The sequence below is a fragment of the Motilimonas sp. 1_MG-2023 genome (assembly GCF_030547455.1).
Lineage (GTDB): Bacteria > Pseudomonadota > Gammaproteobacteria > Enterobacterales > CBDFNC01 > Motilimonas.
In genome coordinates this window covers 57,672-154,018 of record NZ_JAUOPX010000007.1, presented here as the reverse complement: position 1 = coordinate 154,018, position 96,347 = coordinate 57,672, and the positions used below count along the sequence as shown (strand labels likewise).

General features: G+C 43.6%; 84 protein-coding genes (1 of these 84 only partly in view). 43 read left to right on the top strand and 41 right to left on the bottom strand.

Going from position 1 to position 96,347, the window contains the following annotated elements:
• Positions 1-343: 343 nt before the first annotated feature.
• A complete protein-coding gene (locus Q4519_RS05775; RefSeq protein ID WP_232801082.1) occupies positions 344-616 on the bottom strand; it encodes a DUF3081 family protein in 273 nt (90 codons plus the stop codon).
• 162 nt (positions 617-778) lie between these two features.
• Entirely contained in the window at positions 779-2,485 is a 1,707-nt protein-coding gene (locus Q4519_RS05770) for a YdiU family protein (RefSeq protein WP_303510576.1), read from the bottom strand.
• 318 nt (positions 2,486-2,803) lie between these two features.
• Between Q4519_RS05770 and Q4519_RS05765 the strand changes: the two genes are divergently transcribed.
• Together Q4519_RS05765 and Q4519_RS05760 are read left to right on the top strand one after the other, a co-directional pair.
• Complete coding sequence (locus Q4519_RS05765) at positions 2,804-3,226, top strand: secondary thiamine-phosphate synthase enzyme YjbQ (protein WP_303510573.1); 423 nt, start codon at positions 2,804-2,806, stop codon at positions 3,224-3,226.
• Positions 3,227-3,343: 117 nt separating this feature from the next.
• Positions 3,344-3,595, top strand: coding sequence for a DUF2999 family protein (locus Q4519_RS05760; RefSeq protein WP_232801088.1), 252 nt, complete (start codon positions 3,344-3,346; stop codon positions 3,593-3,595).
• Between the two features lie 44 nt (positions 3,596-3,639).
• Here Q4519_RS05760 and Q4519_RS05755 read toward each other — a convergent pair whose 3' ends face one another.
• The 4 genes from Q4519_RS05755 to Q4519_RS05740 all read right to left on the bottom strand — a co-directional run bounded on the left by Q4519_RS05755 (position 3,640) and on the right by Q4519_RS05740 (position 7,315).
• A complete protein-coding gene (locus Q4519_RS05755) occupies positions 3,640-4,080 on the bottom strand; it encodes a hypothetical protein (protein ID WP_303510571.1) in 441 nt (146 codons plus the stop codon).
• A gap of 395 nt (positions 4,081-4,475) precedes the next feature.
• Entirely contained in the window at positions 4,476-5,597 is a 1,122-nt protein-coding gene (locus Q4519_RS05750) for a hypothetical protein (RefSeq protein ID WP_303510568.1), read from the bottom strand.
• Complete coding sequence (locus Q4519_RS05745) at positions 5,597-6,871, bottom strand: hypothetical protein (protein WP_303510565.1); 1,275 nt, start codon at positions 6,869-6,871, stop codon at positions 5,597-5,599. Before Q4519_RS05745 ends, Q4519_RS05750 begins: the two co-directional genes overlap by 1 nt.
• A 9-nt stretch (positions 6,872-6,880) precedes the next feature.
• The gene (locus tag Q4519_RS05740; protein WP_303510562.1) at positions 6,881-7,315 is read right to left on the bottom strand and encodes a hypothetical protein; all 435 of its coding nucleotides are present in this window, start codon (positions 7,313-7,315) and stop codon (positions 6,881-6,883) included.
• A 756-nt stretch (positions 7,316-8,071) separates the two neighbouring features.
• On the opposite strand from Q4519_RS05740, the gene Q4519_RS05735 reads away from it, so the two are divergent.
• From Q4519_RS05735 to Q4519_RS05720, 4 genes are all read left to right on the top strand, one after another.
• Positions 8,072-8,812 (top strand): SDR family oxidoreductase, encoded by a 741-nt coding sequence (locus Q4519_RS05735; RefSeq protein WP_232801096.1) that lies wholly within the window; start codon positions 8,072-8,074, stop codon positions 8,810-8,812.
• Positions 8,813-8,847: 35 nt separating this feature from the next.
• Positions 8,848-10,056 (top strand): acetyl-CoA C-acetyltransferase, encoded by a 1,209-nt coding sequence (locus tag Q4519_RS05730; protein ID WP_303510556.1) that lies wholly within the window; start codon positions 8,848-8,850, stop codon positions 10,054-10,056.
• 87 nt (positions 10,057-10,143) lie between these two features.
• Positions 10,144-10,491, top strand: coding sequence for a phasin family protein (locus Q4519_RS05725; RefSeq protein WP_232801100.1), 348 nt, complete (start codon positions 10,144-10,146; stop codon positions 10,489-10,491).
• Positions 10,492-10,549: 58 nt separating this feature from the next.
• Positions 10,550-12,367 carry a class I poly(R)-hydroxyalkanoic acid synthase gene (locus Q4519_RS05720; protein ID WP_232801101.1) on the top strand — a complete coding sequence of 606 codons (1,818 nt, stop codon included), beginning with the start codon at positions 10,550-10,552 and terminating at the stop codon, positions 12,365-12,367.
• 60 nt (positions 12,368-12,427) lie between these two features.
• Here Q4519_RS05720 and Q4519_RS05715 read toward each other — a convergent pair whose 3' ends face one another.
• The 4 genes from Q4519_RS05715 to purM form a co-directional block, all read right to left on the bottom strand.
• Positions 12,428-14,407 carry a S9 family peptidase gene (locus Q4519_RS05715; RefSeq protein WP_303510554.1) on the bottom strand — a complete coding sequence of 660 codons (1,980 nt, stop codon included), beginning with the start codon at positions 14,405-14,407 and terminating at the stop codon, positions 12,428-12,430.
• Between the two features lie 132 nt (positions 14,408-14,539).
• Positions 14,540-16,522, bottom strand: a complete 1,983-nt coding sequence (locus Q4519_RS05710) for a S9 family peptidase (RefSeq protein ID WP_303510551.1) — start codon at positions 16,520-16,522, stop codon at positions 14,540-14,542.
• Positions 16,523-16,658: 136 nt separating this feature from the next.
• Positions 16,659-17,303, bottom strand: a complete 645-nt coding sequence (gene purN, locus Q4519_RS05705) for a phosphoribosylglycinamide formyltransferase (RefSeq protein ID WP_303510548.1) — start codon at positions 17,301-17,303, stop codon at positions 16,659-16,661.
• A gap of 8 nt (positions 17,304-17,311) precedes the next feature.
• Positions 17,312-18,352, bottom strand: a complete 1,041-nt coding sequence (gene purM, locus Q4519_RS05700; protein WP_232801111.1) for a phosphoribosylformylglycinamidine cyclo-ligase — start codon at positions 18,350-18,352, stop codon at positions 17,312-17,314.
• 212 nt (positions 18,353-18,564) lie between these two features.
• Between purM and upp the strand changes: the two genes are divergently transcribed.
• The 4 genes from upp to hda all read left to right on the top strand — a co-directional run bounded on the left by upp (position 18,565) and on the right by hda (position 22,456).
• The gene (gene upp, locus Q4519_RS05695; RefSeq protein ID WP_232801112.1) at positions 18,565-19,191 is read left to right on the top strand and encodes a uracil phosphoribosyltransferase; all 627 of its coding nucleotides are present in this window, start codon (positions 18,565-18,567) and stop codon (positions 19,189-19,191) included.
• 96 nt (positions 19,192-19,287) lie between these two features.
• Positions 19,288-20,499 (top strand): uracil-xanthine permease family protein, encoded by a 1,212-nt coding sequence (locus Q4519_RS05690; RefSeq protein WP_232801211.1) that lies wholly within the window; start codon positions 19,288-19,290, stop codon positions 20,497-20,499.
• A gap of 120 nt (positions 20,500-20,619) precedes the next feature.
• Complete coding sequence (locus Q4519_RS05685) at positions 20,620-21,648, top strand: DUF2066 domain-containing protein (RefSeq protein ID WP_303510544.1); 1,029 nt, start codon at positions 20,620-20,622, stop codon at positions 21,646-21,648.
• A gap of 85 nt (positions 21,649-21,733) precedes the next feature.
• A complete protein-coding gene (gene hda, locus Q4519_RS05680; protein WP_232801115.1) occupies positions 21,734-22,456 on the top strand; it encodes a DnaA inactivator Hda in 723 nt (240 codons plus the stop codon).
• A 53-nt stretch (positions 22,457-22,509) separates the two neighbouring features.
• Here hda and Q4519_RS05675 read toward each other — a convergent pair whose 3' ends face one another.
• Both Q4519_RS05675 and arsC read right to left on the bottom strand, forming a co-directional pair.
• A complete protein-coding gene (locus tag Q4519_RS05675; RefSeq protein ID WP_303510541.1) occupies positions 22,510-22,893 on the bottom strand; it encodes a DUF2069 domain-containing protein in 384 nt (127 codons plus the stop codon).
• A complete protein-coding gene (gene arsC, locus Q4519_RS05670) occupies positions 22,893-23,243 on the bottom strand; it encodes an arsenate reductase (glutaredoxin) (protein ID WP_303510539.1) in 351 nt (116 codons plus the stop codon). The genes Q4519_RS05675 and arsC overlap by 1 nt, the downstream gene beginning before the upstream one ends.
• Positions 23,244-23,304: 61 nt before the next feature.
• On the opposite strand from arsC, the gene Q4519_RS05665 reads away from it, so the two are divergent.
• A complete protein-coding gene (locus tag Q4519_RS05665) occupies positions 23,305-23,760 on the top strand; it encodes a TlpA disulfide reductase family protein (RefSeq protein ID WP_303510536.1) in 456 nt (151 codons plus the stop codon).
• Here the strand turns inward: Q4519_RS05665 and Q4519_RS05660 are convergent.
• The gene (locus tag Q4519_RS05660) at positions 23,757-25,157 is read right to left on the bottom strand and encodes a M48 family metalloprotease (RefSeq protein ID WP_303510531.1); all 1,401 of its coding nucleotides are present in this window, start codon (positions 25,155-25,157) and stop codon (positions 23,757-23,759) included. The two genes, Q4519_RS05665 and Q4519_RS05660, sit on opposite strands and share 4 nt — an antisense overlap.
• Before the next feature lie 230 nt (positions 25,158-25,387).
• Here Q4519_RS05660 and Q4519_RS05655 point away from each other — a divergent pair, with 230 nt between their 5' ends.
• Complete coding sequence (locus tag Q4519_RS05655) at positions 25,388-25,606, top strand: sulfurtransferase TusA family protein (RefSeq protein ID WP_232801122.1); 219 nt, start codon at positions 25,388-25,390, stop codon at positions 25,604-25,606.
• Between the two features lie 31 nt (positions 25,607-25,637).
• A complete protein-coding gene (locus tag Q4519_RS05650; protein ID WP_232801124.1) occupies positions 25,638-26,720 on the top strand; it encodes an AI-2E family transporter in 1,083 nt (360 codons plus the stop codon).
• Between the two features lie 40 nt (positions 26,721-26,760).
• Here Q4519_RS05650 and bcp read toward each other — a convergent pair whose 3' ends face one another.
• Positions 26,761-27,228 carry a thioredoxin-dependent thiol peroxidase gene (gene bcp / locus Q4519_RS05645; RefSeq protein ID WP_232801125.1) on the bottom strand — a complete coding sequence of 156 codons (468 nt, stop codon included), beginning with the start codon at positions 27,226-27,228 and terminating at the stop codon, positions 26,761-26,763.
• A gap of 403 nt (positions 27,229-27,631) precedes the next feature.
• Between bcp and dapA the strand changes: the two genes are divergently transcribed.
• From dapA to Q4519_RS05630, 3 genes are all read left to right on the top strand, one after another.
• Positions 27,632-28,513, top strand: a complete 882-nt coding sequence (gene dapA / locus Q4519_RS05640; protein WP_232801126.1) for a 4-hydroxy-tetrahydrodipicolinate synthase — start codon at positions 27,632-27,634, stop codon at positions 28,511-28,513.
• Between the two features lie 12 nt (positions 28,514-28,525).
• Positions 28,526-29,623, top strand: a complete 1,098-nt coding sequence (gene bamC / locus Q4519_RS05635; protein WP_303510525.1) for an outer membrane protein assembly factor BamC — start codon at positions 28,526-28,528, stop codon at positions 29,621-29,623.
• Between the two features lie 86 nt (positions 29,624-29,709).
• Positions 29,710-30,816, top strand: coding sequence for a phosphoribosylaminoimidazolesuccinocarboxamide synthase (locus tag Q4519_RS05630; protein ID WP_303510523.1), 1,107 nt, complete (start codon positions 29,710-29,712; stop codon positions 30,814-30,816).
• A 69-nt stretch (positions 30,817-30,885) separates the two neighbouring features.
• Here the strand turns inward: Q4519_RS05630 and Q4519_RS05625 are convergent, their stop codons facing one another.
• From Q4519_RS05625 to Q4519_RS05605, 5 genes are all read right to left on the bottom strand, one after another.
• Positions 30,886-31,386, bottom strand: a complete 501-nt coding sequence (locus tag Q4519_RS05625) for a TIGR00645 family protein (protein WP_238481362.1) — start codon at positions 31,384-31,386, stop codon at positions 30,886-30,888.
• 79 nt (positions 31,387-31,465) lie between these two features.
• On the bottom strand, positions 31,466-31,603 hold the full coding sequence (locus Q4519_RS05620; protein ID WP_232801130.1) for a DUF2897 family protein: 138 nt from the start codon (positions 31,601-31,603) through the stop codon (positions 31,466-31,468).
• A complete protein-coding gene (locus tag Q4519_RS05615) occupies positions 31,603-32,292 on the bottom strand; it encodes a M15 family metallopeptidase (protein ID WP_303510516.1) in 690 nt (229 codons plus the stop codon). The genes Q4519_RS05620 and Q4519_RS05615 overlap by 1 nt, the downstream gene beginning before the upstream one ends.
• Positions 32,293-32,294: 2 nt before the next feature.
• Complete coding sequence (dapE, locus tag Q4519_RS05610) at positions 32,295-33,440, bottom strand: succinyl-diaminopimelate desuccinylase (protein WP_303510513.1); 1,146 nt, start codon at positions 33,438-33,440, stop codon at positions 32,295-32,297.
• A 33-nt stretch (positions 33,441-33,473) separates the two neighbouring features.
• Positions 33,474-33,818: an ArsC family reductase gene (locus tag Q4519_RS05605; protein WP_303510510.1), complete on the bottom strand. Its 345-nt coding sequence runs from the start codon at positions 33,816-33,818 to the stop codon at positions 33,474-33,476.
• A gap of 353 nt (positions 33,819-34,171) precedes the next feature.
• Between Q4519_RS05605 and Q4519_RS05600 the strand changes: the two genes are divergently transcribed.
• Positions 34,172-34,831 (top strand): ABC transporter substrate-binding protein, encoded by a 660-nt coding sequence (locus Q4519_RS05600; RefSeq protein WP_232801134.1) that lies wholly within the window; start codon positions 34,172-34,174, stop codon positions 34,829-34,831.
• A gap of 107 nt (positions 34,832-34,938) precedes the next feature.
• Here the strand turns inward: Q4519_RS05600 and crr are convergent, their stop codons facing one another.
• From crr to cysK, 4 genes are all read right to left on the bottom strand, one after another.
• Positions 34,939-35,448 (bottom strand): PTS glucose transporter subunit IIA, encoded by a 510-nt coding sequence (gene crr / locus Q4519_RS05595; protein WP_232801135.1) that lies wholly within the window; start codon positions 35,446-35,448, stop codon positions 34,939-34,941.
• A gap of 35 nt (positions 35,449-35,483) precedes the next feature.
• A complete protein-coding gene (gene ptsI / locus Q4519_RS05590; RefSeq protein ID WP_232801136.1) occupies positions 35,484-37,205 on the bottom strand; it encodes a phosphoenolpyruvate-protein phosphotransferase PtsI in 1,722 nt (573 codons plus the stop codon).
• A gap of 44 nt (positions 37,206-37,249) precedes the next feature.
• A complete protein-coding gene (locus tag Q4519_RS05585) occupies positions 37,250-37,507 on the bottom strand; it encodes an HPr family phosphocarrier protein (RefSeq protein ID WP_232801137.1) in 258 nt (85 codons plus the stop codon).
• Between the two features lie 421 nt (positions 37,508-37,928).
• On the bottom strand, positions 37,929-38,897 hold the full coding sequence (cysK, locus tag Q4519_RS05580) for a cysteine synthase A (protein ID WP_232801138.1): 969 nt from the start codon (positions 38,895-38,897) through the stop codon (positions 37,929-37,931).
• Between the two features lie 216 nt (positions 38,898-39,113).
• Here cysK and Q4519_RS05575 point away from each other — a divergent pair, with 216 nt between their 5' ends.
• Positions 39,114-40,217 carry a beta-ketoacyl-ACP synthase III gene (locus tag Q4519_RS05575; protein WP_303510501.1) on the top strand — a complete coding sequence of 368 codons (1,104 nt, stop codon included), beginning with the start codon at positions 39,114-39,116 and terminating at the stop codon, positions 40,215-40,217.
• 107 nt (positions 40,218-40,324) lie between these two features.
• On the opposite strand, the gene cysZ is transcribed toward Q4519_RS05575, so the two are convergent.
• Entirely contained in the window at positions 40,325-41,089 is a 765-nt protein-coding gene (gene cysZ / locus Q4519_RS05570) for a sulfate transporter CysZ (RefSeq protein WP_232801140.1), read from the bottom strand.
• 436 nt (positions 41,090-41,525) lie between these two features.
• Here cysZ and zipA point away from each other — a divergent pair, with 436 nt between their 5' ends.
• A complete protein-coding gene (gene zipA, locus Q4519_RS05565) occupies positions 41,526-42,743 on the top strand; it encodes a cell division protein ZipA (protein ID WP_303510499.1) in 1,218 nt (405 codons plus the stop codon).
• Between the two features lie 77 nt (positions 42,744-42,820).
• On the top strand, positions 42,821-44,779 hold the full coding sequence (locus Q4519_RS05560; RefSeq protein ID WP_303510498.1) for a BRCT domain-containing protein: 1,959 nt from the start codon (positions 42,821-42,823) through the stop codon (positions 44,777-44,779).
• Between the two features lie 177 nt (positions 44,780-44,956).
• Here Q4519_RS05560 and Q4519_RS05555 read toward each other — a convergent pair whose 3' ends face one another.
• Positions 44,957-45,772 (bottom strand): helix-turn-helix domain-containing protein, encoded by an 816-nt coding sequence (locus Q4519_RS05555; RefSeq protein WP_303510495.1) that lies wholly within the window; start codon positions 45,770-45,772, stop codon positions 44,957-44,959.
• A gap of 100 nt (positions 45,773-45,872) precedes the next feature.
• On the opposite strand from Q4519_RS05555, the gene Q4519_RS05550 reads away from it, so the two are divergent.
• Positions 45,873-46,679 (top strand): sulfite exporter TauE/SafE family protein, encoded by an 807-nt coding sequence (locus tag Q4519_RS05550; RefSeq protein ID WP_303510492.1) that lies wholly within the window; start codon positions 45,873-45,875, stop codon positions 46,677-46,679.
• Between the two features lie 98 nt (positions 46,680-46,777).
• Here the strand turns inward: Q4519_RS05550 and Q4519_RS05545 are convergent, their stop codons facing one another.
• A complete protein-coding gene (locus tag Q4519_RS05545) occupies positions 46,778-47,674 on the bottom strand; it encodes a TIGR01777 family oxidoreductase (protein ID WP_303510489.1) in 897 nt (298 codons plus the stop codon).
• 115 nt (positions 47,675-47,789) lie between these two features.
• Between Q4519_RS05545 and Q4519_RS05540 the strand changes: the two genes are divergently transcribed.
• Together Q4519_RS05540 and Q4519_RS05535 are read left to right on the top strand one after the other, a co-directional pair.
• Complete coding sequence (locus Q4519_RS05540) at positions 47,790-48,836, top strand: AI-2E family transporter (RefSeq protein WP_232801146.1); 1,047 nt, start codon at positions 47,790-47,792, stop codon at positions 48,834-48,836.
• 73 nt (positions 48,837-48,909) lie between these two features.
• Complete coding sequence (locus Q4519_RS05535) at positions 48,910-49,818, top strand: class I SAM-dependent methyltransferase (protein ID WP_232801147.1); 909 nt, start codon at positions 48,910-48,912, stop codon at positions 49,816-49,818.
• Here the strand turns inward: Q4519_RS05535 and Q4519_RS05530 are convergent.
• From Q4519_RS05530 to Q4519_RS05520, 3 genes are all read right to left on the bottom strand, one after another.
• A complete protein-coding gene (locus tag Q4519_RS05530) occupies positions 49,815-50,012 on the bottom strand; it encodes a hypothetical protein (RefSeq protein WP_232801148.1) in 198 nt (65 codons plus the stop codon). The two genes, Q4519_RS05535 and Q4519_RS05530, sit on opposite strands and share 4 nt — an antisense overlap.
• 322 nt (positions 50,013-50,334) lie before the next feature.
• Positions 50,335-52,479: a phosphate acetyltransferase gene (pta, locus tag Q4519_RS05525; protein WP_232801149.1), complete on the bottom strand. Its 2,145-nt coding sequence runs from the start codon at positions 52,477-52,479 to the stop codon at positions 50,335-50,337.
• A 102-nt stretch (positions 52,480-52,581) separates the two neighbouring features.
• Positions 52,582-53,778: an acetate kinase gene (locus tag Q4519_RS05520; protein ID WP_232801150.1), complete on the bottom strand. Its 1,197-nt coding sequence runs from the start codon at positions 53,776-53,778 to the stop codon at positions 52,582-52,584.
• Positions 53,779-54,095: 317 nt separating this feature from the next.
• Between Q4519_RS05520 and yfbV the strand changes: the two genes are divergently transcribed.
• The 7 genes from yfbV to cydC all read left to right on the top strand — a co-directional run bounded on the left by yfbV (position 54,096) and on the right by cydC (position 62,128).
• Positions 54,096-54,545, top strand: coding sequence for a terminus macrodomain insulation protein YfbV (yfbV, locus tag Q4519_RS05515; RefSeq protein WP_232801151.1), 450 nt, complete (start codon positions 54,096-54,098; stop codon positions 54,543-54,545).
• Between the two features lie 264 nt (positions 54,546-54,809).
• Positions 54,810-55,376 carry a GbsR/MarR family transcriptional regulator gene (locus Q4519_RS05510; RefSeq protein WP_232801152.1) on the top strand — a complete coding sequence of 189 codons (567 nt, stop codon included), beginning with the start codon at positions 54,810-54,812 and terminating at the stop codon, positions 55,374-55,376.
• Positions 55,377-55,410: 34 nt separating this feature from the next.
• Positions 55,411-56,997, top strand: coding sequence for a cytochrome ubiquinol oxidase subunit I (locus tag Q4519_RS05505; protein ID WP_232801153.1), 1,587 nt, complete (start codon positions 55,411-55,413; stop codon positions 56,995-56,997).
• Between the two features lie 9 nt (positions 56,998-57,006).
• Positions 57,007-58,146 (top strand): cytochrome d ubiquinol oxidase subunit II, encoded by a 1,140-nt coding sequence (gene cydB / locus Q4519_RS05500; protein WP_303510479.1) that lies wholly within the window; start codon positions 57,007-57,009, stop codon positions 58,144-58,146.
• A gap of 60 nt (positions 58,147-58,206) precedes the next feature.
• A complete protein-coding gene (cydX, locus tag Q4519_RS05495; protein ID WP_232801155.1) occupies positions 58,207-58,332 on the top strand; it encodes a cytochrome bd-I oxidase subunit CydX in 126 nt (41 codons plus the stop codon).
• A gap of 297 nt (positions 58,333-58,629) precedes the next feature.
• Entirely contained in the window at positions 58,630-60,405 is a 1,776-nt protein-coding gene (gene cydD / locus Q4519_RS05490) for a thiol reductant ABC exporter subunit CydD (protein ID WP_303510478.1), read from the top strand.
• Complete coding sequence (gene cydC, locus Q4519_RS05485; RefSeq protein WP_303510477.1) at positions 60,398-62,128, top strand: thiol reductant ABC exporter subunit CydC; 1,731 nt, start codon at positions 60,398-60,400, stop codon at positions 62,126-62,128. Before cydD ends, cydC begins: the two co-directional genes overlap by 8 nt.
• A gap of 206 nt (positions 62,129-62,334) precedes the next feature.
• On the opposite strand, the gene Q4519_RS05480 is transcribed toward cydC, so the two are convergent.
• The 3 genes from Q4519_RS05480 to pflA all read right to left on the bottom strand — a co-directional run bounded on the left by Q4519_RS05480 (position 62,335) and on the right by pflA (position 65,820).
• Positions 62,335-64,215: a methyl-accepting chemotaxis protein gene (locus tag Q4519_RS05480; RefSeq protein WP_232801158.1), complete on the bottom strand. Its 1,881-nt coding sequence runs from the start codon at positions 64,213-64,215 to the stop codon at positions 62,335-62,337.
• A 142-nt stretch (positions 64,216-64,357) separates the two neighbouring features.
• The gene (locus Q4519_RS05475; RefSeq protein WP_232801159.1) at positions 64,358-65,014 is read right to left on the bottom strand and encodes an energy-coupling factor ABC transporter permease; all 657 of its coding nucleotides are present in this window, start codon (positions 65,012-65,014) and stop codon (positions 64,358-64,360) included.
• 5 nt (positions 65,015-65,019) lie between these two features.
• Positions 65,020-65,820 carry a pyruvate formate lyase 1-activating protein gene (gene pflA / locus Q4519_RS05470; protein ID WP_232801160.1) on the bottom strand — a complete coding sequence of 267 codons (801 nt, stop codon included), beginning with the start codon at positions 65,818-65,820 and terminating at the stop codon, positions 65,020-65,022.
• Between the two features lie 613 nt (positions 65,821-66,433).
• On the opposite strand from pflA, the gene Q4519_RS05465 reads away from it, so the two are divergent.
• The 5 genes from Q4519_RS05465 to Q4519_RS05445 all read left to right on the top strand — a co-directional run bounded on the left by Q4519_RS05465 (position 66,434) and on the right by Q4519_RS05445 (position 76,838).
• Positions 66,434-67,957: an ethylbenzene dehydrogenase-related protein gene (locus Q4519_RS05465; RefSeq protein WP_303510475.1), complete on the top strand. Its 1,524-nt coding sequence runs from the start codon at positions 66,434-66,436 to the stop codon at positions 67,955-67,957.
• Positions 67,954-68,577 (top strand): DUF1566 domain-containing protein, encoded by a 624-nt coding sequence (locus Q4519_RS05460; RefSeq protein WP_303510473.1) that lies wholly within the window; start codon positions 67,954-67,956, stop codon positions 68,575-68,577. The genes Q4519_RS05465 and Q4519_RS05460 overlap by 4 nt, the downstream gene beginning before the upstream one ends.
• A 1-nt stretch (position 68,578) precedes the next feature.
• Positions 68,579-71,158 carry a PKD domain-containing protein gene (locus tag Q4519_RS05455; protein ID WP_303510470.1) on the top strand — a complete coding sequence of 860 codons (2,580 nt, stop codon included), beginning with the start codon at positions 68,579-68,581 and terminating at the stop codon, positions 71,156-71,158.
• Between the two features lie 111 nt (positions 71,159-71,269).
• Positions 71,270-72,736 (top strand): M12 family metallopeptidase, encoded by a 1,467-nt coding sequence (locus tag Q4519_RS05450; protein WP_303510467.1) that lies wholly within the window; start codon positions 71,270-71,272, stop codon positions 72,734-72,736.
• 160 nt (positions 72,737-72,896) lie between these two features.
• On the top strand, positions 72,897-76,838 hold the full coding sequence (locus Q4519_RS05445) for a two-component regulator propeller domain-containing protein (RefSeq protein ID WP_303510465.1): 3,942 nt from the start codon (positions 72,897-72,899) through the stop codon (positions 76,836-76,838).
• Positions 76,839-77,222: 384 nt separating this feature from the next.
• Here Q4519_RS05445 and pflB read toward each other — a convergent pair whose 3' ends face one another.
• From pflB to Q4519_RS05425, 4 genes are all read right to left on the bottom strand, one after another.
• Positions 77,223-79,508: a formate C-acetyltransferase gene (gene pflB, locus Q4519_RS05440; RefSeq protein ID WP_303510461.1), complete on the bottom strand. Its 2,286-nt coding sequence runs from the start codon at positions 79,506-79,508 to the stop codon at positions 77,223-77,225.
• A gap of 236 nt (positions 79,509-79,744) precedes the next feature.
• The gene (locus Q4519_RS05435; protein WP_303510459.1) at positions 79,745-79,951 is read right to left on the bottom strand and encodes a hypothetical protein; all 207 of its coding nucleotides are present in this window, start codon (positions 79,949-79,951) and stop codon (positions 79,745-79,747) included.
• 296 nt (positions 79,952-80,247) lie between these two features.
• A complete protein-coding gene (ycaO, locus tag Q4519_RS05430) occupies positions 80,248-82,041 on the bottom strand; it encodes a 30S ribosomal protein S12 methylthiotransferase accessory factor YcaO (protein WP_232801167.1) in 1,794 nt (597 codons plus the stop codon).
• A 181-nt stretch (positions 82,042-82,222) separates the two neighbouring features.
• Complete coding sequence (locus Q4519_RS05425; RefSeq protein WP_303510455.1) at positions 82,223-83,401, bottom strand: MFS transporter; 1,179 nt, start codon at positions 83,399-83,401, stop codon at positions 82,223-82,225.
• Between the two features lie 199 nt (positions 83,402-83,600).
• On the opposite strand from Q4519_RS05425, the gene Q4519_RS05420 reads away from it, so the two are divergent.
• The 3 genes from Q4519_RS05420 (at position 83,601) to Q4519_RS05410 (ending at position 88,121) form a co-directional block, all read left to right on the top strand.
• Positions 83,601-84,389: an alpha/beta fold hydrolase gene (locus tag Q4519_RS05420; protein ID WP_303510452.1), complete on the top strand. Its 789-nt coding sequence runs from the start codon at positions 83,601-83,603 to the stop codon at positions 84,387-84,389.
• A complete protein-coding gene (locus tag Q4519_RS05415) occupies positions 84,386-85,654 on the top strand; it encodes a condensation domain-containing protein (protein WP_303510448.1) in 1,269 nt (422 codons plus the stop codon). The genes Q4519_RS05420 and Q4519_RS05415 overlap by 4 nt, the downstream gene beginning before the upstream one ends.
• Positions 85,655-86,057: 403 nt before the next feature.
• Positions 86,058-88,121 carry a TonB-dependent receptor gene (locus tag Q4519_RS05410; RefSeq protein ID WP_303510445.1) on the top strand — a complete coding sequence of 688 codons (2,064 nt, stop codon included), beginning with the start codon at positions 86,058-86,060 and terminating at the stop codon, positions 88,119-88,121.
• Between the two features lie 189 nt (positions 88,122-88,310).
• Here the strand turns inward: Q4519_RS05410 and Q4519_RS05405 are convergent, their stop codons facing one another.
• The gene (locus Q4519_RS05405; RefSeq protein ID WP_303510442.1) at positions 88,311-88,550 is read right to left on the bottom strand and encodes a phosphopantetheine-binding protein; all 240 of its coding nucleotides are present in this window, start codon (positions 88,548-88,550) and stop codon (positions 88,311-88,313) included.
• Positions 88,551-88,745: 195 nt separating this feature from the next.
• Between Q4519_RS05405 and Q4519_RS05400 the strand changes: the two genes are divergently transcribed.
• The 4 genes from Q4519_RS05400 (at position 88,746) to Q4519_RS05385 (ending at position 92,662) form a co-directional block, all read left to right on the top strand.
• A complete protein-coding gene (locus Q4519_RS05400) occupies positions 88,746-90,404 on the top strand; it encodes a (2,3-dihydroxybenzoyl)adenylate synthase (RefSeq protein WP_303510440.1) in 1,659 nt (552 codons plus the stop codon).
• Positions 90,405-90,439: 35 nt separating this feature from the next.
• On the top strand, positions 90,440-90,775 hold the full coding sequence (locus tag Q4519_RS05395) for an isochorismate lyase (protein ID WP_232801174.1): 336 nt from the start codon (positions 90,440-90,442) through the stop codon (positions 90,773-90,775).
• 152 nt (positions 90,776-90,927) lie between these two features.
• Positions 90,928-91,821, top strand: coding sequence for an isochorismatase family protein (locus tag Q4519_RS05390; RefSeq protein WP_303510438.1), 894 nt, complete (start codon positions 90,928-90,930; stop codon positions 91,819-91,821).
• A complete protein-coding gene (locus tag Q4519_RS05385; RefSeq protein ID WP_303510436.1) occupies positions 91,772-92,662 on the top strand; it encodes a siderophore-interacting protein in 891 nt (296 codons plus the stop codon). Before Q4519_RS05390 ends, Q4519_RS05385 begins: the two co-directional genes overlap by 50 nt.
• Positions 92,663-92,768: 106 nt before the next feature.
• On the opposite strand, the gene Q4519_RS05380 is transcribed toward Q4519_RS05385, so the two are convergent.
• Together Q4519_RS05380 and Q4519_RS05375 are read right to left on the bottom strand one after the other, a co-directional pair.
• Complete coding sequence (locus Q4519_RS05380; protein WP_303510434.1) at positions 92,769-93,116, bottom strand: hypothetical protein; 348 nt, start codon at positions 93,114-93,116, stop codon at positions 92,769-92,771.
• Positions 93,094-93,375 carry a type II toxin-antitoxin system Phd/YefM family antitoxin gene (locus tag Q4519_RS05375; protein ID WP_232801178.1) on the bottom strand — a complete coding sequence of 94 codons (282 nt, stop codon included), beginning with the start codon at positions 93,373-93,375 and terminating at the stop codon, positions 93,094-93,096. The genes Q4519_RS05380 and Q4519_RS05375 overlap by 23 nt, the downstream gene beginning before the upstream one ends.
• 210 nt (positions 93,376-93,585) lie before the next feature.
• On the opposite strand from Q4519_RS05375, the gene Q4519_RS05370 reads away from it, so the two are divergent.
• Positions 93,586-94,188 (top strand): HAD family hydrolase, encoded by a 603-nt coding sequence (locus Q4519_RS05370; protein ID WP_232801179.1) that lies wholly within the window; start codon positions 93,586-93,588, stop codon positions 94,186-94,188.
• Between the two features lie 88 nt (positions 94,189-94,276).
• Here the strand turns inward: Q4519_RS05370 and Q4519_RS05365 are convergent, their stop codons facing one another.
• Entirely contained in the window at positions 94,277-95,905 is a 1,629-nt protein-coding gene (locus Q4519_RS05365) for a (2,3-dihydroxybenzoyl)adenylate synthase (protein ID WP_303510430.1), read from the bottom strand.
• An 8-nt stretch (positions 95,906-95,913) separates the two neighbouring features.
• Positions 95,914-96,347 carry the 3' portion of an isochorismate synthase gene (locus Q4519_RS05360; RefSeq protein WP_232801181.1) on the bottom strand. The gene runs 748 nt beyond the window's last position, so the window shows 434 of its 1,182 coding nt (coding positions 749-1,182); the start codon falls outside the window, past its right edge; its stop codon occupies positions 95,914-95,916.

Sequence of the window (96,347 nt, the reverse complement as noted above, 5' to 3'; positions counted from 1 at the left end):
GGTGATTAGCGCAGCCTGGTAGCGCATCTGGTTTGGGACCAGAGGGTCGGGAGTTCGAATCTCTCATCACCGACCACCTATCCAAGTTTCTCTAACAAGCGAAGCTTGAGGTCGGGAGTTAACTAATTCAAAGTACGCTCATCACCGACCAAATTAAAAAAGCCGCTCAATGAGCGGTTTTTTTGTGTCTGGATTTCGGCAGCTTAATTGGTGTCAGCTGATATTTTTTGATACTTATTGCTTGTTGGCCACTTCAGCGCGCCCTTGCTATCGAATATCTTTCTAAGCTCGCGGATAAGGGCATCAAAATAACATTTCTATTCGATTTTCAAGTGGGTAGTATCTAACTGTGTCGCTTTATGGCTTGATTATAAATCAGGTTAATTTTCTTTAAAAAATCATTTTTTTGCGACTGTTGTTCGTAATCTAAGTGATAAGAATTATGAAAACCAAATCGCATTGTTACACCGCTACCTTGCAGATAGAGTGTGTAGCAGTCGAAGTCAGTAAACGCTAATATGCCTGAGCAGAGTTTACCTTGGCCGGTGTCTTCACCATGCTGCTGAATATATTCAAATACCGTTAGTATAGTTTTACTGCAAATCTCATTTTTCATCGCTCACTCCTTTGAGATTTGATACATGTTTTTTGATACGTAGCTATTACCTATTTAGCTCAGCTCTAGCCAAGTTGAAACTGGCATTAGCCACATTATTTCGCCGAAACCACGCTAATATTTCTGTGGTTACGGCGTAAGCTTTCCTGACCATTTAGCTATTCAAGACGAACAACTATAGTGCGATATCCCGCCAGCGTGGAAATATTCTTGAGGTCTCAGTCGATAATACTTCTCTTCAATCGCCTTGGCTTGCTCACCGTATGGGTCGCTAAATACTTGCTTTAGTTCTTCAATCAATGAGTAATCGCCTTGCATCGCTTGTTGATAAGCGGGCGCAATCAACCACTCGCGCCAAGTGTATTTGGGGTTGGTGCGTTTCATGTTGCTTGCAATGGTTTTTAAATCTTGTTTCTCATTTGCCAGCAGGTTGAGCCATTGGTCTAACCAATGCTGCCATTGCTTATCTTGCTCAGCAGATGTAGGTAGGTAAAAACTCTTTTTCAAACTGCTGATATCATTAGGTATATGGGATAGCTCACGGAAGAAGATAGTGTAGTCAACCTTGGTTTGGATCATTAACTGCATTAGCTGGCTAAATAGTTCAGGGGGGAATTCACTTAGGCCCAGTTTAGCGGCCCAGATTGATTGACATTGCTGTTGTATTTCGTCTTTAAAGCCACGGCGAACGTCATCTAATTGGGCCAGTGTATGTTCATCTTGCGCTAACAGTGGCCTTAATGCTGTCCAAAGCATATGAAAGTTAGCTTCGGCTGCCGCGGGCTGATTAAAGAAAGAAAAGTGTTTGCCCCCGCCTGTCCACGGTTGAAACTCGGGGTCAAAGGCTTCGCAAAAACCAAACGGGCCATAATCTAAGGTAAAGCCACCGGCGGCGCAGTTGTCACTGTTAAAATTGCCTTGGCAGTAGCCAACACGTAGCCAGTTAGCGATGAGTTTGCTTAGACGCACTCTGAACAACTTGGCTAATTCAATAATCTGTTGATTAAATTCAAGGTTTGCGTCTATTTCAGTTTGGTATTCACGCGCAATTAAATGCACCACTATTTGCTTTAACTCAGCGAAGGCGTTGCTGTGGGTATTTTCACGCACTCGGCGGGCAAACAGCTCTATTTGACCAACACGTAAAAATGAGGGCGCGACGCGGGTTGAGATAGCGACTGGGTTTTCAACCATCACATCGGGGTCGGCGGAATAGGAGCTGCTTGAATACCAAGGCCGAGAGACCGTTTCTGACTTGGATACATATAAGGTGAGAGAGCGAGAGCTTGGCACCCCTAAGTTGTGCATATATTCTTGCGCTAAAAATTCACGCACACTAGAGCGTAATACTGCCCGGCCATCTGCTCCGCGACAATAGGGGGTAGGGCCTCCACCTTTTAATTGCATTTCGTAGCGCTGGCCATTGAAGACGCCTTCAAATATAGACATGGCGCGACCATCGCCGTAGCCATTACCGGTATGAAATGGGCATTGCTGAGTATATTCGGTGCCATAAATTGATAACGCATAGCCTGTTGCCCAGCCGAAGCGCTTCATGGGGGCTGGGGCGTTACTTAAATCACCGGAAAAAAGCTGACGAAAATTTGCATCATGAGCCAGGGCGTCCGCTAATCCCAGCTGCGCAAAAAATGCTTGGCTATGACTGACATAGTTAGCATTTGCTATAGCGGTGGGTTTTACAGGGACGTAATGACCTGAAAATACTTGTCGCGCATAGTGATCATGGCCATCTGCTGTGGCGTCTGGATCGGGGGTGAGTTGCTCCATCAAGGAATAATCGACAGCCTTAGCAAAGGTCGCTAAATCTGAAATGTTAGGCTGCGGGGCAGTGCTTGATGGAGCTGTCATCGCTGAAATCCTTTTATTATATAGTGGTTATTCATCACGCTGTTGTACGAAGTGCGGTGAATTACAGTTTAAGCAATGCTTACTTTAATTTCTTTTTGCTTGGCTGGCTATTTACTTACTGGATCTTATCGCGAATCGTTGGCGTTATGATACGCTCAATCATCATTTTGCTGCTGACCGTTAAGGCAATTGCGGGTCTATACCCAATCAACCTGGAGATGCTTGAAACATGCATCTTCAAGTTGATTGGGTATAGATGGTTAATGGGCTGCGCTCACTGTAAAATATCGTTTTGTGTGAGTTATTTGTGAGAGTGTTATGTGGATTCAAAAAGAAATTGTTTTATCGCCGAAAAAGCGCGGTTTTCACTTAATTACTGATGAAGTATTACAGTTGTTGCCGGAAATATCTGAGGTATCTGTTGGGCTTGCGCATATTTTTATTCAACATACCTCAGCGGGCTTAACTATCAATGAAAATGCTGACCCTACTGTGCGACAAGACTTTGAGCAGTTTTTTAACCGCACTGTGCCAGAAGACGAGCCGTATTATAAGCACATTTACGAAGGCAGTGATGATTTACCTAGTCATATTAAGTCCAGTTTATTAGGGCACAGTGTGTCAGTCCCCGTTACCAATGGCCGCTTTAATATGGGCATTTGGCAAGGACTTTACCTTTGTGAGCACCGTAATTTTGGTGGCGCCAGAACCTTGCTGGTGACGCTCCAAGGTCAGGCTTAGTTAGATAGCAAAGTCTCACTATGAGGGTGATGGGGTGCGAGTTATTTGCTAGTACCCAGCTAGCAAGGCAAATGTTAAACTGGCACCAAATTATGTTTACTAGTGAAAGGTATTTCGATGAACCCGATTATTGCACTGTTAAAAGAGAACAATGTCTCAGAAGAGAAGATCAACGAGTTATTTCAAACCCTCACGCAAAACCCGTTAGCGGCGATGACCACCTTAAGCCAGTTAGGGCTACCACAAGATAAGCTGCAACAATTAATGGTGCAAGTGATGCAAAATCCAGCTTTGCTAAAAGAAGCGGTCGATGAGCTTGGTTTAGATTTTGCTAAAGTTGAGGAAGCTAAAGAGCGTCTTCAGCAGTAAGGTTTCATTTGTTGCATGCTCTTAAAATAATGAGCATGCAACGGTTAAAAGCGTAAGTATTTTCTTACTTCTTGCCAGTCTTGGAATGGTGCTTGGCCAAACTGAATCAGCTCACCAGTAAAGCCTTCCTGACCGCGACCTTTTGATTTGTCATCAATCAGATAATCTCCCTTTAGCAGGCCTTTGTTTGAGCAAATGATCAGCTTTTCGGCAAAATCTAAGCCAAAATACCGCTCTACCCAGACGCGTTTTTCCGTGTAACAAAGTGGATTTCTAACTGACGGCGCGGTGAGAATATATGGCGTGTATGAACTGGACTCGATCAATGCGTTGACAGCTTCTATTGCGCCTTCTATGGGCTCGAGAGCCGTATAAAAGCCATATTGTGATTGGGGAAACTGAATTTGTGGAGTATGGGCAATCGCGCGTTGGAACGCGCGACTAAAATCACACAGCACATCGTCCATATCTATGTAAACTATCATGCTACTTCTCGCCTTTGAGCTACAGAATTATTGAGATTAAGCATCATATTGTTGAGCCTGTAACGCGGCAAGTGAAATCCGCTCAAGTGCTTTCAGGAGAGGCTGTAATGACGGCTAGCGTGGCAACATTGGTTTTTTAACCACATTAGTGGGCAATCATAGATACGTTGGCTAACCATCGGCTATAGCATAGTTATTTTTGCCTTTGCGTTTTATTTTATACATGGCTTGATCGGCTCATTTTATGAGCCCTTGCGCTGAAGTCGCGAAACGCAATGGTAACGCTGGCGCTGATCTGTACTTCATTATTATTAAGCAAAAAAGCAGCGCGATGCTGCCTAGCGTTATTATCGAATTAATAGTGGCCAAACGCAGTGAAATTTTATTAATATCATCTACTTATATAGTTTTGTAACCCTTAGTTGTGCTGGCGGGTGCGGTTCTTTAGGGTGTTCGGTACGAATGACGACATCATCAATGGCATACCAGTCTTCAAAACGCTCGCTTTCGGGCACGGTTTTAATGTAATCATTACCGCCTACCTTGATTAGATTCCATCCCACTATTTTATCACTGGAGGCTGCTATCCAAGGAATTTGACTGTTAGCGAAGACTTTTTGACCGTCAATGTAGCGCTCATAAACACCATCGGCGACACCGGGGGCGGAATTCATTTTTACAAATAGGTCGATACGTCGCCAGCCTGAGTGTTGGCTGTTTCCGAACAAGTCTTGTGGGCTAATGATGCCTTCGAAATTATTGCCTGGTATTAAGTTGTGGCTGACCCAGCTGTATAGCTGAGTATTGGGGTTATCTGTTACGCCATCGCGATTTAAGTCGGTGAGATTCTGATGCCAATTTAGGCTCATGTCGCCATTAAACATGTTGCGTGGTAAATCAATTGGCATGGCCTCTTCAAAGTAATAGTTGGTCGCGGGCGGGTAGCCGCGCATCATATTAAAGTTACGTAACCCGTATTCATCGTGCGAGTACATCCAGCCTGCGGTTGGTCCATTAAAACCGTCGTGAAAGTTTCGAAATATTTGATCGCCGATCCCTTTCGTGTGAGTTATACGAAATAGCTTACTCATGCCCCGTGGGTGAGTGCTATCGGGTTGCCATTTTATATAAAATGACACAGTGAGCTGCTTGTGATCTTGCTCTAATCGTTTTGCTAAAATTCCATCCGACCACCATTTCCAACTTGGCTCACTTTTGCCATCGCGATAAAACTGCACAGAACGAATCCCAGAGCGCGCTTTGTTAGGGTCTGCTTTTATTTCAATTGACTCATGACGATCAATATCACCCATGGAAGGTGCACGAGCAGGATCGGTGCGTAAGGCTGTCCATCCTGCGGGGGGCGGGTTAGACAGTGGTCGTCCAGTTGGGTTTTCGGGATTAGTACGGCCCGACACCCAGTCGGGATGGGCTTCAAAATCGTCACTGAAGAGCACGCTGGCATGCAATAATTCAGCCCAACATATAGTGAGGAGAATAATAAAGTTTATTTTCATTATTTAGTCTCTACCGTGAACTGCAGTGGTGGTTTAGGTGGCATGGTAAAGCCGTTGATATCGGTTTCAGCAAAACTTGGCAAGCCGTCATAGACGCGTAAGTTATCAATGGCGTACCATTCTTCACGCATGGATTCTTTCGGCCAGCTGTGGAAAAAATCGTTACCACCAATGGCAACAATGTTCCATTTCACCATTCCGTCAGCAACGATGACATCTTCGCCATCATTACGTCCGCTGCGCAGATAAGGAATATCGGTAATGGTGAGTAAACGCCGCCCATTCATCCATTGAATGAGTATGCCGTCGCGTACATTCATGGCTGAATTCATCTTGACGTAGAAGCCCATTTTGATCCAGTCTTGCTCACTGCCATGAACTTGGTCATGATGAACCGGTGCTGCGTCGATGACGCCACCATCACGTAAATTGAGAGGTCGTTCGGTGGTGCCGTTTGGGCCCATCCCTTCTATCATATCGACGTAGTTCAGCGACCCCTGGGGAATAGTAAGTTCGCCATGATTAAATGTATAGCTGTGCCCGTGAGGGCCGCCGCGAACGGTAATCACATTACGCACGCCATAGTAGTCAGTCATCCAGTTCCAAATGACAATAGGGCCTTTATCACCACCAGGAAAGCCTTGGTATTCGCTGCCGCGTTCATCAAAGCTGGATACGCGAGCTATTTTACTCATGTCGGCGCGTCGACCAATATCTTGCCAAGGTGGGTAGACGGTGGTGTTATCGGAAAAAGTGATCCAAAATTCAAAATAAACTTCGTCTATTCCTTGGTGGATATTACTATCAAAAACAGGTTTACCCGCCACGAGATCCGGCAAATAAAGGCTCAGAATACCGTCAGTCATCCAAGCGTGACTGTTGTCTTGGGTTGGTTCACGCCAAAATACGGCTGACTTTCCTTTTTTACCTAAAGATTTATCGCTATTGGACGCGAGTATTTCAATGATTTCATGATGATTTTCATGGCCATTGCGTGGACTATAATGCTGGCCTTGTTGGCGCGCAGATAAAAATTTTCCAGGTAATATATGGCCTGCGGTACGGCGCTGCGTAAAATCGGCTTTATTCTCATCACCAAAGGTGCGGCCATCATGAATACCATAAAGGTTTAAGCCGTTTTCAGGTAAACCTGAGTGCCAGTCCGGCAATTCGTCGAAAGTTTCTTCTATGAGCAAGTTTGCGCTGTGTGTGCTGAATGTGATGAGTAGCAATATGCTGAGTAAACAGTGTTTTTTGTTGCATGGGAAGGTCATATTGGGCTCCTATGATTTTGGCGAAACGAATTGGCTTAACCGGCCTTGGTGATCTTTCGTGGCAATCTCAAAATGATATTGACCTAGCGGTAACTCGAGATCCCAGCGGGTAATATTGGCCTCTAGTTCCATTTTCTGGCTTTGCGTTGTTGCGGTATTAGTCCAGCGCAATACATAAGCTGTGATTTCATTGTTAAGTAATGGTGAGCCATCAACTCGTTGCTGCGGTGCCGCCCAATCTAAGCGATAACTTATTGTGGACGGTGCTAAAGAGGGGGTTGGCTGCGCCTCAGGAGTGGGTGAAGGCGTTGAAGCAACATTTGGAGGAACGATATTGGAATCAGTATTATGAGTGCTATCGGGGTTGTTGCTACTTGATCCGCCACATGCAATAAGGACAAAACACATAGGCACGCTGCTGATAAATGTGAACAGTGGTTTCATTACGTTTCCAGACAAAGATATATTGTGATGTATAATATGCTATTTGTTGCATAATAGAGGTTTGCTAAGTAAGAAATATGATCTCGATCTTTTTTCGTTTTGCGTTGGCAGTGTTGCTTTGAGTTTAGAAAGTTGCGTCGTTAAGGCTGCTTTTTCTTAGGTCGTATGAAGCTTACCCTGTGATTATGGCGTTATACTTGTTGGGTGTACGCATGGGCTAAATTGCTCTAAGGAATGAATGATTTGTTAGTGGTGTAATATCTCGGCCAAATGGGATCTCAGATTGAATGAACCCCCTATGCGGACTTCCATTTATTTGTAAGGCAAAGCTGGGCAACTTTATTTCTGCTCTTTGTTGGGGTCAATTTGGCTAAATGGAGCGTTATTGTGAGCAGCGATAGTGCGCAACTGAGTAGGATAAAGCTGCTTATTAGGTTATTGTTTTGTTAATAAATGTAGTGTTTTTATGTCGTTATAGGATTTTTATTTAACATACTGGAAACATAATTGCGCTGTTATTGAGAGCTAGTCCTAATTTCTAGATGTAAGTTGCTCATTCAGTTACTTTCCCTCCCCATCTGTTCAAATACCAAACTACTATTAATAAAATTATCATGTAGTTGATTTAAATTTTATGTTGTCAATTAGGCTGGATGGCAAGAAATTAAGAAAAGTTGACTGTAATTCTGGCTCAGGCAGTACCAGATGTGGCTTCAGGCACTTTACATATGTGTGCATTGTTTATACGGAGTTTTAATGAAGAAGCTAGCTTTGATCACGGGTTCAAAAGGTGGTATCGGTTCGGCCATTACTTGTAAATTAGTATCAGAAGGTTATCGCGTGATAGCCGCGTACTACACTGGCAATCGTGATTGTGCAGAGAAATGGTTCAAAGAGCAGAATTTCACAGATGAACAGGTAAAACTGTTTGAATTAGATGTGTCTGATTCGGCCCAATGTGCGGAGCGTTTGAGTGCCTTGTTACAAGAAGAAGGCACCATTGATGTGTTGGTGAATAATGCTGGTGTCACTCGTGATAGTGTGTTTAAGAAAATGACCGCTGAACAGTGGCATGATGTTATTAATACCAACCTAAACAGCTTATTTAATGTTACTCACCCCTTATTTGCCGCGATGTGTGAAAAAGGCAACTGTCGTGTAGTGAATATTTCTTCTGTTAATGGTTTGCGTGGTCAATTTGGTCAAACTAACTATTCTGCCGCCAAAGCCGGCATGATTGGTTTTTCTAAAGCCCTTGCAGCAGAAGGGGCGCGTAGTGGCGTGACGGTAAACGTAGTGGCACCTGGTTACACTGGTACTCCGATGGTAACGGCGATGCGCCCTGAAGTACTTGAAAAAATTACCGGTGAAATTCCAATGAAACGCTTGGCTAGCCCTGAAGAAATTGCAGCGGCAGTAAGCTATTTAGTGAGTGATGCGGCGGCTTATATCACAGGTGAAACTTTGTCCGTTAACGGCGGCTTATACATGCACTAAGTGCAATGCAAAGAATAATTAAGGATCTGGTTGAGATGGAAAAAGTGTATATCGTTGCGGCTAAGCGCACCCCGATAGGCTCATTTTTGGGCAGTTTGAAAGATTTTGCTGCAGGTAAATTAGCGGCTGAGAGTATTAAAGGTGCAGTGGCGTCAATTGCATTGCCAGTGGACCAAATTGATGAAGTGATTGTGGGCAATGTGATTGCCGCAGGGCAGGGTATGAATGTAGGGCGTCAAGCGTCTATATTTGCTGATATTCCCGCTGAGGTACCAGCTTATACCGTGAATATGGTATGTGGTAGTGGCATGAAGGTGGTTATGGATGCCGTTTCTCACATTCGCGCAGGTGATGCGCAAGTAGTGGTTGCTGCAGGGGTGGAAGTGATGTCACAAATTCCATTTACAGTCCCTGCGTCAATGCGCCAAGGTCAAAAGATGGGTAACTTAGCTTTGACAGATTTACTCATTAACGACGGCTTAACGGATGTGTTTAACCAATATCACATGGGAGTGACCGCTGAAAATGTGGCCAAGCATGTGGGGGTTACGCGAGAAGAGCAAGATGAGTTTGCTCTCGCCAGTCAGCAAAAGGCGGTCGCTGCAATTGAAGCGGGTCGCTTTGTTGATGAAATTGTACCTGTTGAGATTGTTACTCGACGTGCGACCCAAACGTTTTCAGTAGATGAATATCCTAAAGCTGATGCCACGTTTGCTGGTTTAAGCGCTTTACGACCTGCATTTGATAAAGCCGGTACGGTGACAGCAGGTAACGCTTCGGGGATTAACGATGGTGCGAGCACTGTCATTGTAGCATCAGAAAGTGCGGTTAAGCGCCTAGGCTTAACACCATTAGCAGAGATCGTGAGTTGCGCACAAGTAGGCTTAGACCCTAGCTTAATGGGATTAGGCCCTGTTGGCGCAGTGACGTCTGCATTGAAGAAATCAAACTTATCTATAAACGATGTGAGTGTGTTTGAGCTTAATGAAGCATTCGCTGCACAAGCATTAGGTGTAGCGAAACAATTAGCATCAGATCACGAAGTGCCAGTGCAGTCTATTCTAGATAAAGCTAATTTTAATGGCGGCGCTATTGCCCTTGGTCATCCTTTAGGAGCATCAGGTAATCGAATTTTAGTTTCGTTGGTTCATGAGTTAGCGCGTCAGCAAGGGGATTACGGCGTTGCCTCTCTTTGCGTCGGCGGCGGCATGGGCACGGCGGTGTTAGTAAAACGTTGTTCTTAAAGCTGTTTGTAAGCTTTTTCATTAACTAGTTAGTGGCTATACACGCTTTATGTAAGGCGTGAAATTTTAAAACTCAGGAGATAAACCATGTATACCGATATGTTTAAATTGTTTAACGAGCAGTCAGAAAAAGCATTAGCACCTTACCTTAAATTCAACAAGTTAGTGGCTAAAAATGCAGAAGTATTAACGGAGCTACAATTAAACGCAGTGCGCACTTACAGTGAAATTGGCTTATCGCAAATGAAAGCAGCAACTGAAGTAAAGGATGTATCTTCTTTAGCGGTTTTCAATAGCAATCAAGTCGCTGCGCTTACACGCCTTTCTCAACAAATGATGGAAGACAGCAGCAAGTTACAAACGATTGCAAAAGAATTTAAGCAAGACGTTGAAGAATTGACAAATGAGAACATTAAAGCGGTAACACCTGCTTAATAATTGGCAAGCCAGCCACCTTATTTAGGGTGGCTTTTCCGTTCAAGAGGGTCAACTTATGTTTCAACACTTCTTCTCGGACTATCTTGTCAAATTGCAAGAAAGCAACCAGCAATGGTGGCAGGACTTTGAGCAAGGCAAGGGAGCCGTCAATTCTCCACTTAATCAGGCAATGAATGAAGTTGGCTTAAACGACTTCAATGAGTTGTTAAAAGGTGCCGCCAACCAACCTGCTGCGATGCTTGATTTGCAAATGCACTGGTGGCAGCAGCAAATGGAAATTTGGCAAAATGTTGTTATGCAAGAAACGGGTAAATCTTCCGTAATTGAAGCCGAGCGTGGTGATAAACGTTTTGCTGATAGTGCATGGCAAGAGCAAGCCATTTTTAATTTCATTAAACAGTCTTATTTACTGTTTAGCAAAACTTACCTCGACACGATTAATGCAGTGGAAGGGGTGGATCAGAAGACGAAAGAGCGTCTAGGCTTTTTCTCTCGTCAGATGATAAACGCAATGTCGCCAAGTAACTTTATTGCGACAAATCCAGAGCTATTAAAACTCACCCTAGAAAAGAATGGGGAAAACCTAGTAGAAGGCTTATCGCTATTACAGCAAGACATGGCGAATAGTGCTGATGTACTTAAGATCCGCATGACCAATAACGATGCGTTTAAACTGGGTGAAAATGTGGCTAACACACCTGGCGAAGTGGTGTTTAGAAATCAATTGTTTGAACTGATTCAATATCGCCCGACCACAGAAACCGTTCATGCTACGCCTTTGTTAATTGTGCCGCCGTTTATTAATAAATACTACATTCTAGATTTGCGCGAAAAGAACTCGATGATGCGCTGGTTGGTCGATCAAGGCCATACCGTATTTATGATGTCGTGGTGTAACCCGAGTGCGGCTCACGCTAATGTTGAATTTGGCGATTATGTAACTGAAGGTGTGGTCAAGGCGGTTTCAGCCATTGAAGAAATCACAGGCCAAGAGCAGATCAATGCCGCCGGTTACTGTATTGGTGGCACTGTATTAGCGTCAACAATCGCTTACTATGCCGCTAAGCGTATGAAAAAACGCATTAAGTCAGCTTCATTTTTCACAACGCTGTTAGACTTTTCCCAGCCCGGCGAAGTCGGTGCTTACATCAATGACACTGTGATAAGTGCAATTGAAATGCAAAATAACACCTTGGGCTATATGGACGGCCGTTCATTGAGTGTTACTTTTAGTTTGCTACGTGAAAATAGCTTGTACTGGAATTACTACGTTGATAATTACTTAAAAGGTAATAGTCCAGTTGATTTCGATTTACTGTATTGGAACAGTGATAGTACCAATGTTGCTGCCAGCTGCCATAACTTCTTATTACGTGAGCTTTACCTAGAAAATAAACTAGTACAGGACAAAGGCGTGAAGATTGGTGGGGTGTGGATTGATTTGGAGAAAATTAAAGTCCCCAGCTACTTTATTTCAACCAAAGAAGACCACATTGCACTGTGGCAAGGCACTTATCGTGGTGCGTTGCAAACGGGTGGCAATAAAACTTTCGTGCTTGGTGAGTCTGGCCATATCGCGGGCGTGGTTAATCACCCAGATAAAAACAAATATGGTTTTTGGACCAATGAGGCGATGCCAGATAATGCTGAAGAGTGGTTTGACAGCGCTGCGCACAATGATGGTTCTTGGTGGCCGCACTGGCATCAATGGCTATTGGGCTTTAACCCTGACGAGCGGGTTGAGCCTTATCAAATTGGCGCTGCTAACTACCCTGTTCTTTGTAGTGCTCCAGGCGTGTATGTGAAACAAACCTTACCAGTTGAAGCTGCGCCAGAGGTGGTTGAAACCCAAGAGTTTGCTGCCATGGTTTAGATTCAGCTTGCATGAGCTAAAAAGCGTGGCAGGGTGCCACGCTTTTTTATTTCCGCAAAATTAGATACGATTATTAGCAGGGCAGCTTGCTAAAAAATCAATCATCTCATCATAAAAATGTTGCTGGTTCTCTTCTTTATCAAAACCATGCCCTTCATCTTGTTTCAACATGTATTTTACTTCTACTCCACGTTTACGCAGTGCATTGACTATTTGATCTGACTCCTGCTGTTTAACGCGAGGGTCTTGAGCGCCTTGCGCCACAAACAAGGGGGCTTTGATCTTGTCCACATGGTAATACGGGGATATTTCTTTCAATTTCTTAATATCGGTATAAGGGTTACCGACATTCTCAAGCCAAGATTCTCGGCTCATCCCCCAAGATTCATCCATATTCATTAAGAATGTATGCAGGTTAGATATGCCAACATAATCTACTCCGCAGGCATATAAATCAGGGGTAAAGGTTAAGCCAGCTAAAGTGGCATAGCCGCCATAGGACGCGCCGTAGATCATCACTCTTTTAGGATCGGCAATCCCCTGTTCGATAAGCCACTCTACCCCGTCGGTAATATCATGCTGCATACTTCCAGTACCAAACTGGTGAAAACCGGCGGCAACAAAAGAGCGGCCATAGCCACCTGAGCCGCGATAATTGATTTGTAAAACGCCGTACCCTTGGCTTGCTAGTAGCTGCGTCTCTGGATTATATTCCCATTTGTCGAGCACACCAAAAGGTCCGCCGTGAGGATGAATTACGACGGGTATAGATTTTTTAGCGTTATTTGGCATTGTTAACAAGCCATTCAATCTTCGACCATCACGCGTCATAAATTGTACAGTTTTCACTTCAGCTAACGGGATATCGTTAAGCCAAGGATAGGCATTTGGCAAGGTCGTGATTGATAAAGTGCTAGTATCTAATTTTGCGTAGCGACCTGGCCTTTGCGGCGATTTGTCATTTAATAATAGGATTTTTCCATCATCAGACAAAGAGATTACTCGGTAGTGTTTTGAGAATTTTTCAGTTATTACTTGATCAAGTTCCTTAGCCTGTTGAGATAGAGGGAGTAATACGCCTTTGTCTCTCTGGTAGTAGACCCAAGATAGTTGTGTATCATTGGGTAATACACCAGCCGATAAAATATCGTATCCTGCCCTTGAAATAATAGGCATCATCGCGAAAGTATCAGTATTGAATTTGACAACTCTAATCGTGTTAGAGCGATGGTTGGTTCGGACAATCATTTCGTTTTTATCATCATTGAATTTAATAACAGAAAAAACGGTACCACTATTTAAAGTAACAAAAGGGCGAAACGTTAAATCATTCGGACCTCGGTAATGATATTCGAGCTTTTCAAATTTATTGTCATCATTTGGATGCCAGCGTGCTTTGATTCGAGCGTTGCCATTATCATCGTATATGGGAGCCCACAAGGTGTCGCTGAGTGAATATTCCGAGGTTAATTTTTTTGTTTTAATGTTGATTGAATACTGTAAAAAGTGGCTTTTATTTTGTTTATTCAATAATAAGTGAATCTGACCTGGTTGGTTTTTGACCCGTTGAATATTGGCAGCACGGGTATTCTCATAGGGCGTCAGGTTAGTTGTTAACCCGCTGCTAATATCTACGGCATATAAGTGAAAATTTTCATCACCATTTTTATCTTGTAAGTAACCAATGTGGTGGTTATCTAACCATAAGTAATAATCTAAGTCTTGATCTACAAAGCGCGTTAACTGTTTATCGGTGCTAGGGTTGGGAATATTATCATGAGAAACAAATACCTGCATTCTGCCTTGCTGGTCTCGAGCTAAATAACCTAACTTCTCTCCATCAGGAGACAATACATAATGCCCAACTTGAGCTTTTTTAAAGAATAGCTCAACAGCTTTATGTTTAACTTGATATTGTCCTGACAACTCGGGCAGTGAATGGGCTTGTTGAGTATCTAAAGAAGTTTCAGGTTGAGTATCGGTTGTATTAGCACAACCACTTAATAATCCCACTAATATAAGGCTGGCTAGTCGTATCATTTTTTACATCCCTCAAAAAAATTGAGGGGAAGGTTACATTTACCATAATTTGATGTAAAGGCATAATATGTCGTATTACATTATTTGTTAAAAACCGCCAGCTATAGAGAAGGCGGTTTTTATTTCCGTAAATTAGATACGATTATTAGCAGGGCAGCTCGCTAAAAAATCAATCATCTCATCATAAAAATGTTGCTGGTTCTCTTCTTTATCAAAACCATGCCCTTCATCTTGTTTCAGCATGTATTTTACTTCTACTCCACGTTTACGCAGTGCATTGACTATTTGATCTGACTCCTGCTGTTTAACGCGAGGGTCTTGAGCGCCTTGCGCCACAAACAAGGGGGCTTTGATCTTATCAACATGGTAATACGGGGATATTTCTTTCAATTTCTTAATATCGGTATAAGGGTTACCGACACTCTCAAGCCAGAATTCTCGGCCCATTCCCCAAGATTCATCCATGTTCATTAAGAGCGTATGTAAGTTTGAAGGACCGACGTAATCAACACCACAGGCATATAAATCAGGGGTAAAAGTTAAGCCCGCTAAGGTGGCGTAACCACCATAAGACGCGCCGTAGATCATTACTCTTTTAGGATCGGCAATACCCTGTTCAATAAGCCATTTCACTCCATCGGTAATATCATGTTGCATACCACCAGTACCAAATTGATGAAAGCCAGCCTTAAAGAACGCTTTACCATAGCCACCTGAGCCGCGAAAGTTAATTTGTAATACGCCGTAACCTTGATGTGCTAGCATTTGCACTTCTGGGTTATAGCCCCAAGTGTCGAGTACCCCAAATGGCCCACCATGGGGTAAGATGACAATAGGTAGGTTAGTTTTCTCTTTATTACGAGGTAAGGTTAGCAGGCCATGAATAGTTAAATCATCTCGCGCTTGGAATTGAATTGGACGCATGTCGCTTAAGTGTTCGGGCTTTAACCAAGGCGAGGCTTTGCCTAGCGCAGTAAAGCTTTGCGTTTCGGTATCAAATAACATGTACTCTACGGGAATGTTGGCATCGGTATTGGCTAATATCACTTTTTTGCCATCTTGGGTTATCGAATTAACCGTGAAGTGAGTCGAGAATTTTGATTCGATAACTTGATATAACTTTTTTGTCGTAGGCGATAGAGGCTGTAATTTACCTTTGCCTTCGGCAAAGTAGACCCACGAAAGTTCATTGTCTTGCGGGATAAAGCCTGCGCCCAATACATCATAATCGGCATGTTCAAACACGGTCGCCATTTGGCGAGTATCCATATCGAATTTAACGACCCTTACTTTGTCGGAGTTGTGGTTAGTTAAAGCAAAGATTTCGTTAGTCGCATCATTAAAGTGGATGATTGAGAAGTCTTCGTCTTTGTTTACGGTAATTAGTTTACTAAAGGTCATGTCGCCTGGATGACGATAATGGTATTCCACTTTTTCATATTTATCATCGTTAGGTGCCCAGCGCGACTTAATTCTGGCGAAACCATCTTGGTCGTATACTGGGTCCCATAATTCATCAGACCAAGCAAACTCGGGGGTAATTTTCTGTGTTTTGATGTCTAGGCTGTATGGATAAAAGTAGCGCTTATCCTGTTTGTTCATGTAGAAGATTATTTTGCCGGGTTTGTTTTTGATTCTCTGTACGCCAGCAACCCGCGTAGATGGGAAAGGGGTAAGGTTAGTGATTTTCCCTGAGTGTATGTTAATCATGTTAAGTTGATAGTTTTCATCACCATCATTGTCTTGGTAATAGCCCAAGTGCGCGTCATCTAACCATAAATAGCCGTCTAGGTTTTGACTGGTCACTTGCGTTAATTGCTTGTCTTGTTGCCCACCCATTTTCAAGAATAACTGCATTCTTCCTTGTTCATTTCTAGCTAAATAACTGATGTGCATACCATTGGGTGATAATTGGAAGTTACTGATAGCTGGTTTCTTAAAGAAAAGGTCAACGGCTTGATGCTTAACTTGATAAGGCCCAACTAGTGCAGGCATTGAATCAGCTTGTTGAGTATCAGAAGTTGCGCTAGGTGTGCTTGTAGTGTCGTTTGTTGTATTGGCACAGGCGCTTAATAGTCCAGCCAATAGTAAACAAGGTAGCAGCTTGGTTTCCATAAAATATCCTTAAATAGCTAGATTAAGAATATTCTATTTTCATTTTTTATTGATGTAAAGACATAATATGTCAGAGGCGTCATAAATAAAAACCCTGCAGTGCAGGGTTTTGTTTTAGGATTCGTGGCAATAAAACTTAGTCGTTGGCATAACCTGGTTCAGGCAGTTCAGCGCCGTCAAGCACTGCTTTACCATTTTGCATACTAAGGCGATTGTTAATAAACCACTTCACTGCTAATGGGTAAATTCGATGCTCTTGGTCTTGTACACGTGCAGCTAAGTCTTCAGCTTGATCTTCAGAAAATACCGGCACCTTAGCTTGTAAAATCACCGGGCCACCGTCTAATTCTTCAGTGACAAAGTGCACACTGGCGCCATGCTCCTCATCTTTAGCATCAATAGCGCGCTGGTGGGTGTTTAAGCCTTGGTACTTAGGCAGCAAAGATGGATGAATATTCAACATTTTTCCTGCGTAATGTTGCACAAACGCAGGCGTTAGAATACGCATAAAGCCAGCCATCACTATTAAATCAGGCTGATACTTATCTATCTCGCTGATTAAAGCTTGGTCGTATTGTGCGCGATCTGTGATGCCTTTACTGGCGACAACGGATGTTGCGATACCCGCATTCGTTGCCCGCTCAAGGCCATACGCTTCGGCTTTGTTACTGATCACAGCAACAATGTTACCAAGCTCATCACTCAGATGAACTTGGTCGATGATGGCTTGCAAGTTACTGCCGCTACCAGAGATTAATACCAGTATTTTCTTACTACTCATGACGAACCTTAGTTTATTACGACTTGTTGCTCGCCATCTGCAGCGTTTTCAATGTGACCAATTAACCAAGCGTTTTCACCTAGGCCAGTTAATAGCTCAAGCGCTTTTTCTTTGTCGGCATCAGCAACGGCGATGATCATACCAACACCACAGTTAAAGGTGCGGTACATTTCTTCAGTTTCAACGTTACCGTTTTCTTGTAACCAGTTGAAAATTTCAGGCCACTGCCAGCTACTGCCATCGATAACCGCTTTGGTGTTTGCAGGAAGTACACGTGGGATATTTTCCCAGAAGCCACCACCCGTAATGTGTGATAGGGCGTGTACGTCAGTTTGCTTGATCAGTTCAAGCACTTGCTTAACGTAAATGCGAGTCGGCTCAAGTAATGCTTCACCTAAAGTGGTATCACCAAAAGCTTGGCTAGTATCAGCGCCAGATACTTCTAGGATCTTACGAACTAATGAGTAACCGTTTGAGTGTGGGCCACTCGAACCCAGTGCAATTAGTGCATCGCCAGCAGCGACTTTAGTGCCGTCAATTACTTCTGATTTTTCAACTACGCCCACACAAAAACCAGCGATGTCAAAATCGTCGCCTTCATACATGCCTGGCATTTCAGCTGTTTCGCCGCCGATTAATGAACAGTTTGACAGTTCACAACCCGCGCCAATACCTGTAACAACTTCAGCGGCAACATCAACATTAAGTTTGCCAGTTGCGTAGTAGTCAAGGAAAAATAGTGGCTCAGCACCTTGAACAATCAAGTCATTTACACACATAGCCACTAGATCGATACCGACTGTGTCGTGCTTTTTCAAGTCAATGGCGAGACGTAGCTTAGTGCCTACACCATCTGTGCCAGCAACCAATAATGGTTCTTTGTAACCAGCAGGAATTTGGCAAAGCGCGCCAAAACCACCTAGACCACCCATAACTTCAGGTCGTTTAGTACGTTTGCTTACACCTTTAATGCGTTCTACAAGAGCGTTACCCGCGTCGATATCTACGCCAGCATCTTTATAACTCAAGGAAGTGGTTTTGTTGCTCACAGAAGTCCCTCACCCATAACCAGACATTGTATTGTTAATGACAGTGTGCCACTAACTGGTAAAAATTCGCGGGTATTTTAGCAGGGCTAGAGCACGAGTAGAAATTTTTCTGTGTATTAATGCGCAAATTTATAAATATAGCGAGGTTGAAGAGGAGGTTTTTGCTAATATTGGTGGAATTTTTGCAGTTTTATCGTGTATTGGAGTTAAAAATGAAAGTTACTGAAGTTAAACACCCACTAATTCAACATAAACTAGGGTTAATGCGTGAGGCTAATATTAGTACTAAACGCTTCCGTGAATTAGCGCGTGAAGTGTCAGCATTGCTTACTTATGAAGCAACTTCCGATTTAGCCCTTGAAGACGTGAATATTCAAGGCTGGTCTGAAGAGATTACCGTACAGCAAATTAAAGGTAAAAAAATAACCGTTGTGCCAATTCTGCGTGCTGGTTTAGGCATGATGGATGGTGTGCTTGAGCACATGCCCAGTGCCAAAATTAGCATGGTCGGGATTTACCGTGATGAAGAAACCCTACAACCTGTGCCGTATTTCGAGAAACTAGTGAATCAAATTGATGATCGTTTAGCGCTCGTGGTAGACCCTATGTTGGCAACGGGTGGATCAATGATTGCGACGTTAGATCTACTCAAGAAAAAGGGCTGCTCTAACATTAAAGTATTGGTTATTGTGGCAGCGCCGGAAGGTCTTGCGGCAGTTGAAGCGGCGCATCCTGATATTGAGCTATACACCGCCTCTATTGATGATGGATTAAACAAGCACGGTTATATTATGCCAGGCTTAGGCGATGCTGGTGATAAGATTTTTGGCACCAAATAATCAACTCACGTTGCAATTAATTATTCAGGAGGAATTATGGCTCAGATAGACGGGTCTGCAACTGCAAGTGAGTCGAATAAGACACAGGGAATGGTAATGACGAGCCAGTGGCAAACCGCATTAGCAGGTTCACAAATGCTCTTCGTCGCCTTTGGTGCGTTGGTGCTTATGCCGTTGATCACGGGATTAGATCCTAACGTGGCTTTATTCACTGCGGGTATTGGTACGTTATTGTTTCAATGGGTGACTAAGCGTCAGGTGCCGATATTTTTAGCATCGTCATTTGCTTTTATTGCGCCTATTTTGTATGGCGTACAAACTTGGGGCATTCCCGCGACTATGTCGGGTTTAATGGCTGCGGGTGTGGTTTACATGTTAATGGCGGGCTTTGTGAAAGTGCGCGGCAGTGAATTTATTCATCGTATTTTACCTCCTGTGGTAGTGGGCCCAGTGATCATGGTGATAGGCCTTGGTTTGGCACCCGTTGCAGTGAATATGGCAATCGGTAAAACCGGTGATGGCTCGGCTGTGCTAATGGAACAAAGCACTGCGATGATTATTTCGTTATCGGCTTTAGTGGTCACCTTGTTAATGTCGACTATGGCAAAAGGTATTTTCAAGTTAGTGCCCATTTTTGCCGGTGTGGTGGTGGGATATGTGCTGGCCATCGCGTTTGGCCAAGTGGATTTTTCTCCCATTACTAATGCTAAATGGTTTGGCATCCCTAACTTTGTGGCGCCAGAATTTAGCTGGCAAGCTATTTTGTTTATGTTGCCTGTTGCTATTGCGCCCGCAGTTGAACACGTCGGAGATATCTTGGCGATTGGTAATGTAACGAAAAAAGATTACCTGAAAAAGCCAGGCCTACATCGCACTCTATTTGGTGATGGCGTCGCAACGGCGGCTGCGGCTTGTTTTGGCGGTCCACCTAATACAACTTACTCCGAAGTCACAGGGGCGGTGATGCTAACGCGTAACTTTAATCCTGTTGTAATGACTTGGGCAGCGGTGTTTGCTATTGCTTTGGCCTTTGTTGGCAAATTTGGCGCGGTATTACAAACCATTCCTCCTGCTGTTATGGGCGGGATCATGATGTTGCTGTTTGGTACCATTGCTTCAGTGGGGTTAAATACACTGATCCGTCATCAAGTGGATTTAAGCAAAGCACGTAACCTTTGTATTGTGTCTGTGGTATTGATTTTTGGTATCGGTGGTATGGCATTTGGGGTGGGGTCGTTTAGCTTACAAGGCGTGAGCTTGTGTGGGTTAGTGGCGATTGCGCTTAATTTATTACTGCCAAAAAATTGATTTTGTTAAAGCGATCCATGGTTAGCACCTGCTTGATTAATCAGAATTGATATTTAAGAAAAAGCCCGAGCTCTGTTAAGATCTCGGGCTGTTGTTTTTATAGATAGGAAATCAGAGCCCGTGTTTAAGGTAAAAGGTGTCATTAGCTGTTTGATATTGGTGGCAAGCTGGCTAAATGTAGCGTCAGCCGAAAATATATATCAGGTAGAAGTAAATGCTGGGGCTAATGTTTCAAACAAAGAGCTAGTTGATACAGCATTTGAACGGATCATGCTTAAAGTGACCGGTCGTTACGACACGCTAGATAACGAAATACTTCTTAAATACTTACCACCTTTACCCGATCTTGTTCATCAGCAAACCGTTATGGGTGATGGCCGAGCTCTATTTGAGTTTAATTCTTTTAAAGTGAATCAGTTACTGCGCCAAGCACAAATTTCAGTGTGGCCGACGCCCAGACCCAACACTCTATTTTGGGTGGTTCAAGACCAAGACGATCAGAAAACCTTGCTGTCAGAGCACGCCGCTGCAGGCTTAATTACGGGGTTAAAAGAAGGGGCGCAAGTGCGCGCCATGCCGATCACCTTTCCTTTACTCGACTTTGACGATTTAAATCAAATATCAATAACGGATGTATGGGGTCGCTTTTTAACGCCCGTTGTCACAGCCAGCCAGCGCTATAACGTCGACTATATCGTCCTGATAAAAGCTACTTTAGCTGGACGATATAGTCAGCTTACCTGGCAATTAATTGATGCCCAAGGTTTGCCTTTATTACAAGGGGAAGAAGTGGGTTTGGTTGAGGACAGCAGTGTGCAAGTGAGTCATCAACTAGCTGATTATTTTGTTGGCCAATCTTCACGGGTATTAGCGGCCAGCGATGATGATTACGTAGTGGTACAGGTTGAAAATGTTAATGCAATGGCTGATGTGGTTATGGTCAAACGCTTTTTTCAGCAGTTGTCTAATGTGAGTAAGGTAACACTTAAAACTATTGCGCCCGGTAATATGCAATTACAACTTCAACTGATGGGTAGCCAAGAAGAGTTAAAGCAAACGATCGCCATGCACTCAAACATGACTGAGATTGAGCAAGATATTGAAGGGGTTGATTTAAGTTGGCGCTGGCAAGTAATAGATCATGAATAATAGGGACCTATTCGGCCGCTGCCTTTTGCCCATTATTGTTGCTAATGTTACACTGGGCGCCACACGATGCGATTAAGAATGATTAGTGGAACAGCATAACCCTTCACAGCTTTCGCTGTCAGTGCAATTACCCGATGATGAAACGTTTGCCAGTTTTTATCCGGGAGATAATTCCCAACTGTTAACTGCACTGAAAAATGCAGCCATCGGACAGGGGGACGACGTCATTTATTTATGGGGTACAGAAGGATCGGGTCGTTCTCATCTACTCCATGCAACTTGTGCCGAAGCTAATGACAGTGGCCAAGCAGCTGCTTATGTCCCACTCGATTTACATCATATGATGAACCCAGAAATGCTAGATGGGATGGAGAACATGCCCCTTATTTGCATTGACTCTCTGGAAGCAATAGCGGGAAATGCGCAATGGGAACAAGCGTTATTTAATCTTTATAATCGTTGTTTAGAAAAAAAAGCCCATACCGAGCTAACGAATTGCCTGATTTTTACTGGTAATAATAGCCCGAAGAATTTAGGTCTTTCGTTACAAGATTTAATATCACGGTTGGAATGGGGCACTGGCTATCGAATTAATCATTTAGATGATGAGGCTAAGCTTGGTGCGCTACAATTACGTGCACAGCTGCGTGGCTTTAAATTACCTGTGGAAGTAGGGCGATTTCTGTTAAATCGATTAAGCCGTGAAATGGCCATGCTGTTGAAGACGTTAGATCACCTTGATAGCGCATCAATTGCAGCGCAACGCAAATTGACCATTCCCTTTGTTAAAGAAACCCTTCATCTATAGTCAAGGTTATCGGCGCTGTGCCTTACTAAAGCATCAGCGCCGTTGTGTTACGGCTACTTTGGCTCTTTTGGTTTACGAATACTCAAACCTAATTCTCGGCCGCGGTATTTGGCATAGTAAACACTGCCAATAAAAAAAGTGGTGGCTAATATTAGCTCGATAACAGCTAACCAACGCTCATTCGGATCGGCGATGATCAGGGTGATACTATGTAGAAAATACCACAAGCTAATAAAACTCGCCCAAGCGTAAGTATATGGATTGCCTTTTAAAATGCCACGTAACGGGAATAATAAAGGAACCAACCACATTGCTAGCATGAGAATGGGACTTATCCCTGCAGGGGGCGGCGAAAGCCATAGGTGCCAAAGCGGCACGTAAATGAGTAAGCCGAAATAGCCGGCTTTCGCGATAGTTCGATAATGTTGCGTTTGCATTAAAAAAGATCCAATACTTGCTCAGGCGGGCGGCCTAGCGCGGCTTTGTCACCATAAATGACGATAGGGCGCTCAATGAGCTTTGGGTTTTCAACCATGGCATTGAGTAATACTTTTTCATCAACTTCATCTTTAAGGGCAAGCTCTTTGTATAACGTTTCTTTGGTACGTATGAGCTGGCGAGCAGTGTCAAACCCCAATTTTTTTACTATTTCGCTGAGCAATGTCGTGCTCAGTGGCGTGGAGAGATACAGCACGATTTCAGGCTGCAGGCCTTGTGCTTCTAATAGGGCGAGTGTTTCTCTGCTCTTTGAGCAACGTGGATTGTGATAAATTTGCACTTGTGACATGCTGACGCTCCATATTCAGTAATATTGGTATTGTAACCAAAGGGACATGAGTTTAGTAGTGATGAAAATACGCAACCTGATCTTGCTTAGTGTTTTAGTTTTGACTGCTTGCGGCCAAGCAGAATTAACCTTATCTAATGGTCAACCCGCTAATTTGGCCGATTATCGTGGCCAATGGCTGTTGGTAAATTATTATGCGGATTGGTGTAAGCCCTGCATTAAAGAGCTTCCGGCTCTTGATAAGTTTGGCTTAGCTTCAGAGCAACGGCAAGTGATCGCAGTGAGTTATGATAATTTGCCTTTAGCTGAACTACAAACCAGTTGGCAACAGAGAAATGTATCGTTTCTATTTGCGCGGGTGGAGGTGGGTGACTTCACGTTGCCAAGGCCTAAAGTGCTGCCAACTACCTATGTGCTAAACCCCCAGGGAGAGTTGGTACAAACATTGGTCGGTGAACAGGATTTAAGCAGTTTGAATCAGCACTGGCAGAGCCTTAGCGCTGCGACTGCGCCTTAAGATCGCAGCTCATCTAAGGCAGCTTGTGCTTGCTTAAATTGTTCAATTCGAGCCTCTATTCTCGCGCGATCAAGATTATTATTGGTTTCGACACCCGCGCTGGTTAATTCATCAATGGCTTTTCTATAATCGCCATGTAAAGCAAGGTATTCAGCCCTCGCTTGATAAGCTTTACCTAAATTACCAAGACCTTGATTCACTTTAATCGCCATGGACCAAGCTAACGCATTATCTGGTTGCTGGCGTAAAAATTTGTCGAGGACGACCAACGCTTTTTCATAGTCCTTCTTTTCCATATAGGTGTTAATTAGGTTGATCACAACCACAGAGTTATTTGGCATTTCTCGGTAGAGAATAGATAAACGGTCAATTGCTTGTTGGTGGCGGTTTTGTGCAATATCTAAATCTGTCTTTGTATCGATATAAAACAAGTTTCGTGGCGATTGGGCTAATAATTCATCGATTATCTTCTCAGCCTCTGAGTATTTTTCGATTTGTATTAACGCCAAACTCTTACCATAAAGTGCAGCCGCCTCTAACTTGTAATCTTTGTTTTTAATCTGATTGTTAAAAAAACTTAAGCTCGTGTTGCCTGACATATTGGAATACCTGGCTTCTATTCGGGCTTTGGCTAATTGGTAAGACAAACTAGGCGATATTTTTTTGCTCGGGAATTGGGCGGCGCGGTTACGAGACTCCGCGACCCTTGTTTCCGGTAAAGGGTGTGTGAGTAGCATTTGCGGCGGCTTGCTTGAATAGCGATATTGCGCTGACAATTTACCAAAAAAGCCAGCCATTTCTCTCGGGTCAAACCCACTTTGGCTCAAGGTCTGAATGCCAATTCGGTCTGCTTCAAACTCATGGGTGCGGGTGTAATTGATGTTAGCTTGCATATTAGCCGCAATGCTGGTTTGTAACATTGCAAGGCCTGCTTCAGGGGAAACGAGTGCCAGTAATAAAGAGCCCGCCATCGCGGCTAGCGTGGCGGGGTTGCTGCGCGATTGTGCTTCCATCATTCGCGCTAAATGGCGCTGTGTAACATGGGCTATTTCATGTGCGACAACAGAAGCCAGTTGGCTTTCATTATCTGCATATAAGAATAAGCCAGTATGAATTTTGACGTAGCCGCCAAAAAAAGCGGCAGCGTTTATTTCATTATCTTGAATTAAAAAGAAATTAAATGGAAATTTCACCGAGTCGGCGTGAGCAACTAAGGTGTGGCCAAGATCAGTAATATATTCAACTAAAACGGGATCATATACTACAGGTAGGCCGCCTCGAGCCATTACGCTAAATGCTTTACCATATTGAATCTCTTTTTCTATGGTTAATGCGCTGGCGCCTGCTGTGCCTATTTCTGGTAAATTGGCATGAGTAGTGCTGCTTGCAGCGAACAAAAGGATTCCTGATATAAGCGAGGTTAAGGCTGATTTTGCAAACACGAAGTCATCTCAATTACAGTGATGACTGCAGCATAAACGCTCTTATGGGGCAGGTGCAAGGTTCGTTGAATTAAAATTGGTCGCTAACAATTAAATATGCTCCATATGTGGATATCGTTTGTGTTGTTATTTGATTGCCCTGATAATGAGAGGGTTGTTTTGTGATTGGGAACAATGAGTAAAATATGACCACTTTAGATTGCCGAGATCTTTCTTGTCCAATGCCTTTAATCAATATGCGCCAGTGGTTGGCGAAAGCCCATCCTCCAGCACAGTTAACTTTATTGGTCAGTGATCCCGGTTCAAAACAGGATATTCCACGTTATTTAATGAAGCACGGTATTCCATTTGAGCGTGAAGAGCTGCCCAGGGCAGCCTTGTCATTGGTGATTTTTTTAGCGTGATAAATGAGTGATATAGGAGTCGTTTCGGCTTATGTTTGATGTTTTTTCTCGATGGTATAAAGATAGGTTTTCTGATCCCCATGCGGTGACCTTAACTATCTTGTTGGTTTTTGGCTTTAGTGTGGTGTTCTTTTTCGGCTCATTACTGGCTCCGTTACTGGCGGCGATAGTGATCGCCTATTTACTCGATTGGCCTGTTTGTTCATTGCAACGATGGGGGGTTAATCGTACCGGCGCCGCTATTATTGTGTTATTGGCTTTTGTTGGGTTTACGGTACTCGCCTTACTGGGTTTAGTGCCTACTGTGGTTAAACAAGGCGCCAACTTTATACGTGAGTTACCTTATATGCTTAACCAAACCCAAGGTTATTTACTGACGTTGCCTGAGAAATATCCCGAAATGGTGGATGCTGAAATGGTGTCGACTGTTGTTGATAATATTCGGGATAAATTAATCAGTAGTGGTGAAGCAATCGTTTCTTTTTCATTGGGGTCGTTGATTAATTTAGCTGCGTTGCTGGTTTATTGTATTTTAGTGCCTTTATTGGTGTTTTTTATGCTCAAGGATAAAACGGAGTTAACACAAAATGTTACCCGCTTTTTACCAGAAAATCGCCAATTGGCAACGCAAGTTTGGGTTGAGATGAACAGCCAGATCATCAATTATATTCGTGGAAAAGTGGTTGAAATTTTGATTGTTGGCAGTGTTAGTTATGTTGCATTTGCTGTGCTTGATTTACGCTATTCTGCGTTGTTGGCGGTGTTGGTAGGCCTGTCGGTATTAATTCCCTTCATTGGCGCAGCAGCTGTGACGGTTCCCGTTGCGTTAGTGGGCGTGTTTCAGTGGGGGTTTACTTCTGAGTTTCTCTATTTAATGATAGCTTATGGTGTCATTCAAGCCCTTGATGGCAACGTACTCGTGCCGGTTTTATTCTCTGAAGCGGTGAATTTACATCCTGTTGCTATTATTGTCGCGGTACTTGTATTTGGTGGGGTATGGGGTTTTTGGGGAATATTTTTTGCAATTCCTTTGGCAACCTTAGTGAAAGCAGTTGTTAATGCTTGGCCATCGGATAAAGCCAAAGCGGCTGAGTCATTAGCTTCTGCTGAGTAAATAAATGTTGCTCCCGTCTTATTGAGCGGGAGCAATGGTTTTATTTGCTTGCTAAGTAATCCATTACGACTTGATGGTGCTCTTTAGTTTTAAATTTATTAAACACATGTTCAATGTTGCCTTGTTCATCAATCAAAAAGCTGATGCGATGGATCCCGTCATATTCTTTACCCATAAATTTTTTCAGGCCCCATACTCCAAACGCATCGGCAATCTTATGGTCTTCATCTGAAAGTAAGTCGAAGTTTAAATTGTCACGTTCAACAAACTTGGTCAGACGTTTCACGGCATCAGGACTAATGCCCAATACCACTAAATTGTTATCAGCCCATTGCGCTTTGCTGTCACGCAAGCCACAAGCTTGGGTGGTACAGCCGGGGGTCATTGCTTTGGGGTAAAAGTACACCAGTACTTTCTTGCCTTTTAAGTCTGCTAAAGACACAGTTTGGTCGTTTTGATTTTGTAAACTAAACAGCGGGGCTTTATCACCAGCAACAAGTGTTTGCATGTTTTACTCCATAATTAATAGTGCGCTTTCGGCCTTCTATACCTATTTCACCAAGTTCTTGGATCAATAAATAGTAATATATTACTTTGATAAGCTTTGCAGGCAAGGATTCGTGTTAGAAAACGTATCTGTAATTTGTTGTACTGTGGTATCTTTTATTGCTGTTTTCTAGTTTATTGCAAGAGTGTGACGGGCTAGCTCTATTGGCAGAGCGAGTTTAGTGATACTTTGACAAAAATACCAACTATGTCACTGAGTAAATTGCTTTATGTTACGGGGTCGTTTAATTAGTGCGCTAAAATCCAGTTTGTTTGGCCTTTTCACTTGGTGATTCATATCTGATGCTTGTTTTTAGCCAGTTGGAAAAGTACCATATTTCGCTCGATTATAAGGAGATGTCTAAATGCTAACGGGTAGTATTGTTGCTTTAATCACACCGATGGATGATGCCGGTGAAATTGATTTTCTAGCACTTAAAAGTTTAGTGGATTACCACGTTGAAGCAGGTACTGCGGCAATTGTTTCCGTAGGCACAACAGGTGAGTCGGCAACACTTAATGTTGATGATCACGTAAAAGTGGTAATGAAGACATTAGAATTCTCCGCTGGCCGTATCCCTGTGATTGCTGGCAATGGCGCTAACTCAACTTCTGAGGCTATTGCGCTAAGTAAATTGTTCCAAAGCAGCGGTGTTGCAGCAGGCTTGAGTGTGACTCCTTATTACAATAAACCGACACAAGAAGGATTATTTCTGCATTATAAAGCCATTGCGGAATCTTCAACCTTACCGCAAATTTTATACAATGTACCCGGTCGTACCGCGGTAGATATGAAGCCAGAAACCGTCGCGCGTTTAGCCAAGTTAGATAATATTATCGGCATCAAAGAAGCGACTGGCGATCTACAACGCTTAGCAGATATTAAAGCGTTAGTGAGTGATGACTTTGCACTGTACAGCGGTGACGACGCCACTGGACTTGATTTTATGCTGCAAGGGGGCCATGGCGTTATTTCTGTTACGACTAACGTGGCTGCTGCGCAAATGGCTAAAATGTGTCAACACGCACAAGCGGGTGAGACTGAAGCGGCTAAGGCGATAGATCAACGTTTAATGCCAGTACATGATAAATTATTTGTTGAAGCTAACCCGATCCCAGTAAAATGGGCTTGCTACCGTTTGGGGCTGATCCCAAATAATACATTACGGTTACCTTTAACCACTCTTTCTTCACCGTTGCAACCGGAAGTGGAAGCAGCGTTAAAACAAGCAAGTCTCATCGATTAAGGCGGTTATTGCGTGCTAAAAAAACAAGGTATTTTCATTGGCGGCCTGTTAATTACAGTATTGGCTGGTTGTAGTAGTTTTGAGTCACGAAAAAAAGCGACAGATAATTTTGATTATTTGGATGCTTCTTTAGCTCAACCCATTTCAACTGCCGGTATAGGTGAGGTTGCCCTTGATACTACTTACAATGTGCCTGCGCTAGGTAAAGGAGCGCTACCCACTTATTTAGGTGAACAGGTCGATGTGCGTTCGCCTGCTCAAGTTCTGACTGTGCTAGAAGGGACGCGAACAGATGATACGGCAGAAAATACAACGGTCATCTTTACCGCCAAAGACCGTGGGGTGGCTGCAAAAGATGATGTGTGGAGCTTGTTACTCAATTTCTTCGCGCAACATAATGTATCGGCTAAAAATCTAGATAAACTTAAAGGTGAATTAGTTTCAGATACATTTGTGTTTGAACAAGAGTTTGGCTCTTTTTTCAATACGACAGATTATCGTTCAGAAGAGCAGTACAAATTTACACTCAAAGAGCCTTCATCATCGCGCACGGCAAGCTTAGCTGTTGAGTTGTTGAGTTTTAAAGAGTCGGTTGATGGTGACGTGAACACTAAACCATTACTTGATGCGGAAAAGAAGCGCTATGAAATCGGTATGATTAACCGCTTATTGGTATTTGCATTAGCAGAAAACCAACGTAAAAATGCATCATTGCAATCACAAGATAATCGAGTTCCACTAGACTTAGGTTTTGATGACAATGGTTTACCCGCTTGGGTAACGAAGAAAAACTTCGATATTGTATGGGCAAAATTACCTTTGGCTTTAGCTGAACTTAATTTTGAATATGAATCGAGCAATAAAAACTTGGGTGCGTACGTGATGAGCTTCAAACAGCCATCTGATTCTTATTGGCGCGAGAAGGGGGTTCGTGGTTTTGAGTTAAGAAGAGGCTCTTATACTTTCCAACTTGGCCAGTCTAAGAATGGTGAAACAGTCATTACTATCTTTGGCCGCGATAAGAAACCATTATCCGTGCAACAAGTGAGTAAAATGTATCTCAGCATCGTTGATTTAATGCAAAAGCACATGCGAGTCGAAAACAATTAACCAACAGGGCGCGATAATATCGCGCCTTTTTTAATTAACAATACTAGCTGTATTTCAGTTATTGCTATTTAAGAAGGCATACAAACATGAGTCTTGCTGACAAGGTATTGGCAGTCAATAATGATCTTCCAATCCGTACCGATAAACCCGTTCATAGTGGTAAAGTTCGTTCGGTTTACTGGTTAACCGAAGCTGACAGTCGCCGTTTAATTGCGGAAAAAAATTACGACGTGGCGCCCGATACACCATTGGCTATCATGGTTATTAGTGATCGAATTTCAGCTTTTGACTGCATTTGGCACGGAGAAGGTGGCATGAATGGCGTGCCGGGTAAAGGTGCAGCGTTGAATGCGATTTCAAATAATTGGTTTCGTTTATTCAAAGAGCAAGGCTTAGCAGACAGCCATATTCTAGATATACCTCACCCGTTTGTATGGATAGTACAAAAAGCACGTCCTGTGATGATAGAGGCGATTTGTCGCCAGTATATTACCGGCTCGATGTGGCGTGCTTATGAAAAGGGTGAGCGTGAGTTTTGTGGCATTGAGCTACCTGATGGTTTAACTAAAGACCAAAAGCTACCTGAACTGCTGATCACGCCATCAACTAAGGGCATTTTGCGTGGTATTCCGGGCGTTCCAGAAGCTGATGATGTAAACGTGACGCGCAAGAACATAGAAGACAACTTCGCAGCGTTTAATTTTACCAAGGCTGAAGACATTAACCTTTATGAAAAGTTGCTCAAAGAAGGCTTTAATGTCATTAGTGAAGCGCTAGAAAATATCGGTCAGATGTTTGTTGATACCAAGTTTGAATTTGGCTACGTCACAGATAAAAATGGTCAAGAAAAACTGATATACATGGATGAGGTTGGCACACCTGATTCATCGCGTATTTGGGATGCCGCTGAGTTTGCCAATGGCAACGTGGTCGAAAACTCAAAAGAGCAATTCCGTCAATTACTGCTCAATCATTTCCCCGATCCGGACATTTTGCTAAATAAAGATTGCATGCCAGAGCGTGAAGCGCTAGCGCGTGATAATGCCTTACCAGAGTCAGTTTTGATGAAGGTATCAGAAATCTACTTAGGTGTGGCAGAAAAAATCACTGGTGAGAAGATTACCTTATCGGATAATCCAAAAGCCGAAATTATTGAGATCCTACGTGAGCAGTATCAGCTAATCGCTGATTAAATAGTGCGTCGAGAAATATCTTTATAAAAAGCCAAACTAATGTTTGGCTTTTTTGTTCCGGTATAGGTGTTAGTGACTTTTTGCTTTTTCAACAATGTAATCGGTGAGGGCGAACAATACGCCCGAAATCACAAAGGTTAAGTGCACCATAATTTTCCAAAATATCTGCGCTTCGGTTAAGGCTTCTGCGTGAATAAAGAGCTTTAGCAGTTCGACGGCAGAAATCGCAACAATAGCGCCAATCAATTTCTGCTTTAAGCCCGAAAAACCTACTTTTCCCATCCAAGATGGTCTGTCTTCATGATCATCAATATCAAGCTTAGACACAAAATTTTCATAACCACTAAAGATGATTATCAGTAGCAATCCTGCTAATAGGGCGGTATCTACAAGGGTTAAAATATTAATAATGGTTTCTTCAGAGCTGGCAGTAAAAGCCGTTAGCACCATTAGATATAAGGATTTAGTAAACTTAATTAACAGTATAATAATGGCCACAAACAGCCCGATAAAAAAGGGCGCTAACAGCCAGCGGCCTTGAAATATGACGGCTTCAATCTTTTTTTCCAACACAAGTCTTCCTAACAATTTGTTAAAAGGTAAAAAATAGAGGGATCTGGTATCTAAAGTTCATTCTATCCCGAGTTGTTTAGTTGTCATCTGTTTTATCGTTGTTTTTGTCTTTAGCTTTAAAATCCATCTTTGCAGTGTGTTTAAGTAACATAATATTACTGGCAATGATGCCAAGTACTAAAGCGATGATGATGACAATCCAAATTGTACTCATTATGGTGTGCTGATCTGAGTGATAAAACGCTGCCATATCGTGGGTAACATTATCCGCAGTGTTGATTTACCCAAAACACTCGACTGAGCTAATACGCTATCTAGCATATCAATGGTAAACATCTGTTGGTAGCGCGCAGCGACAGGGTGATAGCTTAAATGCCAGGGCTCAATAGCGACGCCGCCTAGCTGCTTTTGATAGGGTAAATAAAAGCCAAATTTGGTCATGTTTTTCTCAAGCCATAATGCAAGAGGATGCTGACATCCACCTAGTTGATATTCACTGGGGACAAGTTGCAACTGATAGTTATCAGGCAGCAATGCAGGGCTGTATACATCGATATCGGTGCCCCAGTGGTGTCGGCTGGCGCCGGGCAAGGCTGACCAATGTAAAATGGCCAAAATTTTATCTCGTGGGGTCAATAAAGCTGTATCAAGGGGACGAGAGAGGTGATCCAGTACAGGTCTTTCCCCACTCATTTTCCCATCCCAAATAAGCTGTTGTCGAGAAAAACCACGAAAGCTACTGGCTATATCCAGTTCGATGCCATCATTTTTTGCCGCTTGTTGCATTGATAGAAAAGCGGCAAGGGCGTTGGCCTCTAACCAGTGATAAGGCCCATAAGGCGCCAAATGATCACTCACTTGGCCAGTTAATTTAAGGGCTATATCACGCTTAGACAGTTTCACGGCTATACCGGATCACGGCTAAGTAATTTAGTGAGGGTAAGGCGGTACATATCAACCAGCTTCTCTAAATCGGCAATTTTAACGCATTCATTCACTTTATGAATGGTAGCATTAATTGGGCCTAGTTCTACCAGTTGTGCTCCGGTTGGCGCAATAAAACGCCCGTCTGAGGTGCCGCCAGAGGTAGAAAGCTCAGTATCAAACTTAGTTACCTCTTTGATTGCCGCTTTAACTGCATCAATCAGCTCACCTTCACCAGTAATAAATGGTACGCCGTTGTAGGTCCAATTAAGCTCATAGTCTAGGCCTTGCGAGTCCAATACGTTATGTGTGCGCGCCACCAAGTCAGCAGCCGTACATTCCGTAGAGTAACGGAAATTAAACTGCGCTGTTAATGCGCCTGGTACGATGTTGGATGCGCCCGTACCTGATTGGATATTAGATATTTGGAAACTGGTTGGCGGGAAAAACTCATTTCCGTTGTCCCACACTTTTTGCGATAATTCTGCAATCACTGGGCCTGCTTTATGGATTGGGTTATCCACTAAGTGCGGGTAGGCAATATGACCTTGAATCCCCTTAATGACTAAATCACCGGTCAATGAGCCACGGCGGCCATTTTTTACAATATCACCCACTTCACGGGTACTGGATGGTTCCCCCACAATACAATAATCAATTTTTTCATTGCGTGCTTCTAGGGCTTCAACCACTTTTACGGTACCATTTATAAATGGGCCTTCTTCATCGCTGGTGATTAAAAAAGCAATGGAGCCTTGATGATCATCATGTTGCTCAACAAATTGTTTTACCGCCACCATAAAGGCAGCAATTGAGCCCTTCATGTCAGCCGCGCCACGGCCATGTAGGAAGCCGTCGATAACTGTTGGCTCAAATGGTGGTGTATGCCAGTCTGCAAGTGGCCCGGTGGGGACGACGTCAGTATGGCCGGCAAAGCAAAAAAGTGGCTTAGCGGTGCCACGTCGTGCCCATAAGTTAGTGGTATCATCGAAGACCATGGTTTCACATTCAAAACCAAGGGCTTCAAGATACTCGATCATCATTTGTTGGCACCCCGCATCTTCTGGGGTGACGGACTCTCGGCTAATTAAATCTTTTGCTAAGCTAAGTACAGCACTGTCTGACATGATAAATCCTTTATTCATTTAGTTTTTTCGAAATTAAGCAAAGATTTTAGCGTATTGATCGGCTTTAAAGCCTAGGTAATATTGGCCATTATGGATCAGTAGCGGACGCTTGATCATGGCCGGATGTTCGACTAACAGGGCTAATGCGGTTTCGGCGGATAAATTTGCTTTGGCCTCATCGCTTAACTGTCGATAGGTTGTACCGCGCTTATTCACCACTTCTTGCCATGGCAAGTGAGCAAAAAAGTCTGCGACCATTTGCTCATTAATCCCTTCAACACGATAGTCATGAAACTCAAAAGCAATATTATGTTTAGTAAGCCACGCTTTGGCTTTTTTGATGGTGTCACAATTCTTTATGCCATATACAAGGGTCATATTGGCCTCTTACTACAATAAATTGATAGCATCATAACACGCTCTTTTATTATCATAAATTAACAGTGAGGGTTTCTTCTTGTAATCAAGCAAAGTGGTCGAAAAAATACTGATGATCAATTTTCTTTTACGAAAAACCTGCAGTGCTAATTTGGAGGCATTAAGCCAATTAGGATTATTGCTATACTGTCACTATCGTTGCAATGGGCGTTATTTTACATGGTAGATCAAGCAATATGACGCTGAGACATTTTCGCATAAGCATATTTTTAGCGAGTCTTCTTTTTTGCTGTAGCGTAAGGTCTGAATGTGACCGAGAATATACGATTGGTTATGAGAAATATGGTGACTTTTTGCTTGTTGATGATGCTGACCAGATTATAGGTGGCATCGATTATGACATCGTGAGCAGTATTTTTAATCGTTTAGGCTGTAAGTTAGTATGGATCTCAATGCCATGGAAACGCAATCTTGTTGCAATCAAAACGGGCAAAATCGATATGGCGTCGGGTGCGAATGCAACACCAGAGAGGGCTGTTTGGGCAAATTTTTCCATTCCTTACCGACAAAACTTCCATGGGTTGTTTGTGCAAAAAGCGAATAAGAAGATATTGCTCATTGATAACTTAAGCGACATAGTGGGAACCAGCTTGAGACTTAATTACCAACGTGGTGCTTTTTTAGGTCCACCATTTGAGGACTTGATGGAGCGACCTGAATTTAAGCAGCGGGTTAGCACTGTTACTGACGAAGAGCAGCAGATAGGCATGGTGGCCATTGGTCGAGTGGACGGTACATTTCTTAATATATCGGTTGGCAATGCTCTATTGAGAAAGAAGAAGTTAACTCATCAAATTATGGCTCACCCTAGTATCAAGCTTGGCGTTAAAGACTATGTATTTCTTTTTAGTAAAATGACGGTGGAAAAAGAGTTTATCGAAAGGTTTAACCTAGAGTTAGCAGCGTTAAAGCAGGATGGAACATTAAAGAAAATTGTTGAACAATATCAATAAAAATACCGGACAAACCGAAAGCGTATTCCTTAGTCGTCATATTTAATGGCACAAAAAAGCCCAGCTCAGCTGGGCTTTATCAATTAAATTAGAACCTGGCAGTCTTTTTATTTAGTAATGCGTAATATCACTGAATCAGACAAGGTTACTGTTCCTGCAAGCTTGTGCAGATCTTTAATTTCATCCATGTTTGAAATAACAACAGGAGTCAATGTCGATTTTGCCTTTGATTCTAGTAGCGCAAGATCAAATTCAATTATGGGATCGCCTTTTTTCACGGATTGCCCTTCTTGCGCGATACGCGTGAAGCCTTCACCTTTTAGCTCAACTGTGTCGATACCAAAGTGAACAAACAGCTCTAAACCAGTATCAGATTCAATAGAGAATGCATGGTTAGTTTCAAAGATTTTACCAATTGTACCATCACAAGGAGCAACCATTTTGTCACCCGTTGGTTTGATAGCGATACCGTCACCTACAATTTTTTCAGCAAAAACAACGTCAGGTACATCTTCAATTGGTACAATCTCACCAGATAATGGGGCAAAAATTTCAATGCCACCTGTTTCAGGTGTTGGATCTGAAACCATTTTTTTTAGTTTATCGAAAAAACCCATTTTATTGCTCCTAAATTTAATCTATGCAGCGTTACTTAACACACAGCTTGTTGTTTAATAAAGTCATCAACTAACGCTTCAATTTCAGCAGCTGTGGCAACAGATAATGCTTTGTCAGCCAATTCTTTTGCTGTCTTGTAGTTGGTATTACGGATTAGCTTTTTCACCGTTGGAATAGATATTGAGCTCATTGAAAATTCATCTAAGCCCATGCCTAATAGCAGTAAAGTCGCACGGTCATCACCGGCCAGCTCACCACACATTCCAGTCCATTTACCAGCCTCGTGAGAAGCATCAATCACACGTTTAATCAACGTTAATACTGATGGTGTTAATGGATTGTATAGTTTAGAAATTAGTTCATTACCACGGTCTACCGCAAGTGTATATTGTGTTAAATCGTTTGTGCCTATACTAAAAAAGTCAACTTCTTTGATTAAATGATGTGCTATTGCTGCCGCTGCAGGTGTTTCAATCATCACACCAATTTCGACATTTTCATCAAAGGCTAAATTTTCTTCGCGAAGTTCAGCTTTCAATGTGTTTAAAATGTCTTTTAGCGCACGAATTTCTTCAACAGCAATGATCATTGGGAACATGATACGCACTTTACCAAATGCAGATGCACGCAGTAGGGCACGTAATTGAGGGTTCATGATCTCTGGGCGATCGAAACAAATGCGGATTGCACGCCAGCCCAAAAATGGGTTCATTTCTTCTGGCAAATCCATGTAAGGTAAATCTTTATCACCACCAATATCCATAGTACGGATAATGACTGGCTGATTTGGCATCGCTTCAACAACGGCTTTGTAAGCAACAAATTGCTCTTCTTCCGTTGGCAGTTGGTCTCGATCCATAAACAAGAACTCAGTTCTGTATAGACCGATGCCTTCTGCGCCGTTACGCTCCGCGCCATCACAGTCTTTTACTGTGCCAACATTGGCACAGACTTCAACTTGGTGACCATCTAAGGTGATCGCGGGTAAGTCCTTTAACTTAGCTAATTCAGCTTTTTCTGCAAGGAATTTAGCTTGAATGGCTTTAAAGCGCGCTAGGTCTGCATCAGAAGGGTTAATGATAACTTGGTTGTTTAACGCGTCTAGCACAACGGTGTCACCGTTTTTGACACGCTTAGTGATGTCGTTGGTACCGACAATTGCAGGAAGTTCTAAAGAACGCGCCATGATTGACGTATGAGAAGTGCGTCCACCAATGTCGGTAATGAAACCAAGCACTTTATCTAAGTTAATTTGTGCGGTTTCTGAAGGCGTTAAGTCATTAGCAATAAGAATAACTTCATCTTGGATTGTGCTTAGAGACACAATATCAATGCCAAGTGCATTTTTCAGCAAACGATTACCTATGTCGCGGAAATCCGTTGCTCGTTCACGTAAATAAGGGTCATCCAACTCTTGCAGCATGGTTGCGTTTTGTTCGATTACAAATTGAATGGCTGCGCCAGCTGAACTCTTATTATCCTTTAAGTAGGTTATGATATCCTGTTCTAACTCTTCATCTTCAAGCAGCATAATATGCCCTTCGAAGATTGCTTCTTTTTCTTCACCAAATGTTTCAAGTGCTTTTTGCTTGATTAACTCAAGTTGGGCAGATGCTTTGTCTCGTGCTTCTAAGAAGCATTTTATTTCTGTTTCACTATCTTCAACACGGTTGGTGTTGATGACAATTTCGTCTTCTTGGAGCAATAGCGCTTTACCAAACGCTATGCCAGGTGATGCTTGAATACCTGATATCATAACCTATCCTTTAACTGCAAAAAATGTCGGGTGATGGAGTGTGCTTATTCAAGTTCCGCCATTAACGCAACTAAAGTATCAACCGCTTTTTGCTCATCAGCACCTTCAGCTTTGATTACAACGCTGGTGCCTTTGGTTAGGCCAAGAGTTTGTAGCTTGAACAGGCTTTTTGCACTTGCAGATTTACCGCCTACTTCAACAGTGATGTCAGATGAAAATGATTTTGCTTCTTTAACAAATTGAGCTGCTGGACGAGTGTGTAGGCCGTTTTCAGCAGTAATAGTTACAGTCTTGTTATACATGGTTTTCCCCATTTTTTAGTTTGAATGTTGCAGATATTTAAAAGAACATTGCACCTTTCTTTAAAATTCTGCTTTTTGGTTTTGTAATAAAGTAACGAAAAACGACGTAAAGAAGTTTAATCCACGTCAAGTTTTTTGCGACCTCTTGTGAAAATCCTATTTTAATTGATTAGCTGATGATGGCTCAGTTATGACTAATTGTCATCTAGGATTAACACATTATAAGAATACTTATTTTAGTAAGTAAAAAATCATCCTAAATTCGTGCTAGAAGATCAACGTTTTTCTAGTTATGTTACAAATTAATCTGACTTGCGAGTAACGATTTTCCTGTACTTTAATAAAGGTAAACTTATGTTTGTTGTTCTTTTTAAAAGGAAAAGGCGCACAGAGGCGCCTTTGAAGCAGGTTTAATGCCTAATTACGCTTCAAGCTCTTGGTCGGTGAAAATTCCAGCAAATAAAGCAGATGAAAGGTAGCGCTCACCAGAGCTTGGTAAAATTACTACAATATTTTTATCGGCAAATTCTGGTAAAGCAGCAATTTGGTTGGCTGCAACAACTGCCGCACCAGATGAAATCCCGGCTAAAATACCTTCTTCTTCCATCAAACGGCGTGCCATGTCGATGGCCTCATCATTGGTAACAAGCGCAGTACGGTCAACCATAGATAAATCTAGGTTCTTAGGTACAAAACCTGCGCCAATACCCTGGATTTTGTGAGGACCCGGTTTAACTTCTTCACCGGCTAATGTTTGCGTGATCACCGGCGAGTCAGTTGGCTCGACGGCCACTGTTGTAATTTTTTTACCTTGCTTTAACTTGATGTAGCGGCTGACGCCTGACAAGGTGCCACCCGTACCAACACCAGCGACAAATACATCAATTTCGCCATCTGTGTCTTGCCAGATTTCTGGGCCAGTGGTCTGTTCATGGATTTCAGGGTTGGCAGGGTTATCGAACTGTTGTAAAAGTACAAATTTTTCAGGGCTCTCTGCGACGATTTCTTCTGCCTTGTTGATTGCGCCTTTCATACCTTTCGCGCCATCGGTTAGGATCAGGTTAGCGCCTAAAGCTTTAAGTAGTTTACGACGCTCTAAGCTCATGGTGTTAGGCATGGTTAGGGTAATTTTGTAACCACGAGCGGCAGCTACAAAAGCAAGTGCGATACCAGTATTACCACTGGTTGGTTCGATCAGCTCTTTTTCTTTGGTGAGGATACCTTTTTTTTCTGCATCCCAAATCATGTTCGCGCCAATGCGACATTTAACACTGAAGCTTGGGTTGCGGCTTTCTATTTTTGCAAATACATTACCTTTAGCTACACGGTTAAGGCGAACTAACGGCGTTTTACCTATAGTCTGAGTATTGTCATCATAAATTTTGCTCATGGGTATTCCTTATATGCAGTAAATGGCAATAAAACTAAAGTTAGCATACCTTGATGCTAAAAGATTTGAAGTGACAATTTGTTATAACGTTATGTTATTAAAAACTAAATTTTTATCACTTTATTTTAGTGACTAGCCTAATAGTTTTTGCTGTATTTTTCATCTTATGATTTAAGCTGCTGCTTGTTTCGTCACACTTTTTTAAAGGGGTTTTTCATGCTGCCATCTTTTCTTACCGCAACAGGTATCTTCATCCCACCATTTTGTGTAAAAAACCAAGAGTTAGTGGTGGCTTATAATCAATATGCGCAATTTTTTAACCTCGAGAATGCGGCCTCAATTGAGGTGGGGCAGGTGGCCGCCAAACTCAGATCTGATGATGAGTTTATTCTCCGGCATTCAGGTATTTTGCAGCGATATTATGTCACGGATGAAGGTATTCTTGATCCTGATGTGATGTGTCCATTATTGCCCGAGATTGATGAAGAGCATACTTCATTAATGGCTGAGATGGGTAAAAATGCTGCCCTTGATGCGTTGCAGCAAGGGGCGGTTGAAGGCCATGAAGTTGATTTGATTATTGTTGCGGCTAGTAACGTGCAGCGTGCTTATCCGGCTTTAGCCATTGAAATTCAAGATTTATTAGGCGCATCCGGATTGGCCTTTGATCTCTGTGGCGCTGAGTGCTCTGCGGTGATGGCGATCCAGCTGGCGAGTCAAGCAATTGCTTGCGGCAGTGCGAGTAAAGCGTTAATTATCAGCCCTGAAATAGGCTCTGCTCAAACGGATTTTAGAGACCGGGAAAGCCACTTTTTATTGGGTGATGCATGCAGCGCCTTGTTACTCGAAAATATTGCCAAAACGGGGGCGTTGGAGATCATCAACTTTAATATCGCCAGCCAATTTTCTAACCAGATACGCAATAATTTCGGTTTTTTAAATCGCTTAGCGCCCGACTCGCTTTACAGCAAAGACAAGTTATTTCATCAAACGCCGCCAAGCTTTCCTGCGATTGCTGATGCGATTTGTACCCATGTGCAGCAGCATCTTGCAGGGTTGAACTTGCCTGTAGAGAGAGTGGCACAATACTTTTTACAGCCAACTAATCGAGTATTAAACCAAGTGATTGCAGATCAGCTTTTGACTGATGCTACAGATAAAACAGTGCCCGATTGTGTTGCGCAATACGGTGGCACAGGGGCCGCTGGACTCGGTTTAAGTTTTCATTTACATCAACAATTGGCGGCTGATGAATATTGCATGTGGGTTGCATTTGGAGCGGGATTTTGTGTTGCTTCAATGGTATTGAAAAAATGCTGACTCTTATTCAGTAATGCGGTGCGCTCAAGGTCGAGCGCATCACAACCCTTCGTTCCTTATCCATGGATAGAGTTTACATGGCAATGAAGGGCTTAAGTTGGCAAGGTTTAACCTCGTCCCGTCATATCTTTACGATAATGGGCTACCCACATCGCCGTACCGCCACACACGCCCACGGGCATTACGATAAGGTTTACAATCGGTATTGCGCTTAAAATAGTTGCAATACAACCAAAACTTAAATTGCTCATTCGTCTCGTTTTTAGTGTGTCACGCATAGTAGGAAAGCTTATTTTATGGTTATCAAAGCCATAGTCGACATACTGGATAGCCATCATCCAACAAGATAGTAAAAACCAAAGTACCGGCGCGACAGTTTGTCCAACTACAGGGATCAGGAACAAAATCAAGCAACCAATGGCTTTTGGTATAAAGTAAATCATTTTGTCCAGTTCACGTTTTAGAGCACGTGGTATGTCTTTCATTACTTGCATTAAACCATCATCGTTGATGGGCTGTCCGGTAAGGTGTAATTCAACTTTTTCAGCTAATAAACCATTAAATGGTGCCGAGATAAGGTTAGCAACGGTAGAAAACAGGTAGGAAAAGATAAATAGGATACATAACAATAAAATGGGCCAAATAACGTACGATAACCAGCTCAGCATCTCGGGTACGTAGCTCATTAATTTGTCCATCCAAGGACCTAACTGAAGATAGAGCGCATAAAAAGCGCCGGAAAATAGTAGTAAGTTAATACATAACGGCACGAGGACAAAAGTTCGAAGCCCAGGCTGACGGATCAAATTAAAGCCAGTAAGGAAAAACTCTAAACCACTCAGTGGCGCGGTTATTTTGTTGTTATTGTGCATAATTAATTAAACTTTCCAATGTTGTAATGGTTTTATCTTGTGCGCTTGGTGTCATAGTAAATCAATTTAAATCATCACTAAAGTGAGACAAGGTATGAACCGCAATAAATAAATAATGCTTAATTTCAAATTTATTTAGGCTTAAGATATAAAGGTTATGTTTACCTTATGAAATATTAACATTTATTCACCAGTTTTTCTGTTGGGTCACGGTTCACGACTGGACGAATAAAGGCTTTCAAGGTACTGTGCTCTTGTCAAAGGCGGGTTCGCTTGGGTACAGTAAACATAAATACATCAGATCAAGTTTCAGGAACACCATTTAGACGGTTAATTTGTTTACAAATAGGCTACCATTATTAGCTTAGTCGATAGCCTTTTGACCGATTAAACGTTACTTATAACCGAGACTTAACATACATTAAGAGATTGTTGAATGCAGGATTTTCGTCTTGTTCTAATCATTGTGGGCGCAATTGCGATTGCCGCATTATTGATCCATGGCTTGTGGTCAAATCATAAAAACAAACCTAAATCGCTTAAAGATAAGCCGGTACGTAAAGTAGAGCCCAAAGAAACCAGTACCGAAACTGAATTTGACGCCGACGGTATCGGTGAGGTGCGAGTGGTTTCTTCCGGTTTTAGTTCATCGAATGATCTAAAAGAGGAGCACCTTACTCGCGGGCCTAAAGTCAATTCAGACTCGTCAGAAGACTTGTACCCAAGCTTTTCAGCGGTTGAGACTGAACACCCAGAAAATACTGCGTCCATTGTTGAGCCGATGACAACGGCTAACAATCCTGTTGCGCCTCAACCAGCTGTAACCGAAGCGCAATATCAAGGAGAGAGTGTATCGCAGCAAAGCACTCATCAAGAGAGTGTTCCTGAATCTGATGAAGTGGAATACGTTACGCGCGCCCCTGCTTTTAGAGAGCCTTATTTCGATGAGCACGGCCAAAAGCATTATCACGAAGCGAAACCCGTTCAAGTAAAAGTTAAACCAGCAGCTCGCCCTGCTGCTGTTGAACCCGTTGTTAAAGCTGAACCTGTCGTTAAGGCAATCGTTGAGCCAACAGTTGAAACAAATGTTGAAACAAATGTTGAACCAAATGTTGTACCTGAGGCTTCCGCGACTATTGACACCGAGCAACAAAAATACGAACAAGTTGAGCATCAGCAAGAAGCTGCCGAACAGCCAGCTAAAGCAGACTCGGCTTACGAAGGTCCACAAGATGTATTTGTACTTAACGTCATGTCGCGAGAAGGCACGTTATTTGCGGGCGCTGAATTATTACCAATATTGCTTAACTTAGGCTTCAAGTTTGGTGAAATGGATATTTTTCATCGCCATTTAAGTCCAACAGGTAATGGACCCGTATTATTTAGCATGGCTAATATGGTTAAACCCGGCACATTTGATGTTGACCATATGGAGCAGTTCGAAACCCACGGGCTATCACTGTTTATGGCGCTGCCTTGTGCGGGTGATGCATCCAATAATTTCCAGCTTATGCTCCACGCATCAGAGATGCTAGCATCTGAATTAAATGGTTTATTGCTTGACGGGACTAGACAGCCGTTGACACGCCAAAAAGTGAATGAATATAAGCAGCGTATTACCGACTTTGAACGCCAGCAAGCCTTAGTTGATTAGTTCACTTATCATCGTTGATAGCCTCTTCAGTTGAAGGGGCTTTTTTATTTTAGCTTGACCGCAATGAGCCATTGAGTATGACAACTTCTGAACACTTCCAATTTAATAATGAGCAACTAGCGATTATCAATCAGCTTGACTTGGATATTGACCTTATCCCAATTCAGGAAGCCATTGGCCAACTTGAATTTGATCACCTTTCAGAGCAAGCTTTGGTTGCGACCTTAAAGATCACCAATGCCCTTTATCGCTCTGGCGCGCCACTGATTACCGATCATCAATATGATGCACTCACTTTCAAGCTCAAGGATATTGCGCCAAATCATCCTTACCTTGCCACAGTAGAGCCGGAAGTATTGGCCGAAAGCAAGACGGTGCCATTGCCGCAAAAAATGTTGTCAACAGATAAGGCCTATACCTTTGCTGAAATTGAAAAATGGGTTGACCGAGTGTTAAAAGCGGCACAAGAAATAAAAGTAGATACGAGCGAGATAAAAGTGCGGGTAACGCCAAAACTCGACGGCTACGCGGCCTTTGATGATGGCACCACTCTTTATACTCGCGGCGATGGCGTGAGAGGGCAAGATATCACCCGCGCTTTTACACGTGGTTTGCAAGTAGCGAATAATGGCGACAGAGGCTTAGGGCCGGGCGAAATTGTTATTAGTAAAAGCTACTTTGATGAAGTATTAAGTCAGCACTTTGAAAATTCAAGAAATATTCAAGCCGCAATCATTGCTGAAAAGAAAGTGGATGAGAATGTGCAAAAAGCCATTGCAGATGGCGCTTGTGTTTTTTATCCGTTTCAATTGATCGACAACTGGACTGGTGATTATCAGACCTTACTAGATGACTTTGAATCCATTGTGGAACAGATCTGGAATGCCGTTGATTACGATATAGATGGCGTCATTCTTGAAGTGACTAATGAGCAAGTAAAGGCTCATATGGGCGCGACCAGAAAGCACCATAGATGGCAAATCGCTTTTAAGGTTAATGAGGCATCTGCGGACGTTGAAGTCTTAAGCGTGGTGCCACAAACCTCAAGAACGGGCCGAGTTTCTCCCGTTGCTTTACTAAAGCCGACCAAACTCAGCGGTGCTACCATCAGCCGTGCGACAGTGCACCATTATAAAATGGTGAAAAATAATGGCGTTGGGCCGGGGGCGGTGGTGCGTTTAGTGCGCAGTGGTTTAGTTATTCCTAAAATTGAGTTAGTGGTTAAAAAAGCAGAGCCTGAACTGCCAGAGCATTGCCCTAGCTGCAACTCTGTACTTGATTGGGTGGGCGACCATCTTATGTGTGGCAACCCCAACTGCCCAGCAAGGCGCGAGAATACCCTGATACACTTTTTCAAAACCTTAGGCAATAATGATGGTTTTGGGCCAAAAGTGATTGAAAAACTTCACCTTTACGGCGTGGATGAAATACATCAGGTATATCAGCTGACCGAACGTGATTTTGTGCGCTTTGGCTTTGGTGAAAAGACCTCACGTAACTTAATCGACCAACTTAGAGCCAGTCGAGAGCTTGAAATTGAAGATTGGCGCTTTCTGGCGGCATTTGGGGTTAACCGTCTTGGCGCGGGAAACTGTGAAAGATTATTGCAACACCATAAGTTACTGGCACTTTTTGAATTAACCGTAGAGCAAATTGTCGACTTAGATGGTTTTGCTAAGTTAAGTGCCGAGGCGATAGTAGCTGGTTTAAGCAGCATTAAAGGTACGTTCTTTGAGGTGTATAATTTAGGCTTTAATTTGTCTGAAACACCACAAATTTCTGAGCTTGAAGTATCGCAATCGCCTATTTCCGGCAAAATTATCGTCTTCACCGGCACTATGGTGCAAGGGGCGCGTGCCGACATGGAAAAGCAAGCCAAAGAGCTTGGAGCGAAAACCGCCAAATCGGTCACTGGTAAAACAGATTACCTAGTTGCAGGCCTCAAGGTGGGAGAGAGTAAAATTACTGCCGCGCGCGAGAAAGGCGTGCAGGTATTGAGTGAGCAAGAATACTTGGATTTATTGTCCGCTGATTGAGCACTGGTTGTTAATCCCTAGAGGAGCAAATAGCCCTTTCATGCTCAAGTGTCTATCAAGCCCCATTTTAGGTGGGGCTTTTTGTTATACGCAACAATAGTTAGCCCGCTAATGGTTATTTATTGATGATTTAATTTTCCATTCACCTTAAATAACTTAACCAGTAAATATTGGCAATTATTTATCGCGATTCGAAAAGTAACGCGTGGGTGATTCACCATAGGCCCGACGAAACATAGCGATAAAGTTACTTGGCGTTGAGTAACCAAGAGCATACGCTACATCGCCAATTGGTTCTCCGCGCGCCATCATTTCTAGCGAATGTATTAGCAGTATCTGCTGCCGCCATTCATTAAAACTCATGTTCAACTCATTTCGAATTAACCTTCTTAACGTACGTGATGAGATGGCTCCTATTCGAGCCCAATGCTCGACAGAGTTTTTACTGTTTGGCTCAACTAAAATCGCTTGAGTTACCTTTTGTAGTCTTGGATCTTTAGGCTGTGGGAAATAAAGTGATTCGTGAGGGCTGTTGCAAATTTCATCAGAAATTACGTCAACTACGCGTAAATTTTGTGCAGATAGCGCTTCGGTTTTGCTCCAAGTGGATGCCCTGCTAGATAGGACTTTTAAGACATCACTCATTTCAATCACACATGGTTTCATTGGAAACTGACTACAGCTCTCGGGAGTAAATAATAATGACCGGCCTTTAAGGGAACCACAAAAATAAACACTGTGCATCGCGCTTGGAGGGATCCATCCAGCACGATGAGGCGGTAGTATCCAGGTTCCTTCATCGGTTTTAACTTGTATCAGCCCTTCATCGATACACAGAAGCTGACCGCGATAATGCTTATGCCAATTATGTGGCCGTTGATCCAAATGCCTGAAGTTACTCCGCTCATGTTGCCACTCCTTGGCAATTAACGCTGCGCCATTTTCCCATTCACTGTAATCACAGTTTGTTGTTTTTTCTACGTGCTCCAACATTGGCCAGTATTCATTATTTTATGTCCTTTTAACGTTACCATGACAAGTTAGCTTTCGCGTAGCATTTTCGTAACTAACATTTTTCGAAGGCAATACCATTATGAACGAACCTATCTTTATCTTTTATTACATTGTAGCCGGCTTGGGGGTTGGCTTTCTCGCGGGACTTGTTGGCATCGGAGGAGGAGGGATGGCTGTCCCTATTTTTGCATTTCTGTTTTCAATTCAGGCTGTAGCTGATGCTGAAGTGGTTCATCTCGCACTAGGGACATCGATGGCTTCGATGATTATTACCACATTGGGTAGTATGCGCGCTCACTACAAAAAAAAGAATGTTGATTCAACCATGGCTATAAAAATGTTGGGCGGCATTCTAGTCGGTACATTTTGTGCAACATTCGTAGCATCATATTTACAGGGGGTCTATCTAGCGGGATTTTTCAGCGTATTTATGTTGTATGTTGCCTATAAAATGTTTCGAAGTACGGAGCATGAGTACAACCCAAATCCACATGGAGTAATCGGCAATATCACTACTGGGTCAGTGATTGGTTCCATTTCGGCACTTGTTTCTATAAGTGGCGCGGGTTTAATTATCCCTTATCTTATCAAGCAAAATTATGAGGTAAAGCGCGCTATTGGCACATCAGCTGCGATAGGTTTCCCTATCGCGTTGTCTGGAAGCCTCGGATATATGATAAATGGTTGGGAAAATACAAACTGGGACAACTTAGTTTTAGGATACATATACCTTCCTGCAATGATCAGCTTTTCCATCAGTAGTTTTTTAACGACTAGCCTAGGAGTGCGTTGCGCTGACCTTTTTCCGAGTAAAATACTCAAAAAGATAGTGGGTATTCTTTGCGTCCTTCTAAGCTTTAAAATGTTGCTACAAGTACTGAATTGAAACCAGCGATGGTACCTCATGCTGCATTAAAAAGCGCAGCAGCTGAAATATGGCGTGACCTTTATGACGTCAATGCGATTACGCCATAGGTTTTAATTTCAGCGGTGGAGCAAGTCTTGTAGGGCTTCTTTTATATCTGGGTGCTTAAATTGATAGCCGGATTGGCTTAATTTCTGCGGTAACACATTTTGTCCGTAGAGCAATAAGTCACTCATTTCCCCTAATAAAACTTTGAGTACAGTGGCGGGAACAGGACAAAAAGCAGGCCTGTTAAGAGTTGCTGCTAATTCCAGTGCGAAGGTTTTATTAGTTACAGGCTTAGGGGCAGTTAAGTTAAACACGCCTGACAAGGCTTCATGCTCTAACAACCATATAATGCCATTCACCATGTCATCGATGTGGATCCAAGACATGTATTGCTGGCCAGAGCCTATCCTGCCTCCCACGCCCATTTTAAAAGGGGGCAGCATTTTTTTTAAAGCGCCACCTTGGTTACTGAGCACGATACCGGTGCGAAGGATACAAACGCGACTAAAAAGCTGGGCTTGATTGGCTATGTCTTCCCATTGTTGGCAAATAGTATGACTAAACTCTTCGTGATACTGGTCAAAGTCTTCGGTAATGGGCTGGGCACTTTGACGGCCATAGATGCCAATAGCAGAGCCACTGATAAATGTTTTAGGTGGTTGCTCAGATACTTTGAATAGATCGACCAATTGTTGTGTGATGGCCCATCTACTTTGACAAATTGCGTGTTTTTGTTTTTCGGTCCAGCGTTTTTCAGCAATGGGTTCTCCGGCAAGGTTAATCACTGCATCAAATTGATTAAGATTTGTTAAAGACGCTAAATCCTCAATGATGGTTATGTCAGAGCCTAGCAGTGAATGTGCTTTATGTTTGCTGCGGCTTAATACCGTTAATTGATGGGCGGAATTAAGGGCTTTACAGAGCCTCTGACCAATAAGCCCAGAGCCCCCAGTGATCAATATATTCATACCTGTCTCATTATTGACTATTTATTCTTAGTATTACGTTAAATTAGCAAAAAAGGATGTTATTTTGAGATGAAAATTTTTTATTTCGTTTGTTGATAAATATATAGGGTAAAGCATGGTTGATCAGTCTCTCATTAGCCGAGGTATTTTAGTACTTGCGGGGATCATTATCTGTTTAGCGGGGATCAAGCTTGCTAGTGCTATTATTGTGCCTTTTTTATTGTCCTTGTTTATTGCCATCATTTGTCACCCTGCTATTAACTATCTAGTGCAGTTTAAGATCCCCAGAGGCATTGCTATCAGTTTGATTATTGGTGTTATTGTGCTGGCCTTTTTTATTATGGGCAGTGTAGTTGGGGCGTCGGTAGCGGAGTTTCGATCCCAACTACCGGAATATGAGGCACAGTTAACAGAGCGTTTTGTTGGCTTAACAACTTGGCTGCAAGCACATGATATTCAGATTTCAATGGATGTATTTAAAGACTATTTCAATCCCAGTATCGCCATGAATATGGTGACGAATATGCTTTCGGGTTTTGGCAGTGTGCTAGCTAATGTATTTTTATTATTACTGACTGTGGTCTTCATGCTGGGAGAGGCAACCGGCATGCCGGCGAAGCTACATTTGGCTTTTCGCGATCCAGAGATGAAATTACAAGGGTTGGATAAGTTTTTAAGCTCGGTCAATCAATATATGGTGATTAAAACATTTGTCAGTATCGCAACCGGCATATTGGTGTCGATTATATTGTGGCTTATCGGGGTTGATTTTTTTATTTTATGGGGCGTGTTGGCTTTTTTACTTAACTATATTCCTAACATCGGCTCAATTATCGCGGCAGTACCTGCGGTTATTTTGGCATTTTTACAGCTGAGTCTAGGCCATGCTGCTATCGTTGCCTTAAGTTATGTGATGGTCAATACCGTGATGGGTAATATGGTTGAGCCAAGATTTCTTGGTCGAGGGTTGGGCTTATCTACTTTAGTGGTATTTTTATCATTAATCTTTTGGGGTTGGTTGTTGGGGACCGTTGGTATGCTGCTGTCGGTTCCCTTGACCATGATATTAAAAATAGCTCTAGAGAACAGTGAACAAGGGCGCTGGTTTGCAGTGCTATTAAGCTCTGAAAGTGATGTAATAAATTCGATCAAGCAAAAGTAATCACTCGTTGTGAAAATAGCGCCATGGGGCGGTTCTAGTGTAGAATCGCCGTTTTACTTTTTGAGCCTTCTATATGTCTTCTTTCAGTCAAATCCAAGGTCATTTTAATTGGCCCGAGTCGACCCAAGCTTGTCGGATCTTTCATGGGCGCGGTGGTCGATACCCTGAGTTTCGTTTTATAAATATCGATTGGTTTAGCCCTGTTGTGTTGATCATTTTATACAGCGAGGTGGAGCGTAAATGGCTTGATTCATTGACCGAGGTGATTAAAGCGCAGTTGGGTGAGCGTTGCTTGAGCATTCAAGTTCAGTATCGTTTTCAGCATATGGCCCCCTATGAGCTGCTTTGGGGTGAAGACATTCCTGAGCCAGTTGCCGATGAAGCTGGGCTTAAATATCAACTGCGTTTAGGCAAAAATCAAAACTATGGTTTATTTTTTGATATGGAGCAGGGGCGACGTTGGGTACAAGCGCACAGTGAGCAAGCTAATGTGCTTAACTTGTTTGCTTACACCTGCGGCTTTTCTGTGGCAGCTATAGCGGGTAATGCCCGCCAAGTGGTTAATTTAGACATGAGTAAACCATCCCTTTCTGTTGGCCGAGAAAACCATCGCCTAAATCAACATGACTTGAGCAAAGTGAAATTCATGGCCCATGATTTATTCAAAAGCTGGGGCAAACTTAAAAAATCGGGGCCGTATGATTTAGTGATTGCCGATCCACCGTCGCTACAAAAGGGAAGCATTAATGTTATTCGAGATTACCCTAAAATTATTAGACGGTTACCTGAGCTACTAGTGCCGGGAGGACGTGCGATGTTATGTTTAAATTCACCTGATCTTGATTTTGCTTTTTTGAAATCAGCGGTGGCGGAGCATTGCCCTGAATTAGTTTTAGAAGATAAGATCGAGCCTTCTTCTGTGTTTATTAATCAACAACCAGATAAAGGCTTAAAAATCTTAATTTATAGGTTAGCGAGTTAGATTAAGTTTTGATCGAGTAATCCCGCTAGTTGGCTTTGTGTCGGGCTGTTCATCGCTTTGAGCTGCTCGATAATTACCCGTTGCTGGTTGTGACTGAACTGTTTTTTTTCTAGGTATAACATTAAAGAGATATCATTTTCATCATGGAGTAGGTCGAACAGCTGTGCAGCTTGACCTTCTATCATTCCATTCATATTGCCCCCTTAAAATGCGTTGTACATATTTAAGGTTAATCTACCTCTAGGTTTGTATTAGATTTTATTTGTCTAATGTCCGGTGTTTTTCTTGTGAAATGGAAATAATGTAAAAAATAGGGCTGTTTCATTCTTTACATGTGAATAAATATAAGTTAATAGGCGAATAATTTTTTATTTGTGTTAGTAACAATAGGGGTTTAAGCAAAGATATCCACAAAATCTGTGTATAACTCTGTGGGTTAGCTGGTAGCGCTAATTAAGTGGGGGATTTGGCGGATGTATGTTAGAAAAAAGCCCTGTTAAACAGGGCTTTAGTAATCTAGCCTTTCAGTTGTGAAGCTTGTATTGCCGTTAAAGCAATGGTGTACACAATATCATCAACTAAGGCGCCGCGTGATAAATCGTTTACCGGCTTACGCATACCTTGCAGCATTGGACCAATACTGATCAAGTCGGCACTACGTTGTACCGCTTTATAAGTCGTGTTACCGGTATTTAAATCAGGGAAAATAAATACCGTGGCCTTACCTGCCACAGGGCTGTTTGGCGCTTTACTTTTAGCCACATTTTCCATGATAGCGGCATCGTATTGCAATGGGCCATCGATGATTAAGTCAGGGCGACGCTCTTTCGCTATCTTGGTGGCTTCTCGTACTTTATCAACATCTGAACCAGTACCTGAAGAGCCAGTAGAGTAGCTGATCATGGCTACTTTGGGCTCAATGCCAAATGCGGCTGCTGAGTCGGCAGACTGAATCGCAATATCCGCTAATTGCTCGGCATTTGGGTCAGGGTTGATGGCACAGTCGCCATAAACTAATACTTGATCAGGCAATAGCATAAAGAAGATAGATGACACTAAATTCGCACCCGGTGCTGTTTTAATTAACTGCAGCGGTGGGCGGATAGTGTTTGCCGTGGTGTGGATCGCACCAGATACCAATCCGTCTACTTCATCTTGTGCTAGCATCATAGTGCCGAGCACTACGTTGTCTTCTAGTTGCTCACGAGCAACCACTTCGGTTAGGCCTTTACCTTTACGAAGCTCAACCATAGGTGCAACGTATTTCTCACGCACTGTTTCAGGGTCAATAATTTCAACCCCTTCACCTAACACCACACCTTGTTGAGCAGCGGCTAAGTGAATACGCTCAGGGTTACCCAGTAATATTGGGGTTGCAATACCACGTTGGTCACATAAAGCTGCTGCTTTGATGGTTCTTGGTTCTTCACCTTCGGGTAATACCACGCGACGATTGACCGCGCGCGCTAATTCAGTGAGGTGGTAACGGAATGCCGGCGGTGACAGTTTACGTGGCAAGGTGGAGCCTTGGGTTAACGTTGCAATCCAATGTTTATCAACATGCCCCGCAACATAATCTTGCACTAGCTCGATGCGCTCTGCGTCATCTGTTGGAATTTCAACGTTAAAGCTTTGTAGTCTAACTGAGGTTTGCCAAGTGTTCGTGCCGATCAACATAATCGGTAAACCAGTCGTTTCCATTGCGGTTTCACACAGCTTCATCACCTGTGGCTCTGGCTCATAACCGCCTGTTAGTAATAAACAGCCAATTTTTACGCCGTTCATTGACGCTAAACAAGCTGATACAATCACGTCACTGCGATCGCCCGAGGTTACTAGCATTGACCCCGGTTTAAAGTGTTCAACCATGTTGGGAATTGAGCGTGCACAAAAAGTAACACTTTGCAGTCGCCGAGTTGCCATTTCACCTTTATTTAGGATGGTGGCATTCATGTGCTCTGCGAGGTCTTTGGCGCGAGGGGCGACCAGACTTGGATTCCAAGGGATACAGCCCAAAATGCGCAGCGGACTTTTGCCAAACATTTGTAGCACTTCGAGGTTGGCACCAGATTTATGGTGATGCTCAAACATTTCAGTTAAATCAGGGCGCGTTTTTTCGTGATCATCAAGGGGGGCACCTACCTTGTTGATGATACAACCGATGATACGTTTATTATCGTGGCCACCAAAGGCGGATACGGCAATTTCAATGCGCTCTTTCAGCTGTTGGCTTGAGTCGTTACTAGGATGAGTAACAAATACCATTTCGGCGCCGATGGCCTTGGCTATTTGGTAGTTAAGCTCGTTTGCAAACTGAAGTTTTCCGGTTGGGACCAGTCCCTCTACTACCACGACATCTGCACCAGAGGTGCCCGTTTGAAAACGAGCAACAATGTTCTCTAATAACTCTGAGGTTTGATTCGTAGAAATCATGTTCTCAGCGTATTGCATGCTAAAAGGCTCAGGCGGGACAAAATTAGTCGCATTGCGAATAATAGTGGTTGAGCGTTCTGGGCCGGTATCACCCGACTTCGGTTGGGCAATGGGTTTAAAGAAATTGACAATTACACCGTGACGTTCCATGGCACGAACCATGCCTAGGCTAACGGACGTTACTCCAACACCAGAGCCAATGGGAATAAGCATTATTGTACGAGACACAAGCGTTCCTCAAATTAGGTTGTTGAGCAATCGCGCTTCGTATAACGAACCATCGCGCCATTGCTGCAAAAACTTGGGAGCGAAAGCTCCCAGCCGATTATTTTAAGCACTGACAAGAGCAGCAGAATCTTTTGCGATAACCCACTCTTCATTGGTGGGGATAACTAAGGCTATCGGGCTGTTTTCTTTAGTAATAATGCCTTCGTTGCCAAATCTTGCAGCTTCATTTTTTTCATCATCAACGGCAAAGCCAAAGATAGCTAAGTTTTGCAAAACAATTTGACGAATTAAATTAGAGTTTTCCCCTATACCGCCGGTAAATACCAGAGCGTCTAGGCGCTGTAATGGTACAGTATATGAAGCGATGTATTTTGCGAGGCGGTAGCAGAAAATTTCTAGCGCTAAGGTACAACCTTTGTGGCCTTCTGCGTAACCTTGTTCAATGGCGCGACAATCACTCGATACTTCAGAAATGCCCATTAAACCGCTTTGCTTGTTTAATACATTATTTACTTCATCTAAGGTGTAGCCTAGCTTGTTAACCATATGTTGGATAATGCTTGGGTCGATATCACCACTACGAGTACCCATTACTAGGCCTTCTAGAGGGGTGAGCCCCATGCTGGTGTCAACACTCTTACCATTTTTAATTGCGCATATAGACGCGCCGTTACCAAGATGGGCGGTAATGACATTGGTTTCGCTTGGCTCTTTACCGAGCACTTTTGCGGCCATTTGACTAACAAATAAATGACTTGTGCCGTGCATACCATAGCGACGAATACCGTGCTCGCGGTAGAGTTTGTAAGGTAAGGCGTATAAGTATGCAGACTCTGGCATACTCTGATGGAAGGCGGTGTCAAAAACTGCTACTTGAGGCAAGTTAGCAAAAGCGGCTTGAGCCGCGCGAATACCAATTAGGTGAGCAGGATTGTGTAATGGAGCCAAGGCTGCGCAGGCTTGAATACCTTCGATTACATGCTCATCAATGAGCACTGACTTAGTGAATTTCTCACCGCCATGTACCACTCGATGACCAATCGCAATTAAGTTTTCTAGTAGCTCAGGCTTAGTGCTGAGGATTTTTGATACGATATATTCAACTGCTTCACGGTGAGCAGAAAATGCACCTAATGACGCTTCTTGTTTAGTGCCGTCTAACTTCCATTTTATTCGGGCCTCTTCCAAATTAAAACATTCGGCTAAACCTGAGATGTACTCATCGCCATTTTCGGCGTTAAGCACTGCAAATTTGAGAGAAGAGCTACCGCAGTTAAGAACGAGAACAAGTTTGTTCATTGGCAAATCCTAAAAATTACATTTCGATTACGAGTGGAAAACAATTGCGATTATGTCAATTGCTTGACTTAATGTATCCTTAATACAAGTCGGACAAAAAAGCCGATAGTCGGTATCATTAACTGATCCGCGCTGTTTATAATCAACGTTTAACCAAGAGAACAATAGGGTAAACGTCTGTGGATACGCTTAGTTGTAACAAGGATACAGCTAATGTAAGAAAATAACAAAGCGAAGCGTCTTTAGAGTTAATTGAAATCAATTTTTAACAAATTAGGCTCATTTTCTCGCCACTTTTAGCGGTAAGGCAGGTAAATATGAAATTTTTTGGTGGAAAATTACAAACAGGTAAAGCCTACATGAAAGTGTGGCCACAGCGAAAAGAGCTAAATGGCCTATTTCCTGAGAACCTAGTGATTAAGGCAACTGAGTTTGCTGAAAAGTTTATGCCGATGTTGGCAGTGTTAACGATTCTGCTGCAATACCAAGTTGGCCATGAAATGTTTTGGCCGACTACGGTAGGCATGGTTTTATTTATGGTTAGTTTACCGTTGCAGGGGCTTTACTGGTTAGGTAAGCGTGCGCAAAGCCCGTTACCGCCTAGTTTGGTGCGCTGGTATCACCAGATCCATCAAAAATTAGCGCAGCAAAGTAGTGAAGAAAATGAGCCGACAAAACAATCTGTTAGTAAACCCACCTATGGTGACTTAGCCTCTGTATTAAATCAGGGCTTTAAAAGTTTAGATAAAGCATTTTTGTTTGATTAGCCATTAGCCCTAGTGACACTCAATTTTATTTCAGTAAAGTTGAGTGTGTTACTTGCAACAAAGCTAGCACTTTTGGCTTTGCCTTATGACTTTATTCAATATTTGCCTTTCGCTATGATTGTAAACATGATTCCGCTCTATTAATTTTCCTCTAACCTCCTCATTGCCCTTGATAAATAATCTACAATTGCTTCTAGTTGATCTTGATCAATTCTTAAATAGTATTTAAACTTTCAGAAATTTCTGAAACATGTATAGGTTGATATGGAAATCTCACCCCGTGTGCAATCTTTTGTATTCCATTTTGGCGAAATGGGCAGCCGTTGGGGGTTTAACCGTACGGTTGGGCAAATGTATGCCTTATTAGTGGTGACCGAGCGCCCATTAAGTGCAACTGAGCTGGCTGAAACGCTGAACATTTCACGTGGTAACGTCAGTATGGGCATGAAAGAGCTGCAATCTTGGCGCTTAGTGCAAGTGAGTCATATTCCTGGTGACCGCAAAGAGTATTATCGAGTGACTGGCTCAATTTGGGATATGGCCAACACGATTTTCGAAGAGCGGAAAAAGCGCGAAGTAGACCCAACCTTGTCTTTATTACGTGACAACCTACTTGAAGAGCCCAAAGACAAAGAAGAAGCCTTTGCATTTGAAAAAATGCAAGAAATTCATGATTTACTTGAAATGTTGACGCAATGGTCGGGGGAATTGCAACGTTTGTCACCGGAAAAATTAAGTACCCTGATGAAGTTGGGCGCGGGGGTAAGCAAGATGTTAAGTATGAAAGATCAACTTTTTACTAAAAACAGCCAACCAACATCAGATTCATAATGTTTATATATTTGACGCAATTTAGGAGCGTTTTATGATCAACGAAACCTTAGTGGAGCTGTCTAGGTGGCAATTTGCAATTACCGCCATGTTCCATTTTTTGTTTGTACCATTGACTCTGGGGATGACATGGATCCTGTTTATTATGGAGTCTGTGTATGTCATGACTGGGCGAGAAATATACCGAGATATGACTAAATTTTGGGGCAAACTCTTTGGCATTAATTTCGCGATTGGTGTTGCCACGGGCTTAACTATGGAGTTTGAGTTTGGTACTAACTGGTCGTATTACTCACATTATGTGGGTGATATTTTTGGTGCGCCGTTAGCGATTGAAGGGCTAATGGCGTTCTTTCTAGAATCGACCTTTGTTGGTATGTTCTTTTTGGGTTGGGATCGGCTCACTAAACGTCAACATTTAGCTGCCACCTTCTTGATGGCCTTAGGCACCAATTTATCTGCATTATGGATATTAATTGCCAATGGCTGGATGCAAAACCCAGTAGGCAGTGAATTTAACTACCTAACCATGCGCATGGAAATGGTCAGTTTTGCAGAGTTAGTGTTTAACCCTGTTGCTCAGGTTAAATTTATCCATACCGTGGCTGCAGGCTATGTCGCTGGCTCGATGTTTGTGATGAGTATCAGTAGTTACTACATCTTGAAAGGCCGCGACTTGCCATTTGCGAAACGTTCATTCTCGGTTGCTGCGGGTTTTGGTTTGGCGTCTATTCTTTCGGTGATCTTACTGGGCGATGAATCGGGATACGAAGTTGGTGAAGTACAGCGGGTTAAGTTAGCGGCTATTGAAGCCGAATATGAAACGCAACCGGCACCCGCTTCATTTACTGTTATAGGCTTTCCCAATGATGAAACCATGGAAACGGAGCATGCCCTGAAAATACCTTATTTAATGGGGATCATTGCCACACGTTCATTAGATGAAGAGGTGGTAGGTTTACGTGATTTGCAAGCTGAACATGAAGTGCGTATTCGTAATGGCATGGTTGCTTATGAGTATTTACAAAAGCTGCGCAATGGTGAAGACACGCCTGAAAATATCGCCCGCTTTGATGAACTTAAAGTGGATCTTGGTTATGGCTTACTGCTTAAAGCTTATACGCCGAATGTGGTTGATGCCACGGAAGCACAAATTCAAGCTGCAGTAAAAGACTCTACGCCACCAGCTGCGCCATTATTTTGGAGTTTCCGTATTATGGTGGGCTGTGGTGTTGCGATGCTCGGTTTATTTGTGTTGGCGTTTTACTACAACGCGAAGCGACAAATAGAGCAAAAGCGATGGTTACTTAAGGCTATTTTATTTGCGTTGCCTCTGCCTTGGATCGCGATTGAAACGGGTTGGTTTGTGGCGGAGTTTGGCCGTCAACCTTGGGCGATCAGTGAAGTGCTACCCACCTTCTTAGGCGTGTCAAACTTGACGGTTAGCCAAGTGATAACGACGATGGTTGCCTTTATCAGTGTTTATATCATCTTGTTTATTATTGAAATGTTCCTCATGGTGAAGTTTGCCAAAATAGGACCAAGCTCGCTGCACACGGGCCGCTACCACTTTGAACAACAAGCAGATGCCACGGCATCACTGCGTCAAAGCCATTATTAGGAGTCAGGGATGTTTGATTACGAAAGCTTAAAGCTAATTTGGTGGGTGTTAATTGGCGTATTAATGATCGGCTTTGCCATTACAGATGGCATGGACATGGGCGTGGGTACTTTGCTTCCTTTCGTCGGTAAGTCTGACGATGAGCGTCGCGTGGTAATCAATACGATTGGTGCCCATTGGGATGGTAACCAAGTCTGGTTTATCACCTTAGGTGGGGCGTTATTCGCTGCTTGGCCGATGGTTTACGCAACGGCATTCAGTGGTTTTTACTTCGCCATGATGCTTACCCTATTTGCATTGTTTTTACGCCCGTTAGGGTTTGACTACCGCAGTAAAATTGATAGTAAAAAATGGCGTAATAATTGGGATTGGGCGCTATTTGTAGGTAGTTCAGTACCGCCGCTAGTGTTTGGTGTTGCCTTTGGTAACTTATTACAAGGTGTTCCCTTTCATTTTGATGATCTCATGCGTGTTACCTATACCGGTTCATTTTTTGCTTTGTTCAACCCGTTTGCACTATTGTGTGGGGTAGTGAGTGTGGCAATGGTGACAATGCATGGCGGTGCTTGGCTAGTGATGCGCACAGAAAAAATAGTGGCAGAGCGCGCTGCTCGCATTGGTCAATGGGCTGCGTTAACTTTAGCTGTTGCTTTTATACTGGGTGGCATTTTGATTTGGCAAATGGTGCCGGGGTATCAAATTACCAGTGCTATTGAAACGGCTGGGGTAGCTAATCCCACTTTGAAGCAGGTTGAGATTGTTTCTCAAGCTTGGTTACATAATTATTCTGTGCAGCCGTTAATGTGGTTATTACCAGCACTGGGGATAATTATGGCGTTATTGGCCAGTGTATTAATGAAAATGGCACGAGGTGTCGCGGCATTTATCGCCAGTAGCTTAGCAAATGTGGGGGTTATTTTAACCGCTGGAGCTTCTATGTTTCCATTTATTATGCCGTCTAGTTCAGTGCCAAACCACAGCTTAACGTTGTGGGATGCAGTTTCTAGTGAGATGACGTTGAATATCATGTTGCTTGTGGTCGTGCTGTTACTGCCGGTAGTTTTAAGCTATTCGTTTTGGTGTTACTACAAAATGTGGCGTCGTGTCACGGTTGCTGAAATTACAGAGAATAGTCATTCATCTTACTAATTATTTTTCACTCAGGTGATGGTTATAGGGTTCTATGCTATCACCAGATAAGGACAGTTTATGTGGTATTTCAGTTGGATATTAGGTGTGTTACTGGCGTGTGCTTTTGGCATTATTAACGTGATGTGGTACGAAATGCAGCAACATGTTGATAACGTGGCAAAAGACCAAGACGTCGATAATTAAGTGCCTTGTTAGGGCCTGTTGACCTTTCGCGGTTAATTGTTGTTCGAGCGGGGACACCTTGTCTAAAAACGTTTTGAGCGCGGCGAGCAGTGTGTCGTTTAGTATTCTAAACAAATACTGCTCAACAAAGCGTTGCAAAACAATCTAGAAAGGTCAGCAGGCCCTAGGCTCCTTGACAGCGAGTTAAGGAGTCTTGACTCATTCATGTTACTCCCCCCATTTTTTATGATGTATCTGGCTGTGTTTCAGTTTGTTGTTAACGTTTTTTCAACTCATTGTCTCTAAGGGAATACTCACATGTCGCAACAACTTAATGCTGATGAAACAAAATTAGCCAATCGTTGGCTGAAACAGCAAAAATCGAAATCCCAAGGTTTATTGGCAAAAGCCATTGCCTTTGGCTCGCTAAACGGCTTGGTGATGATAGGCCAGATGGCTTTGTTAGCATGGATCATCGATGGCGCAATATTTAAGCAGCAATCGTTACATGATTTAACCCCATGGCTAGCAACCTTGGGCTTGGTGGTGCTGTTAAGAGCGGGCTTAGGTTATGCTAGCGAGCGTTTTAGCCAGCGCGGCGCAGCAAAAATAAAGCAAGAGATACGACAAGAGTTATTACAAAAAATTGTCTCATTGGGACCGGCTTATACGCGACAGTACGGGCAAACAGCACTCGCGCAGTTACTGCATCAGGGAGTGGAATCGTTACAGGACTATTTTGCTGGCTATTTACCTGTGGTTGCTTATTGCGCAGTGATCCCTTTGGCGGTGCTGGTACTGGTATTTCCCTTTGATTGGGGAGCAGGCCTGATCTTTCTTTTTACCGCGCCATTTATTCCTTTTTTTATGATTCTGATTGGCAAGCGCGCCGAAGCGATGAATCAGCAACATTGGGCTAAGTTGTTGCGTATGAGTAGTCACTTCCTTGATATTATTCAGGGTCTTACTCAGTTAAAAGTATTTAATAGTGCTAAGCAAGAGCTGGCGGCGGTGAGAGAAATTAGTGACGACTATCGCCGTCAAACTATGAAAATTCTTCGCGTGGCTTTCTTGTCCTCGTTTTTTTTAGAGTTTCTTGCATCTGTGTCCATTGCTTTAGTGGCGGTAATTTTCGGTTTTCGTTTGTATTATGGCGAAGCCAGCTACCTTATCGCACTATGGGTATTGCTATTGGCACCGGAGTTTTATTTACCGTTTAGAAACCTAGGCACGCAATACCACGCTAAAATGGCGGGCGCGGCAGCGGCTGCAGATATGATTAAGTTACTTGCTGAGCCTGAAATTTCTGAGTCTGATCACCCTACAACCAACGTTGCTCAATTTAAGGCGCCATTTACCTTATCTTGCGAGTCGCTAAATTATGCTTACCCTGGTCGCAGTCGCACCTTATCGGATATTAACCTTACTTTTGAACAGAGCGGTATTTACGCCATTGTTGGTGAAAGTGGCGCGGGTAAGTCGACGTTAATCGATATTCTATTAGGTTTTAATCAAGCCGATTTTGGGCAGGTGTTAATAAATGGTCAGCTGTTAACTCCGGCCTTAAGAGATGCTTGGTTGCATCACTGTGGCTGGATTGCGCAACAAGGACATATTTTCTTTGGCAGCATTGGTTACAATGTCGCTTTAACTAACGATTATGACACGACAAAAGTCAATGAAGCATTAGAGCAGGCGGGGTTATTTGACTTTGCCAATGAACAGCCTACACAACTTGAGACAGCGGTAGGTGAAGGTGGCCTTGGGTTATCAGGTGGTCAAAGTCAACGACTGGCATTGGCCCGAGCATTTTACCATCAACCGGATGTATTAGTTCTTGATGAGCCGAGCAGCCATTTAGATAAAGACAGTGAAGAAAAAGTATTACAAGCCATCACAGCCTATGCTAAAGACCATTTAGTGATAGTGATTGCTCACCGTCTGCACACGGTTAAGCAAGCAAAACAAATTCTTGTTATGTCTCAAGGTCAGATTATTGAGCAAGGCTCACATCAGCAGCTACTGGCTTTGCAGGGAAACTATCATGCTATGGTCAATGTGAGTCAGTCTCATGGAGGGCATCAAGATGCGTAACTTCTTTCGTTTACTTGAACTCATGCGCCCGCAGCTCGGCTTTATGTTACTAGGGGCGTTGCTGTCACTGTTAGCGTTACTTGCTAACATTAGTTTACTGGCGGTGTCGGGGTGGTTTTTAACCATCATGGCTATGGCGGGGTTGACAGGGGCGTCCATTAACTATTTTACACCCGGCGCAGTGGTGCGGTTTTTAGCCATAGTCCGTACTGTGGGGCGTTACGCTGAACGGGTGATTACCCATGAGGCCACTTTTCGAATTTTGGCGCAGTTGCGCTATTACTTTTACCAAAAACTTGAGCCTTTGTTGCCTTACTATCAAGTTCAGTTTCAGTCCGCTGATTTACTCACGCGAATGCAGCAAGACATCGACAATTTGGATAATTTTTATTTGCGGATCTTATTGCCTGCGATCGTTGCTTTGGTCAGTGTACCTTTGGTGTGTGCGGCAGTGGCTTATTTCTCGGTATCATTAGCGTTAATATTGGCGCTGGTGTTAGTTATTCTTGGCTTAGGTTTGCCTTATCTCAGTTTTCATTGGGCTCGCAGTCAGCAACGGAAAAAGTTAGATCTCAATAATCAAATGCAATTGGGGTTGGTGGATGGCATGTTTGCGCTACGAGAATTGGTGATGTATCAAGTGGCGGAGCGTTATCAAGAAAGCATGTTGCAACTGTCTAGCCGTTTTTTGCAATTAGAATTAGCGCTGCAGCAAAAGAACAGTGTCAGTAATTTAGTTAATTTTTTACTTGTTAACGCTTTGGTGTTATGTAGTTTTATTATACTGATCCCGTTAGTAGGGCAAGGCCAGCTAGCCCCTGAGTATATTGCTAGTCTCTCGTTATTGATGTTAGTGAGTATTGAAACGGTTATGGCGCTGCCTTTGGCTTGTCAGTTGTTGCCACAAACCTTAGCAAGTGCACAGCGGCTATTTGATATAGTGGATATGCCTGTCCCCAACTTTAAGCAAGATAATCATGGGGCGGCTATTCAAGCGGGTGCGATTGCGTTTAATCACCTTAGTTTCAGCTATCCCGAACAATCAAGCTGCGCCTTAACGGATATTCACGTTACCGTCCAACCCGGTCAAAAAGTAGCGATTATTGGGCCTAGTGGAGCGGGTAAGTCCACCTTAGTTAACCTACTAATGGGCTTTTGGCCGACCAAAACTGGGCAGCTAACCATTGCAGATCAAGATATTAATGGCTTTAGTAAAACCACGTTACGTCAACATATTGCCTTAATGAGTCAAGCTGGGCATATATTTAATGCCACCATTGCGGATAACCTGCGCTTAGCCAGTCCTGATGCGACCGTCGATGATATGGTTCAAGTGTGTCAGCAAGTGGGGTTAGGCGACTTTATTGCGTCATTGGAGCAGGGAATCGACACTTGGCTGGGAGAAACGGGAGCAGGGTTATCGGGTGGCCAAAAGCAGCGTTTACAGCTTGCTCAAGTGTTGTTACGTGATAGCCATATGTTGGTTTTAGACGAGCCAAGTAAAGGGTTGGACGGGTTAACAGAGCAGAAAATGATGACCGAAGTATTTAGTCATGTTAATACCAAGCAGCAAACGCTGCTGATGATCACTCATAAGCCGATTATGCTCCAGCAAATGGACCTAATTTTAGTGATGGCGCAAGGGCGTATCATTGCCCAAGGCGATCATTCGAGTTTAATGGAGACGAATGAATATTACCGCGACTTACTGGATTATTTTTAACAAAGGCACTTAAGGTGCTAAATGAATTAGCTAAGTTTATGTAATAAAGATAAAAAACTAGGTGTTTAAAATATGTCCCTATAAGCTTTGCGTTGTCATCTCTGAAAATGACATTTTGCCGCAAAACATACTTTATTTTGCGGCGTTAAGCTTAAGCAGACCCTAGGTTTGCTTGTTGCTTCAATGTTACTGACTACAGCAAATTATTACACTTTAAACTGGCTCAGTAGGGTATCTTGCTCAGATACTTGCTGAGTCATCGCTTGGCAGTGATTAACTTGTTCAAGGGCCCCGTTAGAAACGTCTTGACTAATATCACGAATATTCGTGGTGTTACGGTTTATCTCTTCAGAGGTTGCTGATTGCTGCTCAGCAGCGGCGGCTATCTGTAAATTCATATCATTAATTTGCACTATCGCTGCGCGAATTACATCGAGTGCTTGATTTGCTTTACCTGCTTCTTCTGAGGTCTCATTTGCCATTTCACGACTCTGTTTAATCTTGGTTTCAGCTTCTCTAACGCCAGATTGTAGCTGCTCTATCATGGTTTTGATTTCGCTGGTTGATTTTTGCGTGCGTGAGGCAAGTGAGCGCACTTCATCTGCTACAACGGCAAAGCCTCGGCCTGTTTCACCTGCACGAGCGGCTTCAATTGCAGCATTAAGAGCCAGTAAGTTGGTTTGTTCAGCAATGCCTGTGATGACGAGTAAAATAGATTCGATATTGTCACTGTATTTAGCCAGCTCAACAACCGTTGCGACTGCTTGATCCATTTCAGTGGCCAAGTTTTTAATTGAAAGGCTGGCTTTAGAGACTATTTTCACGCCATTAGCTGTTTCTGTGTCAGCTGTTTGTGCCGATTGAGCGGCGACTTGAGCACTATTCGCGACTTCTACTGCACTTGATGCCATTTGGTTCATCGCGGTGGCGAGTTGGTCCAGTTCTGCTAGTTGAGTTGCCAGCTCTGACTCTGCCTTTTGCGATTCTTGACTTGTTAAATCGGTACTTTTCCTGATGTCATTGGAAATCGATTTGACGTTAGTGATCATCTGTTGCAGTTGGCCAATAAACAGGTTGAATTGATTCGCAACTTCGCCAAATTCATCTTTGGATATGACCGGTAAACGTTTAGTTAAATCACCATTACCACTGTTAATTTCTAGTAGCGAGCTGCTTAATAAGCCGATGGGTTTGAGGATAGATTGCATCACGCCGCCAATAATCACTATACCTATGATTATACTAATAACGCCACCAAATAATGATTGCCAGGCCATCAAATCGGCTGACGCCATCACGATATTTTCATCAACCACTACCGCTAGATACCAATCTAATCCTTTCAATCCCTCAAGCGGAATAAAGCTAACCCACAACGCTTTATTATTCACTTCAACTTCATTAATACCATGTTGCAAAGCGATTTTTTTACCGCCAAATACTTGGCTATAGTCCTTACCATTAAAATCCGCATTAGGATGAGAAATTACCTTTCCTGCCCCACTGAGCAAAAATGCATAGCCAGAGCCATTAAAATTAACGGTATTAAGAGCTTCAGAAACTACTTTTAGGCTTAAATCACCACCAAATGCGCCTTTAAAATCGCCTTTATCTGAAAATTTAGCCACCACGGATATTAGAATATCTTTGGTAACCGCATCAGCATAGGGCTCAGTAATTGCCGCTTCGCGACTATTTCTTGCTACGTTGTACCAAGGACGTTTGCGGGCATCCCAATCGTTGGGTTGCCAACTAGGATCATTAGATATGCCTTTGCCATCTGTATCCAAGCCACCAAATATGAGTAGGAATTCTTGTTTTAGTAACGGACTGTTAAACACCCTTTGGATATTTTCAGAAGTAAAATCGCTATCGATAACTTGAGCCACGAGATTGATGATATCAATTTTCCCGTTGAGCCAATGAGTTATTTGCTGGCTTAGTGCCGTGCTGGACTCTTGAATAGAGCTGTGTGATTGGGCTTTAAGGTTTTGAGTCATTTCACTGTATTGATACCATGACAATATAGTAATGGTAATTGCTAAAACCAGTGAAGATGCCCCAACGACTTTCCATGCTACTTTCATATCTCGATCCTGCACAATAGATACAACTAGTTAGTTGTTAACTAGCACTGTAATATTTAGCTTAAGTTGGAATGAGATATTTGCTTGATTTTATGGTGAATTAGATGTCATTTTTAAGTCAAATATGAGGCGTGATTTCTATCTAGTTAAGTTCTTTATACTTAAAAGAAGCAAGCCATTGTGGCCGATAGGTGGCCATTAAGGTTACTGCCATGCCATTTAATAATGCTTCTGGGAAAAGGAGTAAAGGCCACAAGTAGAGGTAATCCTCTGTTACTGCTGATGCGCGGTACTGGCCATCAACTAAGTAAAATAGCCCCAAAGCAAGATGACGCCCTAGCATGGCTAAGGCGGCACCAAAGAAACCACAAACAAAAATATAAATGAAAAAATGCTGTGGCAGATAACGTCGGTAGCCAGTTAAAACACCCATGGTGACAGCAATAGGCAGTGCAACGCCAAGAAGAGCTTCAATAGTTAGTTGTGCAGGCGAGCTGCCTTGCCAGATGCCAAGTAGTATTAAATTAGCCACACCGACTAACAAACTTAAGTGCCAGCCAACCATCAGGGTTGCCACTGATAAACCAAGAAAATGCATTTCTAAGCCGGGATGTAGGCCTGCTTTTAACAACCACAAAGGCAATAAAGCGACAGCAATGCCTAAACAACGTTGCTGTATGTCGCTGGTAATACGAATAAAAGGGGAGGTGCGGTATAAACACCAAGCGACTAAAAAAATCATGCACAATAGAGCAAGGCCACTAAGAAAGGTAAATTCAATAGCGGGACTATTATTCATAATTACTAGAAAATAACGTTGTGATGGTATTCACTTAAAATCGCCTTGATGTTATTCATCACATCTCGAGAGGGTGGCGAGACCCCCTCTAGTGGGTATTCTTCACCCATGGCAATCCACTTATGGCGACCGAGTTCGTGATACGGCAGTAGTTCGATTTTTTCAATGTTTTTCATTGGTTTAATGAATTCACCTAAATCACGCGCAGATTGCTCGTCGTCGGTATGACCGGGAACAATAACATAACGTAGCCATGTTGCTTGGTTACGTTGTGCTAAGTGTTTGGCAAAGGCAAGGGTGTATTTGTTACTGACATGGGTTAACGCTATGTGGGCGTCATTATGAATTTGCTTGATGTCTAGCATCACTAGATCAGAGACGTCTAATACTTCATCGACCAATGGTGTCATTTTACGAACAAAACCATTTGTATCAAGACAGGTATGGATACCTTCTTTTTGAGCCTGGCTAAATAAAGCATGCACAAACTCTTGCTGTAGCATAACTTCACCGCCAGAGGCGGTAATGCCGCCGCCTGAAGCATTCATAAAGTGACGGTATTGAACTAAATCATCCATTAACTCTTGCACTGTGGTTTCTTTCCCGCCTTCAGTATCCCAGGTGTCACGGTTATGACAATACTGGCAACGCATCAAACAACCCTGTGTGAATATAATGAAACGAATACCAGGACCATCGACAGTACCACAGGTTTCAACAGAGTGAATTCTTCCGGTTACTTTACCAAAGTCTGGAGTGACATCGGTCTGAACATTGATGGCTTCAGAATTTGTTGTGACAGTCATAGATACCTAATCGAAAATGCATTCGCGCGAGCAAACAATGGCTCGATTGTAACTAAATTACAGTCGCCATAAAAGAGTCACACCATAAGTAACCCTTAAAAATACATGCTTTTTACTGCCCATTAAGTGCAGTGCCTTTCAGGTTGTATGCTTTTTTTGTTCTTGGCTGAGTTTTTCGGCATCTGTGGTTGTTAACAATGTTACCAAGTAGAATTGTTATCCTCATGCTGTATTCGCCTGTAGACCGTTTCATTTGTTGTGATTTTGCTCCGACTTTAACTGTCCGTAAATTAACAAAATCAGCTTTTTTACTATCTATTTCTAATCACTTTAAAGTAAATAATGATACTTTAGATTATTACTGGTTAATTATATTTTGTTGTATTTAAAAGATTTTATTATTTCTTCTTTGTCTTTTTTATTATACTTTATGTCTTTAATTTATTATTTTATGTTTTTGGTGAATTCAGAGCCAAATGTCATTTTTGTTCCAGCCGAATTAAGTTAATCAAATGTAAACTTGACCTAAATAGAATGGTTATGGCTGTTAGATGCGATAAGACAATCAGCCAGTTACATGCTTCTTATCGTTAGGCTCAAGGATGAAATGTTGGTGTATAAACGCAAAACAAGCTGGCCTTTGGTGGTCGTCCATCTAATTGGCTTACTTGCTTTACTTCTGAGTTTCTTTTCAGGATTGCGGTTAGCGCAAGACAGCCTGTTTGCCTTGCCTATGCCGCAATGGTTGATGCCGCAAGGTGATGTCTATTTTTGGCATGGTATTGGTGCATTGCTTTGGATTCTTGTGCTTATCGGATACGCCGGATTTGCATTATTTCGCAATAAACCATTAAGTGCGGTGAAATCACGGCATTTGATTATTCAGCTGATTCGCGTTCTTACTCCGTTAGCTGTTATCTCTGGAACACTGCTTTACTTGAGTCCAGCTTGGCTCAGCTACCTTCTACTACTTGAAGGCCATTACTATATTGCGTTACTGATGATGTTAGTTGTGACTTTACATGTTGTGGTGCAAATACAGGCTGGGCTAAAACGCACTTGGCCTATTTTTCTACCACAGCGGGCTACGTTATTGGAATGCCTGCCAATGTTAGGTGGCGTTGTTGTCATTGTGACTTGTTTCTTGTTCTATCCCGCAATCACGCCAAAATTAGTCAGTCTGCGCACAACTGACAACATTGTGATTGATGGACTTAATAACGAATGGGATAGGGCTGAAAAAACGACGCTATTGGTTACTCAAGGCGCTAATCAAGCAACCAGTGTGACGGTTACTGCGCAGTCTATGCACGATGATGAAGTGGTCTATTTTTTGTTTCAGTGGCCTGATGCCAAAGCAGATCTAATGCATTTACCCTTGGTTAAGACTGCACAAGGTTGGCAGGTAGAGCATCAAGGCTTTGAAGTTGATGATGAAATCACGTTCTATGAGGATAAATTTGCACTGATGTTGAGTGAGTCCGCTCGGATCGGCGGAGCAGGTAGCATTCACCTAGGGCCAGCCCCTCTTAATGGTGCGCCGCCATCGCGCTCCGGTCGTGGTTACCATTATATGAAGCAGGGTATGGTAGATGTATGGCAATGGAAGTCGGTGCGGTTAAATCATATGTCAGTGCTTGATGATGATCATTTTGGTCAACCTGCGCCACCATGTGATTTTTGTCCTCGCTATACCGCTGGCTATCAAACTGATCCAAAAGAAGCAGGTGGCTATCGCATGAACTGGCAATGGTTTAAGCAAGAGCAGGTTTTACCGTTGCGCTTACCTAAGCAAGCAGCATGGCAGCGCCTTGAGCAGCGCGACCAATTTGCCATTAGTTGGTGGGATACCCAGCCTTACAGTGAGCATTTAGATACTTATCCCATCGGCACCCGTTTACCTAGCGTGTTATGGATGGATAGTTTTGAAGGTGACCGCGCTGATGTGCAAGCAAAAGCACATTGGCAAGACGGTGTATGGAGTTTAGAGATAGCACGCAATCGTGATACGGGGTCTAAGTTCGATTTGCCCTTGGTGAATGGCTTGTATTTGTGGCCGGCCACCTTTGACGCGAGCCAAACTCGCCACAGTTACTCGCAGCAACCTTGGCAGCTAGTGATGGAGCGAAAAGGATGAAGTCTTTAATGCTTTGTATTTTAGTTGTAACAATGATTAACAGTGCACAAGGCGCTGAGTTACGCTTCGCTAAGGTACATCAGCAAGGGCAGATCATTTCACCTAAATCGGGACCATGGCATTGCGTGCTCGATAAACAAACTGGCTTACTTTGGGAGGTGAAATCTGCTCAAGAGGGGGCGCACTATTATAAGTCAACTTATTCATGGTGGGATCGGCAAAGCTTGCAAGGTAGCGAAAAGGGTGGCAGTTGTGCGGTAGGAGATGGCTTTGTGCCTTGTGACAGCCAAGATTTAGTGGACTTATACAATCAATTGGAATTGTGCGGCGTCAAAAATTGGCGAGTTCCGCAACTTGATGAGTTATCAAGTTTAGTGAATTCATCTGCCTATCCCGGCCAACCATTGGTACCCGCTGGCCTGTTTTCATTAACCGTTAAAGGACCTTATTGGACTCAGACCTGGAGTGACGACAACAAACAATTAGCCATGGTGCATTTTGGCTCAGGAGAAGTTGGATTTTTGAAACCCAGTGGGGCGGCATGGCTGCGTTTAGTGAGCAGTGTAAAGGGTCATTCCTCTTCAGCTAATCAGCAACACAATCAAGACAAGGAGCAGTAAGATGCAAAGTCGAAAAAAACAGGGTTTTCGTTTGGCAATGTTGCCTACGTTAGTCATGGCCAGTATGAGTATTACCGCGCAGGCCACTGAGCAAGTGCGCGTGGTGTGGGATAGCGATCCTGCACGCAATGCTGTGATTGGTTTTTCACCAAAAGGCCAATCAAGTAACGCGTATGTATTATATGGACAAAATGCAGATGAAACTAAATGGCAACGTAAAAGCCCATCAGCGTCTTATGTATTCGATGCAACATTAGAAAGTCAGTTCGTGCGCTTGAGTAACTTAGTGCCTGATAGCACAGTGTATTTTAAAGTATGTGACGACAGCGGTTGTGGTCCGAATTATTTATTCAAAACCGCGGCCAATGTTGCATCTGACTTTACTTTTGTCGCTGGTGGTGATTCGCGAAGTAACGCATCCACACGTCGCTCAGGTAACCAACTGGTGAGTAAAGTTCGGCCATTGTTTGTTATGTTCGGTGGTGATTTAACCTACGGTAATGAAGCGCATGAAGTCTCTCAGTGGCTAACAGATTGGCAAAACACTTTTAGTCAAGATGTAGTGAATGGCAAAAGCTATCTTGCCATTCCGGCGTTAGTGCCAACAGTCGGTAACCATGAATCCAATGATCATACCTTTATGTGTAAGGTGTTTGGTATTGATGCAAACAACAATGGCCGCTGTGAGTTAGATGACACCTATTATGCCTTTAACGTTGGCGGCAACCAGTTGCGTGTTTATACCCTAAACACAGAATTTCGAAGCTCAGGTTATCAAACTCAGTGGAGCCGACAAAAAAGTTGGCTTAGCAGTGATTTGTCAGGAGCCGGAAGCAGCGTTAAGTGGCGTATCAGTCAATATCATAAGCCAATGTTTCCTCGTACCACTGCCAAAGGCTACGTAAACAGCAAAATGTTTGAATGGGCTAGTGACTTTTACAACAAGAAAATGAACTTAGCTGTGGAGTCTGATAGTCACCTAGTGAAGTATTCTTGGCCGGTGAAGCCAGCGAGTAATGACATGGAGCAAGTCACCGCGGGAACGGTGTTTATTGGTGAAGGTAGCTGGGGAGCCCCAACACGTCCCGCAGACCGTTACTCGCCTTGGATTGCTGACCAAAGCAGTTTTGCACAGTTTAAGATAGTGCAAATGAAAGGCGAGGAAATGTGGATCCGCACTGCACGCTTTTCGGGTAATCCGCAAGCCCTTAGTCAACAGGCGCGAGAGAATGATCCATTAGCATTGCCAACTGGTTTAAGTATTTGGAATGCAAATGGTATCGGTGATGTTTATCGCCTTGGTCAAGACAGCAGTGGTCGCACTGTGGTGGCAGATGCAGCGATTGCACCGGAAGCTAAGTTTGTCGCCAGTTGTAATCAACTAGCCTGTCGTTTTGATGGCACAAGCTCGGTTGGGTCAGACTTAAGTTATAGCTGGAATTTCGGTGATCAGAACAGCGCATCAGGCGCGCAAGTTAGCCATAATTTTAGCAGTGCTGGGCAATATTCAGTTACGTTAACGGTACAAGATGGTAAAGGCCAATCGGCCCAATTTAAGCAATCGGTTACAGTGCAAGCGCAACCCGATGAAGATAGGATTCTGATTAATAATCAAGCGAAAACCAACTTATCGGGTCTGAAAGGGCAAGATCAAGTGTTTACCTTTACCAATGAAATGGTCAGTCAGCTAAGTATTACGACACAAGGTGGTAGTGGTGATGTTGATCTATTAGTGAAATTTGGCGCGGTGCCAGCAGGGGCGGATGCAGATTGTCGTCCTTATAAAAATGGTAATAATGAAAGCTGTGATATAGCCAATGCCAAAGTGGGAACTTACTACATCGTGCTCAATGGCTATGACAATTACAGTGGTGTTTCGCTTAAAGTCGTTGCTAGCCAAGGTGGCAGCAATCAACCTCCTGTTGCAAACTTTACCAGTACGGCCCAAGGCTTAAGTTTGAACTTAGTTGATAACAGTAGCGACAGCGATGGTGAGGTGACGTCTTGGCAGTGGTTACTTGGTGATGGTTCATCGGCGAATGGTCAAGTGGTTAGCCATAACTACCAAGCTGCTGGCAATTATACCGTTAAGCTCACGGTGACTGATGATCAAGGAGCGAGTCACAGTGTTAGCAAAACCATTAACGTTGCTTCATCAGGCGCTGGTAACACCTGGTCGAGCACTGCGGTTTATGAAGCTGGCGACCAAGTTACCTACCAAGGTGAGGTCTACCAAGCTCAGTGGTGGAACAAAGGCGTTGAGCCCGGTGCATCACAATGGGGACCATGGCAGCTAATTAGCGGTGGCACCTTACCGACACCAACTCCTACTCTAGCACCCACACCAACGCCAACGGTGGCCCCAAGTGTTACCCCTACTGTCATTCCCACCACCACGCCGACACAAGCGCCGGGTAATGGCTGCACCAGCGAGAGCTGGAACGCCCAAGCTTCTTATGGTCCTGGTGATGAAGTCAGTTATAACAATCAACGCTGGAAGGCGACGTGGTATAGCACCAACTTAGCCCCTGGCTCTAGCAATGCTTGGAGCAGTTGGGAAAACCTAGGTAGTTGTAATTAATGATAAAAATTTATGGTCCTAGGTGCCATAAACACTCGCGTTACCTTAGGTTTGCCTGAGGTAACGTATGAAAAAAAACTGAAGGCAACTCTGCCTAACAAGGATGATAAAATGAACTTTAAAATGACCCCCATTGCAGTTTGTATTGCGCTGGCACCACTTGCAGCAAACGCTGTCACAGAGGCAGAAGTAAACGAAGTGTTTACTTCCCAAGGTGAGCAAATTGCTACAGTGATCGGCTCAAATCAAGAGATTGAATATCAGCTTAAACAGCTAGACGGAAAGCAATTAGCCGTTTATGAAAGCGATATTATTTTAGGTGAGCATGAAGAAATGCAACAAATGGGCGCTGTGCCTCTAGAAATCCAGTCTTTTAGCAGCAATATGCAAGCTAAAGCGTCTTGGGGCGGACGCACAACTTGGCCCAATGGTGTGGTGCCTTATGTGATCACGTCAGGCGTACCTGCCGGAGATGTCACAACCATTAAAGCTGCGATGAAATGGCTTGAGGACGCGGCTGATGTTACTTTTGTAGAGCGCAGTAACCAAAGCAGCTACATCAATATTATTCGTGGTGACGGTTGTTATTCGATGGTGGGGCGCACTGGGTCTAAGCAAGACTTATCTATCGGGAGCGGCTGTGGTACACGGGGTATTGTTGCCCATGAGTTTTTACATGCACTCGGTTTTTATCATGAACAATCTCGAGCAGATCGTGATCAGCACGTGAATATTCATTGGGAAAATATCAGACCGGGCATGGAGTCTAACTTCAAGCTAGGCGCAAGTGTTACCGCATCGGTTGGCCCATACGATGTGCGCTCAATTATGCATTATGGCTATCGTGCATTTAGTAATAATGGCCAGCCAACCATTACCTCTAAAAACCCGAATGTACCAAATTCGGCATTAGGCCAGCGCACCGCGCTAACGGATTTAGATATTTCGGCATTACAAACCATTTACGGTTTGCCAAATGGCGGCACTAAGCCAACGCCGGAGCCAACGCCAATACCTAATAGTAAGCTGAATAATGGCCAAACTGTTTATGCCGCTGGTAGCAAAGATAACAATGTGTTCTACAGCATTGACGTACCAAGCGCGAGTCAGCTGACGGTATCCATTGCGGGTGGTTCTGGTGATGCGGACCTATATGTTAAGCAAGGTAGCAAACCAACAACAACTAGTTACGATTGTCGACCATATAAAGACGGTAACAGTGAATCTTGTACCTTAGAGAATGCCACGGGTACGGTGCACGTTATGTTACGTGGCTATGCTGATTTTGCTAATGTGGGCTTAACAGCAAGTTATACCGCAGGTACAAAACCAACACCAGCGCCGACACCTGTGCCAACCATTACACCAACACAACCGCCTGTGCCTACCACTGAGCCAACGCCGCCACCATCAGGTGCTTGTGGTGAAAACTGGAGTGCCTCAGCAGTTTATACTGCAGGTAATTTAGCTGTTGATGGCAATAAGCAATATAAAGCTAATTGGTGGACGAAAGGTGATCAGCCTTCGAGTAACAATGGCCAATGGCAAGTATGGTCTTTTGTTAAAAACTGTAACTAATAAATATTGTCAGCTGTTCAATAATATTCAATAGATTATAAGTCTCAGGGCGGCATAGTTCGCCCTGTTTGATTGACTTTGTCAAAACTAACTGCTCAAATTCTCCGCTCATGTTTGCTACGGCGACAACCATTACGTTAATAGAATTAAGTCAAAGGATATGATGAAAATTCTTTATCTGTGTTGCTACTTATTGTTTTTTATTTGCTTCAAGCTGGCAGCCTTTCCTTATCAAGGGGCGCACCACTTTGAATCAATTGGCCTAGAGCAAGGTTTGTCTCAAGCGACAGCGGTTGCTATGGTGCAAGACAGTCAGGGATATATTTGGATTGGTACACAAGACGGTCTCAATCGTTATGATGGCCACAATATTGTGCATTACCGTTATTCGGCCAATGATGAGCAAAGTTTATCTGGCAATTATATCTCTAGCTTGGCCCTTGATAGCCAGCAACGCCTTTGGGTGCTGACACCCCAAGGTCTCAATTTATTTCAACAGCAAAGTAACAATTTTAAACGCTTCAATGTGCCAATATCGGCCCATCAACGTAATGCGACTAGCCCTTGGCAGTTAAAATCTGATCATCAAGGCCGGCTTTGGATAAAAAGTGCTGGTGGAATGAGTGTTTTTGACCCTGACTCAGGGAAAGAAACCATATTACCGTTACCTGACGCTCAGTTACCTATCTCTGATTTCATTTTTAGTTCAGATAATCGTTTATGGTTAACGAATCAGAGCCAATTGTATCTATGGTCAAAAGAGCGCCAGCAACTAGTGCTGCAACCGCTAAAGCTTCGAGATAACGATGAAATCATTACTCTAGCTAGTCCAGATGGTGCGTCCTCTGCAATATTATGGTTGGTAGGCAATAAAGGGTTATATCGGTTTGATGCAGAGAGCCAGCTTACGCAATTCTACGACAAACAGACGCTCGGTATAAATGCTAAGTTGACGGATTTAACTTTTGATAGTGATGGAACGCTATGGCTAGGGAGCCAGTCCGGTTTGTATGTATGGTCAACGGCGATGGTGCGCAGTCAACTAGTGCATCATAAAGTGGGTGATCGAGTGGGACTTAAAGATCAATATATTCGTCAATTGTATTTTGACCGTACTGGGGTGCTGTGGATTGGCACGCGGTTGGGGGGCGTCAGTAAGTTAACACCACAAGCAGCGCAGTTTCACTTATTGAATCAGACACAAGGGATGATGCACAGTAATGTCGTGATGTCGTTGGCCAAGTTTGGCTCGCAACTGTGGCTAGGCACAACGGATGGCGCCATTAGCCAAATACAGTTGGATCGACCAGAGGTTCAGAGATGGCGGCCGCTGTCGGAAACGGGGCAAGATCTGGGGGTCATCGTTGATATCGAAATGGATAAGCAAGGTGATATCTGGTTCGCTTCAAACCGTGGCTTAACAAAATACCTGCCAGAACAACATTCGTTTCAGCCCTATCCCATTACTGGGCCATCAGGGGAGCGAGACAACTATATTAGCCAATTGTTTACATTTCGGGGGCAACTTTGGCTGGCTAGTGCGCGCTATGGGTTAGCAAAATATGACGAACAGACGGATAATTTTGTTTTTTTAGAGCAGGGCAGTTCGGTTGTTTTACAAAATATATCCAGCGTACTCGTGGACGGTAACCAGCTTTGGTTGGGGTCGTTCGACGGTCAACTATGGCAACTAAGTTTCACGGATGATGTTCATTATGAGCTTCAAAAACATGAACTTAATTATTTAGGTCAAGCCCTCAAACTCGACATTATCACAACACTTTACCAAGATGCCGATGGCTCTATCTGGGTAACTAACCGTAATGGTTTAATTATTTATCAACCGGGTAGGGGAGATGTAAAGTTTTTAAGTAGTCAAAATGGCTTCCCAGACGGCGCATACTATGAAGTGTTACCTGATGTGCAAGGCAATATTTGGGTGACCTATGCTCATGGCATATTACAGCTTAACCAGCAAGGTGAGTTGATGGGGCAGATTGATAGCGAAAGAGGGCTACCGGTAAATGAGTTTAATGGTGCCAGTGCACAAAGTGATGACGGTACATTATTTCTAGGCAGTGTTGATGGCTTATTGGCATTTAATATCAGCCAGCCCCTAGCTGTTACTTCGACATTACCTGTGGTTTTCACTGATATTCATACCCAATTAATGCAGCATAACACCCAAGGTACAAGGCAATGGCATAAAGAAAACGGCTATCAAAGTGAACTGGCGTTATCTTATGATAATGCCACTATTAAATTGGGTTTTTCGGATCTTGATTTTGGCCATTCTCCTTCTTATTTTCGTTATCGACTCAATGGCTTAGATCAACATTGGAATCTCGCGGAGCTGGGGCATAACGAAGCCATATATCATCAGTTAGATCCTGGTGAGTACCAATTTGAAGTGGAGGTGAGTAAGCACCCTGAGCAATGGACAGGCTTAACTAACATGCTACCCATTACTGTTGCTACCCCTTGGTGGCGAGAATGGTGGGCATATGTATGTTATTTAAGTAGTTTGTTACTTATTGTTTACTGCTATATTCGCTTTAGGTTAAGGGTTGCGGAGCAGCAAGCACGTAAGCTTAGAGTTCAAGTAAAGCAGCGTACCCGAACGATCGAACAGCTGTTACGACAAAAGGTGCGTATTTTTACCCATGTTGTGCATGATCTCAAAACGCCTTTAGCCTTGATTTTAGCGCCTGTTCAGCTTTTAAAGCAAGAGGTTAGAGAGTCGAGTCAACTGCAGCAATTAACCCTTGTTGAGATGCAAACAACACAGTTGTTGGAGCAAATAGATCGGCTTGTCAAATTAACCGACTCTAGCTCAATAAATAACGCCCCAGTTGTGGGAGTTTATGATTGGCAAAGGATTATTAACTCTGTATTAGAGCAATTAAGCCATTCCTTTGAGCTGAACCGTGCGAAAACAAAGTTAGATATAAATGGCCCACTATGGGTCAAAGGCTCCGTTTCTGAACTAGAGGTGATCGTATTTCATTTATTGACTTACCTTCTTACGCTTGCGAAAAAAGGTGCTGTTATTTCAACCTATGGACGCACTTGGGACCAAGAAATTAAGATTTGGCTAAGTGTGCAGGGGCTTTGTCTTGGGCAAGCACAGTGTCAAGCTTTGTTAGCGCCATTTCATGAGATCAGTGTGGTGGATGCGCTAAGGCTAGATGAATTTGGTTTAATGATGTTAAAAGAGCCCCTCAGTAGCTTGCATGGGGTAATGACGGTAGAGCATCGCCGTCAACAAAGTTATATTGTGGTTACTTTACCGCTGGCAAGGCAGCAAAGTGAGCATAGGAATACCAATGCCGTTAGGGGGGATTTGGCTTCTTGGTTAAAACAAAAGAAACCCGTTGATCTCAATGCTGCGCCGATCTTACTTTTAGCAACTTCAAGTAAAAACATGGCCGATTTTCTTCGTAGTTTATTTAGTGAAGAATACTCCGTGCTGCTTGCCAGTGATCATCAAGCCACCTTATCACTGGCGCAAAAACACTTACCCAAAGGCATCATTTTAGATTTTGACGATGCCATCGATCTTTGTGCCAAGCTAAAAAGTAATGCCACACTAGGACAAATTCCACTATTGATGCTCACCACTGAAATGGATAAAGAGGCAAAGCTAGCTGCGTGGCAGTCAGGCGTGTATCAAATTTTACATAAACCCTTTGAGTTGGCAGAGTTAAGGGTGTTGGTGTCCAATATGATGCAGCTTAGCATTCAGGTAGAGCAGGAGGCTGATGTTGGTGAAAAATCGTCTTTTATGGCTCGTTTAGATGGTATTTTAGCGTTGGATTTTGCCGATCCAGAGCTAAACATTAATTTGATCGCCGATAAAATGGGCACCAATACTAAGCAGCTACAGCGTAAGTTAAAACAAGCGGTTGATATGACCCCAAATGAATACTTGCGTCAATATCGCCTAGCAAAAGCGCAGCAAATGCTTGCCGAGCCGCTAACCATTCAAGAGGTTGCGCTAAGGTGTGGCTTTAATTCACCGAGTTATTTTACCAGTTGTTATAAGAAAGCGTTTAAGCAAACGCCAAAACAGGCACAGGTTCAAGGCGTAGAAGTTGAATAGCGTAGTATCTAGAGAAAAGTGATGCAAATTAAAACAGTTTTCAAGTATGTTGCGAAGGCAATGTTGGTTTTTGCTGGCATTGCGGGTGTATTCGGTTTATTTATTTGACGCAAAAATAGTGCTTACCTCAGAAGTGCCAACAGGTTATTAATGAGTCAAAAATATTGAGTGGCTCAGATTGGTAGTTTTTTCACTTAGTTGGTGTCTATCTTAAAAAGAAGCGCAGTTTCAATAGAGGTGCCAGTCAAGGCGATAAATGAACAAGGCCCGCTATTGCTATATCTTTAATCAGTATTGGGCTTGAAAAGCGGCTATAAAAAAGCCTTGCTGAGCAAGGCTTTTTGTTTTCAAGTTAATCCCTGATATCAGGATTAAAGCGAGCTATTAAAGCGAGCTAGTAAAAGTACGCGTGATAACGTCGTTTTGCTGTTCTTTAGTCAGCGAGTTAAAACGTACCGCGTAACCTGATACACGAATGGTTAGCTGAGGGTACTTGTCTGGGTTTTCCATCGCGTCTAGTAGCATTTCACGGTTCATAACGTTTACGTTCAAGTGCTGACCACCTTCGGTGTTCGGCGTGTGCTTGAAGTAGCCATCCATCAAACCTGCTAAGTTAGCGCGTTGCGAATTGTCATCTTTACCCAGTGCGTTTGGCACGATAGAGAAGGTATACGAAATACCATCTTGTGCGTAAGCAAACGGCAGTTTAGATACCGATGTTAATGATGCAACCGCACCTTTCTCATCACGACCGTGCATTGGGTTAGCACCTGGAGCAAATGGCGTACCTGCGCGACGACCATCAGGAGTGTTACCTGTTTTCTTACCGTATACCACGTTAGACGTGATAGTCAGGATAGATTGCGTTGCACGAGCGTTACGGTACATTGGACGTGCTTTGATTTTCTTCATGAAGCTTTCAACAAGCTCACATGCAATGTCATCAACGCGTGAATCGTTGTTACCAAATTTCGGATAATCGCCTTCAATTTCGAAATCAACCGCAATACCATCTTCGTCGCGTACAGGCTTAACTTTAGCGTACTTAATTGCAGCCAGTGAGTCAGCAGCAATAGACAGACCGGCAATGCCACATGCCATGGTGCGAGATACATCGCGATCATGCAGTGCCATTAGCGCAGCTTCGTAGCTGTACTTGTCGTGCATGTAGTGAATACAGTTAAGAGCTGTGACGTATTGCTCTGCTAGCCAGTCCATGAAGTGGTCTAAGTTAGCGTAAACTTCGTCGTAGTTAAGCACTTCGCTAGTGATTGCAGGGATCGTCTTAGGACCCACTTGCATTTTCATTTTCTCATCTACACCACCGTTGATGGCGTAAAGAAGCGTTTTAGCAAGGTTGGCACGCGCACCGAAGAATTGCATCTGTTTACCAACAATCATTGGTGAAACACAACATGCGATAGCGTAATCATCGTTGTCAAAGTCGTTGCGCATTAAGTCATCGTTTTCGTACTGAATAGAAGACGTATCGATAGATACTTTGGCGCAGTACTGCTTGAAGTTTGCTGGCAAGCTTTCTGACCACAATACAGTAATGTTTGGCTCAGGTGATGGGCCCATAGTGTATTGGGTGTTTAGGAAACGGAAAGCGTTCTTTGTTACCAAAGTACGGCCATCTGTACCCATACCACCGATTGACTCAGTTGCCCAGATTGGGTCGCCAGAGAATAATGTATCGTATTCAGGCGTACGTAGGAAACGTACCATACGTAGCTTCATCACTAGGTGGTCGATTAGCTCTTGCGCTTGCTCTTCAGTAATTTTACCCGCTTTTAGGTCACGCTCAATGTACACGTCTAGGAACGTAGCAGTACGGCCGAAAGACATTGCTGCACCGTTTTGTGATTTAACCGCAGCGAGGTAGCCGAAGTAAGTCCACTGAATCGCTTCTTGTGCCGTTGTTGCTGGGTTAGAAATATCGAAACCGTATTTCGCAGCCATTTCTTTCATTTGGCCTAGAGCACGGTATTGCTCGAAAATTTCTTCACGTAGCTTAATGGTGTCTTCGAGTTTAGTCCCTGCTACTAGCTCAGCTTCAAGTGATTTGTGTTGTTTGGCTTTATCCGCCATTAGGAAATCGATACCGTATAGTGCTACGCGGCGGTAGTCACCAATAATACGACCACGACCGTATGCATCTGGTAAGCCTGTTAGTACGCCAGATTTACGACATTTCATAATGTCGCCAGTATAAACGTCGAACACGCCTTGGTTATGTGTTTTACGGTAATCGGTATAGATCTTCTTAACTTCAGGGTCAAGTTCGCGATCGTATGCAGCAATACCGCCTTCAACCATACGAATACCACCGTTAGGGATAATCGCACGTTTAAGTGGCGCTTCAGTTTGTAAACCAACAATGGTCTCAAGGTCTTTATTTACGTAACCAGCATCGTGAGAAACAATGGTAGAAATAACAGAAGTATCGAAATCTACTGGTGCGTGAGTGCTGTTTTCTTGCTTGATACCTTCCATCACTTTTTCCCAAAGTGTGTCGGTCGCAGCCGTTGGGCCAGCTAAGAAAGAATCATCGCCTTCATATGGGGTGTAGTTCTTTTGGATAAAGTCACGAACGTTTACCTCTTTTTGCCAGTCACCTTCGGTGAAGCCAGCCCAAGCTTGGGTAAGTTGCTCTTTAAGTTCTGCCATAACGGTATTCCTACAGTATGTATTACTAATTTTCATTAATGGACTAAGCCATTAACAGCTATATGTTTAACATGCCATGTTGCTTTAATACTTCAAGATGATGGACTGGAAACCTTAACCATGGCCATAAGCAGTATTCACCTTGTTGTTATTTATTTACCACTTTATTTTGACCTTCTAGCCTAATCCACCATTAATGCTTTTACCAGTACTAGTTTTTGTTATTAAATCAATCGTTAAGCAAGGCGTGGGCCTAGTATGCTGATGTGATTTACAAGACAAAAAGCAGTGTTGTTGTTAGTTGTAAGCTCTTGGTTTGGTAGCGTTAAAGAAGTTAATTGGGTGGTATGATAAACGGGAGGTGAAACGACTAAGGCTAGCATTTTTTTCGCTATCTGGGCGACATCTAGAGTGTGCATTAGTTGAATCATTAATGTCATCATTCTCACTCCTCACCTCTACGTTTCATTTTCTCTGAAACAAAATATAGCAGAGGGGTGGAGGGGGAAAATTGATCATGATCATTTATCATGATTTTGTTTTGTAATTTTACTACATTTCTAGTGGTAACCTGTTTTTCCAGTCTCTAGGCATTTATCACGATTAAAATGGCGCTGAACCTTTTGTATAAAGGCATAAAACCATAATAAACCTAGGGGAAAGAGGGAGGTTGAAGAAGAGTGGGGGGAAACATAAGCAGCATAAAATGCTGCCTATGTTGTAATTGACCGAAAATTTGTTACAGCTTGTGCTGTTTAGTCGCGTGAGTAGTTTTAGCCTGTTGCAGTTTATCGTAGGCTGTTAGTAATTTTTGATGTAAAGCATGACCTTCTAGTTTTTGATTGATTGGGCTTAAACCAAAATTAGGCTGTTTTAAATCAATCAGATCAAATACTTGTTGTACTAACTCGGCGCTGTACATGCGCTCAAACACCTTGATGTACTGTTTACGCTTACGATTTTCATCAAGCTCAAGTTGCAATGCTTGGCTTAAGCAGTCATAAAAACGCATGCGTGCTGGGCTAAGGGTCGATTGACCGTAATCTAACGTCCACTGCGCCCATTCTTGCGCTTCTTCTAGTTCGCATAATGTCAGTGAAAGTAAGCAACGAAGCTCGCCAACACGCAGGGTTTTCCATGGATTACCAGCTTCAAACGCTAACCCAATCAGCTCAAATACCCGCTCTTGTTCGCTATAGTCTTGCGCATCTAAGTAATCGAGCACTTTACTTGCTTGCTTTTGGTCAAACCAATTCTTCGATAGCTTGAACATCAACTTACGCAGCTTGTTCCCACCGCTATTATTGCGCCATACTAAATCTTCAACGGGGTAAATCTCCGATAGACCAGGCGCCAAAATACGACATGAGTATACATTTAAGTGTTCGTAATCGGCGATATAAACAGGTTGTTTGATTTCGTCAAATGCCGCGATGAGTGCATCAAATTCATCGGGCGAACTGCCTTCGCTGTTCCAATGAACAAACTCATAGTCGGCTTTTTTCTTGAATAAATCCCAAGAAATTAAACCGGCACTATCAATAAAGTGGGTTTCAAGGTTGTGGTGATCGGCCACGTCATCATTATCAAATGTTGGTGGGTAGAACACGTCTAAGTCTTTTAAACTGCGGCCTTGTAATAACTCGGTTACGGTGCGCTCAAAAGCCACTTCAAATTTAGGGTGTGCGCCAAAAGAAGCAAAGCAAGTGCCATTAGTAGGATTTAGCAATACCACGCAAATAACTGGGTACTTACCCCCTAATGAAGCGTCATAGCTATAAATAGGAAAGCCTTCCGCTTCTAGTTTATCAATCGAGGCTTTAATACCGGGGTAACTGGCAATGACTTTAGCTGGGATTTCTGGCAGGCTGATGCCATCAGCAATGATTTTGTTTTTTACGCTTCGCTCGAATAATTCAGATAAGGCTTGTACGCGCGCTTCGGTGCGTGTATTACCTGCTGACATGCCATTACTGACATACAAGTTTGCCACGATATTCATTGGAATATAAACGGTTTCTTGATTGTCTTGGCGCGTGAAAGGCAAGGCACAGATCCCGCGCTTATCATTACCTGAGTTAAAATCAACCAAGTGCCGCGCGGTTAGCTCATTATGTGGGTTGTAGTGTTGGTGTAAATAATCATCCAGTATGCCTGTTGGTAGGCTGTTGTCATCGGTTAAGCTAAACCATTTTTCATTGGGATAATGCACGAAATCACTTTGCGAATTTTTTTTACCTAAGTAGAAATCAGCCCAAAAATAGTTACAGCTTAAACGTTCAAAAAACTCACCTAAGGCACTGGCTAGAGCGGCTTTTTTACTGGCCCCTTTACCATTGGTAAAACACAGCGGACAGTCCTTGTCACGAATATGCACAGACCACACATTAGGAACAGGGTTCAACCACGACGCCTCTTCAATATCAAAGCCAATGCTTTTTAGCTTGGTTTGCATGGTTTCAATAGAGTCTTCCAGAGCGGCGTCTTTACCTGTAATAAAGGTGAGGGCAGAGTTGGTTTCAATACGTGACATAAGGTTTCCGTTAAATTGGCGCTAAACACAGGGCGCTAGAATATCACAATGAAAAGCAGGGTGAAGTGATATCGAAATAGCGACCTGTAAATTCATCTTTTGTAGGCATACCCAATCTATATTTGTAGTAATTCAGTAGACAAATTAATAAACGGATTAACTTGTCTACCTTGTTGGACGGTTATGATTGAGCGCTAAATCTGGATTGATTAGTTAGCACAAACAAAAACAGCACCGCCATCAGTGAGGCAGCAAACCAATAGGGTAAACATTGATTAGTTTGGTACAGCAAAGTGGCCACAACCGGTGCCAAGATAGAGCATAGCCCTTGAATCGCGGAGAGGGTTCCTGCCGCAGCGCCTTGTTCAGATCTAGCGACCGAATTGGCTGTGATTGCTTGGATCGCGGGAAACAGTAACGCGAGCCCAATTGCCATAAATATGTAACCTAAGCTAAGCATGGCTGCAGAATAGGCAAATGACACAATACATAGCCCCGCGAATGCGGCTAGGGGACCCAATATTAAGCTTTTATATAAAACGTTGTGCTTAATTTTGGCCAGCAAACCTTGAGTAATACCTAATGTGATGCCGGTGATGGTTAATACAATGCCAGCGAGTTGTGCGGCTGATTCTGGCGTGTCTCGAATGCGATCCAAGATAAAAAAACCTATGATGATTTGGGCGGTGATAACCGCAAACATAGAAGCAAACATCGCCAGAGCAGGGAAGCGAAGACGAGCATCAAATAAGCGTACAGTGGCTTCTGGAGGCGCTTTGTTTATTTCGGTTACCGGTAGGTGAAGTTTAATAAATACCCAAGCAAGGACTGGTAAAAGCGACAACACATACAGCGGTAGGATCAGCGAGTACTGCGACAACCACCCACCCAGCGCTGGCCCCGCAACTAAGCCAATAGCACTTGCTGCGCCAATGCTGGCCATGGCACTTTGACGCTCTTCTGCTGTTGATATGTCGGCAACAAATGCATTGCTAACTGGTGTAATGGCGGCCAAAAACAACCCCACCAACGCGCGTAAAAAGATCAAACCAACCAGCATAACAAGGGAGTTAAAGCTAGCCTGCAATGACAAATCTAGCCATATCGTCATTAGGATAAAAGAGAAGGCGTAGCCGAAAGTGGCTACCAGCAATACCGGCTTTCGGCCTATTCTATCACTGCTGTCACCCCATTTTTTGGCACTGAGAAACCAAGTAATTCCTGACATCGCAACCACTAACCCGCCATGCCACTCAAGTAATCCCACTTCTCGGATAATGGGCCCAATCACAGGGATAATCGACATCATGGCTGTCATACAAGCTGCATTTAATATAAATAATTGTTTGATAGGGCTCATCATATTGACTTTAAAAACAAAATAGCTAGACACATGGGGTGGAATATACAGGTAATATATTTTTATTAAAAGTGCTAATGAAAAGCGTTATCATTATCTAGTGGTCCTCCGTAGCAATATCTCAGCCATTGGCGCTGCGACTGCAACAGGAAGGCGTTTATTTTTGCTTACAGCAATAGACAAGTCGTCTGGCGGTAAAATGATAATTAAAACTGGTTATATAGAAGTAAACAGCTCAAGGGTGTATTACCAAATCTCAGGTAATCGGGCTGGCGAGCCGTTGCTAATGCTTCACGGTGGCCTTGGCTCTGGCCATGAATTAAAGCCCATTCATCAATACTTAGGGAATGATTTTCAGCTAATAAGTGTGGACTTTCGCGGTCATGGCAAGTCATTAATAGGATCTTTGCCACTCAGCTACCAGCTGTATCAGCAGGACGTGGAAGCTGTACTACGCTATCTCGCCATTGATCGGTATGCCATTTTTGGTTTTAGCGATGGCGGGATTGTAGGCTACCGATTGGCTGCACAAGCGCCAAGTCGAGTCATTTCTTTGATCACCTTGGGTGCACAATGGCGACTCAATGCTGAGGATCCATCAATGCAGTTGTTGGCTAACTTAACGGCTGACTTTTGGCGTGTTCGGTTTGCTGACGATGTCGCGCTATATGAACGGTCAAATCCTGAGCCTGACTTCTCAAAGCTACTCGCTGCGGTTAAACAAGCTTGGTTTGATAACACCAAATCAGGTTACCCCGGTGACCTAGTGAAGCAAATCATTTGTCCCACCTTGATCATGAGGGGGGACAACGACTTCATTTTTTCCCTCGATGAAGCGATAGCATTAAAGAGCAAGATTAGCGCTTGCAGCTTTGCCAATATTCCACTGACAGCCCATGCCACGCATCAAGAAGCGCCAGACATAGTCGGTGCTATGGTTAAACGCTTCATATTAAAGCAACGTAAATTACTAGGTAATAAGTCATGATGAGCCATGCTTGGCAGCCCCTTACCAATGCGCAGCAAGCCTATTGGGATGAATTTGTTCGACACCCAGACCAGCCTCTATCGATCGTCGCTCATTGCTTGGCAATCTCTGGCGCCGTGGATATTAATAAACTAGCACAGGCCATTAACCAAGCCGTTGCAGAGGCACAAGCCTTGCACCTTAAGTTTCAGTGGGCGGACAGTGCGTCTTATCCACAGCAAATGGTCGCTCGCCATCAACAACCTAGCGTCGAGGTGGTGGATCTCCGTGACCAAGATAATGCACTAGAGCAAGCCGATGCTAATATGCGCTTGGATGTCGCGACGCCGATCGACTTGGTGCAAGACACCATGACCAAAGTCCAGCTCTATGTGATTAATAATGAAAAGGTGCTTTGGTATCTACGCACTCATCATATCGCGGTCGATGGCTATAGCATGTATTTGATTGAGCAACGCTGTGCCCATATATATCAGTGTTTACTGAATGGGACAGATGCGTCACAGCGCGCCTTTAAACCGTTTGATACTTACCTGAAAGAGCATGGGGATTACCAGCAAAGTAGTCGTTTTGAAAGTGATAAAGTCTATTGGAATCATTACCTCGATACAGCCAACCTCGCACTCAGTAACATGGTTGCAGAGGTGACAGATACGACGGTGGCAGAACGAGATGTTACCGCTTCAGTCAGTTGTGCACTGGTCACGACCGCGCAAAAGTTAATGATAGGTTGGGGTGATATGCTTACCTTACTGTGCGCTACTTATCTCTACCAACATTGGCGCGGTGAGCCAGAGCGTGACCCACTGCCAGTATGGCTACCTTATATGAATAGGATGGGTAATCCGTGCGCAAATACACCTGGCTTGATGGTGAATACTATTCCTTATTTGGTGAGGCTTGACCAGAATGAAGCGATCGATCTCTTCTTAAAAAGAGCGGTAACTGAACTAAGAAATCACTATCGTCACGGTCGCTACCGAGTCGAAAATAAACAAAGGTCAAGTGGTCATTATTGCCTTTCTCCTTTTATTAATGTTTTACCTTTTGACCCTCCTGAGTTTCAAGCTTGTTCTGCACAGCAGCGTGTTATTGCTGGTGGGGTGGCTGACGGCTTCAATGTGACTTTTCGGTGTGCCAGGCAAGCAACCAAACTGTCATTAAAAATAGAAGCGGAAACGCGTTTATTTAGCCCATCCCAATTACAGCGACACGCAGATGATTTATTGCAATATTTAACTAAAACCCTGCAACAGCTGGAGTGAAATAGAGGGCTGATTAGTCGTCTATTTCACTAAAAGTAGCTTACAACAAAAAAATAAACAGAAACAATAATTACTTATTTTTATAAATGAGAATGCTTTACATTTGTCTTGTTAATCTATAAAGTTCGCTTCGTCATTCGTCAAGCTATTGAAAGAAGTAACTATGTGTTTTACTTACTGGCTTTTTTGAGCGTTTTCTACGTTCCATTAGCCTGACGATGTTTAATCAAAATTTTGGCCCGTGTACCAAAGCAGAGGTCAATGAGGAACATCGGAAGTTCAGCTTACTACTCATTCTTTGAGCCCATGCCTTTTCAACTCAGTTTGAAATGCTTCCAAATCACTCATTCATCTCGGGTACATCAACGTACCTACTGTTAATGCTAAATGAAGGAGAGTTTTAATGACGGCATTACGTCAAACGCCAGAGAGTGAGTTAGGAAGCGGCACATTTAAGTTGCGTAAATTATCTGTGATCATCTTGGGTCTCTGTGTGAGTGGTCAAGCTACTGCAGAAACAGATAAAAGCACAGCTGCAACCACTAAAGACAATTCAAACCAAACCATTACGGTATACGGTGAGAAAACAGAACGATCAATTTATGATACCGGCTCGAGTGTCAGCGTATTTGACGAAGACCGCATCGCTACCACCCCTGGTGCGACTGAGATTGATGACCTGATACAACTAACACCAAATATTGTGGATTCTGGTGTTGGTAACAACTTACCTTCGGTTCGTGGTGTTGACGGCTCAGGTCCTTCGATTGGCGGACTTGCAGCATTTGGTGGCTCGATGCCAAGACTGAACCTTTCCGTTGATGGACGTTCTTTAGGCTATTCCGAAGCTGCATTTGGCCCGCTTTCGCTGTGGGATATGCAGCAAGCTGAAATTTACCTAGGGCCGCAAAGCTATGTTCAAGGCCGTAATGCATCGGCTGGTGCCATTGTTTTAAAATCAAATGACCCTACCTATGAATTTGAAACCAAAGCCCGAGCGGGGCTTGGTCAACAAGACTTTTCGCAGACAGCTGCTGTTATTTCCACTCCGATTATTGATGATCAGCTAGCATTCAGGTTGAGTGTTGATCAGCAAAAACGCGACAGTTATGCAAATCTAACAACTTACCAGCCAATAGGCGATCCAAACCGCATTGAGATGATGACGGCGCGCGGTAAGTTCTTGTTTGAACCTATGGGATTGCCAGGATTTAAAACCACGTTGACGTTTGCTCATATGGATACGCGTGGACCACAATCTGAAACTGAGCAAAATGCAGATATGCGTGCCATTTACGAAACCCAATCCGCTAGCGGCATTTGGGATTTATCTTACAAAATATCCGATACGCTAACGTTCGAAAACAACCTGATTTACACCGATCTTTCGTACAATCGCTACTCAGATCCGGCTGCGCGTCGCGGCAAACAAGATATCAGCTCGGATAGTAAGCAATTTCAAGTTGAACCCTTGCTGAGATTTAATTCAGCTGATGGCGATGTGTCTAGCCTAGTGGGTGTGCGCTACTTTAAGTCTGACGATGATGAAGCCTATGAAGAGTTAGGTTCATCAACACCAATGAAAGGTAAAAACGAAACCATGTCAGCTTTTGCTGAGGTAACTTACGCCATCACCGAGACATTGGATGTTGTCGCTGCAGGTCGACTCGAGCGTGAAGGTAAAAAGCGTAACATCGATTCAGGTTTTTATGGCTTAGATTATGATGAAACATCGACGGTATTTTTACCTAAGCTTGAGTTTGCTTATAAGCCACAACAAGATCAAACAATTGGTATTCGCGCAGCTAAAGGCTTTAGCTCTGGTGGCGCAGGTTTAGGCTTTAATGGCATTAACTTTGCGGGCTTTACACCTTATGAGTACGAAAATGAATACGTTTGGAACTATGAACTATTTACTCGTCACAGTGTATTGGACAATGTGTTGGAATTAACGTCTAACGTCTTTTATAACGACTTTGACAACTACCAAGTGCTACAAACTGCCCTCAATGGTGATGTGCGTGTAGATAACGTGGATGGTGCCTACACCTACGGTGCAGAGCTTGGCAGTCGTTGGTTTACTACCGATAACTTAGAGCTATTTGCAGGTGTTGGTTTGCTGAAAACTCACTTTGAGTCGCCAACGGGCGAGTCAAACGAACTACCTCGAGCACCTTCTCTCACTGCTAACATTGGTGCCTTGTACACCATCGCTGAGGGTTTTGAGCTCAGTGGTAACGCACGTTACACAGGTGGCTACTTTACCGATGTTGAAAACACTAGCAATGAAAAAATCGATGCTTACTGGGTTGCTGACACTCAACTAGCTTATGTATTTGATCATGGTCGTGTTGCGCTGTTTGCAACCAACTTATTTGATTCAAACGACGATATCTACAACTTCCGTGGTGTATTAACCAAGCAGCAGCCTCGACTATTTGGTGGTTCGGTAGAACTTTATTTCTAATCAGTTAGAACCAGCCTAAAAACGCCTTGCCTAGAGCAGGGCGTTTTTTTGGCATAAAAAAGCAGCTCAGTGATTTAGCTGAGCTGCTTTAAATAGATTTTGGATGTTATGCCGTGGCTTTAGGTGAAGTGATGATGGCTTGCCATGAGGCTAATTTAGGGTTCGCCATTAGCTAAACAAAGTAAATGTCTAGCCTGCTTCAGTTGATGTGATGATGGCTTGCCATGAAGTTAATGTAGGGTTCGCCATTAGCTGAGCAAAGTTAATGTCTAACCCCGCATTTCTCAGCTGGCCCGTTAGGCGCATCATGCTGATGGAGTCTAAGCCGAGTTCAATTAGGTTCACGTCGGGGGTAACCGATTCGGCAGGCACATTGAGTAACTGGCTGACCATGGTTAACAAATCAATATTCGCTTCTTGCTTTGACAAAATCATTTCCTTGTTGTTCGGAAGCAAAACTTCCAATAGTGACTTCAAATTCGCGGTACACAATATCATTACTTGATTGTTTGATACAAATGATTATCATTGTTATTCGTTTTTGTGGGTAAGCACCCATTGCAGCCCCAAGCGGAAGGAGGGATGGCCTCTTAACTGCATACGCCAATTATAAAAGGGAATAACATGGAAACTGCGTTGAAGGAGAATACGGTTCAACATGGCCTGTTGGACGGCTTTGTGGATCAGCCAGCCCATCAAGCCAAGAAATTTAGTGATGCCAACATTTGGCAAAACACACCACTATGGGGAATTTTAAGTGAAGGCGTTGCAAGGCATCCGACTAAAACGGCGGTAGCGGATCCCAGTGGCGCATTAACCTATGCCGATTTGTTGCAAGCTGCAGACGAAATGGCGGCGGGTTTACAAGACGCCGGTTTAACAGCTGGAGATCGGGTTGTTTTCCAGATTGCCAATAGTCTTTCTTTTGCTAAGGTATTTTTTGCCTTACAACGTGCGGGTTTAGTACCCGTGCTGGCGCTGCCTGCTCATGGCATTGCCGAAATTAGCCACTTTATCAAGTTGGCTGGCGCTAAAGCTTATTTTGGCTCTAATTTAGACAACGACGGCAAAGCCTTGAACATTGCCGATGCCTTAAGCCGCGAATTTGAACAGCAATTAAGTCATATTTATATCGCTGGCGAGGCGGGCAAGTATTCAACCTTGCCTCAAGGTAATGCGGCTCAATTTATTCCCGTCGCATCAGCTCCCGAGCACCCTGCCTTGTTTTTAGTGTCAGGCGGCACCACAGGCCTGCCTAAGTTGATCCCTAGAACCCACAACGACTACCGCTTTAATATCCAAAGTTGTGCCGCTGCCAGTGACTTCTCCAGTGAAGAAGTCTATCTCGCTGTATTGCCTGCGGCGCACAATTTTACCTTAGGTTGCCCCGGCTTATTGGGGGCGCTACAGGTGGGTGGCAAGGTGATTTTCACTGCTAACCCTAGCCCGGATTATTGTTTTGCAGTGATCGAGCAAGACAAGGTAACGGCGACCGCATTAGTCCCTGCGTTGGCACAGCTATGGACTGCGGCCAAGGAGTGGGAAAACGCCGATACCTCCAGTTTGCGAGTGATGCAAATTGGCGGTTCCAAGCTAGCCTACAGCGATGCGTTGGCGGTGCAAAAAGTCTTTCCCGGTGCCTTGCAGCAAGTTTTTGGCATGGCGGAAGGTTTGATCGCCTGTACGCGCCTGAATGATGACGAAGAGTTAATTGCCGCTAAGCAAGGGCGGCCAGTCAGTCAGTGGGATGAGGTTCGCATTGTCGATGACGAAGGCGCTCCCGTTGAGTTAGGCGAAGAAGGTGAACTGCTTACGCGGGGCCCTTATACCTTAAGAGGCTACTATCGCGCTCAAGAACATAATGCGCGTGCCTTTACCCAAGAGGGCTTCTACCGCAGTGGCGATCGCGCCATCTTAGATGAAAACGGCTATATCGTGGTGACAGGTCGGATCAAAGATGTGGTTAACCGCGCCGGCGAATGTATTGCCACCGACGAAATAGAAGAACAATTGCTGATGCATCCGAATGTGGCACAAGTGGCGGTAGTGGCTGTGCCCGATCAGCATTTAGGCGAAAAAATTGGCGTTGCCTTGGTCAAAAAAAGCCTTGCTCCCACGCTGCAAGAATTGCGCAGCTTTCTCAAGCAGCAAGGGTTGGCCTCATTCAAGTTGCCCGATGAGCTGCATATAGTGCCTAGCTTGCCTAAAACCGCGGTGGGAAAAATTGACAAAAAGCGCGTACTAGGTCCAGACGGAAGCCCTTGGGTCAATACACAAATTTAAGTTGCATCAGGGAAATAAGATTAAAGGAAACTAACGTGTCATCTTTAAAGAAACCAGAAGCATGTGAAAACCTCAATGATATTCGGATAGGGATAGATACGCTCGATAAAGAAATCGTGCAAATCCTCGCTAAGCGCATGGGCTATGTCAAAGCCGCCGCCCAATTTAAGCCGGATGAACAGAGTATTCCTGCGCCCGAGCGCGTGGTAGTGATGTTGCAAGACAGAAAGCAGTGGGCCGAAGAAGCCGGTATGTCGGCCGAGTATGTCGAAAACTTGTTTACCAACATCATAGATTGGTACATCAACCAGCAAATTAAACATTGGCGTGCCGAAAGAGGGCTAGCCGAGCCCGACAATGCCGTCACTTGATTTTACGATTTTACATTATCAGCTGGGGTAGCAACGAGCGCATTTCGCTGCTCTGTTTTCACATTTTTACTTTAGTTGCTGAGCACACAAGATTTGATTTATCAGGCTGCATCATGAACCGGCGCTGATGAAAGTATTAAGGACAATTACGAATGGCGATACCAAAAATAGCAAGTTACGACTTGCCAACGCACACCGAGTTTCCAACTAACACAGCCAATTGGCAAATTGAGCCAAGTAAAGCCGTGCTGCTGATCCACGATATGCAGGAGTATTTTGTTGGATATTATGAGCTGAATGCCGCGCCAATGGCGGATATTTTAACGAATATTCAAGAGCTTAAAAAACAAGCCAAAGCTGCGGGTATTCCTGTGGTTTATACCGCTCAACCCGCCAATCAAGACCCAAAAGACCGCGCCTTATTAACGGATTTTTGGGGGCCAGGTTTAAATGGCGATCATACGCCTGTAGTGGCCACATTGGCGCCAGAGCAAGACGATATTGAGTTCGTTAAATGGCGTTACAGCGCCTTTAAAAAAACGCCTCTACTTGAGTACATGCGCGAAAATAACAAAACCCAGCTAATCATTTCGGGTATTTACGGCCACATAGGTATCTTATCGACCGCATTAGATGCCTTTATGTACGATGTGCAGCCGTTTGTTATCGGTGACGCCATTGCTGACTTCACACGCCAAGACCATCTTCACACCTTAAATTACGTGGCGGGTAGAGCAGGTAGCATTAAAACCTTAGATCAAGCGGTGGCTGAAGTTAGTGCTGCCAAAGGGGGGGGGTTAAGCCTAAATGTATTGCAATTCGATGTCGCTAATACCTTAGGTGTCGATGCTAACGATATAGATGTAAACGAAAACCTAATGTTTATGGGGCTAGATTCGATGCGCGCCATGACGCTGGTGGAAAAATGGAACAAACAAGGGGCGAACGTGTCGTTTGCGCAATTAATTGAGGCGGTTTCGTTGCAAGAATGGTGGCATGCCATCGAAGCAACCCTCACCACTCAGCAAGAGCAAGTATCAGCTTAACCAGCAAATTCAAAAAGGTAAAATGATGAGCGATAACAACGAGCGTACCTATCCTATGTTGCTGGACTTTGTTCGTAAGCAGCCGGTGTCTAAAAACTTATTGCGCGTTACCGTGACAGGCGAAGACCTCAAGGGCTTTCCTGAAGATCAAAATGGGACTCATATTAAGGTGTTTTTCCCTAACCGAGAAAGCGGCATCTTGCAGCTGCCGTACCGTGAAGGTGAAACCATCATCTGGCCCGAGCATAAGCCCGTGCCCAGAGCTTACACCGTCAGAAAATACCGCGCCGATGCCAACGAGCTGGATATCGACTTTGTTATTCATGGCACCGACGCCCCCGGCGGTGGTTGGGCATTTAAAGCGCAAGCAGGCTCGCAAATAGGTTTGGTTGGCCCTGCAGGGCCAGAGCCTCTGATCCAACCAGCAGATTGGCACATTATTGCCGGCGATCTGACCGCTGTGCCCGCTATCAGCGCGTTACTGGAAAGCTTGCCAGCAGACTCCCAAGGTTACGCCTTTATTGAGCTTGAGGATATTGCCGATAAACATGACATCGCCCATCCTCAAGGCGTAACACTGCAATGGTTAGTGCGAGACACCAACAGCGATCAATACCTGTTAAGTAATGCCATCAGCGGCTTAGCTAAGCCCGAGGGTGCGCAAACCCTATCGGCGTTTATTGCCGGTGAAAATGCCAGCGTGATTGCCTGTCGTAAATTGCTCAAAGATGAATACAAACTAGCGAGAAAGAGCATGTATGCCATTCCATACTGGAAACGCGGCAAAGACGAAGAAGCCTACCATCAAGAGCGCCACGACGTGATGGATGCAGAGTATTAATCTTTGATAATGTTGAAAAAACTAGGAGCGGCAGTGATGCCGCGATGCTGCACCAGCCTATGCCGCTTGGTGGGCGTCTAACTTCTTAAAGCACGTTATATTTTCGTTATTTATATAGAATACAGTGGTCTACAAGCACTCTTTCTATATCTTGTCGTTGTGAGATGATGACGCTGCATTGTATTGTTGTCATCTCTTGCTCTTTTACTTTATACAAGATGCGCAATCCATTGTATTTATATTCTCTTATGGTTTTTATGCCAAGGTCTAATAGTGTGAGCGACAAGGGGACTGCTAGGGGGTTCTCTTTGACAAGATCTTCAAAATGTTCAATTGTTGCTTGTATTTTTTCTATGGCTTTATCTTCTTCCATGTGATGAGCCATAAAACTAATTAAGTTGTTTGTCAGCTGTTCAAACGTTTCTGTATATTCAATTCGCACTTCTTGGCTCATCAATATTCTCTCCAAGTTGAGATCTTCTTTTGGCCAATCTTTCCTTGAAGGTTTCACTTGTCATCACACGGTTGTTCTTATCGTCTTCTTCTGAGAAAGAAATTAACTTGAGCAGTGCGACTGCTTCATCTCTTTTTTTTCTTTCTTGGTAAGACTCTATCACATAGGCTGGTTTGCCATTTTGTGTAATTGTCATGGGTTCTTCAAGTGCCAAGTTGGCTGCGTTTTTTTTCAAATAACTTATTGTTTCTATACGCATCTCGCGTGTCCTCCAGTTGCTCGGATCCAATACTGTCATATCACCGTGCATTTAATTGGTTTATCACTAGCTGGTCATCCTAGTGATACTTATTATCCTATAGGTAGTATGATAATAAGTCAATCATTAGACTTTATATAGTCTAAATATGGTTCGCTGGTGAGGTTTTACATTTACCAGAGCTGCGGTTTGTCATTAGGGAGGCGAACGTTGAATATTGCACTGTTTGATTTCGATGGAACGATCACGAATGCAGATATGTACACCAAGTTTCTGCACTTATCTGGAACAAAGCGAAGAGCACTACTGGGAAAAATAGTGCTGCCACCCTTTTTTATCCTTTATAAACTGGGTGTTATATCGGCCCCTAGAATGAGAACCATTGCTAGCTTTGTGGCCTTCTTTGGCCGGAATGTTGATGAAATCGTAGCTGCTGGGGAGAAATATGCCGAGGATATTGTGCCGAAATACCTTAGAGAAGTGGCTATAAAAAAGCTGAATTGGCATAAAAAGAATGGCGATAAAATTGTTATCGTGTCTGCATCACTCGATGTGTATTTAAAACCTTGGTGTACTAAAAATGGGTTTTCCCTCGTTTGTAGTGAGCTTGAAGTTGACCGTGGTCGGTTTTCTGGACGTTATGTCAATGGTGACTGTAGTTGTGCAAATAAGCCGAAATTGATCCATTCTAAGTTTGAACTAGGGCAGTACGAAAAAATATATGCCTACGGTGACACAAAAGAAGATTTAGCCATGTTGAGTTTGGCTGGTGAAGCCTACTTTAACTGGCGGCACTACACTGTCGACGAATAGCTCTTGCTTCAAAGCGGCAGTTAAACCCTTATCCATGATTAAGGGATTAACTGCGTTCCTCACAGATATTGTATACCGCAAGGCGGGCTCAAAGCCGCGCATATTCCTCTCTCAGCTGTTTCTTATTTATCTTACCGACCGAGGTTTTCGGTAGGGCATCGACAAACTTGATTAGATCGGGAATTTTGTAGTCGGCTAGGCCGTTGTCACGAAGGAAGTATTTGAGTTTTATCGGGTTAACTTCAACGCCTGCAACCTTCACTATCACCGCGCAGCTGCGTTCGCCTAAGTAGCTATCTGGGATTGCGATTAACGCCGCATCATGCACGCCCTCGTGGCGTAGCAGTTGGTTTTCGACTTCTTCTGCCGCTATCTTTTCACCGCCGCGGTTGATCTGATCTTTATCGCGTCCGGTGACGATAATATTACCGTCTTCCGTGAGTTTGACGATATCGCCGGTGCGATAAAAGCCTTGCTGATCAAACGAGTGCTGATTGTGCTCGGGGGCTTGGTAATAGCCGCGAATGGTGTAGGGACCTTGAGTCAGTAAAAAACCTTCTTCACCCACCGCCACAGGGTGCCCGTCTTCATCCACTACCTTGACTTGGTCATGGACTGAAATGGGCCGGCCTTGGGTGGACACGATTATCTCAATTGGATCATCTAGTCGGGTATAGTTAACGAGCCCTTCAGCCATGCCAAACACTTGTTGTAGCTGGCAGCCAAGCCTGTTTGGCAGTGCTTTAGCGGCTGTTTCGCTAAATTTGGCGCCACCAACCTGAATTAATTCTAGGCTTGAAAGGTCATATTGAGTCGATTGCGCCTGCTCCATCCAGAGCAATGCTAGGGGGGGAACTAAGCCCGATACCGTTACTTTATGCGCTTCAATAAGCTTAAATGCCGATTTTGGTGTGGGGTCTTGCGTTAGGATCACGGTTCCTCCTGCAAAAAATACCCCTAAAGCACCCGGAGAGCTGAGCGGGAAGTTATGTGCGACTGGCAGGGCGCAAAGGTAGCGCGTGTGGGTATCAAATTGGCAGATGAGATTACTGCCTATCACGCTATAAGCGTAGTCATTATGGGTGCGAGGGATCAGCTTTGGCGTACCTGTTGTGCCTCCGGAAAGTTGAAAAAAAGCCAAATCTGATGCCGTTGCCGTCTGACTATGATCCGCTTGCCCTTTGATATCCTCCAAGGCAATGAACCTCTGATCTTGCAAGTTTTCAGGCGCACCGCGAACCACTATGTGTTGCAGCGTATTACTTTGTGCTAACACTTGCTTGGCTAATCCTTGATAGTCGAAACCCGCTGGCTCACCATCGATAATGTAAGCTTTCGCTTGTGCATGTTGGCAAAAATAAGCGATGTCAGAAAAACGGTGCGCGGGCAGGGCTAACACAGGGCGAATGCCTTTTTGTAAAAGCGCAAAGTAACAAAAATAGAACTCGGCGACGTTAGTCATCTGCAGCACTACATTGTCACCTTGGTTGAGCCCTAACGACTGGAAACCTGACGCCAGTTGCGACACCTGTTCAGCCATCTGTAAGTAGCTAAACTGGCGTTGACCACAAACAAGCGCAGTGGCACCACTGAATTGGCTCACGGTGTGCTGAAAATGGTCAAATAACGTCTTGTCTTGCCAGTAGCCTAATGCTCTGTATTGTGCGGCCAGAGGTGCTGGCCAACTAGTTAAATCTAACTGTTTATCCGCACTCATTATTTCACCTAAGCCGTCAGTAGATCGTTTAGTTGGATACCGGCCGCAGTGAGGATGGTGCCCATCTTAGCGCCTGTTTCATCTAGTTCACTTTGTGGGTGGGAGCCATTTACTATACCGGCGCCAGCAAACACTTTAATTTGTCGCTTTTGTACTTCAGCGCAGCGGATGGTCACCACCCATTCACCGTTGCCTCTTGAATCACACCAGCCAACCATGCCAGTAAAATAACCGCGATCAAATTGCTCCAGTTTGCTGATGGCCTCATAAGCTTTTTCTCTTGGGTAACCACAAACCGCAGGGGTAGGGTGAAGCTCAGCGGCGACCTTCAGCACGTTGATAGCGGGATCATTGACTTGTCCTTCTAGCACAGTTGAAAGGTGTAGCATAGTGTTGGTTTCGATCACCGACGGCACCATAGGCGTGTACAAATTGTAACAAT

Coding starts and splice junctions, on each gene's coding strand:
- Q4519_RS05750 (WP_303510568.1), bottom strand. CDS start 5,597: ATGAAAATAAACTTTATTATTCTCCTCACTATATGTTGGGCTGAATTA.
- Q4519_RS05720 (WP_232801101.1), top strand. CDS start 10,550: ATGTTTCAACACTTCTTCTCGGACTATCTTGTCAAATTGCAAGAAAGC.
- Q4519_RS05520 (WP_232801150.1), bottom strand. CDS start 53,778: ATGAACAAACTTGTTCTCGTTCTTAACTGCGGTAGCTCTTCTCTCAAA.
- crr (WP_232801135.1), bottom strand. CDS start 35,448: ATGGGTTTTTTCGATAAACTAAAAAAAATGGTTTCAGATCCAACACCT.
- Q4519_RS05765 (WP_303510573.1), top strand. CDS start 2,804: ATGTGGATTCAAAAAGAAATTGTTTTATCGCCGAAAAAGCGCGGTTTT.
- Q4519_RS05735 (WP_232801096.1), top strand. CDS start 8,072: ATGAAGAAGCTAGCTTTGATCACGGGTTCAAAAGGTGGTATCGGTTCG.
- Q4519_RS05460 (WP_303510473.1), top strand. CDS start 67,954: ATGAAGTCTTTAATGCTTTGTATTTTAGTTGTAACAATGATTAACAGT.
- Q4519_RS05390 (WP_303510438.1), top strand. CDS start 90,928: ATGGCGATACCAAAAATAGCAAGTTACGACTTGCCAACGCACACCGAG.
- Q4519_RS05450 (WP_303510467.1), top strand. CDS start 71,270: ATGAACTTTAAAATGACCCCCATTGCAGTTTGTATTGCGCTGGCACCA.
- Q4519_RS05715 (WP_303510554.1), bottom strand. CDS start 14,407: ATGATACGACTAGCCAGCCTTATATTAGTGGGATTATTAAGTGGTTGT.
- Q4519_RS05655 (WP_232801122.1), top strand. CDS start 25,388: ATGACCACTTTAGATTGCCGAGATCTTTCTTGTCCAATGCCTTTAATC.
- pflB (WP_303510461.1), bottom strand. CDS start 79,508: ATGGCAGAACTTAAAGAGCAACTTACCCAAGCTTGGGCTGGCTTCACC.
- arsC (WP_303510539.1), bottom strand. CDS start 23,243: ATGTCACAAGTGCAAATTTATCACAATCCACGTTGCTCAAAGAGCAGA.
- cysK (WP_232801138.1), bottom strand. CDS start 38,897: ATGAGCAAAATTTATGATGACAATACTCAGACTATAGGTAAAACGCCG.
- Q4519_RS05385 (WP_303510436.1), top strand. CDS start 91,772: ATGCCATCGAAGCAACCCTCACCACTCAGCAAGAGCAAGTATCAGCTT.
- Q4519_RS05410 (WP_303510445.1), top strand. CDS start 86,058: ATGACGGCATTACGTCAAACGCCAGAGAGTGAGTTAGGAAGCGGCACA.
- Q4519_RS05710 (WP_303510551.1), bottom strand. CDS start 16,522: ATGGAAACCAAGCTGCTACCTTGTTTACTATTGGCTGGACTATTAAGC.
- Q4519_RS05740 (WP_303510562.1), bottom strand. CDS start 7,315: ATGAAACCACTGTTCACATTTATCAGCAGCGTGCCTATGTGTTTTGTC.
- Q4519_RS05480 (WP_232801158.1), bottom strand. CDS start 64,215: ATGAAAGTAGCATGGAAAGTCGTTGGGGCATCTTCACTGGTTTTAGCA.
- purN (WP_303510548.1), bottom strand. CDS start 17,303: ATGAGTAGTAAGAAAATACTGGTATTAATCTCTGGTAGCGGCAGTAAC.
- Q4519_RS05445 (WP_303510465.1), top strand. CDS start 72,897: ATGATGAAAATTCTTTATCTGTGTTGCTACTTATTGTTTTTTATTTGC.
- upp (WP_232801112.1), top strand. CDS start 18,565: ATGAAAGTTACTGAAGTTAAACACCCACTAATTCAACATAAACTAGGG.
- Q4519_RS05555 (WP_303510495.1), bottom strand. CDS start 45,772: ATGTTGGAGCACGTAGAAAAAACAACAAACTGTGATTACAGTGAATGG.
- Q4519_RS05435 (WP_303510459.1), bottom strand. CDS start 79,951: ATGATGACATTAATGATTCAACTAATGCACACTCTAGATGTCGCCCAG.
- Q4519_RS05380 (WP_303510434.1), bottom strand. CDS start 93,116: ATGAGCCAAGAAGTGCGAATTGAATATACAGAAACGTTTGAACAGCTG.
- Q4519_RS05415 (WP_303510448.1), top strand. CDS start 84,386: ATGATGAGCCATGCTTGGCAGCCCCTTACCAATGCGCAGCAAGCCTAT.
- Q4519_RS05690 (WP_232801211.1), top strand. CDS start 19,288: ATGACGAGCCAGTGGCAAACCGCATTAGCAGGTTCACAAATGCTCTTC.
- ycaO (WP_232801167.1), bottom strand. CDS start 82,041: ATGTCACGTATTGAAACCAACTCTGCCCTCACCTTTATTACAGGTAAA.
- cydC (WP_303510477.1), top strand. CDS start 60,398: ATGCGTAACTTCTTTCGTTTACTTGAACTCATGCGCCCGCAGCTCGGC.
- cydB (WP_303510479.1), top strand. CDS start 57,007: ATGTTTGATTACGAAAGCTTAAAGCTAATTTGGTGGGTGTTAATTGGC.
- Q4519_RS05630 (WP_303510523.1), top strand. CDS start 29,710: ATGAGTCTTGCTGACAAGGTATTGGCAGTCAATAATGATCTTCCAATC.
- Q4519_RS05675 (WP_303510541.1), bottom strand. CDS start 22,893: ATGCAAACGCAACATTATCGAACTATCGCGAAAGCCGGCTATTTCGGC.
- Q4519_RS05545 (WP_303510489.1), bottom strand. CDS start 47,674: ATGAATATATTGATCACTGGGGGCTCTGGGCTTATTGGTCAGAGGCTC.
- Q4519_RS05420 (WP_303510452.1), top strand. CDS start 83,601: ATGATAATTAAAACTGGTTATATAGAAGTAAACAGCTCAAGGGTGTAT.
- Q4519_RS05560 (WP_303510498.1), top strand. CDS start 42,821: ATGACAACTTCTGAACACTTCCAATTTAATAATGAGCAACTAGCGATT.
- Q4519_RS05760 (WP_232801088.1), top strand. CDS start 3,344: ATGAACCCGATTATTGCACTGTTAAAAGAGAACAATGTCTCAGAAGAG.
- Q4519_RS05775 (WP_232801082.1), bottom strand. CDS start 616: ATGAAAAATGAGATTTGCAGTAAAACTATACTAACGGTATTTGAATAT.
- Q4519_RS05550 (WP_303510492.1), top strand. CDS start 45,873: ATGAACGAACCTATCTTTATCTTTTATTACATTGTAGCCGGCTTGGGG.
- dapE (WP_303510513.1), bottom strand. CDS start 33,440: ATGTCAGACAGTGCTGTACTTAGCTTAGCAAAAGATTTAATTAGCCGA.
- Q4519_RS05620 (WP_232801130.1), bottom strand. CDS start 31,603: ATGAGTACAATTTGGATTGTCATCATCATCGCTTTAGTACTTGGCATC.
- Q4519_RS05730 (WP_303510556.1), top strand. CDS start 8,848: ATGGAAAAAGTGTATATCGTTGCGGCTAAGCGCACCCCGATAGGCTCA.
- Q4519_RS05605 (WP_303510510.1), bottom strand. CDS start 33,818: ATGACCCTTGTATATGGCATAAAGAATTGTGACACCATCAAAAAAGCC.
- Q4519_RS05725 (WP_232801100.1), top strand. CDS start 10,144: ATGTATACCGATATGTTTAAATTGTTTAACGAGCAGTCAGAAAAAGCA.
- ptsI (WP_232801136.1), bottom strand. CDS start 37,205: ATGATATCAGGTATTCAAGCATCACCTGGCATAGCGTTTGGTAAAGCG.
- Q4519_RS05535 (WP_232801147.1), top strand. CDS start 48,910: ATGTCTTCTTTCAGTCAAATCCAAGGTCATTTTAATTGGCCCGAGTCG.
- Q4519_RS05530 (WP_232801148.1), bottom strand. CDS start 50,012: ATGAATGGAATGATAGAAGGTCAAGCTGCACAGCTGTTCGACCTACTC.
- Q4519_RS05365 (WP_303510430.1), bottom strand. CDS start 95,905: ATGAGTGCGGATAAACAGTTAGATTTAACTAGTTGGCCAGCACCTCTG.
- Q4519_RS05755 (WP_303510571.1), bottom strand. CDS start 4,080: ATGATAGTTTACATAGATATGGACGATGTGCTGTGTGATTTTAGTCGC.
- cysZ (WP_232801140.1), bottom strand. CDS start 41,089: ATGCACAATAACAACAAAATAACCGCGCCACTGAGTGGTTTAGAGTTT.
- Q4519_RS05665 (WP_303510536.1), top strand. CDS start 23,305: ATGAAAATACGCAACCTGATCTTGCTTAGTGTTTTAGTTTTGACTGCT.
- Q4519_RS05770 (WP_303510576.1), bottom strand. CDS start 2,485: ATGACAGCTCCATCAAGCACTGCCCCGCAGCCTAACATTTCAGATTTA.
- dapA (WP_232801126.1), top strand. CDS start 27,632: ATGCTAACGGGTAGTATTGTTGCTTTAATCACACCGATGGATGATGCC.
- Q4519_RS05425 (WP_303510455.1), bottom strand. CDS start 83,401: ATGAGCCCTATCAAACAATTATTTATATTAAATGCAGCTTGTATGACA.
- Q4519_RS05455 (WP_303510470.1), top strand. CDS start 68,579: ATGCAAAGTCGAAAAAAACAGGGTTTTCGTTTGGCAATGTTGCCTACG.
- Q4519_RS05475 (WP_232801159.1), bottom strand. CDS start 65,014: ATGAATAATAGTCCCGCTATTGAATTTACCTTTCTTAGTGGCCTTGCT.
- bcp (WP_232801125.1), bottom strand. CDS start 27,228: ATGCAAACACTTGTTGCTGGTGATAAAGCCCCGCTGTTTAGTTTACAA.
- Q4519_RS05585 (WP_232801137.1), bottom strand. CDS start 37,507: ATGTATAACAAGACTGTAACTATTACTGCTGAAAACGGCCTACACACT.
- Q4519_RS05400 (WP_303510440.1), top strand. CDS start 88,746: ATGGAAACTGCGTTGAAGGAGAATACGGTTCAACATGGCCTGTTGGAC.
- Q4519_RS05650 (WP_232801124.1), top strand. CDS start 25,638: ATGTTTGATGTTTTTTCTCGATGGTATAAAGATAGGTTTTCTGATCCC.
- Q4519_RS05505 (WP_232801153.1), top strand. CDS start 55,411: ATGATCAACGAAACCTTAGTGGAGCTGTCTAGGTGGCAATTTGCAATT.
- yfbV (WP_232801151.1), top strand. CDS start 54,096: ATGAAATTTTTTGGTGGAAAATTACAAACAGGTAAAGCCTACATGAAA.
- Q4519_RS05375 (WP_232801178.1), bottom strand. CDS start 93,375: ATGCGTATAGAAACAATAAGTTATTTGAAAAAAAACGCAGCCAACTTG.
- cydX (WP_232801155.1), top strand. CDS start 58,207: ATGTGGTATTTCAGTTGGATATTAGGTGTGTTACTGGCGTGTGCTTTT.
- cydD (WP_303510478.1), top strand. CDS start 58,630: ATGTCGCAACAACTTAATGCTGATGAAACAAAATTAGCCAATCGTTGG.
- Q4519_RS05510 (WP_232801152.1), top strand. CDS start 54,810: ATGGAAATCTCACCCCGTGTGCAATCTTTTGTATTCCATTTTGGCGAA.
- Q4519_RS05575 (WP_303510501.1), top strand. CDS start 39,114: ATGCTGCCATCTTTTCTTACCGCAACAGGTATCTTCATCCCACCATTT.
- Q4519_RS05540 (WP_232801146.1), top strand. CDS start 47,790: ATGGTTGATCAGTCTCTCATTAGCCGAGGTATTTTAGTACTTGCGGGG.
- Q4519_RS05745 (WP_303510565.1), bottom strand. CDS start 6,871: ATGACCTTCCCATGCAACAAAAAACACTGTTTACTCAGCATATTGCTA.
- zipA (WP_303510499.1), top strand. CDS start 41,526: ATGCAGGATTTTCGTCTTGTTCTAATCATTGTGGGCGCAATTGCGATT.
- pflA (WP_232801160.1), bottom strand. CDS start 65,820: ATGACTGTCACAACAAATTCTGAAGCCATCAATGTTCAGACCGATGTC.